Annotated in this window: 106 protein-coding genes and 1 pseudogene (2 of these 107 cut by a window edge); 42 read left to right on the top strand and 65 right to left on the bottom strand. The window is 59.6% G+C overall.

The genetic code is table 11. From position 1 onward, the window contains the following. The 3 genes from J2Y86_RS04275 to ahpF all read left to right on the top strand — a co-directional run. Window positions 1-514 carry the 3' portion of a site-specific integrase gene (locus J2Y86_RS04275; RefSeq protein ID WP_253428413.1) on the top strand. The gene continues 425 nt to the left of window position 1, outside the view, so the window shows 514 of its 939 coding nt (coding positions 426-939); its start codon lies off the left edge, out of view; its stop codon occupies window positions 512-514. 138 nt (window positions 515-652) lie between these two features. Continuing rightward, on the top strand, window positions 653-1,216 hold the full coding sequence (gene ahpC, locus J2Y86_RS04270; RefSeq protein WP_007975937.1) for an alkyl hydroperoxide reductase subunit C: 564 nt from the start codon (window positions 653-655) through the stop codon (window positions 1,214-1,216). Between the two features lie 139 nt (window positions 1,217-1,355). Then, window positions 1,356-2,921, top strand: coding sequence for an alkyl hydroperoxide reductase subunit F (gene ahpF, locus J2Y86_RS04265; protein ID WP_253428411.1), 1,566 nt, complete (start codon window positions 1,356-1,358; stop codon window positions 2,919-2,921). Window positions 2,922-3,099: 178 nt separating this feature from the next. On the opposite strand, the gene gloA is transcribed toward ahpF, so the two are convergent. Further along, window positions 3,100-3,621, bottom strand: coding sequence for a lactoylglutathione lyase (gene gloA, locus J2Y86_RS04260; protein ID WP_084323329.1), 522 nt, complete (start codon window positions 3,619-3,621; stop codon window positions 3,100-3,102). A gap of 144 nt (window positions 3,622-3,765) precedes the next feature. Here gloA and J2Y86_RS04255 point away from each other — a divergent pair, with 144 nt between their 5' ends. Next, window positions 3,766-4,290 (top strand): DUF4946 domain-containing protein, encoded by a 525-nt coding sequence (locus J2Y86_RS04255; RefSeq protein ID WP_253428409.1) that lies wholly within the window; start codon window positions 3,766-3,768, stop codon window positions 4,288-4,290. Window positions 4,291-4,459: 169 nt separating this feature from the next. Here the strand turns inward: J2Y86_RS04255 and J2Y86_RS04250 are convergent, their stop codons facing one another. From J2Y86_RS04250 to J2Y86_RS04240, 3 genes are all read right to left on the bottom strand, one after another. Next, window positions 4,460-4,825 carry a histone-like nucleoid-structuring protein, MvaT/MvaU family gene (locus J2Y86_RS04250; RefSeq protein ID WP_150770591.1) on the bottom strand — a complete coding sequence of 122 codons (366 nt, stop codon included), beginning with the start codon at window positions 4,823-4,825 and terminating at the stop codon, window positions 4,460-4,462. A gap of 234 nt (window positions 4,826-5,059) precedes the next feature. Beyond that, window positions 5,060-6,595, bottom strand: coding sequence for an EAL domain-containing protein (locus tag J2Y86_RS04245; RefSeq protein WP_253428407.1), 1,536 nt, complete (start codon window positions 6,593-6,595; stop codon window positions 5,060-5,062). A 115-nt stretch (window positions 6,596-6,710) separates the two neighbouring features. Beyond that, window positions 6,711-7,583 carry a LysR family transcriptional regulator gene (locus J2Y86_RS04240; protein WP_253428405.1) on the bottom strand — a complete coding sequence of 291 codons (873 nt, stop codon included), beginning with the start codon at window positions 7,581-7,583 and terminating at the stop codon, window positions 6,711-6,713. Between the two features lie 78 nt (window positions 7,584-7,661). Here J2Y86_RS04240 and J2Y86_RS04235 point away from each other — a divergent pair, with 78 nt between their 5' ends. Both J2Y86_RS04235 and hppD read left to right on the top strand, forming a co-directional pair. Beyond that, window positions 7,662-8,606, top strand: coding sequence for a DMT family transporter (locus tag J2Y86_RS04235; protein WP_253428403.1), 945 nt, complete (start codon window positions 7,662-7,664; stop codon window positions 8,604-8,606). Between the two features lie 249 nt (window positions 8,607-8,855). After that, window positions 8,856-9,932 carry a 4-hydroxyphenylpyruvate dioxygenase gene (gene hppD, locus J2Y86_RS04230; protein ID WP_253428401.1) on the top strand — a complete coding sequence of 359 codons (1,077 nt, stop codon included), beginning with the start codon at window positions 8,856-8,858 and terminating at the stop codon, window positions 9,930-9,932. Window positions 9,933-10,056: 124 nt separating this feature from the next. Here hppD and rarD read toward each other — a convergent pair whose 3' ends face one another. The 3 genes from rarD to J2Y86_RS04210 form a co-directional block, all read right to left on the bottom strand. Continuing rightward, window positions 10,057-10,938 carry an EamA family transporter RarD gene (rarD, locus tag J2Y86_RS04220; RefSeq protein WP_253428399.1) on the bottom strand — a complete coding sequence of 294 codons (882 nt, stop codon included), beginning with the start codon at window positions 10,936-10,938 and terminating at the stop codon, window positions 10,057-10,059. Window positions 10,939-11,134: 196 nt separating this feature from the next. Then, on the bottom strand, window positions 11,135-12,148 hold the full coding sequence (locus tag J2Y86_RS04215; protein WP_253428396.1) for an aldo/keto reductase: 1,014 nt from the start codon (window positions 12,146-12,148) through the stop codon (window positions 11,135-11,137). A 195-nt stretch (window positions 12,149-12,343) separates the two neighbouring features. After that, complete coding sequence (locus J2Y86_RS04210) at window positions 12,344-13,654, bottom strand: MFS transporter (protein ID WP_253428394.1); 1,311 nt, start codon at window positions 13,652-13,654, stop codon at window positions 12,344-12,346. 171 nt (window positions 13,655-13,825) lie between these two features. On the opposite strand from J2Y86_RS04210, the gene J2Y86_RS04205 reads away from it, so the two are divergent. The 4 genes from J2Y86_RS04205 to J2Y86_RS04190 all read left to right on the top strand — a co-directional run bounded on the left by J2Y86_RS04205 (window position 13,826) and on the right by J2Y86_RS04190 (window position 19,595). Continuing rightward, window positions 13,826-14,947 carry a sugar diacid recognition domain-containing protein gene (locus J2Y86_RS04205; protein WP_253428392.1) on the top strand — a complete coding sequence of 374 codons (1,122 nt, stop codon included), beginning with the start codon at window positions 13,826-13,828 and terminating at the stop codon, window positions 14,945-14,947. Between the two features lie 319 nt (window positions 14,948-15,266). After that, window positions 15,267-16,409, top strand: a complete 1,143-nt coding sequence (locus J2Y86_RS04200; protein ID WP_253428390.1) for a glycerate kinase — start codon at window positions 15,267-15,269, stop codon at window positions 16,407-16,409. Between the two features lie 331 nt (window positions 16,410-16,740). After that, window positions 16,741-18,366 carry a methyl-accepting chemotaxis protein gene (locus J2Y86_RS04195; protein ID WP_253428388.1) on the top strand — a complete coding sequence of 542 codons (1,626 nt, stop codon included), beginning with the start codon at window positions 16,741-16,743 and terminating at the stop codon, window positions 18,364-18,366. A 41-nt stretch (window positions 18,367-18,407) separates the two neighbouring features. Then, the gene (locus J2Y86_RS04190) at window positions 18,408-19,595 is read left to right on the top strand and encodes a pyridoxal phosphate-dependent aminotransferase (protein WP_253428386.1); all 1,188 of its coding nucleotides are present in this window, start codon (window positions 18,408-18,410) and stop codon (window positions 19,593-19,595) included. A 127-nt stretch (window positions 19,596-19,722) separates the two neighbouring features. Here the strand turns inward: J2Y86_RS04190 and J2Y86_RS04185 are convergent, their stop codons facing one another. The 10 genes from J2Y86_RS04185 to J2Y86_RS04140 form a co-directional block, all read right to left on the bottom strand. Next, complete coding sequence (locus J2Y86_RS04185; protein WP_253428384.1) at window positions 19,723-20,700, bottom strand: 2-hydroxyacid dehydrogenase; 978 nt, start codon at window positions 20,698-20,700, stop codon at window positions 19,723-19,725. Between the two features lie 21 nt (window positions 20,701-20,721). Continuing rightward, window positions 20,722-22,020 carry an MFS transporter gene (locus tag J2Y86_RS04180; protein ID WP_253428382.1) on the bottom strand — a complete coding sequence of 433 codons (1,299 nt, stop codon included), beginning with the start codon at window positions 22,018-22,020 and terminating at the stop codon, window positions 20,722-20,724. A 108-nt stretch (window positions 22,021-22,128) separates the two neighbouring features. Then, window positions 22,129-23,103 (bottom strand): sugar kinase, encoded by a 975-nt coding sequence (locus tag J2Y86_RS04175; protein WP_253428380.1) that lies wholly within the window; start codon window positions 23,101-23,103, stop codon window positions 22,129-22,131. Then, entirely contained in the window at window positions 23,096-23,878 is a 783-nt protein-coding gene (locus J2Y86_RS04170) for a sugar phosphate isomerase/epimerase family protein (RefSeq protein ID WP_253428378.1), read from the bottom strand. Before J2Y86_RS04170 ends, J2Y86_RS04175 begins: the two co-directional genes overlap by 8 nt. A gap of 181 nt (window positions 23,879-24,059) precedes the next feature. Beyond that, window positions 24,060-25,085 (bottom strand): LacI family DNA-binding transcriptional regulator, encoded by a 1,026-nt coding sequence (locus J2Y86_RS04165; RefSeq protein ID WP_367399709.1) that lies wholly within the window; start codon window positions 25,083-25,085, stop codon window positions 24,060-24,062. 138 nt (window positions 25,086-25,223) lie between these two features. Further along, window positions 25,224-25,832 (bottom strand): LysE family translocator, encoded by a 609-nt coding sequence (locus tag J2Y86_RS04160; protein WP_253428376.1) that lies wholly within the window; start codon window positions 25,830-25,832, stop codon window positions 25,224-25,226. Between the two features lie 52 nt (window positions 25,833-25,884). Further along, window positions 25,885-26,724, bottom strand: coding sequence for an AraC family transcriptional regulator (locus J2Y86_RS04155; protein ID WP_253428374.1), 840 nt, complete (start codon window positions 26,722-26,724; stop codon window positions 25,885-25,887). Between the two features lie 76 nt (window positions 26,725-26,800). Beyond that, window positions 26,801-27,442, bottom strand: coding sequence for a DUF1345 domain-containing protein (locus J2Y86_RS04150; RefSeq protein ID WP_253428372.1), 642 nt, complete (start codon window positions 27,440-27,442; stop codon window positions 26,801-26,803). A 182-nt stretch (window positions 27,443-27,624) separates the two neighbouring features. Further along, a complete protein-coding gene (locus J2Y86_RS04145) occupies window positions 27,625-30,723 on the bottom strand; it encodes an efflux RND transporter permease subunit (RefSeq protein ID WP_253428371.1) in 3,099 nt (1,032 codons plus the stop codon). A gap of 15 nt (window positions 30,724-30,738) precedes the next feature. Continuing rightward, on the bottom strand, window positions 30,739-31,896 hold the full coding sequence (locus tag J2Y86_RS04140) for an efflux RND transporter periplasmic adaptor subunit (RefSeq protein ID WP_253428369.1): 1,158 nt from the start codon (window positions 31,894-31,896) through the stop codon (window positions 30,739-30,741). Between the two features lie 292 nt (window positions 31,897-32,188). Between J2Y86_RS04140 and J2Y86_RS04135 the strand changes: the two genes are divergently transcribed. Continuing rightward, window positions 32,189-32,890 (top strand): response regulator transcription factor, encoded by a 702-nt coding sequence (locus tag J2Y86_RS04135; protein WP_253428366.1) that lies wholly within the window; start codon window positions 32,189-32,191, stop codon window positions 32,888-32,890. Between the two features lie 4 nt (window positions 32,891-32,894). Then, the gene (locus tag J2Y86_RS04130; RefSeq protein WP_253428364.1) at window positions 32,895-34,196 is read left to right on the top strand and encodes an ATP-binding protein; all 1,302 of its coding nucleotides are present in this window, start codon (window positions 32,895-32,897) and stop codon (window positions 34,194-34,196) included. Window positions 34,197-34,218: 22 nt separating this feature from the next. Here the strand turns inward: J2Y86_RS04130 and J2Y86_RS04125 are convergent, their stop codons facing one another. Genes J2Y86_RS04125 through J2Y86_RS04110 form a run of 4 tightly spaced genes read right to left on the bottom strand, consistent with a single transcriptional unit; the run spans window position 34,219 to window position 36,647 of the window. Further along, window positions 34,219-34,986 (bottom strand): anti-sigma factor family protein, encoded by a 768-nt coding sequence (locus J2Y86_RS04125; RefSeq protein ID WP_253428362.1) that lies wholly within the window; start codon window positions 34,984-34,986, stop codon window positions 34,219-34,221. Then, window positions 34,983-35,483 (bottom strand): RNA polymerase sigma factor, encoded by a 501-nt coding sequence (locus J2Y86_RS04120; protein ID WP_214384849.1) that lies wholly within the window; start codon window positions 35,481-35,483, stop codon window positions 34,983-34,985. The genes J2Y86_RS04125 and J2Y86_RS04120 overlap by 4 nt, the downstream gene beginning before the upstream one ends. A gap of 46 nt (window positions 35,484-35,529) precedes the next feature. Then, a complete protein-coding gene (locus J2Y86_RS04115) occupies window positions 35,530-36,060 on the bottom strand; it encodes a tetratricopeptide repeat protein (protein ID WP_253428360.1) in 531 nt (176 codons plus the stop codon). A gap of 26 nt (window positions 36,061-36,086) precedes the next feature. Next, window positions 36,087-36,647 carry a cytochrome b gene (locus J2Y86_RS04110; RefSeq protein WP_301308642.1) on the bottom strand — a complete coding sequence of 187 codons (561 nt, stop codon included), beginning with the start codon at window positions 36,645-36,647 and terminating at the stop codon, window positions 36,087-36,089. A gap of 137 nt (window positions 36,648-36,784) precedes the next feature. Here J2Y86_RS04110 and J2Y86_RS04105 point away from each other — a divergent pair, with 137 nt between their 5' ends. Beyond that, window positions 36,785-37,555 (top strand): class I SAM-dependent methyltransferase, encoded by a 771-nt coding sequence (locus tag J2Y86_RS04105; RefSeq protein WP_253428358.1) that lies wholly within the window; start codon window positions 36,785-36,787, stop codon window positions 37,553-37,555. A 115-nt stretch (window positions 37,556-37,670) separates the two neighbouring features. Here J2Y86_RS04105 and J2Y86_RS04095 read toward each other — a convergent pair whose 3' ends face one another. The 6 genes from J2Y86_RS04095 to J2Y86_RS04070 form a co-directional block, all read right to left on the bottom strand. After that, window positions 37,671-38,624, bottom strand: a complete 954-nt coding sequence (locus J2Y86_RS04095; protein WP_253428355.1) for a D-2-hydroxyacid dehydrogenase family protein — start codon at window positions 38,622-38,624, stop codon at window positions 37,671-37,673. A 13-nt stretch (window positions 38,625-38,637) separates the two neighbouring features. Then, on the bottom strand, window positions 38,638-39,660 hold the full coding sequence (locus J2Y86_RS04090; protein ID WP_253428353.1) for an alpha/beta fold hydrolase: 1,023 nt from the start codon (window positions 39,658-39,660) through the stop codon (window positions 38,638-38,640). A gap of 85 nt (window positions 39,661-39,745) precedes the next feature. Next, the gene (locus J2Y86_RS04085; RefSeq protein ID WP_253428351.1) at window positions 39,746-40,180 is read right to left on the bottom strand and encodes a YqaA family protein; all 435 of its coding nucleotides are present in this window, start codon (window positions 40,178-40,180) and stop codon (window positions 39,746-39,748) included. Then, window positions 40,180-40,626 carry a DUF411 domain-containing protein gene (locus J2Y86_RS04080; protein ID WP_253428349.1) on the bottom strand — a complete coding sequence of 149 codons (447 nt, stop codon included), beginning with the start codon at window positions 40,624-40,626 and terminating at the stop codon, window positions 40,180-40,182. The genes J2Y86_RS04085 and J2Y86_RS04080 overlap by 1 nt, the downstream gene beginning before the upstream one ends. A gap of 221 nt (window positions 40,627-40,847) precedes the next feature. Further along, window positions 40,848-42,839 (bottom strand): methyl-accepting chemotaxis protein, encoded by a 1,992-nt coding sequence (locus J2Y86_RS04075; protein ID WP_253428347.1) that lies wholly within the window; start codon window positions 42,837-42,839, stop codon window positions 40,848-40,850. Window positions 42,840-43,005: 166 nt separating this feature from the next. Then, window positions 43,006-44,001 carry an aldo/keto reductase gene (locus J2Y86_RS04070; protein WP_253428345.1) on the bottom strand — a complete coding sequence of 332 codons (996 nt, stop codon included), beginning with the start codon at window positions 43,999-44,001 and terminating at the stop codon, window positions 43,006-43,008. Between the two features lie 117 nt (window positions 44,002-44,118). Here J2Y86_RS04070 and J2Y86_RS04065 point away from each other — a divergent pair, with 117 nt between their 5' ends. Then, window positions 44,119-45,042, top strand: coding sequence for a LysR family transcriptional regulator (locus J2Y86_RS04065; protein WP_253428343.1), 924 nt, complete (start codon window positions 44,119-44,121; stop codon window positions 45,040-45,042). Between the two features lie 6 nt (window positions 45,043-45,048). On the opposite strand, the gene J2Y86_RS04060 is transcribed toward J2Y86_RS04065, so the two are convergent. Then, entirely contained in the window at window positions 45,049-45,189 is a 141-nt protein-coding gene (locus tag J2Y86_RS04060) for a hypothetical protein (protein WP_253428342.1), read from the bottom strand. Between the two features lie 190 nt (window positions 45,190-45,379). Here J2Y86_RS04060 and J2Y86_RS04055 point away from each other — a divergent pair, with 190 nt between their 5' ends. Then, window positions 45,380-45,568 carry a hypothetical protein gene (locus J2Y86_RS04055; RefSeq protein WP_008024801.1) on the top strand — a complete coding sequence of 63 codons (189 nt, stop codon included), beginning with the start codon at window positions 45,380-45,382 and terminating at the stop codon, window positions 45,566-45,568. A gap of 19 nt (window positions 45,569-45,587) precedes the next feature. Here J2Y86_RS04055 and J2Y86_RS04050 read toward each other — a convergent pair whose 3' ends face one another. After that, window positions 45,588-45,959: a fe2+ zn2+ uptake regulation protein gene (locus tag J2Y86_RS04050; RefSeq protein WP_253428340.1), complete on the bottom strand. Its 372-nt coding sequence runs from the start codon at window positions 45,957-45,959 to the stop codon at window positions 45,588-45,590. A gap of 344 nt (window positions 45,960-46,303) precedes the next feature. Here J2Y86_RS04050 and pvdQ point away from each other — a divergent pair, with 344 nt between their 5' ends. Further along, window positions 46,304-48,649 (top strand): bifunctional acylase PvdQ, encoded by a 2,346-nt coding sequence (gene pvdQ / locus J2Y86_RS04045; RefSeq protein WP_253428338.1) that lies wholly within the window; start codon window positions 46,304-46,306, stop codon window positions 48,647-48,649. Window positions 48,650-48,701: 52 nt separating this feature from the next. Here the strand turns inward: pvdQ and J2Y86_RS04040 are convergent, their stop codons facing one another. Together J2Y86_RS04040 and J2Y86_RS04035 are read right to left on the bottom strand one after the other, a co-directional pair. Beyond that, complete coding sequence (locus J2Y86_RS04040; RefSeq protein ID WP_253428335.1) at window positions 48,702-49,703, bottom strand: FecR family protein; 1,002 nt, start codon at window positions 49,701-49,703, stop codon at window positions 48,702-48,704. 132 nt (window positions 49,704-49,835) lie between these two features. Continuing rightward, on the bottom strand, window positions 49,836-54,635 hold the full coding sequence (locus tag J2Y86_RS04035) for a dermonecrotic toxin domain-containing protein (RefSeq protein ID WP_253428334.1): 4,800 nt from the start codon (window positions 54,633-54,635) through the stop codon (window positions 49,836-49,838). A 219-nt stretch (window positions 54,636-54,854) separates the two neighbouring features. Between J2Y86_RS04035 and J2Y86_RS04030 the strand changes: the two genes are divergently transcribed. Further along, entirely contained in the window at window positions 54,855-55,895 is a 1,041-nt protein-coding gene (locus J2Y86_RS04030) for an Ldh family oxidoreductase (protein WP_253428332.1), read from the top strand. 144 nt (window positions 55,896-56,039) lie between these two features. Here the strand turns inward: J2Y86_RS04030 and J2Y86_RS04025 are convergent, their stop codons facing one another. After that, the gene (locus J2Y86_RS04025) at window positions 56,040-56,357 is read right to left on the bottom strand and encodes a DUF883 family protein (RefSeq protein WP_064677549.1); all 318 of its coding nucleotides are present in this window, start codon (window positions 56,355-56,357) and stop codon (window positions 56,040-56,042) included. Window positions 56,358-56,522: 165 nt separating this feature from the next. Here J2Y86_RS04025 and J2Y86_RS04020 point away from each other — a divergent pair, with 165 nt between their 5' ends. After that, window positions 56,523-56,774: a hypothetical protein gene (locus J2Y86_RS04020; RefSeq protein ID WP_007937833.1), complete on the top strand. Its 252-nt coding sequence runs from the start codon at window positions 56,523-56,525 to the stop codon at window positions 56,772-56,774. A gap of 9 nt (window positions 56,775-56,783) precedes the next feature. Here the strand turns inward: J2Y86_RS04020 and J2Y86_RS04015 are convergent, their stop codons facing one another. Then, a complete protein-coding gene (locus tag J2Y86_RS04015) occupies window positions 56,784-57,692 on the bottom strand; it encodes a LysR family transcriptional regulator (protein ID WP_253428330.1) in 909 nt (302 codons plus the stop codon). Window positions 57,693-57,776: 84 nt separating this feature from the next. Here J2Y86_RS04015 and J2Y86_RS04010 point away from each other — a divergent pair, with 84 nt between their 5' ends. Continuing rightward, entirely contained in the window at window positions 57,777-58,700 is a 924-nt protein-coding gene (locus J2Y86_RS04010) for a carbon-nitrogen hydrolase family protein (RefSeq protein ID WP_253428328.1), read from the top strand. A 205-nt stretch (window positions 58,701-58,905) separates the two neighbouring features. Here the strand turns inward: J2Y86_RS04010 and J2Y86_RS04005 are convergent, their stop codons facing one another. From J2Y86_RS04005 to J2Y86_RS03995, 3 genes are all read right to left on the bottom strand, one after another. Next, on the bottom strand, window positions 58,906-59,379 hold the full coding sequence (locus tag J2Y86_RS04005; RefSeq protein ID WP_253428326.1) for an LEA type 2 family protein: 474 nt from the start codon (window positions 59,377-59,379) through the stop codon (window positions 58,906-58,908). Window positions 59,380-59,437: 58 nt separating this feature from the next. Further along, window positions 59,438-60,910 carry a nucleobase:cation symporter-2 family protein gene (locus tag J2Y86_RS04000; RefSeq protein ID WP_253428324.1) on the bottom strand — a complete coding sequence of 491 codons (1,473 nt, stop codon included), beginning with the start codon at window positions 60,908-60,910 and terminating at the stop codon, window positions 59,438-59,440. 255 nt (window positions 60,911-61,165) lie between these two features. Then, window positions 61,166-62,059, bottom strand: a complete 894-nt coding sequence (locus tag J2Y86_RS03995; RefSeq protein WP_253428322.1) for a LysR family transcriptional regulator — start codon at window positions 62,057-62,059, stop codon at window positions 61,166-61,168. A 101-nt stretch (window positions 62,060-62,160) separates the two neighbouring features. On the opposite strand from J2Y86_RS03995, the gene J2Y86_RS03990 reads away from it, so the two are divergent. Then, on the top strand, window positions 62,161-63,252 hold the full coding sequence (locus J2Y86_RS03990; protein ID WP_253428320.1) for a polyamine ABC transporter substrate-binding protein: 1,092 nt from the start codon (window positions 62,161-62,163) through the stop codon (window positions 63,250-63,252). A gap of 19 nt (window positions 63,253-63,271) precedes the next feature. Further along, complete coding sequence (speB, locus tag J2Y86_RS03985) at window positions 63,272-64,231, top strand: agmatinase (protein WP_253428318.1); 960 nt, start codon at window positions 63,272-63,274, stop codon at window positions 64,229-64,231. Between the two features lie 101 nt (window positions 64,232-64,332). Here the strand turns inward: speB and J2Y86_RS03980 are convergent, their stop codons facing one another. Further along, a complete protein-coding gene (locus J2Y86_RS03980; protein WP_253428316.1) occupies window positions 64,333-65,385 on the bottom strand; it encodes an aldo/keto reductase in 1,053 nt (350 codons plus the stop codon). Window positions 65,386-65,588: 203 nt separating this feature from the next. On the opposite strand from J2Y86_RS03980, the gene J2Y86_RS03975 reads away from it, so the two are divergent. The 5 genes from J2Y86_RS03975 (at window position 65,589) to J2Y86_RS03955 (ending at window position 69,040) form a co-directional block, all read left to right on the top strand. Beyond that, window positions 65,589-66,305 (top strand): helix-turn-helix transcriptional regulator, encoded by a 717-nt coding sequence (locus tag J2Y86_RS03975; protein WP_253428313.1) that lies wholly within the window; start codon window positions 65,589-65,591, stop codon window positions 66,303-66,305. 52 nt (window positions 66,306-66,357) lie between these two features. Continuing rightward, on the top strand, window positions 66,358-66,699 hold the full coding sequence (locus J2Y86_RS03970) for a nuclear transport factor 2 family protein (RefSeq protein ID WP_253428311.1): 342 nt from the start codon (window positions 66,358-66,360) through the stop codon (window positions 66,697-66,699). Between the two features lie 30 nt (window positions 66,700-66,729). Next, window positions 66,730-67,848, top strand: a complete 1,119-nt coding sequence (gene zapE / locus J2Y86_RS03965; RefSeq protein WP_253428309.1) for a cell division protein ZapE — start codon at window positions 66,730-66,732, stop codon at window positions 67,846-67,848. An 18-nt stretch (window positions 67,849-67,866) separates the two neighbouring features. Beyond that, window positions 67,867-68,454, top strand: coding sequence for a DinB family protein (locus J2Y86_RS03960; protein ID WP_253428307.1), 588 nt, complete (start codon window positions 67,867-67,869; stop codon window positions 68,452-68,454). A gap of 94 nt (window positions 68,455-68,548) precedes the next feature. Next, window positions 68,549-69,040: a GNAT family N-acetyltransferase gene (locus tag J2Y86_RS03955; RefSeq protein ID WP_253428305.1), complete on the top strand. Its 492-nt coding sequence runs from the start codon at window positions 68,549-68,551 to the stop codon at window positions 69,038-69,040. A gap of 67 nt (window positions 69,041-69,107) precedes the next feature. Here J2Y86_RS03955 and J2Y86_RS03950 read toward each other — a convergent pair whose 3' ends face one another. The 3 genes from J2Y86_RS03950 to J2Y86_RS03940 all read right to left on the bottom strand — a co-directional run bounded on the left by J2Y86_RS03950 (window position 69,108) and on the right by J2Y86_RS03940 (window position 71,599). Beyond that, window positions 69,108-69,308 carry a hypothetical protein gene (locus tag J2Y86_RS03950; RefSeq protein ID WP_253428303.1) on the bottom strand — a complete coding sequence of 67 codons (201 nt, stop codon included), beginning with the start codon at window positions 69,306-69,308 and terminating at the stop codon, window positions 69,108-69,110. Between the two features lie 163 nt (window positions 69,309-69,471). Beyond that, window positions 69,472-71,220 (bottom strand): phosphoethanolamine transferase CptA, encoded by a 1,749-nt coding sequence (locus J2Y86_RS03945; protein WP_253428301.1) that lies wholly within the window; start codon window positions 71,218-71,220, stop codon window positions 69,472-69,474. A 196-nt stretch (window positions 71,221-71,416) separates the two neighbouring features. Then, window positions 71,417-71,599 (bottom strand): DUF6026 family protein, encoded by a 183-nt coding sequence (locus tag J2Y86_RS03940; RefSeq protein ID WP_214383149.1) that lies wholly within the window; start codon window positions 71,597-71,599, stop codon window positions 71,417-71,419. Between the two features lie 270 nt (window positions 71,600-71,869). On the opposite strand from J2Y86_RS03940, the gene gnd reads away from it, so the two are divergent. The 3 genes from gnd to J2Y86_RS03925 are packed head-to-tail and all read left to right on the top strand — an operon-like array spanning window position 71,870 to window position 75,188. Continuing rightward, on the top strand, window positions 71,870-72,850 hold the full coding sequence (gene gnd / locus J2Y86_RS03935; protein WP_253428299.1) for a phosphogluconate dehydrogenase (NAD(+)-dependent, decarboxylating): 981 nt from the start codon (window positions 71,870-71,872) through the stop codon (window positions 72,848-72,850). Next, window positions 72,847-74,370, top strand: a complete 1,524-nt coding sequence (gene zwf, locus J2Y86_RS03930) for a glucose-6-phosphate dehydrogenase (protein ID WP_253428297.1) — start codon at window positions 72,847-72,849, stop codon at window positions 74,368-74,370. Before gnd ends, zwf begins: the two co-directional genes overlap by 4 nt. Next, complete coding sequence (locus J2Y86_RS03925) at window positions 74,367-75,188, top strand: HAD family hydrolase (RefSeq protein ID WP_253428295.1); 822 nt, start codon at window positions 74,367-74,369, stop codon at window positions 75,186-75,188. Before zwf ends, J2Y86_RS03925 begins: the two co-directional genes overlap by 4 nt. Window positions 75,189-75,302: 114 nt before the next feature. On the opposite strand, the gene nhaB is transcribed toward J2Y86_RS03925, so the two are convergent. From nhaB to J2Y86_RS03910, 3 genes are all read right to left on the bottom strand, one after another. Next, window positions 75,303-76,805 (bottom strand): sodium/proton antiporter NhaB, encoded by a 1,503-nt coding sequence (nhaB, locus tag J2Y86_RS03920; RefSeq protein WP_253428293.1) that lies wholly within the window; start codon window positions 76,803-76,805, stop codon window positions 75,303-75,305. A 78-nt stretch (window positions 76,806-76,883) separates the two neighbouring features. Further along, window positions 76,884-78,173, bottom strand: coding sequence for a hypothetical protein (locus tag J2Y86_RS03915; protein WP_253428284.1), 1,290 nt, complete (start codon window positions 78,171-78,173; stop codon window positions 76,884-76,886). A gap of 280 nt (window positions 78,174-78,453) precedes the next feature. Beyond that, on the bottom strand, window positions 78,454-78,720 hold the full coding sequence (locus J2Y86_RS03910; RefSeq protein WP_253428282.1) for a hypothetical protein: 267 nt from the start codon (window positions 78,718-78,720) through the stop codon (window positions 78,454-78,456). 343 nt (window positions 78,721-79,063) lie between these two features. Between J2Y86_RS03910 and J2Y86_RS03905 the strand changes: the two genes are divergently transcribed. Next, window positions 79,064-80,389, top strand: coding sequence for a sigma-54 dependent transcriptional regulator (locus tag J2Y86_RS03905; protein ID WP_214383163.1), 1,326 nt, complete (start codon window positions 79,064-79,066; stop codon window positions 80,387-80,389). Window positions 80,390-80,457: 68 nt separating this feature from the next. Here the strand turns inward: J2Y86_RS03905 and J2Y86_RS03900 are convergent, their stop codons facing one another. From J2Y86_RS03900 to J2Y86_RS03860, 9 genes are all read right to left on the bottom strand, one after another. Beyond that, window positions 80,458-81,738, bottom strand: coding sequence for a hypothetical protein (locus J2Y86_RS03900; RefSeq protein ID WP_253428280.1), 1,281 nt, complete (start codon window positions 81,736-81,738; stop codon window positions 80,458-80,460). 44 nt (window positions 81,739-81,782) lie between these two features. Beyond that, window positions 81,783-82,523 carry a hypothetical protein gene (locus J2Y86_RS03895; RefSeq protein WP_253428278.1) on the bottom strand — a complete coding sequence of 247 codons (741 nt, stop codon included), beginning with the start codon at window positions 82,521-82,523 and terminating at the stop codon, window positions 81,783-81,785. A 33-nt stretch (window positions 82,524-82,556) separates the two neighbouring features. Next, window positions 82,557-83,237 (bottom strand): C39 family peptidase, encoded by a 681-nt coding sequence (locus J2Y86_RS03890; protein ID WP_253428277.1) that lies wholly within the window; start codon window positions 83,235-83,237, stop codon window positions 82,557-82,559. 63 nt (window positions 83,238-83,300) lie between these two features. Further along, the gene (locus J2Y86_RS03885; RefSeq protein WP_253428276.1) at window positions 83,301-84,608 is read right to left on the bottom strand and encodes a heme utilization protein; all 1,308 of its coding nucleotides are present in this window, start codon (window positions 84,606-84,608) and stop codon (window positions 83,301-83,303) included. Between the two features lie 53 nt (window positions 84,609-84,661). Continuing rightward, window positions 84,662-85,234 carry an adhesin gene (locus tag J2Y86_RS03880; RefSeq protein WP_253428275.1) on the bottom strand — a complete coding sequence of 191 codons (573 nt, stop codon included), beginning with the start codon at window positions 85,232-85,234 and terminating at the stop codon, window positions 84,662-84,664. A gap of 1 nt (window position 85,235) precedes the next feature. After that, entirely contained in the window at window positions 85,236-85,661 is a 426-nt protein-coding gene (locus tag J2Y86_RS03875; RefSeq protein WP_253428274.1) for a hypothetical protein, read from the bottom strand. Between the two features lie 319 nt (window positions 85,662-85,980). Next, window positions 85,981-86,505 carry an AAA family ATPase gene (locus J2Y86_RS03870; protein WP_253428273.1) on the bottom strand — a complete coding sequence of 175 codons (525 nt, stop codon included), beginning with the start codon at window positions 86,503-86,505 and terminating at the stop codon, window positions 85,981-85,983. After that, window positions 86,502-87,065 (bottom strand): nicotinamide riboside transporter PnuC, encoded by a 564-nt coding sequence (gene pnuC / locus J2Y86_RS03865; protein ID WP_253428272.1) that lies wholly within the window; start codon window positions 87,063-87,065, stop codon window positions 86,502-86,504. Before pnuC ends, J2Y86_RS03870 begins: the two co-directional genes overlap by 4 nt. A gap of 206 nt (window positions 87,066-87,271) precedes the next feature. Next, a complete protein-coding gene (locus J2Y86_RS03860; RefSeq protein WP_253428271.1) occupies window positions 87,272-88,906 on the bottom strand; it encodes a methyl-accepting chemotaxis protein in 1,635 nt (544 codons plus the stop codon). A gap of 286 nt (window positions 88,907-89,192) precedes the next feature. Here J2Y86_RS03860 and J2Y86_RS03855 point away from each other — a divergent pair, with 286 nt between their 5' ends. Both J2Y86_RS03855 and J2Y86_RS03850 read left to right on the top strand, forming a co-directional pair. Beyond that, window positions 89,193-90,023 (top strand): undecaprenyl-diphosphate phosphatase, encoded by an 831-nt coding sequence (locus tag J2Y86_RS03855; RefSeq protein WP_253428269.1) that lies wholly within the window; start codon window positions 89,193-89,195, stop codon window positions 90,021-90,023. Further along, window positions 90,020-90,448 carry a DUF1294 domain-containing protein gene (locus J2Y86_RS03850; RefSeq protein WP_253428267.1) on the top strand — a complete coding sequence of 143 codons (429 nt, stop codon included), beginning with the start codon at window positions 90,020-90,022 and terminating at the stop codon, window positions 90,446-90,448. The genes J2Y86_RS03855 and J2Y86_RS03850 overlap by 4 nt, the downstream gene beginning before the upstream one ends. Here J2Y86_RS03850 and J2Y86_RS03845 read toward each other — a convergent pair. Then, on the bottom strand, window positions 90,445-90,804 hold the full coding sequence (locus J2Y86_RS03845; RefSeq protein WP_253428265.1) for an MmcQ/YjbR family DNA-binding protein: 360 nt from the start codon (window positions 90,802-90,804) through the stop codon (window positions 90,445-90,447). The genes J2Y86_RS03850 and J2Y86_RS03845 overlap by 4 nt on opposite strands. Continuing rightward, entirely contained in the window at window positions 90,801-91,709 is a 909-nt protein-coding gene (locus J2Y86_RS03840) for a LysR substrate-binding domain-containing protein (RefSeq protein WP_253428263.1), read from the bottom strand. Before J2Y86_RS03840 ends, J2Y86_RS03845 begins: the two co-directional genes overlap by 4 nt. A gap of 129 nt (window positions 91,710-91,838) precedes the next feature. Here J2Y86_RS03840 and J2Y86_RS03835 point away from each other — a divergent pair, with 129 nt between their 5' ends. After that, window positions 91,839-92,450: an FMN-dependent NADH-azoreductase gene (locus J2Y86_RS03835; protein WP_253428261.1), complete on the top strand. Its 612-nt coding sequence runs from the start codon at window positions 91,839-91,841 to the stop codon at window positions 92,448-92,450. Between the two features lie 268 nt (window positions 92,451-92,718). Further along, window positions 92,719-93,756, top strand: a complete 1,038-nt coding sequence (locus J2Y86_RS03830) for an alpha/beta hydrolase family protein (RefSeq protein ID WP_253428259.1) — start codon at window positions 92,719-92,721, stop codon at window positions 93,754-93,756. 205 nt (window positions 93,757-93,961) lie between these two features. Here the strand turns inward: J2Y86_RS03830 and J2Y86_RS03825 are convergent, their stop codons facing one another. Beyond that, window positions 93,962-95,149 (bottom strand): MFS transporter, encoded by a 1,188-nt coding sequence (locus J2Y86_RS03825; RefSeq protein ID WP_253428257.1) that lies wholly within the window; start codon window positions 95,147-95,149, stop codon window positions 93,962-93,964. 248 nt (window positions 95,150-95,397) lie between these two features. Continuing rightward, on the bottom strand, window positions 95,398-96,987 hold the full coding sequence (locus J2Y86_RS03820; protein ID WP_080943075.1) for an ABC-F family ATPase: 1,590 nt from the start codon (window positions 96,985-96,987) through the stop codon (window positions 95,398-95,400). A 413-nt stretch (window positions 96,988-97,400) separates the two neighbouring features. Between J2Y86_RS03820 and lpxO the strand changes: the two genes are divergently transcribed. Then, window positions 97,401-98,300, top strand: a complete 900-nt coding sequence (gene lpxO, locus J2Y86_RS03815) for a lipid A hydroxylase LpxO (RefSeq protein WP_253428255.1) — start codon at window positions 97,401-97,403, stop codon at window positions 98,298-98,300. A gap of 118 nt (window positions 98,301-98,418) precedes the next feature. Here the strand turns inward: lpxO and J2Y86_RS03810 are convergent, their stop codons facing one another. Next, the gene (locus J2Y86_RS03810) at window positions 98,419-99,291 is read right to left on the bottom strand and encodes a Ku protein (RefSeq protein WP_253428253.1); all 873 of its coding nucleotides are present in this window, start codon (window positions 99,289-99,291) and stop codon (window positions 98,419-98,421) included. Window positions 99,292-99,477: 186 nt separating this feature from the next. Between J2Y86_RS03810 and J2Y86_RS03805 the strand changes: the two genes are divergently transcribed. Next, a complete protein-coding gene (locus tag J2Y86_RS03805; RefSeq protein WP_253428251.1) occupies window positions 99,478-99,834 on the top strand; it encodes a hypothetical protein in 357 nt (118 codons plus the stop codon). Between the two features lie 51 nt (window positions 99,835-99,885). Continuing rightward, window positions 99,886-101,037, top strand: a complete 1,152-nt coding sequence (locus J2Y86_RS03800; RefSeq protein WP_253428249.1) for a PQQ-dependent sugar dehydrogenase — start codon at window positions 99,886-99,888, stop codon at window positions 101,035-101,037. A 196-nt stretch (window positions 101,038-101,233) separates the two neighbouring features. Here the strand turns inward: J2Y86_RS03800 and rimI are convergent, their stop codons facing one another. Next, window positions 101,234-102,331: a ribosomal protein S18-alanine N-acetyltransferase gene (rimI, locus tag J2Y86_RS03795; RefSeq protein ID WP_253428247.1), complete on the bottom strand. Its 1,098-nt coding sequence runs from the start codon at window positions 102,329-102,331 to the stop codon at window positions 101,234-101,236. A 92-nt stretch (window positions 102,332-102,423) separates the two neighbouring features. On the opposite strand from rimI, the gene J2Y86_RS03790 reads away from it, so the two are divergent. Next, a complete protein-coding gene (locus J2Y86_RS03790; protein ID WP_253428245.1) occupies window positions 102,424-103,998 on the top strand; it encodes a RimK family protein in 1,575 nt (524 codons plus the stop codon). Between the two features lie 7 nt (window positions 103,999-104,005). Continuing rightward, a complete protein-coding gene (locus J2Y86_RS03785) occupies window positions 104,006-104,929 on the top strand; it encodes a magnesium transporter CorA family protein (protein WP_253428243.1) in 924 nt (307 codons plus the stop codon). Window positions 104,930-105,053: 124 nt separating this feature from the next. Here J2Y86_RS03785 and J2Y86_RS03780 read toward each other — a convergent pair whose 3' ends face one another. Continuing rightward, window positions 105,054-105,389 carry a DUF2834 domain-containing protein gene (locus J2Y86_RS03780; RefSeq protein WP_253428241.1) on the bottom strand — a complete coding sequence of 112 codons (336 nt, stop codon included), beginning with the start codon at window positions 105,387-105,389 and terminating at the stop codon, window positions 105,054-105,056. A 247-nt stretch (window positions 105,390-105,636) separates the two neighbouring features. On the opposite strand from J2Y86_RS03780, the pseudogene ilvA reads away from it, so the two are divergent. Next, a pseudogene (ilvA, locus tag J2Y86_RS03775) lies at window positions 105,637-106,626 on the top strand (threonine ammonia-lyase, biosynthetic); the annotation flags it as partial. A 178-nt stretch (window positions 106,627-106,804) separates the two neighbouring features. Here the strand turns inward: ilvA and eco are convergent. Beyond that, entirely contained in the window at window positions 106,805-107,287 is a 483-nt protein-coding gene (gene eco / locus J2Y86_RS03770; protein ID WP_253428239.1) for a serine protease inhibitor ecotin, read from the bottom strand. Window positions 107,288-107,594: 307 nt separating this feature from the next. Here eco and J2Y86_RS03765 point away from each other — a divergent pair, with 307 nt between their 5' ends. Next, entirely contained in the window at window positions 107,595-107,864 is a 270-nt protein-coding gene (locus J2Y86_RS03765) for a DUF1652 domain-containing protein (protein ID WP_253428237.1), read from the top strand. Between the two features lie 59 nt (window positions 107,865-107,923). Here the strand turns inward: J2Y86_RS03765 and J2Y86_RS03760 are convergent, their stop codons facing one another. Beyond that, window positions 107,924-108,190 (bottom strand): DUF2790 domain-containing protein, encoded by a 267-nt coding sequence (locus J2Y86_RS03760; RefSeq protein WP_253428235.1) that lies wholly within the window; start codon window positions 108,188-108,190, stop codon window positions 107,924-107,926. A 716-nt stretch (window positions 108,191-108,906) separates the two neighbouring features. Between J2Y86_RS03760 and J2Y86_RS03755 the strand changes: the two genes are divergently transcribed. Further along, window positions 108,907-109,203: a hypothetical protein gene (locus J2Y86_RS03755; RefSeq protein WP_253428234.1), complete on the top strand. Its 297-nt coding sequence runs from the start codon at window positions 108,907-108,909 to the stop codon at window positions 109,201-109,203. Window positions 109,204-109,269: 66 nt separating this feature from the next. On the opposite strand, the gene J2Y86_RS03750 is transcribed toward J2Y86_RS03755, so the two are convergent. The 4 genes from J2Y86_RS03750 to J2Y86_RS03735 form a co-directional block, all read right to left on the bottom strand. After that, window positions 109,270-109,821 (bottom strand): hypothetical protein, encoded by a 552-nt coding sequence (locus tag J2Y86_RS03750; protein ID WP_253428233.1) that lies wholly within the window; start codon window positions 109,819-109,821, stop codon window positions 109,270-109,272. Between the two features lie 68 nt (window positions 109,822-109,889). Then, window positions 109,890-110,546: a YcxB family protein gene (locus J2Y86_RS03745; protein WP_253428232.1), complete on the bottom strand. Its 657-nt coding sequence runs from the start codon at window positions 110,544-110,546 to the stop codon at window positions 109,890-109,892. Window positions 110,547-110,665: 119 nt separating this feature from the next. Further along, window positions 110,666-111,607, bottom strand: a complete 942-nt coding sequence (locus J2Y86_RS03740; RefSeq protein ID WP_253440104.1) for a PoNe immunity protein domain-containing protein — start codon at window positions 111,605-111,607, stop codon at window positions 110,666-110,668. 5 nt (window positions 111,608-111,612) lie between these two features. After that, window positions 111,613-113,044, bottom strand: the 3' portion of a protein-coding gene (locus tag J2Y86_RS03735; protein WP_253428231.1) for a hypothetical protein. The gene runs 137 nt beyond the window's last position; only the last 1,432 of its 1,569 coding nucleotides appear in the window; its start codon lies beyond the right edge, outside the window; the stop codon is at window positions 111,613-111,615.

The following is a 113,044-nucleotide window of genomic DNA, read 5'->3' as shown; positions in this document are numbered from 1 at the left end:
CCTGCTGGGCTTCTGGCGCGGTTTCCGCAGCGATGAGTTGTGTCGCGTACAGATCGAACATGTGCAGGCCAGCGCGGGTTCCGGCATTTCCCTGTATTTGCCGCGGAGCAAGAGCGACCGCGAAAACCTCGGCAAGACTTACCAAACGCCGGCATTGCAGCGCCTGTGCCCGGTGCAGGCGTACATCGCCTGGATCACCGAAGCGGCACTTGTGCGCGGGCCGGTATTCCGAGGCATCGATCGTTGGGGGCATTTGAGCGAGGAGGGGTTGCACGCCAACAGCATCATTCCGTTACTGCGCCAGGCGCTTGAACGCGCCGGTATCCCGGCCGAGCAGTACACCAGTCACTCTCTGCGCCGCGGCTTCGCCACCTGGGCGCACCAAAGTGGCTGGGACTTGAAGTCGTTGATGAGTTACGTGGGCTGGAAGGACATGAAGTCGGCGATGCGCTACGTGGAGGCCAATCCTTTTCTCGGGATGACCCGGATCGCTGAAAAACCTTTTGCGCCCTAGATATCGTTTTCTTCTATTAATAAAGGTGGCTAATAGCGAAAGTCGATCAGCAGCATGAGGTTTGCCAATGAGCCATCCGTCCGTCGAGTGGGTAAAGTTCACTCCATCAACTTCTTAACCCATGACGGAGAGTCACCGATGCCTATCATCAACAGCCAAGTTAAACCGTTCAAAGCTGACGCCTTCAAAAATGGCGACTTCGTAAAAGTCTCGGACGCTGACCTGAAAGGCAAGTGGTCTGTGGTGTTCTTCTACCCAGCCGACTTCACCTTCGTTTGCCCGACCGAACTGGAAGACCTGGCTGACAACTACGACGCGTTCCAGAAACTGGGCGTCGAAATCTACAGCGTTTCCACTGACACCCACTTTGCCCACGCTGCCTGGCACAACACTTCGCCAGCCATCGGCAAAATCCAGTACACCATGATCGGCGACCCGACCCACGCTATCTCCCGCAACTTCGACGTGCTGATCGAAGAAGCTGGTCTGGCTGACCGTGGCACCTTCGTGATCAACCCTGAAGGCCAGATCAAAATCGTTGAGCTGAACGATGGCGGCGTTGGCCGTGACGCTTCCGAGCTGCTGCGCAAAATCAAGGCTGCCCAGTACGTCGCTGCTCACCCAGGCCAGGTTTGCCCAGCCAAGTGGAAAGAAGGCGAGGCCACTCTGGCTCCGTCCCTGGACCTGGTCGGCAAGATCTAAGTCTGTGACGCGCTTCATCAGGGCGGAATCCCGCACCTACTAAGTAAGCTGCACCGCCCTATAAAACGCCCGGGCGAGATTCGCTCGGGCGTTTTTTTTCGAATTCGTTTCTTTACCAAACAGCATGGAAATCGCCCGTATGTTGGACGCCAGTCTTAAAGCCCAGTTGAAATCGTACCTGGAACGGGTCACCCAGCCGATCGAGATCGTTGCATCCCTCGACGACGGTGCGAAATCCCAGGAAATGCTCGAACTGCTGAAAGACGTTGCCAGTCTTTCCACCCAGATTACCTTGCTCGACAACGGTGACGACGCACGCAAGCCATCGTTTTCGATCAACCGCCCCGGTGCCGATATCAGCCTGCGTTTCGCCGGTATCCCGATGGGCCATGAATTCACCTCGTTGGTGCTGGCCCTGCTGCAAGTCGGCGGTCACCCCTCGAAAGCCAGCGCGGAAGTGATCGAACAGATCCGCTCGCTCAAAGGCACGTTCAGCTTCGAGACTTACTTCTCGCTGTCCTGCCAGAACTGCCCGGACGTGGTCCAGGCGCTGAACCTGATGGCGGTACTGAACCCGAACATTCGCCACGTCGCTATCGACGGTGCGTTGTTCCAGGCCGAAGTCGATGATCGCAAGATCATGGCCGTGCCAAGCATTTACCTGAATGGTGAGATTTTCGGCCAGGGCCGCATGGGCCTGGAAGAAATCCTCGCCAAGATCGACACCAGTGGTGCCGAACGCCAGGCCGAGAAAATCAGCGCCAAGGAAGCCTTTGACGTGCTGGTGGTCGGTGGTGGTCCAGCCGGTGCTTCGGCAGCGATCTACGCCGCCCGTAAAGGCATTCGCACTGGCGTCGCGGCTGAGCGTTTTGGCGGGCAGGTGCTCGACACCATGGCCATCGAAAACTTCATCTCCGTGCAGGAAACCGAAGGGCCGAAACTGGCCAGCGCGCTCGAAGAACACGTCAAGCAGTACGACGTCGACATCATGAACCTGCAACGGGCCACTGCGCTGATCCCGGCGAAGAACCCTGGCGAGTTGCATGAAGTGCGCTTCGAAAGCGGTTCCAGCCTGAAAACCAAGGCGTTGATTCTCGCCACTGGCGCGCGCTGGCGTGAAATGGGCGTGCCGGGGGAGCAGGAATATAAAGCCAAAGGCGTGTGTTTCTGCCCGCACTGTGACGGCCCGCTGTTCAAAGGCAAGCGCGTCGCGGTGATTGGCGGCGGTAACTCCGGCGTTGAAGCGGCGATCGATCTGGCCGGTATTGTCAGCCATGTCACGTTGCTGGAGTTTGATAGCAAGCTGCGCGCCGACGCCGTGCTGCAACGCAAGTTGTTCAGCCTCCCGAACGTCAATGTGATCACCAGCGCGCTGACCAGTGAAGTGAAGGGCGACGGGCAGAAAGTGACTGGCCTGGTCTACAAGGATCGCGATTCGGGCGAGTTCAACACGGTCAATCTCGAAGGCATCTTCGTGCAGATCGGTTTGCTGCCGAACACCGACTGGCTCAAAGGTACCGTCGAGTTGTCGCCCCGTGGCGAGATCATCGTCGATGCGCGTGGCGAGACATCGTTGCCAGGTGTGTTTGCAGCTGGTGACGTGACGACCGTGCCGTACAAGCAGATCGTGATTGCAGTGGGCGAGGGCGCCAAGGCTTCCCTGAGTGCCTTCGATCACCTGATCCGGACGTCCGCCCCGGCATAAAACCGGATGCTGAAAACACAAAACCCCATGAGTGATCATGGGGTTTTTTTGTGCCTTGGGCATTCCCAACTGTGAGAGCGGGCTTGCTCGCGAATGCGGTGTGTCATTCAGCAATGATGTTGATTGACACACCGCATTCGCGAGCAAGCCCGCTCCCACATTAGATCTGTGTTGAATATTACAGTGGCGCTGGCTGAATGATCTCAACCCAGTAGGCGTCCGGATCCTTGATGAACGCCAGGCTCTTCATGCGGCCATCGTTCAGGCGTTTCTGGAAATCGCAGCCCAACGCTTCGAAGCGCTCGCACGCAGCGACAATGTCCGGCACCGAGATGCAAATGTGACCGAACCCGCGTGGGTCGGTGTTGCCATTGTGGTAGGCAAAATCCGCGTCGTTTTCGGTGCCGTGGTTGTGGGTCAGCTCGAGAATGCCGGGAATCGATTTCATCCACTCGGTACGGGCGGCAGCATCGGCCGGGATCTGGTCTTTGTCGACCAGTGCCAGGAAATACAGGCTGAACTCGGCTTCCGGGAAATCACGTTTTTCAACCAGCGAGAAACCCAGGATGCGCGTGTAGAAATCCAGGGACTTGGTGATGTCCTTGACCCGCAGCATGGTGTGGTTGAAGACGAATTTCTGGGTGGCGGTATCAGGTTGGGCGGTAACACCCGGGAAGGTGTTCAATTCGTGCAGGCTCATGGGCCCTCCGGACAATAAGTGGGGCTAACGATGGCGACCATGATACGCAAGGGCGCAGGCATCACCAAACCCAAACCGTCGGCTATTGCCTGACAGCCGGACGAGGCTCAGACTTTGCGGTTCAACCCGTGAGTGTTCATTGCAATGATCCGATTCTGTAAAACGCCATTCGTTCTGATGGTTCTGCTGTCAGGCTTTACTTGCGCTCATGCAGAGGCGCCGATCGTGACGTGGCCGGACGGCTGGGAAATTGAAGCGATCCCGCTGGATGATGCCAAGCCTCAGGTGTCCCGCCAGCGCGCGGTGAAGAATGATCAGGGCGGCACGCCGGTGGTGGTGATGGAGTTGACCGTGACGCCAGTGGAAAGCGGTCATCAGGTAAATTTGCAAGGCGTATTGCTGGAGATGCGCAAGTCAGTGCAGAAGGATTTCTTCCAGGGCGGCTATCAAAGCGTCTGCAATAAAATCCATCCGGCGACCTTGAGCCGGCTATCGGCACTGGAAACTACCTGCACGATCACCCAAAACGGCCGACATGTGCTGTCGCAAACATTGGTCGCGGCGGTGGATGCCGATAAGGCCTATGTTCTTTCGTACGCGGGGCAGGCCGAGGCTTATAAGGCAAGCCTGGATGAAATAGAGGTTGCTCGTAACAGCTTGAAACTTTAGTTAAAGGTTTGCGCGGTCGTGCATTTCGCAATCTTTAGATACCCAAAAGGGTTTAAGCAAAAAGTTAATCGGCAAGTAGCGAGTTGATCGATTCCAATCGTTGCATTTGGAAGATCTCCATGAAAAAAGCCCTGCACAAGGCAGGGCTTTTTTTTGTCGCCGCGAGCGCTTAGCCGCGCAGCCAGGAATCAACGGTGCCAGCACCGTATTGTTCCTTCCAGGCTTTCAGGCCGCGGTGGTTGCCGCCCTTGGTTTCAATCAGTTCACCGGTGTGCGGGTTCTGATAAACCTTGACCACGCGAGCGCGGCGGGTTTTAGGCGCAGCGGCCTGTTGCAGGCCGGATTTGGCCGGGTTCGGATCGAGGATGGCGATGATGTCGCGCAGGCTCTTGCCGTAGGTTTTCATCAGCCCCTGGAGCTTTTCTTCGAATTCGATTTCTTTCTTGAGCCCGGCATCGTTCTTCAGGGATTCCAGCTGCTTGAGCTGCTCTTGAAGGGCCTTTTCAGCTGCACGAAATTCAGCGAGTCTGGACAATATCTTTACTCCAATAGTGTGTTTGGCTGATACCAACCGCAAACAAAGCTATAAGCCAAGAGCCTTGAAGCGACTCGGTGATAAATGGCTCACCTGCCAATCTAGCGCAGGCATGAAAAATTGTAGTAGTTAATGGGCAAAGAGTAAATCCTGACTTTTTCTTCATGTAACAAGAGTAGTGTTTTGATTCAAATCGGTGCAGGGCCTCGTTGTCTTGTCGCATAACGGCGCTAGTTAATGGTGACTTAATGCATCAATGAAGTCGGCACCGGGCATCGGCCGTCCGAACAGATAACCTTGCAAGAAGTTCACACCATGAGCCGTGAGATAAGCACTTTGCTCCTCGGTTTCCACGCCTTCGGCAACAATGCCCAGATCGAGTTTGGCCGAGAGTTCGATGATGCTGTCCAGAATGTGCCGGGACAGCGCATCGGCGCCGATCATGGCGACAAAGCTCTGGTCGATCTTCAGGAAATCCACGTTGAACTGGCGCAAGTAACCCAGGCTCGAGTGACCGGTGCCAAAGTCGTCGATGGCGATCATCACGCCCAGCGCGCGAAGCTGCTCGAACAATTGCAAGGTGATGGCGGTCGGCTCGATCAGTTCACGCTCGGTCAGTTCCAGTACCAGATGGATGGAGCCCGGCGCAAATGCACCGAGAAACTCCCGGCAATCCTCGACCAGCGCCAGGTCCTTACAGTGGCTGGCGGTGATGTTGATGCCGATGTGAAACGGTTCGTCGAACGAGGAAGAGACAGGCGCCAGCCATTGCGCAGTTTGCTGCATCAGTGAGCGAGTCATCGGTACGATCAGGCCAGAGTGCTCGGCAAACGGGATGAACAGGTCAGGCCGCACCAGGCCTTCCTTCGGATGATTCCAGCGCATCAATACTTCGGTGCCGGACCACTTCTTGCTCGTGCCATGCACCACCGGCTGAAAATACGGAACGAACTCCGCTGCCTCCAGCGCACGCTGCAGTTCATGACTGGGTGACGTCGAGCGCTTTTGCAAAACATGCCCAATCAGACCGGACACGACGCCAAAAAAGATCAACAGGCTGAACAGCGGCGGATATTCGCTGCTCATGTAGCGCCAGGTCTCACCCTCAGGGAAACCAGCCGCAACGGCGAAAGCGTAACGCGAGGACAGCATTTTGCTTTCGGCGACGGGCAGGGTGGGAAGGGCGTCTTCGTGAACCTTGCCGTCAGCCGACAACCAGTTTGGGCCGACTTGCAGCAACAGCAATGTCTTGCGACCAATCAGGCGCAACACGTTACTCAAGTGATAACCGTCCAGAGTGGTCAGCGCTCCCTTTTTTCCCTCGCTGAGCCGGTACACCAACAACGCGGAATTGGGCGTGACCGGGTTGCCATTCATGAGCCATAACCTGCCTTGGGTGTAGTCCCCGGCGTTGACCTTTTCCTGATAGTCACCAAACAACGAACTGCAATAGAGGTTGTCGTCCCAGACCAGATTCGTCGAGCGCACGAACGGGCGGCGGGTGACCTGTTCGCGCAAGGCGAGTTTGACGTCGTTACAGGATTGGCCGGCCAGCGGCAATAACTCGCGCGCGGCCTGGGCGGTGTTGTCGAGCATCAATTCGAACTGGCGAACGGCTTCTTCGGCAGTCTGCTCGGTACTGTGCTTGAGCGCACGTTCAGCCTGCCAGCAAAGAATGGCGACCCCCAGCAACATCGGGAGCAAACCGCTCAACACCGTCACGGCAATCCGGGTACCGCGTTTCCGTCGGGTTTTGACTGTCAGTGGCATTCGCGAAACCTGTAACGATGGAATAGGGCTCTCAAATGCGGGCAGGACAACGGCGCGCCTCCCAAAAAGAGTTCGATCAGAGGCCATGATAGTTGGCGTTCAAGGCTTATGCCGCTCAACGGTAGTCCAGTCGAGTGGCCAGTTTGATGAAGGCCAGCGTTGCCGGCGAAGACTGACGCCGGTCGAGCACCGCCAGACCCACCTGGCGTGCGACCGTTGGCGACAGCGGTTTTTTCACGTAGCGGTCGTCGCGGCCATCGGGCAGTGAGCCTTCAGCGACCACCGTCAAGGCCTCCCCCCGGCCAACAGTGTCCAGCGTGCTCAGCAGTTGCGAGCAGCGATAGCGAATGTTCGGCGTCAGGTGCGCCGCGCTGAACATCCGTGAAACCAGCTCAGAAGAGCCGGCCTCTGTCAGCACGAAAGAGTCCTGGCACAAATCGCCCAGGCTTACGCTGTCGCGAACCGCCAGCGGATGATCGACGGGCAGCAACGCGACCATTTGGTCCTCGATCAGCGCGAAGGTGTCGAAACGCTCCTGGGGCAACACCACAAAGCCGATGTCGATGCGTCGTTCTTCCAGCCACTGGATGACCTGGCGGTCGGGTCCTTCATCAATATGGACCTCGATGCCAGGGTGAGAGGCTCGGTACTGTTGCAGGATCATCGGCAACAGCTTGATCGACGAGGTCGGGCCGAACGAGCCGATGCGCAGCGTGCCGCGCTTCATCCCGCGGGCATCGGCCGCTTCCTGGCGCAACGTGTTGGCCAGCCCGAGCATCGCCCGGGCCCGCAGCAACAGCTGTTGGCCGATATCGCTGAGTTCGACCCGGGATTGATGCCGCCGCAGCAGTTCGACACCCAGCTCCTGCTCCAGCGACTTGAGGGCGTGAGACACCGCCGATTGCGAAATCCCCAGGCGATGGGCCGCTGCCGTGAAGCCTTGGAGCTCGGCCACCAGCGAGAAGATCTCCAATTGGGTGAGGGTCATGAGTCTTTACTCATTTTACGATGACTGGGTATTAATCGAATGATACGTCATCCGTTCGACTTCTCAATCCGGGGACTTATGACTGCATATGAACACAGGGTGTCTGACCCCTCCGATGTGGCGGTGTATTTCAAGCTCGCTGCCGTCACGATGATCTGGGGTGGCACCTTCGTTGCCGGGCGTTTTCTGGCGGAAAGCGTCAGCCCGTTGTTCGCTGCAAGCCTGCGATTTTTGCTGGCGAGCGCGGCGTTGTTGCTGTTTTTGCTGGTGGCCCGAGTGCCGTTGGCACGGCCCAGCCCCAGGCAATGGCTGCAACTGACGCTGCTGGGGTTCTTCGGCATCTTCTTCTACAACCTGTGCTTCTTTTATGGTCTGCATTACATCAATGCCTCCAGGGCGTCCTTGATCGTGGCGTTGAACCCGGCGGTCATTGGATTGGCCTCGTGGCTGCTGTTCAAGGAGCGTTTGAGTCGGGTAAAGGTCGCCGGTATCGCGATCTGCATCGTTGGAGCGAGCCTGGTGATTGTCAGCCGCAACCCGCAATTGCTGGCCGGCAATGCCGACGCGTGGGTCGGTGATCTGCTGATTTTCGGCTGCGTTCTGAGCTGGGGGATTTATTCGCTGTGCGCCAAAGACCTGAACCAGACCCTGGGGCCGATGCAAACCGTGACATATTCGATCCTGCTCGGCACGGTGATGCTCTGGGTTGTCAGCTCCGTCAGGGGCGAGGTGAGCATTGCGGCGATGGTCGGCCTGGGGGCGCAGCAATGGTTAAGCTTGATGTACCTCGGTGTTTTGGGCTCGGCGCTGGCGTATATCGGCTATTACGATGGCATCCGCAAAATCGGCGCGACCCGGTCCGGCGTGTTCATTGCCCTCAACCCGCTGACTGCGGTCATCCTCGGCGCATTGCTGTTGGGCGAGCAACTGACGTTGGCGATGTGTCTGGGCGGCGGGTTGATCCTGGTGGGGATTTTCCTGTGCAACAAACCCCTTGCGCGAGCAGGGAAAAAGGGGATTTGATACAGAAGACGGACAAATCTGTTTACGCTGTGTAGAATCCGGTTACGCATATAAGAATAATCGTCTTCTGGCAGCAGAAGCCTCGCCCGTATCAGCCTTGGGTCGACAATGAAGAGTTTCGGGTTTCAATTGATCTACGGTGACTTCCTCGCCCGCAGCGTGCGAGGCATTTCCTGTGCGCCACCCGCCGGCTTCAGCATTTCTTGAAACTAACGTTACGTTAATTCTAAAAAATGATGAGGCGCCAAAATGGCAGATTTATACGAAAACCCAATGGGCCTGATGGGCTTTGAATTCATCGAATTCGCATCGCCAACCCCGAACACGCTGGAGCCGATCTTCGAGATCATGGGCTTCACCAAGGTTGCGAGCCACCGCTCCAAAGACGTGCACCTGTATCGCCAGGGCGCGATCAACCTGATCCTCAACAACGAACCCCACAGCGTCGCTTCGTACTTCGCGGCCGAGCACGGCCCGTCGGTGTGCGGCATGGCGTTCCGCGTCAAGGATTCGCAACTGGCCTACAAACGCGCGCTGGAAATCGGCGCCCAGCCGATCCACATCGAAACCGGCCCGATGGAACTGAACCTGCCAGCGATCAAAGGCATCGGCGGCGCGCCGCTGTACCTGATCGACCGTTTCGGCGAAGGCAGCTCGATCTACGACATCGACTTCGTATTCATCGAAGGTGTTGACCGCAACCCGGTTGGCGCTGGCCTGAAGATCATCGACCACCTGACCCACAACGTGTATCGCGGTCGCATGGCGTACTGGGCGAACTTCTACGAGAAGCTGTTCAACTTCCGTGAAATCCGTTACTTCGACATCAAGGGCGAATACACCGGCCTGACCTCCAAGGCGATGACCGCGCCGGACGGCATGATCCGCATCCCGTTGAACGAAGAGTCGTCCAAGGGCGCCGGGCAGATCGAAGAGTTCCTGATGCAGTTCAACGGCGAAGGCATCCAGCACGTAGCCTTCCTCAGCGATGACCTGATCAAGACCTGGGATCACCTGAAAAGCATCGGCATGCGCTTCATGACCGCGCCACCGGAAACCTATTACGAAATGCTCGAAGGGCGTTTGCCGAACCACGGCGAGCCGGTTGATCAACTGCAGGCGCGCGGCATTCTGCTCGACGGTTCGTCCGAGTCGGGCGACAAGCGTCTGCTGTTGCAGATCTTCTCGGAAACCCTGATGGGGCCGGTGTTCTTCGAGTTCATCCAGCGTAAAGGCGACGATGGCTTCGGCGAAGGCAACTTCAAGGCGTTGTTCGAATCGATTGAGCGTGATCAGGTTCGTCGTGGTGTGTTGTCTACCGACTAAACCGTTACCGCGATAAAACTGTGGGAGCGGGCTTGCTCGCGAAAGCGGTGTGTCATTCAGCAATGATGTTGACTGACACGCCGCTTTCGCGAGCAAGCCCGCTCCCACATTTGTTGGTGTGTATTTAAGGTTTGCGCTGCCGGACCAAGTGTTTGAAGCCCTCGAACACCAGCACCAGCACCGCCATCCAGATCGGAATATAGGTCAGCCATTCCCCCGCCTTGATGCTTTCCCCAAGCAGTAGCGCAACGCCCAGCAACAGCACCGGCTCGACGTAGCTCAACAACCCGAACAGGCTGAACGGCAGCAGTCGGCTGGCGATGATGTAGATCACCAGCGCCGAGGCACTGATCACGCCGAGAATCGGGATCAACAGCGACAGCCACGGATGCTGGTCAAACACACTGAAACCTTGCTCGCCGGTCTGCACGAACCAGAAGGCCACGGGCAGCGTGAGTGCCATGTCCAGCCATAGGCCGCCCAGGTTGTCCGCTGCCAGACGCTTGCGCAGGATGAAATAGGTCGGGTAGCCGACGCACACCAGCAGGGTCGCCCAGGAAAAACCACCGACCTGATACACCTCGTTGATCACCCCGAGGCAGGCGAAAAATACGGCAATCTTTTGCAGATAGGACAGGCGCTCACCGTAGGCCAGTCGCCCGGTCAGGACCATGGTCAGCGGCAGCAGGAAATAGCCCAGCGACACATCGAGGCTGTAGCCGTTGAGCGGTGCCCACATGAACAACCAGAGCTGCACGCCGAGCAGGGCGGAGGAGGCGATCAGGCCGGCGATCAGTTTCGGCTGGGCGGTGGCTCGCCGCACAATCTCGACCACGCGTTTCCATTCCCCGGACACCACCATGAACACGGTCATGCACGGCACCGTCAGCAGCATTCGCCAACCGAAAATTTCCACACCGCTCAACGGGGCGAGCAGTGAGGTGTAGTAATACATGACGGCAAACAGCACCGAGGCCGAGACCGATAGAGCGATACCTTTAGACAAACTGTCCTCGCGAAGTTGAAGGTGAAACGGGGGGGCGGAGGATACGTGGTTTCCGAAGTGAATATCGGCCGATCGATCAACACTAATCGAGTGTGGGAGCGGGCTTGCTCGCGAAAGCGGTGTATCAGTCAACATCAATGTTGAATTTGGAACCGCTTTCGCGAGCAAGCCCGCTCCCACATTGGATTGCGCTGCTTCAGGTGTTGCGGGGCTTACGGCCGGACACGAAATGGCTCACATCATTGAACCCCGGCGTCGACGCATGCCCCGGTGTCACCAGCGAGTCGATAAACGCTTCATCCTCAGCCGTGATCTTCACCGCCTGCGCCTTAGTGTAGGCGTCCCATTGTTCTTCGGTGCGCGGTCCGACAATGGCGGAGGTGACGGCGTTGTTGTTCAGCACCCAGGCAATCGCGAACTCGACGATGCCCACGCCACGACCTTGCGTGTATTGCTGGATCTGCTGGGCAATGCGCAGGGATTCCACGCGCCATTCCGTTTCCAGAATACGTTTGTCGGCGCGTCCGGCGCGGCTGTTGGCGTCCGGTTTCACATCCGGCGCGTATTTGCCACTGAGTACGCCGCGCGCCAGCGGGCTGTAAGGCACCACGCCAAGGCCGTAGTTCTGCGCCGCGGTGATCTGTTCGGTTTCAGCCTGACGGTTGACGATGTTGTACAACGGCTGGCTGATGACGGGGCGGTCAACCCCCAGTTTATCAGCGATGCGGATCACCTCGGCGATGCGCCAGCCACGGTAATTCGACAAGCCCCAATAGCGGATTTTGCCTTGGCGAATCAGGTCGCCGATGGCCGACACCGTGACGTCCAGCGGCGTGTTGTGGTCTTCGCGGTGCAGGTAATAAATGTCGACGTAGTCGGTGCCGAGGCGGGTCAGGCTGGCATCGATGCCATTGAAGATGTGCTTGCGGCTCAGACCGCTGCGGTTCGGCACGCCGTCCACCGGGCCGAAACCGACCTTGGTGGCGAGCACCCATTCGTGGCGGTTACCGGCAATCGCTTCGCCGACGATTTCCTCGGAGCGGCCGCCGGTGTAGACGTCGGCCGTGTCGATGAAATTGATGCCTTGGTCCCAGGCCTTGTCGATGATCCGCAGGGAATCTTCGGTGCTGGTCTGTTCGCCGAACATCATGGTGCCCAGGGTCAGGGTGGACACCTGCAAACCCGAATGACCCAGCGTGCGATAGCTCATGACGAAATCCTTTTACCGGAGGGAAAGGCTCAATCAAATACCAGAACAACCGCGCGGATCAAAGTGAATTATCGAACACCCCGAATCAAAATGTGGGAGCGGGCTTGCTCGCGAAGGCGTCGTATCAGGCGACTTTATGGTGACTGACACACCGCATTCGCGAGCAAGCCCGCTCCCACACTGGATTCGCTTCTATCAGACCCGCAAAGTGCACGTCATGCGCAGCGCCAGCAAGCTGCCACAGACAATCACGCCCGCCAGCAGGTACAACGCGGCGTCGGTCGAACCGGTGCTGTCCTTGACCCAGCCCACCAGGTATGGACTGAGGAACCCGGCCATCTGCCCCATGGAGTTGATCAATGCCAGCCCACCCGCCGCAGCGCCGGCACTCAGCAGCGCAGTCGGCACCGGCCAGAACATCGGCAGGCCGGTGAGGGCGCCCATGGTGGCGATCGTCAGGCCAAGAATTGCAATGGCTGGCGTGGTGGCGAAGTTAACGGCGATCAGCAGGCCGACAGCGCCCATCAGCATCGGCACCACCAAATGCCAGCGACGTTCTTTGCGCAAGTCCGCCGAGCGGCCGACCATCAGCATGAACACCGCCGCCAGCAGGTACGGAATGGCACTCAACCAGCCGATCACCAGGTTATCGCTGAAACCCAGGTTCTTGATGATCGACGGCAGCCAGAAGTTGATCGCGTAGACGCCGCTCTGGATGCAGAAGTAAATCAGCCCGAACGCCCAGATCGCCGGATTCTTGAACACCGCCAGCAGCGAATCGGTGGTGGTTTTCGGTTTGTTGGCCAGGTCTTCCGCGTGGTCGGCTTCCAGTACCGAGCGCTCGAACGGCGTGAGCCACTTGGCGTTGGCGTAACTGTCGCTGAGCAGGAAGTAGGCGAGGGCGCCGAGGATCACGGTCGGAATGCCTTGCAGCAGGAACATCCACTGCCAGCCGGCCAGACCGCCCTGGCCGGCGGCGAAGTGGTTGAGAATCCAGCCGGAAAACGGGCTGCCGAGCAGGCCGGACACAGGGATCGCCGACATGAACAACGCCATGATGCGGCCACGGCGGAAGGTCGGGAACCACTGCGAGAGGTACAGCACCACACCCGGGAAGAACCCGGCTTCGGCCGCGCCGGTGAACAGGCGCAAGGTGTAGAACTCGGTCGGGGTGGTGACGAACAGCAGGCAGGTCGACAGCGTGCCCCAGACGATCATCATCAACGCGATCCAGCGGCGCGGGCCGAACTTGGTCAACGCCAGGTTGCTCGGCACGCCGCACAGCACGTAGCCGATAAAGAAGATCCCGGCCCCGAGGCCGTACACGGTTTCGCTGAATTTCAGTGCGTCGAGCATCTGCAGCTTGGCAAATCCAACGTTCACCCGGTCGAGGTAGTTGAACAGGTAGCAGATGAAAATGAAGGGGATCAAACGCAGGGTAATGCGTTTGTAGACGGCATTTTTTTCGTCAACGATGGCCTGGGTAGCGGCGGCGCTCTGTGACATGGCGGGCTCTCTCTTTATTATGATTTTTTGCGATGCAAAGGGTAACGTTGATCGCCTTGAGAGTCTCGGCCACCCTCAGGGCTGCTGTCTTTGTGCCTGAGCACAGGGTTTGTCACCCAGCCCTGTGCGGGTGAACAACCCCGATCCATCACGCTTGCAAGGATTCCCCCTATGTTCGAACTCGATCACGACCTGGCCCAGGACATCGTCGACCGGGCGATGGCCATCCTGCCGTACAACGTCAACGTCATGGACAGCCAGGGCTTGATTCTCGGCAGCGGTGAATCGGAGCGGGTCAACACCCGGCACGAAGGCGCACAACTGGTGCTGGCCAACGGGCGCGTGGTGGAAATCGATGCGCAAACGGCGATCCATCTCAAAGGCGTGCAGCCGGGGATCAACCTGCCGCTGTTGCTCGATCAGCGCTTGATCGGCGTGCTGGGCATCACCGGTGAACCGGAACAACTGCGCACCTATGCCGAACTGGTACGCATGACCGCCGAGATGCTGGTAGGCCAGCGCAACCAGCAAGCCGAGCAGCAATGGCGGCGCCAGCGTTGCGATGACCTGCTGGCGCTGCTGCTGAGCGAAGCGGGGGAATCGCCGCGGCTGATCGATGAAGCGCAGCAGCTTGGGCTCAAACCGCAGATGACACGGGTGCCGTATCTGTTCGAGCTGGGGATGGAGCACGGGCCGGGGCAAACCGTCGACGCGCTCAGCGCCTGGCTGACCTCGCGTTACCCGGACAGTTGGTGCGTGAGTTCGGCCAAGTCGTCGTTGCTGTGGTGTCGACCGGCGAATCAGGCGATCGAGAACGAACGTCTGCTGGAAAAGCTCGACGGCCTTGGCTGGAATATCTTGCGTATCGCTGTGGGCGGGCAGGCGGATGGCTTGTCGGGCTTGCGCCGTTGCTATCGCCGGGTCGGCGACTTGCTGGCTTACGGGCGTGATGTCCTGCCGCATTCGCGCTTGCTGACACTGACCCGTTATCGTCTGCCGGTGATGCTCTGGCGACATCGCAACGACGATGCACTGGACGAACTGCTCAAGCCATTGCGCAAAGTCATCGCCAAGGATGGCAACGGCCAACTGCTGGCGACCTTGCGCAGTTGGTGCGACCACGACGGCCAGAGTCAGGCGTGTGCCGATGCGTTGGGGATTCATCGCAACAGTTTGCGTTATCGCATGGAGCGGATTGCCGAGCTCAGCGGCGTGGATCCGTTACGCCTCGATGGCATGCTGGCCCTTTACCTCGGCGTGCAACTGCTCCCACAAACCGACGCAAACCCATGATGCACACAATCCTCCTGTGGGAGCGGGCTTGCTCGCGAAAGCGGTGGATCAGCCAACATCACTGCTGAATGAAACACCGCATTCGCGAGCAAGCCCGCTCCCACATTTGATTCTGGTCGCTCACAAATTTGGTGGTCACTGAAGATCCCCTGTGGGAGCTAGCCTGCTAGCGATGAGGCCCTCACATCCAGTATCAATGCTGACTCGATCACAGGATTTGTAGAAATGAACAATAATCCTCCATGCCGCTTGTGCAGCGGACCGGCGTTATTGTTCTGACCTGCTGGCAGCATGAGGGCCTTGGAACTGGAGAATTCGCATGAAAATCGTCATTGCCCCCGATTCGTTCAAGGACAGCCTGAGTGCCCAGGGTGTGGCCGACGCCATTGCTCTGGGGCTGGCGCAAGTCTGGCCCGATGCGCAGTTGGTCAAATGCCCGATGGCCGACGGCGGGGAAGGGACGGTCGAGTCGGTGCTGGCGGCATGCGAAGGGCAACTGCGTCGCACGAATGTCCGAGGCCCGCTGGGTACAACGGTTGATGCCGCGTGGGGCTGGCTGCCACAGAGCCTGACGGCAATCATTGAAATGGCCGAGGCCAGTGGTTTGCAACTCGTGCCGCCGGGGCAGCGTGATGCCTGTATCAGCAGCACGTTCGGCACCGGCGAGCTGATCCGCGCTGCGCTCGATGCCGGGGCGCAACGGGTGATCCTGGGGATTGGCGGCAGCGCCACCAACGACGCTGGCGCCGGGGCGATGCAAGCCTTGGGCGTGAAGCTGCTGGATGCCCGGGGCGAAACCCTGGCGCCGGGCGGACTGGCGCTGGCGCAACTGGCTCGCATCGATTTGAGTGACATGGATCCGCGTTTGGCCCAGGTGCGCTTCGATATCGCCGCCGACGTCAACAATCCACTGTGCGGCCCCCACGGCGCCTCTGCGATTTTCGGCCCGCAAAAAGGCGCGACGCCTGCGCAGGTCGAACAACTGGATCACGCACTCGGGCACTTTGCCGAGTTGTGCGCCCAGGCCCTCAACAAAGACGTGCGCGACGAACCGGGGAGCGGCGCAGCGGGCGGTCTGGGATTTGGCGCCAAGGCGTTTCTCGGCGCGCAATTCAAGGCCGGCGTTGAAGTGGTCGCCGAACTGGTTGGTCTGGCCGAGGCGGTAAAAGACGCCGATCTGGTGATCACTGGCGAAGGTCGTTTCGATGCGCAGACCTTGCGCGGCAAGACTCCGTTTGGCGTTGCGCGGGTCGCTCGGCAACACGGCGTACCGGTGATCGTCATTGCCGGCACGTTGGGTGAGGGCTATCAGGCCTTGTACGAGCATGGCATCGATGCCGCGTTTGCCCTGGCGAGCGGGCCGATGACGCTGGAACAGGCGTGCACCGAGGCGCCGCGCTTGCTCAGTGAGCGAGCGAGCGATATCGCGCGGGTCTGGCAAGTAGCTGCGCGCAAACCCTGATACGCCGCGATCCCCTGTAGGAGCGAGGCTTGCTCGCGAAGGGCGTCAACGATGACGCGGGTTGCCTGGATCAACGCAGCGCCCTCACGTTCTTCGCGAGCAAGCTTCGCTCCTACAGGGGGATTGGGTGTTTCAGCGGTGAAACACTTGTGACCCCTTGAAAAATATTTCGCAAATTCCTGCAAAAATCCTCAACCCCAGCCGATACAGAGATCAGGCGCACACAAACCTATTACAACAGTGGCGCCAATCTGAACGGTGCGCCTCAAAGCCCGCCCGCCAGTGATCACGGCAAGGACGCTCGAAGCCTCTATCCCCCGAGTACCGTCCTATGTCCTTGCGTAATCTGAATATCGCGCCTCGAGCCTTCCTGGGTTTCGCCTTTATTGCCTTGCTGGTGATTGTGCTGGGTGTATTCGCGGTCAACCGCATGTCGATCATCCGCCAGTCCTCGATCGACATGGGCAGCACCCAACTGCCCAGCGTCGGCTTCCTGGGCAATGCCACCGAAAACATCCTGCGCATGCGCATTCTGTCGTTCCGCATTCTGGTCAACCGCGAGCCGGCCAGTCTGCAGGAAGCTGAAACCCGTATCGGCGTGCTGACCGACAAGGCGCGCAAGGCTCAGGCCGCCTATGCCGCATTGCCGGCAGGTCCGGACGAAGCGGCGCTGTATAAAGTGTTCAGCGCGACCCTGGACAATTACATGCAAGCCCAGCGCGAAATGTTGGACCTGTCGCGCCAGAATAAAATTGACGAGATGCGCACTCTGATCAACACACGGATCAAGGACGGCACCGACCAGATGGGCGAACAGCTCAATCGACTGGTGACGTACAACACCGAGGGCGCCAAGGCCGCCGGGGTTATCGCCGAAGACAACTACAACACCGCCGTGAATGGAATCATCGGGGTGTCGGTGGTGGCGGCGCTCATGACCGTGCTGCTGGCCTGGCTGCTGACCCGCAGCATCGTCACGCCGTTGAACCGCGCGGTGCAGGCAGCGGAAACCATCGCTGGCGGTAACCTGACCAAAGCCATTGAAGTCGATGGCAAGGACGAACCGGCCCGGTTGCTCGGCGCCTTGTCCACCATGCAAGGCAACCTGCGCAAAACCATCGAGCAGATCGCCGGTTCCGCCACGCAACTGGGCGCCGCCGCCGAAGAGCTCAGCGCCGTGACCGAAGAAGCGTCCCGCGGCCTGCAACAGCAAAACAACGAAATCGAACAGGCCGCCACCGCCGTCAATGAAATGACCGCGGCGGTGGAAGAAGTGGCGCGCAACGCGGTATCGACTTCCGAAGCCTCGAACGAGTCGACCCAGGCCGCCCGCGAAGGTCGCGACCGTGTGGTGGAAACCGTCGACGCGATCCAGACCATGACCCACGACGTGCAAAACACTTCGCTGATGATCGAAGGCCTGGCGGCGCAGGGGCGCGACATCGGCAAGGTGCTGGACGTGATCCGCGCCATCGCCGAACAAACCAACCTGCTGGCACTGAACGCAGCGATCGAAGCGGCCCGCGCCGGTGAAGCCGGGCGTGGTTTTGCAGTGGTCGCGGACGAGGTCCGCGCGCTGGCGCATCGCACGGCGCAATCGACTCAGGAAATCGAGAAGATGGTCGCCGGTATTCAAAACGGCACGGGCGAGGCGGTGTCGTCGATGCAGCAAAGCAATCAGCGCACCCAAAGCACCCTGGAAATGGCCCGTGCCGCCGGTATTGCGCTGGAGCAGATCACCCAGTCGATCCACCTGATCAACGAACGCAACCTGGTCATCGCCAGCGCGTCCGAAGAACAGGCGCAGGTGTCCCGTGAAGTCGATCGCAACCTGGTGAACATCCGCGACCTGGCGACTCAGTCCGCCGCCGGTGCCAATCAGACCAGCGCCGCCACGCACGAGTTGTCGCGCCTGGCCGTCGATTTGAATGCGATGGTGGCGCGTTTCGTGATTTGAGATAGGGTTGAGGCTAGGAACACGCGCGACTGGAGAAATACATGCGCTATTCAGCCTTGACCCAACGAATCGCCGGTGACGGCGCTGCGGCCTGGCAAATTCATTACCGAGCATTGGAGTTACGAGAGCAAGGCGTCGATGTGTTGCTGCTGTCGGTGGGCGATCCGGACTTCGATACGCCGCGACCCATCGTTCAGGCGTGCATCGACAGCCTGTTGGCCGGCGATACCCATTACGCAGAAGTGCGCGGCAGTCGTGGGCTGCGTGACAGCATCGTCAGCCGCCATCGGCGGCGCAGCGGGCAGACGGTGGATGTCGATGAAGTGATCGTGATGCCCGGCGCGCAATGCGGGGTGTATTCGGTCGTGCAATGCCTGCTCGATCCGGGCGATGAAGTGATCGTCGCCGAACCCATGTACGTGACCTATGAAGGCGTGTTCGGCGCCTGCGGAGCCAAGGTGGTGCCGGTGGCGGTGCGTCCGGAGAACGGCTTTCGGGTTGATCCGGCGGATGTCGCGGCGCTGATTACGCCGAAAACCCGCGCCATTTTGCTCAACAGTCCCAACAATCCTTCCGGCGCCAGTTTGCCGCTGCTGATCTGGCAGCAACTGGCGTCGCTGTGTATTCGGCACAACCTGTGGCTGATCAGCGACGAGGTCTACAGCGATCTGTTGTACGAAGGCGAGCACATCAGCCCGGCCAGCCTGCCGGGTATGGCCGAGCGCACCGCGACGATCGACAGCCTGTCCAAATCCCACGCCATGAGCGGCTGGCGAGTGGGCTGGGTGATCGGGCCGAAAGCCTTGATCGACCATCTGGAACACCTGTCGCTGTGCATGCTGTTCGGCATTCCGGAGTTTGTGCAAAACGCGGCGCAAGTCGCGCTGGACGGGGATCTGCCGGAAGTGGCGATGATGCGCGAGGAATATCGCCGGCGTCGCGACCTGGTGTGCGCGAGCCTGAACGCGTGTCCGGGTTTGCGAGCGGTGCGGCCAGATGGCGGGATGTTCGTGATGGTCGACGTGCGCCAGACCGGGCTGACTGCCCAGCACTTCGCCGAGCGGTTGCTGGAGGGTTACGGTGTGTCAGTGCTGGCCGGCGAAGCGTTCGGGCCCAGCGCGGCGGGGCACATTCGCATCGGTCTGGTGGTGGATCGTCCGAAACTGGCGGATGCCTGTCGGCGGATTGCGTTGTGTGCGGGTGATCTTCTTGAGGCGCGGCGGGCCTGAGGGATTTGCGTTGTCTGTGCCGGCCCCTTCGCGAGCAAGCCCGCTCCCACATTGGTGTTGTGAACGCCACAGATCTAATGTGGGAGCGGGCTTGCTCGCGAAGACTGACTGACAGGCGCTAAATCTCTTAACCCTTCCACGCCCGCTCATTCACCAGATTCTTCGGCCGCTCACCCGCCAGCGCCGCCAACAGATTGTCCACCGCACAGGTGGCCATCGCTTCCCGTGTTTCATGGGTCGCCGAGCCAATGTGCGGTGTCGCTACCACGTTGTTCAGTTGCAACAACGGCGAGTCCGGGTTCAACGGCTCACGCTCGAACACGTCCAGCCCCGCCGCGCGAATCTGCCCCGAGCGCAAGGCTTCGATCAGCGCTGGTTCGTCCACGACTTTGCCCCGTGAAATATTGATGAAGATCGTCTCCGGACCCATCAGCGCAAATTGCTCCGCGCCGATCAAGCCTTCGGTTTCAGCGGTCAGCGGCAAGGTCAGGCAGACGAAATCGGCTTGTTGCAACAGCTCCGGCAAGCTGCGGTATTGCGCATTGAAGCGCTGCTCCACCGCCGGTTTCGGCGAGTGGCTGTGATAGATCACCGGCATGCCGAAACCGAAATGCCCGCGCTGGGCCAACGCTTCGCCAATCCGCCCCATGCCGATGATGCCCAGGGTTTTACCGTGCACATCCGTGCCGAACTGCGCCGGGCCGATGTTGCGTTTCCACTGGCCGGCGCGAACCATGTTCGCCAGTTCCACCACGCGCCGGGCCGTCGCCAGGATCAGCGCGAAACCAGTGTCGGCGGTGGTTTCGGTGAGCACGTCCGGGGTGTTGCTGAGCAGGATGCGGCGCTCGGTCAGGTAGTCGATGTCGTAGTTGTCGACGCCCACCGAGACGCTGGCGATGGCTTGCAGATTTGGCGCAAGGTCGAGCAACCCAGCGTCCAGTTTCAGGCTGGCACCGAGCAGGCCTTGGGCGCGGGGCAGGGCCTCACGCAGTTGCGCGAGCCCGTCGGCGTCGAGATTGTCGATCAGCGTCACTTCCGTCTGCTCATGCAGGCGAGCCATCAGCAGCGGCGAAAGTTTCTTGTACAACACAACCTGCTTTTTCATCGTATTCATCTCTGCATCAATTCAAGGATGGGCGGCGGTCGGGCGGGTTACCGCAACCGAGGGACGCTCCCGGTCACTGGCACCGGGTTTGAGGAAAATCGTCAGCACCACCGAAAGCATCAACGCGCCGCTCATCAACAGGTAGGAGGCGCCGGGCGAACCGGTGGAGCTGTTCAGGTAACCGACCAGATAGGAACCGCCAAACGAACCCAGCGCGCCCATGCTGTTGATCAACGCCATCGCGCCGCCGGCGACGTTGGCCGGAAGGATTTCCGGAATGATCGCGAAGAACGGTCCGTACGGTGCGTACATGCAGGCGCCGGCAATCACCAGCAGGGTGTACGACCACCAGAAATGTTCGGCGCCCAGCGCGTAGGATCCGTAGAACGCAATCGAGGCGATCAACAGCGGCGGCCAGACAAAGCGCTTACGCTTCTGCAGTTTGTCCGAGCCCCAGGACACCAGCAGCATGCCAATCACCGCCGCCAGGTACGGCAGCGCGGAGAGCCAACCGGCTTCGACCATGTCCATTTGTGCGCCGGCCTTGAGGATCGACGGCAGCCACAGCACGAAACCGTAGACACCAATGCTCCAGCAGAAAAACTGCAGGGCCAGGATGATCACTTTCGGTGAACGGAAGGCTTCGGCGTAGTTCTTCACGGCCTTGATGCCGACCTGTTCGGCGGCGAGGGCGCTTTCCAGATCCTGCTTTTCCTGGTCGCTGAGCCACTTGGCCTGGGCCGGACGATCATCCGCCAGACGCCACCAGATAAACGCCCAAAGCACCGCCGGCAAGCCTTCGATGATGAACATCCAGCGCCAGCTGTAATGCTGCACCAGATAACCCGACACCACCGACATCCAGAGCATGGTCACCGGGTTGCCGAGGATCAGGAAGGTGTTGGCGCGCGAGCGTTCGGCGCGGGTGAACCAGTGGCACAGGTAGATCAGCATCGCCGGCATCACAGCGGCTTCAACCACGCCGAGCATGAAGCGTATGACGATCAGCCAGTAGGCATTGGAGACGATCCCGGTCAAGGTGGCCAGGCTGCCCCAGAGGATCAGGCTGACGAAGATCAGCTTCTTCACGCTGTGCTTTTGCGCGTAGATCGCGCCCGGCACCTGGAAGAAAAAGTAACCGAGGAAGAACAGTGCGCCGAGCATCGACGACAGGCCCGGGGTGATCATCAGGTCGGCGGCCATCCCCGAGGCGGCGGCGAAGCCGTAGTTGGCGCGGTCCAGATACGCCAGGCTGTAAGTGATGAACACGATGGGCATGATGTACCACCAGCGGCGGGCGGCGAGCGTTGCGGTTTTCATGATGATGCTCCTGAGCTTGTTGTTTTTGTCGCAGCAGGTAACGGTTTTAAATCTTCAGTGACTGTGCAGGCCTCTTCGCGAGCAAGCTTCGCTCCTACAGGTATTGCGCTAAACCTGTAGGAGCAAAGCTTGCTCGCGAATGGGGGCCTCAAATTCGACGGACATTTCGGAACGGGTCGGCAACCCCTCCATATCCCCCCGACTCTGCACCGCCCGACTGCCAATCCAGTTGGCACGCTTCACGGCGTCGGCAAAGCTGTGGTTTTCCAGCAACGCGCTGATCATGCCGACGGCAAAACCGTCGCCGGCACCTACGGTATCGACCACGGTTTCCACGGGCACGCCCGCCACGAAACCTTGATCCAGATGCGTGCGGTAAAACGCGCCGTGGGGGCCGAGCTTGATCGCCACGGCTTCGGCGCCCTGGTCGAGGTAAAACGCCGCGATGTCGGCGGGGTCTTCGTAGCCGGTCAGCAAACGGCCTTCGCTCAAACCCGGCAGCACCCAGTCGGCGAGGGCGGCGAGGCGGTTGATCTCGGTAATCATCTGTTGCGTGCTGGCCCACAGGCTCGGACGCAGGTTCGGATCGAAGGACACACTGCGCCCGGCCTCACGCATGCGTGTCATCAGTTCGAAGGACATTTGCCGCGCCGTTTCCGACAGCGCCGGAGGAATGCCGGTGGCGTGCAAGTGCCGCGCCTTGAGCAGCTCGGGGACGATCGATTGCGGCGACAAATGACTCGCCGCCGATCCGCGCCGGAAATACTCGACCATGGGGTCGTCGCCGTCGTCGGTGCGCGACTTGAGTTGAAACCCGGTCGGATGGACCGCATCGATGGCGACGTTGCTGCAATCGATGCCTTCCTTTTTCAGGGTGTCGATCACGAACCGCCCCAGCGAGTCGTCACCGACCCGGCTCAGCCACGCCACGTTGAATCCCAGTCGCGACAAGCCGATGGCGACGTTGCTGTCGGCCCCGGCAATGCGCTTGTGGAAATGGTCGACGTTGGCCAGGTCGCCGTTCTGATCAGCGACGAACATCGCCATGGTTTCACCGAACGACAGGATATCGATCTCAGGCATGAGCGTTCTCCAGGCGTGATTGACCGAGGCGGGCGAGGACGGCGACGTGCTCGGTGGTGAGTTGCACCAGATCGTCGCCTTGCAGCGGATATTCCGCGGCCCGCATTACGCCTTGGGCCATGTGTCGCAGCAGTTGTTCCCACAGATGCAGGTCGCTGGCGGCAGGCGGTATGGCAACCAGTTTGCCGTCGGTCCGACGCGAGACGGCCTTGCAGTGCACGTAACCGACGTGGCGGCCGAGCAGGCGTGCGGCGCTGCTGGCGGACTGGTCCTGCCAGTGCCAGTTGCCGATGTCGAAGGTCATCTTGATCGGCAGCTTGTGTTGCTCGACTTCCGCGAAAAAGCGCTGGAAGGGTTCAATGCGTCCGCCGTGCAAGGTCTGGTCGTTTTCCACCAGCAACTGCACGGCGCTTTTGCCGAGGATCTGGGCGAGGGTCCGCAGGTCGCTGGTGTCCGTGAAATAACCGAGGGACACCTTCAGCCATTTGGCGCCGAAAGCCTGGGCGCGTTGCAGGGCGGTGATCAATTCGGGATTGGGTTTCGACTGCCCGGCCAGCCACAGTTCCATCGGCGAGGAATAGACGCTTTCGAGGCCTTGGGCCCGGGTGGCGTCGGCCAGTTGTGCGGGGTCTTCGAGGGTCAGCAACTCTTCGCGCCATTCGATGCAGTGGGCACCGGCAGCGGCCAGCAGCTCGATGAAACTGCCCTGGCCGCGTTGGCGTACCAGATCGGCGCCGTAGCTGGAGAGGCTGATGGAGACGGGTGGTTTATTCATTGTTCTGGACCTCTGAAACCGGTTTCATTTTTGTTCAAAAAAAATGGCATGGAGATTGTGGTGATCTTTCGGGCCTCTTCGCGGGCAAGCCCGCTCCCACAAGGTTTTGTGTCGTACCCACGTGTTGTGAACACCATCAACTCCTGTGGGAGCGGGCTTGCCCGCGAAGAGGCCATCACATTCACCGGAAACGTCCCTGGGTGGACCCTCTAACAATCAACCGCGCCGAAAAATCCAGGGTCCGCACCGGCCCGTCATCCCCACGCAAACGCTTGAGCAAACATTCAAAAGCACTCGCACCAATCTCGGCCGTCGGTTGGGCGAGGGCGGTAATGCCACTGCCCACCAGCGGGTACCAATCCAGATCATCGAGGGCAATCAGACCGATCTCTTCAAACAGATCGCACTTCAACTCGCGCAGCGCATGGGTAGCGGCCAGCGCCGCAATCCCGTTCGCGCAAAACAACGCCTTCGGGCCGGGACCGGGTGAATCGAGAAAGTCCTTGAGGTTCGCCGTGAGGTCATTACCGGTTTCGATCAGCCTCCCGCGCAGCGCCGAACGCTGAGCGATCTGCGCCTTGAAGCTGCCGGCGCGTTCGATCCGCGAACTGGTGCCGTCATACGGTTCGCTCACCATCAGCACGTCGCGATAACCGCGCTCTTCAAGGTGGGCAATGGCGATCTCGACCGCTTGCGGGTTGTCCAGCCCGACCATGTCGCTTTCAAGGTGCTCGACCTTGCGGTCCACCAGCACCAGGGGCATTTCCGAATGGAGTTCCTGCAAGGCGTCGCGGTGGTGGCCGAGGGTGTTCACGATCAGCCCTTCGATGTTGTAGGAGCGCAGCAGGGCCAGGTGCTGGCATTCCTGCTCGTCATCGCGGTCGGTGTTGCACACCACCAGGCTGTAGCCGTGCTGACGACAGGCGGTTTCCACCCCGTGCATCACGGCAATCGAATAAGGGTTGCGAATGTCGGCGACCAGCATGCCGATCAGGCGGGTGCGCCCGCGTTTCAGGCCGCGGGCCATCTGGTTCGGGCGATAACCCAGTTCGGCAATCGCCTGCTCGATGCGCAACGCCGTCGCATCGGACAGCAAGGCACGATCATCGCCGATGAACCGCGACACGCTGGCCTTGGAGACTTTGGCGTGTTCGGCCACATCAAGCATGGTCACGCGGCTGCGCTGGGCGGCGGAGAAATCGTTCACGGGCTGAAACCTTCTTATTGGATTTATAAGGTTCGTGCGTTTGAGATGGCACTGAAACCGGTTTCAGAAGACACTAAAAGCCATTTCGCCGTCAAGTCCCGCATCGTCGATTGTCCGACAATGGCCGACGAATGGGATTCAGACCCAAACACTCAACCAGGCCGAACCCAACAGCAACAGGGCCATGCAGCGATTAAAGCGTTGCATCGCCCGGGGCGAGCGTAACCACCGCGTAGACCCCGCGCCGAGCAACGCCCAGACCCCAAGGCACGGCAGGGAAATCAGGAAAAACGCCAGCGACAGATACATCACGTGAACCAGACGCTGTTCTCCGCCGCTGGCAAAGACACTGACCACGGCCAGCGCCATCATCCAGGTTTTCGGGTTGATCAATTGCAGGCTGGCGGCGCCCACCAATCCGAGTCGGGCATCGGTGTCGCGGGTGGTGACGGCTTCGGCCGGGGCGCTGAAGATCTGCCAGGACAGGTAACTCAGCCAGGCCACGCCGATCCACTGCATCGCAGTTTGCAAGGCGGGTAAAGCGGTCAACGAGGAACCGGCGCCGCTGCCGACCAGCAACACAATCGTCGCTGCGCTGGCACAGGCGCCGAAGATGATCGGCACTGCCGCCGTCAGGCCGTATCGGGCGCTGTTGCTCAACACCAGAATGTTGGTCGGGCCGGGCGTGATCGACGCCACGAACGCAAACAGCAGGAAGGGTAGTAACGTCGGGAAAGAGGACAGCATCTCAGGCAAACTCCAGTGAAGATCATTGAAAAGGATCTTCACAACCCCGCCATCAACTGTCTGGAAGATTTGAGCAGCGCTTGCGATACAGCGCCGGTGTCAGGCCATAAGCCCGTACGAACCAGCGCCCCAGATGGCTTTGATCGGCAAACCCCAGTGCCATCGCCACTGCCGCCGGTTGTTCGCCACGGGCCAGCATTCGCCGCGCCGTGGCCAGGCGCAGTTGCACCAAATACGCGTGGGGTGCCATGCCGTAAGCAGCCTTGAACGCGCGGGTCAGGCGGAAGCGGTCGACGCCTGTTGCGGCGGCGAGCTGATCGAGGCCGATGTCCTCGTGAGCATGGGCGTGCAGATACTCCCGAGCTTTCTGCGCCACCAGGGGCAAACGCGGGTCCTCGCCATAACGGGCGCGCCAGTGCAGGTGAGTCGTGAGGCGTTCGAGCAAACCGTCGAGGGCGGTCTGGCGGACGATCTTCAGTTCACCCTGATGCAGCGCCTGAAACGCCAGGCTGGTGGCGTTGGCCAGTCGCACGTCGGTGGCCAGTGTCTTGGCGAAGCTCAACTGACTGTTATCGGGTGCGTTGTCGAAAACAGCGCTTAGTTCGCGTTGCAACCACTGCGGGTCGAGGTACAGCATTCGGTAGGTGAAGCCGTCGACCGTCGGTGCTTCGCCGTCATGAATATCACCCGGCTCAAGCAAGAACACTTTGCCCGGTGTGCTCTGATGCCTGGCTCGCCGACAGTTGAATTGCTGGACGCCTTGCTCGGTGACGCCCACCAGATAGCTGTCATGCCAGTGCGGGTCATAGGCGTGGCCCTCGAAATGCGCGCGCAGCGTCTCGATGCCGGTGTCGGCGTCCTGGGCCAGGTCGATCCAGTTGTGGCTTGTCATGCTGCACCTGTGAGACGGATTGCCGGGTTATTTAACGCCCGTGGCGAGGGCGATGCCTAGAACGTTTGTGCATGAATCAATTGAACAGGCCCGCAGCGATGTTGATCGAAAACCCGAGAATCGCGGTGTTGAACAGGAAACCGATCAGCGATTGCGCCAGCACAATCTTGCGCAAATCCCGGGTCGCCACGCCGACATCGGACGTCTGCACCGCCGCGCTGATGGTGAACGAGAAATACAGGAAGTCCCAGTAATTGGGGGTGGTCAGGCCTTCGGCGAAACGCAGCGCCGGGTCTTTACCGTCCCAGGTGTAGAACAGACGGGCGTAGTGCACGCTGAAAATCACCCCGATCAGCAGCCATGAACCGACCACGGTCAGCGCGGTGAAACCGTAGTGCAGCAGCTTGCGGGTGGTTTCCAGATCCCGGCTGCCGGCGAGTTCGAAGCCGATGGTCGCCAGGCTCGCAATGGCGGCGATGCACACCAGGAACAGTACCACCCCGGCGTTCTCGTCTTCGACTTCGGCGATACGCTTGACGTCGGGTGCTTTGGAGCGTGCGGTGAGCCAGAGCATCAGCAGCAGGTAGGTCCAGACACCGGCGTTCCAGCCGAAGAGGATTTTGCTGATGATCGAGTCGGCCGGAGCCAGAATGCCCACCGCGACGCCGAGCGTGGCAGCGGCGGACAGGCGAGGGTGGGTGCGGGCGAGGAGGGGCATGTGGACTCGATGGGACCAGGGTATGCAAACACCTTAGCCCAGCCCGGCCCCTTCTGACCAACGACGATCCCTGTAGGAGCGAGGCTTGCCCGCGAAGGCGGTGTATCAGTCAATATTTAATTCGACTGACACGCCGCCTTCGCGGGCAAGCCTCGCTCCTGCAAGGGCGGGCGTGGTGTGAGTTAGATTTTCTTATGGCGCTTGCGGACAAGCTTCATCACCACCACAAAAAACACCGGCACAAACACCACCGCCAGCGTCGCGGTGATCATCCCGCCAATCACTCCGGTGCCGATAGCCTGCTGGCTCGCCGAGCTCGCGCCCGTGGCAATCGCCAGCGGCACGACGCCGAGGATGAACGCCAGGGACGTCATCACAATCGGCCGCAGGCGCAGGCGCGCGGCTTGCAGCGTGGCGTCGATCAGGTCGTGGCCTTCGTCGTACAGGCTCTTGGCGAACTCGATGATCAGGATCGCGTTCTTCGCCGACAGGCCGATGATGGTGATCAGCCCGACCTTGAAGAACACGTCGTTGGGCATTCCGCGCAAGGTCACGGCCAGCACCGCGCCGAGCACGCCGAGCGGCACCACCAGCAGCACCGAGGTCGGAATCGACCAGCTTTCATACAACGCCGCGAGGCACAGGAACACGATCAGCAGCGACAAACCGAGCAGAGTCGGCGCCTGACTGCCGGACAACCGTTCCTGCAACGACAGCCCGGTCCACTCCTGACCCAGTCCTGCCGGGCCAAGCGCGACCAGCCGTTCGATTTCCGCCATGGCTTCGCCGGTGCTGTGACCCGCCGTCGGTTCACCGGAAATACTGATCGCCGGATAGCCGTTGTAACGGGTCAATTGCGCCGGTCCCTGGGTCCATTTGGCCTGGACGAAGGCCGAGAGCGGCACCATTTTCCCGCTGCTGTTGCGCACGTGGATCTTCAGCAGATCGGCGACCTGACTGCGCTGGTCGCCTTCAGCCTGGACCACCACCCGCTGCATCCGCCCCTGATTGGGGAAGTCGTTGATGTAGGCCGAACCGACGGCAGTGGACAGCACGCTGCCGATGTCGGCAAATGAAACGCCCAGCGCATTTGCCTGTTTGCGGTCCACGATCAGTTGCACCTGTGGCGCTTCGGCCAATGCGCTTTCGCGCACGTTCATCAGGATCGGACTCTTTTCGGCCGCGGCCAGCAACTCGGTGCGCGCCTGCATCAACGTGGCATGGCCGAGGCCGCCACGGTCCTGCAAGCGGAACTCGAAACCGCTGGACGTGCCGAGGCCGTCCACCGGTGGCGGCAGGACCGAGAACGCCATGGCGTCCTTGATCTGGCTGAGCGCGATGTTGGCGCGGTCGGCAATCGAACTCGCCGAGTCGTCGCTGCCGCGATCCGACCAGTCTTTCAGCGTGGTGAAGGCCAGCGCCGCGTTCTGCCCGCTGCCGGAGAAGCTGAAACCGAGAATCACCGTGCTGTCGCCGACGCCGGGTTCCTTGGCGTTGTGGGCTTCGATCTGCTCGACCACCTGCACCGTGCGGTTCTTGCTCGCGCCGGGCGGCAACTGAATGTCGGTGATGGTGTAACCCTGATCCTCCACCGGCAGGAACGAAGAGGGCAGGCGACTGAAACACAGGCCCAGGCCGATCAGCAGCACGCCGTAGATCAGCAGGTAACGACCGCTGCGTTTCAGTGCATAGGCAACCCAGCCCTGATAGCGCTCGGTCAGTTGCTCGAAGCGGCGGTTGAACCAGCCGAAGAAACCGCCCTTGGCATGATGCTCACCCTTGGCAATCGGCTTGAGCAGCGTCGCGCAGAGCGCCGGGGTCAAGGTCAGGGCGAGAAACGCCGAGAACAGGATCGACGTCGCCATCGACAACGAGAACTGCCGGTAAATCACCCCGACCGAACCCTGCATGAACGCCATCGGAATGAACACCGCCACCAGCACCAGGGTGATACCGATGATCGCGCCGGTGATCTGCTTCATTGCCTTGCGTGTCGCCTCTTTCGGCGACAGGCCTTCGGTGACCATGATCCGCTCGACGTTCTCCACCACGACGATGGCGTCGTCCACCAGAATGCCGATGGCCAGCACCATGCCGAACATGGTCAGCACGTTGATCGAGAACCCCAGCGCCAACATGGTCGCAAAGGTGCCCATCAGCGCCACCGGCACAACGAGGGTCGGAATCAGCGTGTAGCGGATGTTTTGCAGGAACAGGAACATCACCGCGAACACCAGCGCCATCGCTTCGACCAGGGTGTAAACCACTTTGGTGATCGAGACTTTGACGAAGGGCGAGGTGTCGTACGGGATCTTGTATTCGACGTTGGCCGGGAAGTAGCGCGCCAGTTCATCCATCTTCGCCCGCACCAGGGTCGCGGTGCTCAGGGCGTTGGCGCCGGGCGACAGCTGCACGCCGACGGCGGTGGACGGCTTGCCGTTCAGGCGGGTGCCGAACTGATATTCCTGGCTGCCGATCTCGACCCGCGCCACATCGCCGATGCGCACCGTGGACCCGTCGGGATTGGCCTTGAGCACGATGTCGGCAAATTCTTCCGGGGTCGACAGCTGGCCTTTGACCAGAATGGTCGCGGTGATTTCCTGGGTGGTGCGGGTTGGCAGATCGCCGATGCTGCCCGCCGAGACCTGGGCATTCTGCGCGACGATGGCCGCGTTGACGTCGGCGGGCGTCAGGTTGAAACCGATCAGCTTCTGCGGGTCGATCCAGATCCGCATGGCCCGCTCGGCGCCATATAACTGAGCCTTGCCGACACCGTCCAGACGCTTGATCTCGTTCATCACGTTACGCGCCAGGTAATCGCTGAGCGCCACGTCGTCGAGCTTGCCGTCGGTGGAAGTCAGGGTGATCAGCAGCAGGAAACCGGCGGAAACTTTTCCCACCTGCAAGCCTTGCTGGTTGACCGCTTGCGGCAGGCGCGACTCCACGACTTTCAGGCGGTTCTGCACATCCACCTGGGCCATTTCCGGGTTGGTGCCCGGCTGGAAAGTCGCCTTGATCGTGGCGCTGCCCAGGCTGCTTTGCGACTCGAAATACAACAGATGATCGGCGCCGTTGAGCTCTTCCTCGATCAGGCTGACCACGCTTTCGTCCACGGTTTGCGCCGAGGCGCCCGGGTACACGGCATAGATTTCGATCTGCGGCGGCGCGACATCGGGGTACTGCGCCACCGGCAACTGCGGAATGGCCAGGGCGCCAGCCAGCAGGATGAACAGGGCAACCACCCAGGCGAATACCGGGCGATCGATAAAGAACTGCGGCATAAAAAAGCGTCCTGCTTACTGACCAGTGACCTGGGCAAGTGGAAGAGGGGTGTCGTCGATCTGCACTTTCTCGCCAGGCTTGGCGTGTTGCAGGCCTTCGATGACGATGCGGTCGCCGGGCTTGAGGCCTGCAGTGACGATCCAGCGATCGTTTTGCACGGCGCCCAGCTCGACCGGTTGCTGGCCGACCCGTTGATCCGCGTCGAGCAACAGCACCTGAGCAACACCGGCGCTGTCTCGCTGGATAGCCCGTTGCGGCACGCTGATGCCTTGCTGATTCACCGCTTGCTCCAGGCGCACCCGCACGAAGCTGCCGGGCAGCAAATCGAGGTCCGGGTTGGGGAATTCGCTACGCAGGATGATCTGGCCGGTGCCCGGGTCGACGGTGATGTCGGTAAACAGCAGCTTGCCCGGCAACGGATAGAGGCTGCCGTCGTCCTGGATCAGCGTGGCTTTGGCCTGGCCCTGACCCACTTCCTGCAACTGGCCGGAACGGAAGGCGCGGCGCAGGTCGTTGAGTTCACGGGTCGATTGAGTCAGGTCGGCATGAATCGGGTTCAGTTGCTGAATCAATGCCAGTGGCGTGGTTTCGTTCTGCCCGACCAGGGCGCCCTCGGTGACCAGTGCACGGCCGATGCGCCCGGAAATCGGTGCGGTGACGGTGGCGTAGCCGAGGTTGAGTTTCGCCCGCTCCACGGCAGCCTTGTTGGCGGCGACCTCGGCAGCGGTTTGCCGCACGGCGGCCCGGGCGTTGTCGTAGTCCTGACCGCTGATGGCGTTGCCTTCGATCAACTGGGCATAACGCTGCTCTTGCAAGCGCGCCTGAAACGCATTGGCCTCGGCTTTTCGCAGTTCCGCTTCGGCGCTGTCCAGATCGGCCTTGAACGGTGCGGGGTCGATGCGAAACAGCACGTCGCCCTTTTTCACGTCGCTGCCTTCGCGGAAGACCCGTTGCAACACGACGCCGGCGACACGGGCGCGAACTTCGGCAATCCGTGGCGCGGCAATCCGCCCGCTAAGTTCGCTGGTGATCGACAGAGGCCGGGCGTCGAGGGTTTCGATGCGCACGGTGGCCAATGGCGCCTGTTCTTCGGCATTCGAGGACTTGTCACAAGCGCTCAGCGTCAACGCCAGTGCCAGCAGGCTGAGCTTGGCAAGCAGGTTCTTCGACATGTAAATACCCCAATAATGAACCCCGCATCCTACGGGCAGGCGACGAGGGTAGCGGTGAAGCTTTGTTGGTGCTGTGTGAAATTGTGTAAGGGTTTTACTCAGGGGCGGGTGAGGGCGTATATCCTTCACGGCTTGATTCTTTCAGCGCCTGGTCGGGCCTCTTCGCGGGCAAGCCCGCTCCCACAGTGTCCGATGGTGTTCACAAAATCTGTGTTCACAACAAATCCCTGTGGGAGCGGGCTTGCCCGCGAAGAGGCCCGACCAGGCGCCACTGCACTTTCTGGAAACACCCATGCCCAACATCCTCCTGGTCGAAGACGACACCGCGCTCTCCGAACTGATTGCCAGCTACCTGGAACGCAACGGCTACTCCGTCAGCGTGATCAGCCGTGGCGACCACGTGCGCGAGCGCGCGCGGGTCAATCCGCCGGACCTGGTGATCCTCGACCTGATGTTGCCGGGCCTCGACGGCCTGCAAGTCTGTCGCTTGCTGCGAGCGGATTCGGCCGCGCTGCCGATCCTGATGCTCACCGCCCGCGACGACAGCCACGATCAGGTGCTGGGCCTGGAAATGGGCGCCGATGACTACGTCACCAAACCCTGCGAACCCCGGGTGTTGCTGGCCCGCGTCCGTACGCTGCTGCGCCGCAGCAGCCTCAGCGAACCGCAGACCGCCAACGACCGCATTCTCATGGGCAACCTGTGCATCGACCTGTCCGAGCGTACCGTGACCTGGCGCCAGCAACCGGTCGAGCTGTCCAGCGGTGAATACAACTTGCTGGTGGTGCTGGCCCGGCATGCCGGCGAAGTGCTGAGCCGCGACCAGATCCTGCAACGCCTGCGCGGTATCGAATTCAACGGTACCGACCGCTCGGTGGACGTGGCGATCTCCAAATTGCGACGCAAATTCGACGACAACGCCGGTGAGGCGCGCAAGATCAAGACCGTGTGGGGCAAGGGTTACCTGTTCAGCCGCTCCGAGTGGGAATGCTGAGGCAATGTTCAGAATCCTCTTTCGTCTGTATCTGGTGACAATCGTCTCTTACAGCGCGGCGATCTATCTGGTGCCGGACGTGGTGATCAAGGTGTTCCAGGAGCGCTTCGTCACCTACAACCTCGATTATTCCCGCGGGCTGCAAACCCTCATCGTCAAGCAGTTCCACGCCGTGCCCGAGGCGCAATGGCCGGCATTGGCGAGCGAGATGGACAAGGAATTCGACCCGCTGCACATCGTTTTGACCGGCAATGACGATCCTGGCTTGACCCTGGCGGAGCAGAAGCGTTTGCAGCGTGGCGAGAGCGTGGTGCGCATCGGCGACTGGGGCTGGCGCACCTTGGCGGTGACCCCGTTGAACCCGCAAACCGTGGTGCAAATGGTCGTGCCGCCGGACCCGCTGGACGTCAATTTGTTGTATTGGAGCATCAACGTGCTGATCGGCGCGACGATGCTGGCGTGCCTGCTGGTATGGCTGCGTCCGCACTGGCGCGATCTGGAACGCCTCAAGGGCACCGCCGAGCGCTTCGGTAAAGGTCATTTGAGCGAGCGCACGAAAATTTCCGCCAATTCCAACATTGGTAGCCTGGCCAAGGTGTTCGACACCATGGCGGGCGATATTGAAAACCTGCTCAACCAGCAGCGGGATTTGCTCAACGCGGTCTCCCACGAGTTGCGCACGCCGCTGACACGCCTGGACTTCGGCCTGGCCCTGGCGCTGTCCGACGACTTGCCGGCCGCCAGTCGCGAACGCCTGCAAGGCCTGGTCGCGCACATCCGTGAACTCGACGAACTGGTGCTGGAGCTGCTGTCCTACAGCCGCCTGCAAAACCCCGCGCGTTTGCCGGAACAGGTCGATGTGTCGCTGGACGAATTCATCGACAGCATTCTGGGCAGTGTCGACGAGGAACTGGACTCGCCGGACATCGTGATTGACGTGCTGCTTCACGGCCAGCTCGAACGCTTCAGCCTCGATCCACGCCTGACCGCCCGCGCGATTCAGAACCTGGTGCGCAACGCCATGCGCTATTGCGAGAAACGCATTCAGATTGGTGTTCAGGTCTGTGCGAAGGGGTGTGAGATCTGGGTCGATGACGACGGGATCGGCATTCCCGATGATGAACGCGAGCGGATTTTTGAGCCGTTCTATCGCCTGGACCGCAGTCGGGATAGAGCGACTGGCGGGTTTGGCCTGGGGCTGGCGATCAGTCGTCGGGCGCTGGAGGCGCAGGGCGGCACGCTTACGGTCGAATCTTCGCCGCTGGGCGGTGCGCGGTTCCGCCTATGGCTGCCGACCCCTGCCTGACGATCGTTCCCACGCTCCGCGTCTAGGCACTAAGCCGGCCGCGCAACACCTTCGCCATCTCCTCAAGCTCCGACGCCGGGTTATGCCCGATCAGCATCCACGCATGCTCCATGTCCGCCCAATACACCACGTTCATCCCGTGTCGACGCTCGTGCGCGAAGTGCCGGCTGCCGCTGTTGGAACGGGTGATGCACAACGCCATGGGACCATGCGCGGGGTCCAGATAAGTAATCTGGGCGATGGGCATGCCGTCGTACTCGAGAATTTGCGCGCGTTTGAGTTCGAGGCGTGGCAGGGCCAGTTGCCCAGGCAAAAGGCTTAAGCCCAGGCGTTCGTCGAGGGTGCGCAATTGCGCCCGCTGAGTGGCTTCGTCGCTGGGCAGGTGTTCCAGGGTTTGTGGCACGTACAGCGCCATATAATCCGCCACCAGCCCGCGCCAGTTGTTTTTTGGCCGACTCGATTGCCAGCCGAGAAACAACCGGTCCGCCAACACACCGCTCACCACCAGACCGGCCGCCGCGGCAAGAAACCAGCGTCGACTCATCGCGGGCCGGGCAGGCGAGGGCAAGGTGTCGAGCATGGCGTGCAAGCGATCCACCGGTGCCTGTTGTGTCACTTCATCGTAGGCCTCGCGGAATGGCAGGCTGCTGCGGGCCAGCCATTGCAGGCGCAGGTTGAGCGCCGAATCTTCGGCGATGGCCGCGTCGATGCGGCTGCGCTGGTCAGTATCGAGTTGGTCGTCGAGGTAGGCCACCAGTTGCTCGTCCGATGGCTTTGCGTGATCGTTCATCGACGTTCTCCGGTGGTTGGGTTCGGCACGGCGTGCAACAACGGCGGATACTCGGCCAGTTTCGCCCGTGCAGCGGCCAGTCGGCTCATGACCGTGCCAATGGGTACGTCCAGCACTTCGGCGACTTCGCGGTAAGACAAACCTTCGACGTAGGCCAGAAATACCGTTTCGCGCTGGGCTTCGGGCAGTGCATCGACGCGCCGGATCACCTGTGTCGCGAGCACGTGGGTTTGCGCGGCGTGTTCACCGTCGAACGACAGGGCGCTATCGGCATCCACCTGCCCCTGGCCTTGACGCACCCGCCGCGCGCGCACTTCGTTGAGCCATATCGAATGCAGAATGCTCAGCAGCCAGCGGTCCATGCGGGTGCCGGGGACAAATTGTCCGGCACGCTCAAGCGCCCGCACGCAGGTGGCCTGTACCAGGTCTTCGGCGACATGCCGTTGCCGGGACAGCAGCAGGCCGTAGCGCCATAAACGCGCCAGGTGCTGGCCCAGCTCTGCCCGTATTGCCTGATCGCTGGCGATGGCGACCTCCGTCCTGTCAGGTTTTCGATGAGCCGTGGATGGCTTCGGCCAGGTCCTGGTATTCCTCGCAGGTGCTGCCGCAGATCGATTTGATCTGCTGCAACTGCTCTTGCGCGAGGTCCAGTCGGCCCTTGATCACATAAGCCTCGCCGAGGTACTCGCGGACTTGCGCGTACTGCGGATCGAGTTCAACCGATTTCAGGTAATAACCGATGCCCTCGTCGGTTCGTCCCAGTTTACGCGTGGCGTAGCCTCGATAGTTGAGCGCCTTGGCAGTGTTCGGGTTTTTCAGCGTGTCGAGCAAGGCCAGGGCTTCTTCATAACGGCCGTCCTTGGCCAGGCGGTAGGCGTAGTCGGTGCGATCGGCGTCCGGCACGAGACTGCTGGTCTGCATCACGCATTTTTGCGATTTGCTGTCCCAGACCTGGCCTTTTGGGCAGTTGGGTTTGGCCGGTTCTTCGTCATCGCCGTTGGCCAATGCCAGGGAGCTGGACAATGCAACGGCGAGCAGCAGCGGGGCGGTAAAAACAGCAAGACGGCTATTCATGGCGAAGCTCCATAGGATCATTCTGTTCAGTTCAAACCACGCCCCGGCAACATGCGGCGCAGGGTGTTATCACGCAAGCCGTAATGGTGAACCAGCGCCATCAGCGCATGCAGCCCGGCCAGAATCACGATGACCCACGCCACCTGTTCGTGCAGGCCGCCGAACACCGATTTCATGCTTTTATCGAAGCTGATCAAGGTTGGGACATCGAACAGGCCAAAAAAGTTGAACGGTTCTGCCTGGGCCCAGCGAAACAGGAAGCCCAGCACGATCTGACTCAGCAACAACGCGTAGAGCGCCAAGTGCGCGGTCTTTGCCAGAATATTCATGACACCCCGATTGGCGGGCGGCAAGCGACGGCCCCGGGACAAGCGCCAGAGCAGTCGGGTGATGACGATCACCGCGAGCAGGATGCCGCAGGAAATGTGCAACGCCTGCAACTCCTTGCGCAGTGGCGTGCCCTTGGCCAGTTGCTCCCACACCTGGGCGCTGGCGAACAGGCCGATCACCAGCACGGCGGTCAGCCAGTGCAGCGTCATGGTCAGGCGGTCGTAACGTATCGGCGAATCCGGGTTCAGGTTGTTCAAGGGCAATCCTCATGGGCGATGGCAGGTGAACACCGCAGGGTGAACAATTATTCATTTCTTTCTGGCGGTCTTTTCAAGGAAAGCGCAAATCGGGGCGCTATGCTCGACAGCGTTCGAAGTCCTTCTGGAGCTTTGTCATGAAACAGGTTCATCATTCAGCCGCCGCCGGCTACAAGACCGCTGCCGACACCTACGTTCGCGGTCGTCCGGATTACCCGCCACAAGTGGCCGACTGGCTGACAGGCACGCTGGGTTTGAATGCGGATAAGTCCGTGGTCGATCTGGGCGCCGGGACCGGCAAGTTCACCGCTCGGCTGGTGGCGACCGGAGCACAGGTGATTGCCGTGGAACCGGTGCCGCAGATGCTCGAAAAACTATCTGAAGCCTGGCCTGAGGTATTGGCGGTCAGCGGCACGGCGACGGAGCTGCCACTGCCGGACGCCTCGGTGGATGTGGTGATCTGCGCCCAGGCCTTTCACTGGTTTGCCAGCGGCGAAGCCCTGACTGAAATTGCCCGGGTGCTCAAGCCTGGCGGCAAGCTGGGGCTGGTGTGGAACCTGCGCGACACGCGCGTGAGCTGGGTGCCCGGACTGGATGCGATCGTCAATGCGCTGGAGGGCGATACCCCGCGTTTCTACACCGGAGCCTGGCGTCGGGCATTTCCGCATGCTGCGTTCGGACCGCTGCAAGAGCAGCAGTTCAGCCATGGGCATACGGGCTCGCCGGAAGATGTGATTTTCAACCGCGTGCGCTCCACCAGTTTCGTCTCGGCATTGCCGGCGGCGGAGCGGGCGAAGGTGGATGAGCAGATGCGGGCGTTGATTGATGGCGAGCCTGAACTGCGGGGCAGGGATGTGGTGACGGTGCCGTATGTGACGGCGGCGTTTGTGGCGGTGAAAGTCAGTTAGATCGATGGAGAACCCTGTGGGAGCGGGCTTGCTCGCGAAAGCGGTGTGTCATTCAACCATGATGTTGGCTGATCCACCGCTTTCGCGAGCAAGCCCGCTCCCACAGGGTAGGGTATCAGCCAAGCGCCCGAATCGGCGTTCCAGCAGACCAGGCCTGAATATCCTCGATCATCTGCGAAAAGAACTGATGGTAATTCTGCTGGCTGACGTACCCGACATGCGGCGTCGCCAGCACATTTTCCAGCGTCCTGAACGGGTGATGAGCCGGCAAGGGTTCCTGTTCGAACACATCCAGCGCTGCCCCGGCCAGGCGCTGTTTCTGCAATGCCTTGATCAACGCCGCTTCATCGACAATCGGCCCGCGTGCGGTGTTGACCAGCAGGGCTGTGGGTTTCATCCAGTCCAGCGCCTGCGCGTCGACCAACCCGCGGCTGCGCTCGCTGAGGACAAGATGCACGGACAGCACGTCGGCCTGTTCGAACAGCTCCTGTTTGCTCACATAGGTCACGCCCACTTCGGCGGCGCGTTCGGCGGTCAGGTTCTCGCTCCAGGCGATCACCCGCATGCCAAACACCTGACCGAACTGCGCGACCCGCTGGCCGATGCTGCCCAGGCCGAGAATCGCCAGGGTCTTGCCGTGCAGGTCGCCACCCAGGCCTTGTTGCCATTTTCCGGCGCGCAGGGCATTGGCTTCCACGACAAGGTTGCGGGTCGCGGCCATGATCAGCGACCAGGTCAGTTCCGGCGCGGCGTGTTTGTAGCTGTCCGTGCCGCTGACCTGAATGCCGAGGGCGGCAGCGGCTTTGAGGTCGAGCGCAGCGTTGCGCATGCCGCCGGTGACCAGCAGTTTGAGCTTCGGCAGCCGCCGCAACAGATCTTCATCGAACCGGGTGCGCTCGCGCATCACGCAGATCACTTCAAACTCAGCAAGGCGCGCTGCCAGCGTTTCGTTGTCGGCCGGGTAATCATGGATGAAATCAACCTGGCCGATGGCGTCCAGCGCCGACCAGTCCACGACACTGCGCGCCACATCCTGCCAGTCATCGATCACCGCAATCTGCACAGCCATCAGCCTTACCTCATCAACGAACGGGGTTGGTTTTGTTCAGCCAGGCGAGCAGGGCCTGGTGGAATTTTTCCGGCTCTTCCATCTGCGGCGCGTGGCCCATGCCGGGGAATTCGACCAGTGTCGACCGGGGAATCAGCTTTGCCACTTGTTTGCCGAGCACGTCGTAGTGCCCGATTTTCGCCTTGACCTCGGGTGAAGCGATGTCCTTGTTGATCGCCGTGGTATCGGCGGTGCCGATCAGCAGCAGCGTCGGCATCTTCAGGTCTTTGAATTCGTAGTACACCGGTTGGGTGAAGATCATGTCGTAAATCAGCGCCGAGTTCCACGCCACCTGAGTCTTGCCCGGGCCTTTGGCCAGACCTGCGTACATGTCCACCCAGCGGTCGAACTCGGGTTTCCAGCGACCGTCATAGTAGGTGCTGCGTTGATAGTCGTGCATGCCCTGCGCCGTCACTTTCAGCTCGCGCTCGTACCATTGATCAACCGTGCGATACGGCACGCCGAGGGCTTTCCAGTCTTCCAGGCCGATGGGGTTGACCATGGCCAGTTGTTCAACCTGATCGGGGTACTGCAACGCATAGCGGGTAGCGAGCATGCCGCCAGTGGAATGCCCGAGCAGGGTCGCTTTCTGGATGCCGAGGGCTTTGAGCAGTTGCTGGGTGTTGGTTGCCAACTGCTGGAAGCTGTACTGGTAGTTGTCCGGTTTGCTGGAGGTACAGAAGCCGATCTGGTCCGGGGCAATGACGCGGTAACCGGCGTCGCTCAAGGCCTTGATCGACGTCTCCCAGGTGGCTCCGCAGAAATTCTTGCCGTGCATGAGCACGATGCTGCGCCCGTTGGCCTTGCCATGGGCGGCGACGTCCATGTAGCCCATTTGCAGGGATTTGCCCTGGGACTGAAAGGCGAAATGCTTGACCGTGTAGGGATATTCGAAGCCTTGCAGCCCCGCTCCGTATTCCGGGCCTTCGGCCGCGACGACGGGCAGAGCGGCGGTCAGCAGCAGGCTGGGCAGCCAACGGGAGAGGGCGAGGGACATGGGTAAACTCCACAGGAAATCGGCCGATGCTGGATCGGCATGATTAGGGTGACATTAAGCACAGGCAATCGCGGCGACTGATCGTTCAACTCATCCAGCCCATTGTGGCCAGGGTCAGTGCGCCATAACGCGCGCCTTTGGCCAGCGTCACGATCAACAGGAAGCGGCCCAGCGGTTCGCGCATGACGCCGGCCACCAGGGTCAGCGGATCGCCGATGACGGGCACCCAGCTCAGCAGCAGTGACCAATGGCCGTAGCGCTGATAATGAACCCGGGCCTTTTCCAGATGCTGCGGGCTGACCGGAAACCAGCGTCGATCACGGAAACGCTCGATTCCGCGCCCCAGCCACCAGTTCAGCAGCGAACCGAGGACATTGCCCAGGGTCGCGACCGCGAGCAGCGACCACAGCCAATACTGCTCGCTGAGCAGCAGCCCCACCAACACGGCTTCGGACTGCAACGGCAACAGGGTCGCCGCACCGAACGCGGCGAAGAACAGCCCGATGTACGCACCGAACATCAATGGGCAGCGTAGTCCGCCACCACCACATCAGTGCCGTCCTTTTTCAGGCCGATCACTTGATAGCCATCGCTCATGCCGTCCATTTCCATGCCCGGCGAACCCATCGGCATGCCGGGGGCCGCCACACCCAACAGGTCATTGCGCTTGCTCAGGGCCAGCACCTGATCGGCCGGGACATGGCCTTCGACGAATTTGCCGTTGATCAAGCCGGTGTGGCAGGACGCCAGGCGCGGTGGTACGCCGTGCTGCTGCTTGAATTCGCTCATGTTGGCTTCGACGTGGTCTTCGACCTTGAAGCCGTTGGCCTCCAGGTGGCTGATCCATTTTTTGCAGCAGCCACAGTTGGCGTCGCGGTGGACTTCGATCGGGATCAGGTCGGCGGCCTGGGCCAGGGAAGAAATGAACAGGGCGCTCAAGGCGACCAGACGCAGGTGGGTTCGCATGGAGAATATCTCGACTCGGATGGCGTCAAAAAAAGAGCCATTTTGACTGCTTTAGCCATCAGCGAGGCAAGAGATTGTTTCGAAGTAATGCTGAAGTAAGCACAGAACCTGTGGGAGCGGGCTTGCCCGCGATGAGGTCAGCAAAGCCAACAATGATATCGACTGTTAAACCGTCATCGCGGGCAAGCCCGCTCCCACAGGGTTCTGCATTGGCAGCGAGATCAGCGGACTTTGAACCGGCCCATGATCGCACTGACGCGTGAATTGGCCTCCAGCAACTGCCGGGTATTCAGCTCACTGGCCTGACCGCTTTTCACCAATTCATCCACCATGTGGCGGATTTGCACCATGCTGCGGTTGATCTCTTCGGTCACTGCGCTTTGCTGCTCGGCGGCGGTGGCGATCTGGGTGCTGAGGCTGTTGATGTGGCTGACGGAACCGGCCATTTCATCCAGGCCGGTGTTGACCCGTGCCGTCGCATCGGCCGCCGATTGGCAACTGGCCTGGGTATTTTCCATGGCACTGACCGAAGAACTCACGCCTTGGGTCAGGCGTGTGAGCATCTCGTTGATTTCCGAGGTGCTGGCCTGGGTGCGGGCGGCGAGGGCGCGGACTTCATCGGCCACCACCGCAAAACCGCGTCCCTGCTCACCGGCGCGGGCCGCTTCAATCGCTGCGTTGAGCGCCAGCAGGTTGGTTTGCCCGGCGATGGCGCCGATCACCCCGAGAATCTCGGTGATGCGTTGGGCGTCCTGTTGCATGCTTTCGACTTTGTGAGTGGCGCTGGCCACTTCGTCGATCAGCGCGATCACACTGCTGGAGGCTTCGCCGACGACCACCCGCGAACGGTCGGCGTTTTCGTTGGCGCGCTGGGTGAACGCCGCGGTTTCAGCCGCATTCTGCGCAACGCTTTCGGCGGTCGAACTCATTTCGGTGATGGCGGTGACGGTCTGGTCGGTTTCCGAAGCGTGACGCACCAGAATCTGGCTGGTGTGCGCGGAGGTGCGTTGCAGGTTATCGAGGCTGGACGCCATGGCGCCGGTGGCCTGGGTGACTTCGCCGATCATGTTTTGCAGGTACGCGATGAAGGCGTTGACCGAGTGGCCGATGGCGCCCAGTTCGTCTTCGGCGCGGATGGTGATGCGTTTGGTCAGGTCGGCGTCACCGGCCGACAGCGCGTCGATATTGGCCTTCAGCGCTTTCATGCGCTGGATCAACTGGCGGATCGCGTAGATTTGCAGCAACACCAGCAGGATCACCATCGGGATCTGCAGCAGGCTCAGTGTGCTGAGTACGTCGTCGCGCTGGGCGGTGATCAGCTTGGTCGGCAGTGCGGTGGCCAGGAACCAGGGCGTGCCTTCGATTGGGCGCATGAAAAAGGTGCTGGCTTCGCCGTTGTTGTCGAATTCGACGCGCTGCGACCGATCACGGTTTTGCAGGCCCGCCTTCACTTGACCGGCGAACGGCGAGTTGCCGGCCAGTTCACTGATGTTCTTCAACACGATCGGCCCACTGATGCGCGAGCTGTTGCTGATGATCTTGCCGTCGGCCTCGACGATCAGCATTTCGGCGCCGAGGTCTTTTTCCTTGCGCGCCACCAGGTCATTGAAGAAGCCCAGGGTCACGTCGATGGTCGACACGCCGTACGCCGCGCCGTTTTTCTGGATGGCCATGGCGCAGTTGGTGCGCGGCTCGGCGCTGGCGTCATCTTTGTAGGCCGCCGCCCAGGCGCATTGTCCGCGCGGGGTTTGCATGCCGCCCTTGTACCAGGTCTGGTCGTAATAGTTGGGCGCGGCGTCGCTGTTCCAAAAGGTGTTGACCGCCAGTTTGCCCGAGGCGTCGCGGTGCCAGAAGGTGCTGAATTTGTTGCGCCCGGCTTCACGCTGGCCGGGCAGGGGCCAGATGCCGCCGCCGAAGACTTTCAGCTCCCCGTACTGATCGACCAGACCCGGTAGAACGGTGTCGATGGCGGCGCTGTCGAGCAGTGGAATGGTCTGGGTGATGCTGCGCTGTTGTGCCTGAACCTTGTTCAGTTCGCCCTGGATTTGCTCGGCGACTTCAGCGATGCGATTGAGCGCCACTTGTTCTTCGGTGTGGCGCAGTTTCGGCGCGACCAATTGGCTGATGCCAACCACGGTGAGAATCGACAGCAGCAGAATGAACAGGACCAGAAACAGTGTGTAGCGAGCCTGAATGGTGCGGAATGCGGGCATGGAGCCGGTCCTTTTTAGCAGCGTTCTTATTGGGAAGTTTCGGCGCTTCAAAGGGCTATCGGCCTGCCTATGTCGAGCTTTAGGTACGATCGTGCAAGATGGGGGCGAGGTGACGGGCGGTGGAGGTCGCTGGCCCGTTCAGGCAATCGAACGGGCCAGGCGCAGATCAACGATCCAGCAACTTCATGACTTCTTCCGGGTAACGCAAACCGGCGGTGGCATCCGCCGGGAAGATGGCTTCCAGCGCGTGCAACTCTTCGCGACTGAGTTGTACCTCCAGCGCCGCCACGTTCTCTTCCAGGTACTTACGCTGTTTGGTCCCGGGGATCGGGATCAGGTAATCCCCCTGAGCCAGCACCCACGCCAATGCGAGTTGACCCGCCGTCACGCCTTTTTCAGCCGCCAGGTCCTGAACCTGCTGCACCAGCAATAGATTTTTCGCGAAATTGTCGCCCTGGAATCGTGGGCTGAAACGACGGTAGTCGTCGGCCGCGAAATCATCCGCGCTTTTCAGTGCGCCAGTCAGAAAACCGCGGCCCAACGGGCTGTACGGGACAAAGGCAATGCCCAGCCGCTGACACGTGGCCAGACAGCCGTTTTCTTCCTGGTCACGGCTCCACAACGAGTACTCGCTTTGCAGCGCGCTGATTGGATGGACCTTGTGCGCCCGTTCCAGTGTCGCCGCCGAGGCCTCGCTCAATCCCAGGTAACGCACCTTGCCGGCCTTTACCAGTTCGGCCATGGCGCCGATGGTTTCCTCGATGGCCACTTGCGGGTCGATACGGTGCTGGTAATACAAGTCCAGGGTCTCGACACCGAGGCGCTTGAGGGTGCCCTCGATTGAGTCGCGAATGTAGTCCGGACGGCCGTTGACCCCGCGTGCGGTCGGATTCGCCGGGTCGCGCACGATGCCGAACTTGCTGGCCAGAAACACCTGATCGCGCTTGCCGACGATGGCTTTGCCGATCAGCTCTTCATTGGTATGCGGGCCGTACATGTCGGCGGTGTCGAGCAGATTGATGCCCAGTTCCAGCGCCCGGTGCAGGGTGGCCGTGGCTTCGCGGGTGTCGACGCCCGTCGTGTAGAAATCGGTCATGCCCATGCAGCCCAGACCGATTGCACTGACCTGTGGACCGTTCTTGCCCAGTTGACGTGTTTGCATGAAATCAGCTCCCTTTGAATGTGAAGCCCATTGTCGGTCTCGACAGAAATGAGATAAACCGGCTAAAACTGCTATCACTATTCATGATTTCTAAATAATCGACCGGTGCAAAAAACCATGGACCGTTTCAACGCCATGCGCGTGTTCACCCGAATCGTTGAACTGGGCGGCTTTGCCAAAGCGGCAGACAGCCTGCAAATTCCCCGTGCCTCGGTGACCATTCTGATCAAGCAGCTGGAAAGCCATCTGGGGGTGCAACTGCTGCAGCGCACCACGCGACAGATCAGCCTGACCCTCGACGGCGCCGCCTATTACCCTCGTTGCGTGCGGTTGCTGGCGGACCTGGAGGAAACCGAAGCGGTGTTCTCCGCCGCGCGACACAACCCCAAAGGTCTGTTGCGCGTGGACATGCCCGGTGGCATCGGGCGATTGGTGGTGATCCCGGCATTGCCGCAATTCACCGCGCGCTATCCCTTGATCGAACTGGAAATCGGTTTGAATGACCGGCCTGTCGACCTGATTCGCGAAGGTGTCGATTGCGTGTTGCGCGGTGGTGCGTCTCTCGATGATTCACTGGTGGCGCGGCCGCTGGTCATGCTTGATCAGGTCACCTGCGCCAGCCCCGACTACTTGCAGCGTCATGGCGCGCCACACGGTCTGGCCGATCTGGCGGGGCATCACATGGTCGAGTACGTCGCCAGCAACGGCAAACGCTATGGGCTGGAATTTGTCGTCGATGGCCAGCTGCAACCGGTCAATCTGCCCAGGCATGTCTCGGTCAACAGTGCCGATGGCTATCTGGCGGCGTGCGAGGCCGGGTATGGGTTGGTGCAGGCGCCGTACTATCACGTGGCCCGGCGTATCAAGGAGGGTGGTTTGATCGAGGTGCTGAGGGAGGTGCCGCCACCGGGGATGCCGTTGACGGCGCTTTATCCTCCTCACCGTCAGTTATCGCGGCGGGTGCGTGTGTTCGTTGACTGGATGATCGAGCTTTGCGCGCAGCCGGGAAACAACTTCTACCGGGATCCGGTTGCGCGCTGAAAAGCGCTAGCGATGCTGGTAATAACCGGGCCCGCTACGGCCGTCATAATGGTGGCCGCCGTGCCAACCGCCGTGGGGGAAAATAATGCAGCCGCTCAGGGAAAGCAGGGCAAGCAGGGGAATCAGCAGTGTGATTCGACGGAACATTTCAAAATCCTCATGGTTATCGCCGCTATGAAGCCAAAAGGCTTCATCGGCTGTAACATGAGACCCCGTTTGCAGCGCCGCATCCCCGAAAAACGGTAGGGGTTTGGCATGCATCCGGATACAAACCGGATACATTTTCCAGGTGCACGCTCAGGCTTACGCTCAAGCTTTTTGTTTAAGGAAAAGGGCAATGACCCAGTCGCAACGTTTGAAATACTCGATTCTGATCTCCCTGGTGGTGCTGGGGATCATGTTTGGCCTTTCGTATTTGCAGAATGCCGGGGTCATCAGCGAGAAGCTGTTTCAGTACATCGCCATTGGCGTGGCGGTGATCGTGGTGGTGATCAATGGCGTGATGCGCCGCAAGGTCAAACCCTGAACGACGCCAGCCGAGACGATTACTCGCCGTGCAGAACGGCGGCAGCCTGCGGATGCAGGCTGTAGCTCTTGTCCGCGTTCAGCGTAATCACGCCTTCGCTGCACAAGCGCTTCAACACTTCGCGCACACTGAGAAATGACAGGGGGATACCCAGGTCCAGCAGGTGGCTGTGCAGACCGCGCACCCCAAGACTGCGGTCGCTGTCAGCGGCGGTCAGCAAGGCGTCGATGACTTTCAGGCGGATCAGGCTGGTCCGCAGGCCAAAGCTCTTGAGCAGTGCCCGGATCCGTTCGTTGCCTTGGCGTTCGGGACGCGGGTTGAACAGGCCCGAGCCCATGGAAGTGCCCATTGGTGCAGTGCTACCGTCCGTTGGCAGTTGCGAGTTGTACATGCAAAAACTCCTTTTCAGAGCCTGAACCGGAAAATGTGTTGGGTGCTCTTACTCAATAAGACGTACGAGCTACTCAAATCATGAAGGCTCAGATGTAGAAATTTTGTCGCCATCGCGTTAGAACCGTGTAAACCCTCAGCAAATCCGCTGTCCAACGCTCTAAATTTTTCTCCCGAATTTCGTTCCCTTGTAGGAGCGTGCGGGCGGCGATCCGACTTGCCCGCGAAGACGGTGTGTCTGTCAGCACTTATGTTGGCCGGTACTCCGTCTTCGCGGGCAAGTCGGATCGCCGCCGCACGCTCCTACAAAGGGCGATTTGCGTGTTTATTCGATCAGGAGCGAGCGTGATTATTACCAGGCAATTAACCCGATTGAGCCTTGCCGGTGTATTGGTGGGCTTGAGTCTTGCGGCAACCGCGCGCAGCCAGCCGGACCAGGCGACGGCCGATATCCGCCGGACCAGCTTCGGCGTGCCGCACATTCGCGCTGAAAACGAGCGTGGTCTCGGTTATGGCATCGGCTACGCCTACGCTCAGGACAATCTGTGCCTGCTGGCCAATGAGATCACCACGGTGAACGGCGAACGCTCACGGTATTTCGGCCCGGAGCAGTTCACGGTCGAAGAGCGCGAAAACCAGGTCAGCGACGTCTTTTTCAACTGGCTGAATACACCGCAGGCCGTCTCCGCGTTCTGGCAGGCGCAAACGCCGGAAGTCCGCGACCTCATGGAAGGGTATGTGGCGGGCTACAACCGCTCGCTGGCGGAACGTCGCGCGCAAGGTTTGCCGCAGCAATGCCAGGGCGAGTGGGTGCGGGACATTACCGCACTGGACCTGGTCAAGCTGACCCGGCGCCTGCTGGTCGAAGGGGGCGTCGGGCAGTTTGCCGAAGCGCTGGCCGGCGCCACGCCTCCCAACACCGTCGCTCGAAACGCGAACGCGTCCGCGTCGTTCGAGGTCGCCGATGTGCGCCGGCAGCGCTTCGCCCTCGATCGCGGCAGCAACGCCGTCGCGGTGGGCAGCGAGCGCTCGTTCAATGGCCGCGGCATGTTGCTGGCCAATCCGCATTTCCCGTGGGTCGGCGGGATGCGCTTTTATCAGATGCACCTGACCATCCCGGGCAAACTGGACGTGATGGGCGCCGCGTTGCCTGGCCTGCCGATGATCAACATTGGCTTCAACCAACACCTGGCCTGGACCCACACCGTCGATTCGTCCAAGCATTTCACCCTGTATCGCCTGCAACTCGATCCGCAGGATCCGACCCGCTACCTGCTCGACGGCAAGTCGTTGCCGATGAAGCAGCAGACCGTCACCGTGAACGTGAAACAGCCCGACGGTCAGACCCGGGCGGTTTCGCATGTGGTCTACAGTTCGCAGTTCGGCCCGATTGTGCAATGGCCTGGAAAACTGGATTGGGATAACCAGTTCGCCTTCAGCCTGCGCGACGCCAACCTCGATAACGACCGGGTGCTGCAGCAGTGGTACGCGATGAACCGCGCGGCGAGCCTCAAGGAATTGCAGGCGTCGGTCCACAAGATCCAGGGCATCCCGTGGGTCAACACCCTGGCAGCGGACGATCAGGGCCAGACGCTGTACATGAACCTGTCGGTGGTGCCCAACGTCAATGCCGACAAACTGGCCAGGTGCAGTGATCCGCGAGCCGGACTGGAGCTGATCGTGCTCGACGGTTCCAACAGCGCCTGTGCTTGGGACATCGACCCGATGGCGGCGCAAAAAGGCATCTATGCGTCGGACAAGTTGCCGCAACTGTTGCGCAAGGACTTCGTGCAGCACTCCAACGATTCGGCGTGGATGGCCAACCCGGCGCAGCCACTGACCGGTTTTTCGCCACTGATCAGCCAGGACGGTCAGCCGTTGGGGCTGCGTTCGCGCTTTGCCCTGGATCGCCTCGGCACGCTGGGCAAGGCCGGCCCGATCGGGGCGGCGGATTTGCAGCGGATGGTGATGGACGATCAGGTGTATCAGGCGGGGCAAGTCATGCCGGACCTGCTGCAATTCTGCGCACAGGACCTGGGCGCCGACGCGCCGACGCTCACACCGCTGTGTGCCAGCCTGAAGGCCTGGGATCGCAGTGCGAATCTGGACAGCGGACTTGGGTTCGTCCATTTCCAGAACGTCATGGAATCACTGCAGGAAACGCCTGATGCCTGGCGCGTCGCGTTCGATCCGAAGGATCCGCAATACACGCCGCGTGGCCTGGCGGTTGATCGCCCTGAGGTTGCGAAGGCTCTGCGCGAAGCGATGCTGGCGTCGGTGGAACAGGTCAGCAAATCGGGACTCAAGACCGACAGCCGTTGGGGTGATATCCAGGTGGTGAGCAGTGGCGGCCAGCAAACGCCGATACACGGCGGCCCTGGCACGCTGGGCGTCTACAACGCCATCCAGAGTGTGCCGAGAACCGATGGCAAGCGCGAAGTGGTCAGCGGCACCAGCTATTTGCAGGTGGTGACCTTCGACGACAAGGGACCGCAGGCCAAAGGGCTGTTGGCGTTTTCGCTGTCCAGCGACCCAGCGTCGAAACATGCCAATGACCAGACCCTGGCCTTCTCGAAGAAACAGTTGAGTGTGTTGCCGTTCACCGAACAGCAGATCACGTCGGACCCGCAGTATCAGGCGCAGACGATCCGTGAACAGGATGAAAAAGCCGGGAAGGTGGCCAAACAGTAAAACGGTGCTTGAGCGATGAAGAAAGGCCGCACCCCGCAAGGGTGGCGGCCTTTCAGCTTTTCGGGGTTTGTTGCGGAATGGAGTTGAGGACCGGATTGCCGTCCTTGTTGCGGGTCAGGTAGACCGGCAACACCCTGGGCAGCGTCGCCACCAGGTTGTGGAGTTCCTTGATGTTGTAGATGCCGCCGAGACGAATTGCGCCGGTGCTGTTGTCAGCCACCATCACCGGGTTTTCCAGATAGCGATTGATCAAGGGCAGGGCTTCGGACAACGCCAGGTCATCGAGCACCAGTTTGCCGTGGCGCCAGGCCAGCGATGTGTCATTGGCGTAGGTCTGGCTGATTTGCGGCGTGAAGTCGCCGTGTTTGTAACGCGCCTGCATGGATGGCTCCAGACGCAAACCATCGCCCGGCAAGTCATCGTTGCTGCTGACCAGCACCGAGCCTTCAATCAGGTTCACGCGCACCTGATCCTCATACATCCAGACGTTGAACTTGGTCCCGGTGACCCGAATCCTGCCGTCCGCTGCCTTGACGATAAACGGGTGAGTGCTGTCGTGGCTGACGCTGAAAAACGCTTCGCCCTTATCCAGCGACACCCGGCGCTGATCCTTGTAATTGCTGAAGGTCAGTTCGGTGCCCAGGTTCAACTCGACCTGACTGCCATCGCTCAGGGTGATCTGACGGACCGCATTGCCGGCTTCGAAATGCTGGTACGAATTGGGCAGCAGCCCCAGGTTCCAGCCACTGTACGCCGCCAGTGGCAACGCCAGGGCGCAAACCGCAGCGGCAATGCCGAAAGTGCGCCAAGGCGTTGCAGGCTTGGCGCGGGTGATGGGTACGACGGTCTCAAGGCGCGGCAAATCTTCCGCGACTTCCCAGATCTCCAGCATCGCCTCGTACTCGAACGCATGCAACGGATGAGCGTCGCGCCACTGCTCGAAGGCTTGCCGCTCTTGCGCGGTGCAATCGGTGGCGTGCAGACGCATGCACCAATGCGCAGCGGCATCGGTGATGGCGTCATAGTCGGCTTGTGAGAGAGGGCTGTCGGTCATTGACTCATCCTGATTTCCTGCATTCTACCCTTGAGAGGAAGTCGGCGAGAACAGCCGTCATGGCATTTACCCATCAAACGGCCGTTTATTTTTACCGTAGGGCCCTCAAAAACCATCGCGCCAGGGCAGATACTATGCGACCGGATCCAGTTGCCGTCCCATTTCACAGATCAGGAACGCGATCGAATCGGCATTGCGCAATATGATGTCGATTCGGGACGTCGGTTCGTCGGGACTCAAAAACGCCTTCCGCGCATCATCCATCGTCCTGCCGTTGGTCAATTCCAGGATTTCCTTGCCCACACGATCCAGGCCTGGAATCGCGTCCAGACTGACCCACTCACTCAGTGTGTTGTTCCAGCGAGCGAAAAGCTCTTCCCTGGGTGTTTCCATCGACAGCGCGCAACGTTGAAAGTCCTGTTGTGACTGTTTCATGGCGGCGCCATAACCCGTGATGGGGCTGACGAGATCGAGGAACGGTCGTCTCGCTTCAAGCGTGGCGATGTCGAGGGCCTTTGAATAAAGGTGAGCGAACTCGTGAATCAGCGTGGCTGCCTGGCCATGACCGTCGACATTGAAAGGTTCGGAGAGACAGGACTTGTACCAATCGAGTCCCTGGTCGAAAAACCTATCGGTGAAATGCACGCTCTTGCGCCGGTCCAGATCCAGCACGAACGCCATCATGTCGTCGTCCACATACTTGTTGGAGCCCACGACAAAGCGCTCGGTATTCAGCAGGTCTTCGCCGGGATCCACCAAGGCGTTGCAGATGGGAACAATGGCCTGTTTGATTTTGTCGAGAAGGTCGTTGTCGACGCCACCAACATCGAAAAAACGCTTCAGAAAAGTATCCAGCCGCGTACCCGGCAGCAATTTCCTGAGTTGCACCAGGTTATGCAAACTGTTGAACGCATAGAAGCGCGCCATGTCGACGGCCTGCACGATCATCCGGGCTTTTTCCGGGTGATGGGTGCGTATCTCGTCCATGCCCCGCGCTTCGATGTTCAGCACTTTGCGGGCCCGGTAGTTGTTCGCATATCGATTGTGCAAGGTGGACATCGCTTTGCCGTGATGCACGGTCTGCGCGTCCGGGTCGATCACCAGTTGTCGATCGGTGGTTTTCACCAGGTACGGACCATTTTCCCGTTCAGTCAGGATTCGCCATACAGCACCTGGCTTGGCGACCCGATAGACTTTCCCGGCGATGGCGGCGAAGTGATTGGCACTGCCGGAGTCGAGGTAGGTGCCATCGGCGGCGTCCTTTTTCAGGTCCTGCAACGCGACGGTGGTCACCTCGAAACGCTGCAATGCAGTGCGCGTCGGTGCTGTCGGCTGCACGTCTGTCCATCGCGCGGCGACCACCGGGTTCTCGACCGGGGCGCCGACGGCCGCTACCGGTGCAGTGACTGGCGGCGCTTCCAGCGACAATCTGCCCAGCGACACCATTTGTGCGCCTCCGGCAATAAACGCCTTCAGCGCGCGTGTCCAGTGGTGATCCTGCAGGGCCTCGGCGGAGTCCTTGAAGTCTTTGTAGGCTTGCCACAAAAAACGGACGTAGGCGAGTTTGCCGGGCAAAAGCCCGGAGATCAGTTTGATCCCGGAGCTGAACAGCTGCTTGACCGCTTCCCAGTCCGGGCGGCCGCTGGCGTCGGACTGACTGCCGAGCATCTGCGACAGTAACCGGGTGTTGTCACTGAACAACCGGGTCAACAGATTGCCGTCGATCGCGGTGGCACCCAGGGTGATTTCACTCGGATTCCCGACGCTGGACGTGAACAGGTTGTTGAACGATGCCCGCTCGCTCTCCGGCAGACGACGAAGAATCAGCTCCTGGAGTGCGCCCGGTGTATTGATCGCCGCGACAACGGCGGCCTCGTTTGCGAATTCAGTGAACACCGAGCCCGTGTGATAGGGCGTGTACAGAATGTGTGGCCCTTGTTGCCCGGCACCCGGGCCGATCACGTACAGGCCCAGCGCCTGGACGGCTGTGGCACCGGCCGTCTTGATCAACTCCAGGGGCCTGGCGATAGCGTGAGCACCGGCAACCGTGGCCCGGGCGACAGCGTCAGGCATGTTCAGCACCTGCTCGATCAGGTCGAACGCGCTGGCGGTCAGCAGTTTTTGCAGCTTCAGCGCATGGGCGTGTTGCAGCAATTGCCACGGCAGTTGCTGGATAAATCGCAGTTTTCGGGTTTCGGCATCGCTACCTGACAAGGCGTCTGTCAGCAGTTTTCCAAAGCCTTGCTGAATGTTCAGCGAGAGCAGTAACTGTTTGACGGCGGCCTGGGTCAGTTCTTCGGGGATCGCTTGCAGGGTTCTCGAAGCGACCCGGAATCCTGTGCCTTGAGCGATGCTGATGTGGTTCAAGGCGAAATCGGTCAGGGTTTGCGCGGGTCCGGCCAGTGCCAGACGGGGCGTGATCTCGATCATGTCCGGATCAAGGGATTTGCCAGGGAATCGGGCGGTCAGCAGCGTCTTGAGTGTTTGACGACCGTACTCCTCCAGCGTTTGTAGGCCGTGCAGGTAATCCTTGTCGTCGATGACGGTGTTGCGATATTGCTCCAGCAACTCGATGTGCAACTGTTGTTCTTCGACCGGAGCTATGCCTAGCCATGCCGGCAGGGACTGTTGCTGGGTGATGGCCGAGGCGATCGAAGAGGCTCTGCGCAAGTTGCAGTCGATGGCCGTTTGCGTCAGCTGTTTGAGTGCCTTGTTTTGTTGTATTTCGCTCAGCTTCAGCGATCGCACGTACTCGCAGCGGCCCAGAAAGTGGTCAATGGCGGATTGCGCAACGTGCTGTAAAAGATTGCCCTCGATCAGTTGCAATCTGCTGAGCGAATAGCGACGGTGGAACAGGCGCTGGGCGGGGGACAGATTCTCCAGCAGCTCCAGGCGTTTTTGAGGGTCGAGCAGGCGCTGGTTCAGGTGGCTGCGTACGCGGGTGACCGAATCAAAGACCTCCAGCCCGACCGCGGGCGTCCATAGAATGGCGCGCCCGGAATGTTGGGCATCCAGCCCGCCACGCTCGGTCAACAGGATGCAATTGGCCAGGGGCAGCACGTCCTGCTGGCCGGAGCACTCAAGGACGAGGGAAAAGGCGTCCGGGCGGAATCCCTTCACGGCCAGGCGACTTTTACGATCCGCCCGATCCGGGTTGAAGACCCTGTCGACGACCCGCCAATCGTTGTTTCGCAGTGTGCCACCGAGCTCCCGGAGGGTGGCTTCACCCCGCACGCCAACGGAAAAGGCATGGGCCAGGTGGGGTTTCATGTTTTCCAGATACACCTGCTGTAACGCCTGCGTCTTGATCGGTTGCGCCGCAAATTCCGTGCGGATTGACGATTCGACATCGCGAAAGGTCTTCACGAAACCCGCCGCCGTATCGGCCAGCACCATCGACGATTGTTTGGCGGGCAAGGCGGGGCGGGTGCTCCAGCGACCTTGAGCGTCCAGCGTCAGCAGGTATTCGTCGATCATGGCGCGTATGTCCAGCGCCTTGTCGAAAAAGGCCTGGATGTCCACCGAGCCGTCGCTGTAACGGAACACCTGGAAGGCGTACTCCAGGTTTTGCAGTTGTTTGCCAATGATCGCTTCGAAGAGTGTCTCGAACACCGAGCCCGACACCACGGCCCCGGAGACTTGAGGCTGATGGAAACCGATGAAACGGGTGCGCTCCTCCAGGCTCAGGAGGTCATAGAGCTCGTCGTCGTGGCCGGCCACTGTGGATTTGTGCTCAAGGACGCGCTTCAGGTCCTGATAATCCTTCAACACCTGCAGCCCGTTGGTGGGGGTGTAGAGAAACGCGTTGGAACTGTCCTGGTTGATCATCAATGAACCGGCGAGTTCGACATAGTTGGCCTGGTACTCCCAGAGGCGCACGGTTTCCAGGGTCAGTGTCGTCGAGGTTCCCGACGTCGAGTCCATCAGCGGGTGCAAGGCGCGGCTTTGTTCCGGGGTGATGATTTCGGTCTCGCGTTTGATCAGCAGGTCGGCGCGTGCCTTTTCGCGGATGGCCCGCGAAAAGAATGCCCGGCGCGTGGCGCCATCGGTACTCGCCTCGTTCCAGTAGTTTTGCAATTGCCGGGAAAGCTGGCTGATCAAGTCGTCGGCAGCGGTCTTCACAGCTGTTTCCCAGTGTTGCCGGTCATTGCCCTGCGGCACTCTTTTCGGATGAGAAAACTCAGGGCGCTGCCCGGTCGGCCATCGCTGATGGCGGTAGTACGCCAACACCGCCTGGCTCAGGGACATGGAGTTGATCCAGCGTCGGGACGTGGAGCGGTTCGAGTCGTCGCCGGACGCGGTTTCAGCATAAAAATCGACCTGGGTTTGCCGCTGATCCAGCGCTGGAAAATTCGCGCTCAGCAACCCCTCAAGCACCGAGTCAAGCAGCGCAGTGAGCGTGGGCAGTTTCTTCAGTTCATCGAGCATCGCCTGATCGTTGGTGTGCTGGTTGGTTTCGATGTCCGTGCGCTGGTCTTCGAAGACGTCCCCGTCGATGGTCTTGAAGGTCACGTCGACATCGGTGGCCGCCGCCAGCGTTTTGCGCGCAGACAACGACATGAACAGCAGCAGGTCGTCATCTTCCTTTATGTTTTCGAGCTGGTTCTTGACGTGCTCCTTCAACGAGGCGCGGCTATCGAACTTTTTTATGCCGGCGTACGGCGTGTAGAGAATTTCGCCTTTGTCATCCGGCGTGGCGCTCAACACGAAGCAGCCTGCTAGGGGAAGGGACAGTTCGCCGCAAGTGACCAGGATTTTTTCGGCGAGCATCGGCGAGCTTTGTTGATTGCGTAATGCATGGCTGGCCAGTTTCAGGTGGCTGAACCACTCGAAATCCTTGCGCGTCAGCCCATGGGTTTTACCAAGCTCGGTCCAGCGGCCCGGCGATTTCAAGGCTTGGGGAAATAGCAGCGGGGGTGTGGATATAGACATTGTCGAATCTCATGCAGGGCGCAGCGGATAGCGCCGTCAGGTTGAGATTCGAGACTAAAAGCGGCGGGCGCATTGAAGGTGGTAGATAGTTAACGCACGTTCTGCCGATGGCTGTGAGTACAGCTTCATCCGAAGGTTGACAGGCAGCGGGTTGCGCGTGGTTAATCAGCGGGTCTTCCTACGCTGTTGCCCCCTCCAATAATTAGTCTGGAGCTTCAGATGTCTGCGCCACACGATCATGTGTCTACTGCTGTCTCGCAAAACCTGTCCCTCGATGAGTTGACGGCCTTGCTTGAGAAGATTTTCCTGCGTCACGGCACCTCGTCCGATGTCGCTCGGGTACTGGCCGAAAACTGCGCCGGCGCCGAACGCGATGGTGCCCACAGTCATGGTGTGTTTCGCATTCCCGGTTACGTGTCGACGCTGAAGAGCGGCTGGGTCAATGGTCAGGCCGTGCCGGTGGTCGAGGACGTGGCGTCGGGGTTTGTCCGGGTCGACGCCGGCAACGGTTTCGCCCAACCGGCGCTCGCCGCTGCCCGCGCCTTGCTGGTGGAAAAGGCTCGCAGTGCCGGGATTGCGGTGTTGGCGATTCGTAACTCCCACCATTTTGCGGCGTTGTGGCCGGACGTCGAACCGTTCGCCTATGAAGGGCTGGTGGCATTGAGCGTGGTCAACAGCATGACCTGCGTGGTGCCGCATGGCGCCGATCGCCCGCTGTTCGGCACCAACCCGATTGCTTTCGCCGCCCCACGGGCCGACGGTGAGCCGATTGTCTTCGACCTGGCCACCAGCGCCATTGCCCACGGCGATGTGCAGATTGCCGCGCGCAAGGGCGAACGCTTGCCGGCGGGCATGGGGGTCGACGGCCTGGGTCAGCCGACCCAGGACCCGAAAGCGATTCTGGAAGGGGGCGCGTTGCTGCCGTTCGGCGGGCATAAAGGCTCGGCGTTGTCGATGATGGTGGAGCTGTTGGCGGCGGCGCTGACCGGGGGCAATTTTTCCTTCGAGTTCGACTGGAAGAACCATCCTGGCGCCAAAACCCCATGGACCGGCCAGTTGTTGATCGTGATCGATCCGAGCAAGGCGGCCGGGCAGAGCTTTGCCGAGCGCAGCCAGGAGCTGGTGCGGCAGATGCACGGTGTGGGGCTCAAGCGGTTGCCGGGTGATCGACGTCACCATCAGCGGGCGAAATCCAGCGCGAATGGCATTCAGCTAGATGCGGATACAGTGGCGAACTTGCGGGAATTGGCCGGCGCCTAGGAATTGAAATGCGGATCTGTGGGAGCGGGCTTGCTCGCGAAGAGGGTGTGTCAGTCGACATTACCGTTGCTGACACAGCGCTTTCGCGAGCAAGCCCGCTCCCACAGGGATTGCATTTCGCTATTGAATTATTGGTTGGCGGGCTTACCGGCGACCCAGCAACAACCCGACAACCAAACCAAACCCGGCGGAAATCGCCACGGTTTGCCATGGATGCCCGCCAATGTAGGTTTCAGTGGCTTCGACCGCCGGCAGGGTCCGGTCTCGAACGCTGGTGACCGAGTCCCGTGCCTGCTGGAGTTTCTGGGCGATTTGTCCGCGAAGCGTGTCGGCTTCTTCACCGACCAGTGACGCACTGCTCTTGAGCAGTTTTTCCGACTCTTCGATCAGCGCCTGAAGTTCGCTGAAAGCCTGATCCTTGATTTGGTCTTCGGCGACTTGTGCGGCGGTTTTCCGGGCCATTGAGGTACTCCTTGCAAGTGAATAGGCAGTGAACAATGGAGTCCGCTGCGACGGAAAAAGTTGCAGTGATTTTGCGCGGGTCGGTCATCCTGTAGCAAAATCCAGCGCAGGACATTTCTTCCTACAGTGTAAGATGTCGCCAATTTACGCAGCAGGTAATTCCCCATGAGCTTCAATCTGGCCGACAAACCCCTTGCCGAGCGCGCAGCGCTTGAAGACGAGAAATCCCGTCTGTTCGAACTCTGGCAAAACAACCTGGGCAAAGCCAAGGGCGAAGCCGCACGGTTGTTCGGCGAGCGCGCCAAGCGCAAAGGCAAATGGGCCGAATGGGTCCGTTCCGAACTCGACGGCATGTCGCCCCCGGAGTTCGCGAACATGGTACGCAGTGAAGTCAATCGGTTGATGGCGGCCAAGTAAGGCTGGACCTCAGGCAAAAATCGCGACAATCGCCTCACGCACTTTCAACACCACCGGATCGAGCTGAGTGCTGGTACGCCAGCCCAGTTCGATCGGGTAACGCGGCAACGCCACAGGGCAGGGCAACAGCGCCAGACCGCTGAGCGCTGCAATGCTTCGGGCGGCATGCGCCGGAATGGTCGCCACGGCCTGACTGCCCTTGAGCAAATGCGGCAACGCCGCAAAATGCGTGGTCGAAGCGCAGACCCGCCGGCTCAGGCCCAGCGCGGCCAACCCTTCGTCGGTGATCCCGATAAAGCCACCCGACGACACCAGAATATGTTCACGGGTGACGAATTCCTCGAGGTCGATGGCTTGCTGTCCCGTGACCCGACTGATCGGGTCAACCAGACACAAATAATCGCCTTCACCCAGCACCTGACGACTCAGCAATCGCTCGGCAAACCCACCGGCCGTGATCGCCAGATCGATGCTGCGCTCCATCAACGCCTGCGCGACGATCTGACTGTGAGTCTGGCGAAAGATCAGCCGCAGCCTGGGTGCGCACCGCGCGATTTCCTCGATCAAGCGACGCCCGTAGGCGATCTCGAAATCATCCGACAAACCGACCGAGACCGAGCGGCCGTCGTAGTGATTGGCGGCCGGATCGACCATCGCCAGGCTCTGTCGGCATTTGTTCAGTGCGTCGCTGACCACCGGTTTCAACTGATTGGCCTTGAGCGTCGGCGCAAGGCCTCGTCCCGTGCGGACGAACAATTGATCGCCGTACACCTCGCGCAGTCGGCGCAACGCCGCGCTGACCGCCGATTGCGTCACACCCAGACGCAGCGCCGCACGGCTGGCGCTGGACTCTTCGTGCAAGGCTTCGAAGACTTTGAGCAGGTTGAGATCGACGGAGGCGATATTCATTTGGTTCATATCATTCAGCAGCGTTAGGGGCCTTATTGATGATCCCGTGACGCCTGAGAATGAGCAACACCTGATGTGAACGGAGTGACCGCCATGCCCAAGTCAATTGTTGCTGCACTGCAAATCGGCGCCTTGCCCGGCGGCAAGGCCGAGACGCTGGACCAGATCCTCTCGTACGAAAATGCCATTATTGAGTCAGGCGCGGCGCTGGTGGTCATGCCTGAAGCGTTGCTGGGCGGATACCCGAAAGGTGAAGGTTTTGGCACCCAACTGGGTTATCGCTTGCCGGAAGGTCGTGAAGCCTTTGCCCGTTATTTTTCCAACGCCATTGATGTGCCTGGGGCGGAAACCGAAGCGCTGGCCGGGTTGTCGGCGCGTACAGGCGCGAACCTGGTGATCGGCGTGATCGAGCGCGCTGGCAGCACGTTGTATTGCACTGCGCTGTATTTCGATCCGCAGGCCGGGCTGGTGGCGAAGCACCGCAAGCTGATGCCGACCGGTACTGAGCGGCTGATCTGGGGCAAGGGCGATGGCTCGACGTTGCCGGTGATCGACAGTCAGGTCGGGCGGATCGGCGCGGTGGTGTGTTGGGAAAATATGATGCCGCTGCTGCGCACCGCGATGTACGCCAAAGGCGTGGAAGTGTGGTGCGCGCCCACGGTGGACGAGCGGGAGATGTGGCAGGTCAGCATGCGCCACATCGCTCATGAAGGCCGTTGCTTCGTGGTCAGCGCCTGTCAGGTTCAGGACTCGCCGCAAGCGTTGGGCGTGGACATCGCCAACTGGCCGGCGGACCGGCCGTTGATTGCGGGGGGCAGCGTTATCGTCGGGCCGATGGGCGATATTCTGGCCGGGCCGCTGCGGGGAGGGCGCGGATTACTCTCCGCTGAAATCGACACTGACGACCTGATCCGCGCGCGTTACGACTACGACGTCGTCGGCCACTATGCGCGCCCGGATGTGTTCGAGTTGACGGTAGATGAGCGTGCCAAACCCGGCGTGCGGTTCAACACATAACCAAAACTGAGTGTGAGCTTTTGTGGTGAGGGGATTTAGCGAAACGTCGCACCGCCCCGTTGGGCTGCGAAGCGGGCCCAAGCTTGCAATCCCATTATGTCTGACACGCCGCATTCAATGGTTTTACGACTGCTTCGCAGCCGAACGGAGATAAATCCCCTCGCCACAGAGGCCCGCTGACACTTTAGAGTGTCAGCGTTGGTATTCACCAGGTACCGACTGTCGACCCCGGCAAACTGAGCTTGCCACTGTCCGTAAATCGCATCGTCCCAAACAATCCGCCCGCCAGTTTGCCGCGCAAGACATAAGGCAGGTTGTTCAGCGTCTGGGTCTGGCTCAGGCCCAAGGTCTGGCGCAGCACCGAGAACGCCGAAACACTCACCGGCACGGTCAGCACTGTCTCGGAAAAACGCGCAATCGAGCCCGATTGATCACTGACGCCGGAGGCGAGGGGCTGGCCGTTAACGGACAGGTCCAGCGCCACGCCGTTGTAGTTGATCGCGGATTCATTGGGATTCTGCACGCGGATTTTTACCGCGAATCGCACTTCCATGTCCTGACTCTGCAGCGGTTCGAAACCGACCACGTTGATGTTCAGCGGATCACGATCGGGCAACAGGGCGCAGGCGCTCAGGGACAGCAACAGAAGGGAAAGGACAACGGCGTGGACACTGCGCATGGACATGCTCTCTTGAAGAAAAGGCCGAACCACCGCTGTGGCTCGGCCTTGAGCCTGTCTAGCGGTTCAACTGTGCGACAACCGCAGGCGTGGCGGGTTCACCTTTGGCCGGGACATCCGGGTTTTCCATGACCTGGAGGATCGAGGCTTCCGGATCGAAATCGTCTTCTTCCAGTTCGAGGAATTCTTCGGGAAGGAAGATATTCAGCACGATAGCGCACAACGCGCCGACGGTGATCGGCGATTCGAAGATGTTGTGCAGCGCTTTCGGCAATTCGCGCAGCACCTCCGGCACGGCCGCCACACCCAGACCCATGCCGAGGGAAATCGCCACGATCAGCATGTTGCGCCGATGCAGGCCGGCTTCGGCGAGGATCTTGATGCCGGCCACCGCAACGGTGCCGAACATCACCAGTTCAGCGCCACCGAGCACCGGTTTGGGCATCAGTTGCAGCACCGCGCCGATCATTGGAAACAACCCCAGCACCACCAGCAGACCGGCAATGAAAAACGCCACGTAACGGCTGGCCACGCCGGTCAGTTGAATCACGCCGTTGTTCTGCGCGAAGGTCACCATCGGCATGCTGTTGAACACCGCCGCCATGGCCGAGTTGAGACCGTCGGCGAGCAGGCCGGACTTGATCCGGCGGATGTAGATCGGGCCTTTGACCGGCTGCCGGGAAATCATCGAGTTGGCGGTCAGATCACCGGCGGCCTCCAGGGGCGACACCAGGAAAATCACCGCTACCGGCACGAACGCCACCCAGTCGAAGTTGAACCCGTACTTGAACGGCACCGGCACGCTCATCAGTGGGACGTCGGGCATGCTGCCGAAATCCACGTGGCCCATGAGCCAGGCGACGACGTAGCCGAACGTCAGACCGATCACGATCGCCCCGAGGCGCAGGAACGGCACGTCTACCCGGTTCAAGACCACGATGGTGCCGAGCACCAGCGCTGCCAACCCCAGATGACTGGCGGCACCAAGGTCGGTCGCGCCGAAGCCACCGGCGATGTCGGTCATGGCGACTTTGATCAGCGACAGGCCCATCAGCGTGATGATCGTCCCGGTCACTACCGGCGTGATCAGCATCCGCAGCTTGCCGATGAACTGGCTCAGCGCCACTTCAATGAACGCGGCAAAAAAACACACGCCAAAGATCGTCGACAGAATTTCATCGGTGCCGCCACCGCGAGCCTTGACCATGAAACCGGCGCTGAGGATCACGCTGATGAACGAAAAACTGGTGCCTTGCAGACACAGCAAACCGGAACCGATCGGGCCGAACCGCCGCGCCTGGACGAAGGTGCCCAGGCCCGAGACGAACAGCGCCATGCTGATCAGATAGGGTATTTCGCTTTGCAGGCCGAGGGCGCTGCCCATGATCAGGGTCGGGGTGATGATGCCGACGAAACTGGCGAGTACGTGTTGCAGGGCGGCGAAGACGGTGGCGGTCAAATGCGGGCGGTCGTCGAGGCCGTAGATCAGGTCGCTGTGGCGCGGAACAGTGGCTTTTTCAGAGGCGGTCATGGTGGTTTGCGTGCCGAAAGGCGGGCCGGGTCAGAAAATGGAGGCGCAGGATGCCAGAAAGACTGGTTTGTCGAAACACAAACTCGGGTTTACACAAAACCTGTGGTGAGGGGGCTTGCCCCCGTTGGGCTGCGCAGCGGCCCCAAAACACTGTCGACGCGGTTCGTCAGATGTACCGCGTTGGATGGATTTACGTCTGCTGCGCAGCCGAACGGGGATAAATCCCCTCGCCACAGGGATCGCGGCTGGCAGGAGTCAGGCAAACGCCGACAGTAAATCCTCTTCAAACGCCTTTTGCGCATCGCCTGGCACCTGCGCACGGTGGCGAGCCAGGTGAAATGCCACGTCGAAACTCATGTCGTTGCGCCGCACGGCCCTGAGCAACCCTTTGTCCTCCCAGCTGCGGGCAAAGTGGCTGGGCAGATAGCCGACGTGCTTGCCGGACAGAATGAAGGCGAGGGTGCCTTCGACCTGTTCCGAACGTGCCGAGCACTGTTTGCCCTGGAACGGCTCATCGCTGCGCAGAAATCGGTAAGGGTGATCCACCCGGTCGCACGCCTGCAACGCGTGATCATCCGGCGCGTCGTCGGTGAACAGCGGATGGCCGGGGGCGCAATACAAGTGCTGGGTTTCGCTGAACAGTTCGCGGTAGTCAAATGCGCTCTGCACCTGTGAGAAATATCCGATCGCCAGGTCCAGCCGTTGTTGCAGCAGCAAGCGCTCCATTTCGCCGGGCATCGCGCTGATCAACTCGATGCGCACTGACTCATCGCGTTCGCGAAAACGGCGGATCGCGTCGGCCACCCGTTGCAGTACCGATTGATCCACGGCTTCGGACAGCCCCAGGCGCACCTCGCCGATCAAGCGGCCGTCTACGCCATTGGATTGATGACGGAACGCTTCGATGGACTCGAACAGTCCCCGTATCGCGATCAGCAGTTGTTCGCCTTTGGGGGTGATCCTGAATCCGCCCTTGCCGCGACTGCACAGCCGATAACCGAGCCGGGTTTCGAGCCTGGCCATTTGCTGGCTGATACTCGACTGACTCAGGCCCAGCTCACCCTGGGCCGCGCTGAAGCCGCCACATTCCACCACGCTGACGAACAGGCGCAGCAAGTGCAGATCCACATCGTGAAGCTGGCCGAGCATCAAACATTACTCCGCAATAAAGTCAGGATAATTGACTTGGTATTTTTCCAATGTATCCGACGACGCATGCTGCAGCCACTTCCTCTGGTCAGGTGTTCGTCATGGGTCCTTCATTCAAGCTGTGTTTACCCGCGTTGTTGCTTTCCATGGCGGTGTCGGCCCAGGCCGAGGAGAACGTCGTCAACCTTTACAGCTGGGCCGACTACGTGGCGCCGGACACCTTGCAGCGCTTTGAGCAGGAAACCGGCATTCACGTGCGTTACGACACCTTCGACTCCTCGGAAGTGCTGGAAACCAAGCTGCTCACCGGCGGCAGCGGCTACGACGTGGTGGTGCCGTCGTCCAGCGTGCTGGCGCGCGGGTTGGCGGCCGGCGCGCTGAAGGCGATTCCCCACGAAGGCCTCAAGGGCTACGCCAACCTCGATCCGGACTTGCTGGAAAAACTGGCCGCGGTCGATCCCGGCAACCGCTACGGCGTGCCGTACACCTGGGGGACTTTGGGGCTCGGGATGAATGTCGAGGCAGTGAAAAAACGTTTGCCGGATGTGCCGCTCAACAGCCTCGACCTGCTGTTCAAACCCGAATACGCCAGCAAGCTGAAAGATTGCGGGGTGGCGATCATCGATTCGCCGCAGGAAGTGATCGGCCTGGCGCTGCACTATCTCGGTAAAGATCCCTACAGCACTGACAAGTCTGATCTGTCAGCCGCCGAGGCGCTGTTGCATCAGCTTCAGCCAAATGTGTTGTACGTCGCCAGCGGTCGACAAATCAACGACCTGGCCAATGGCAGCGTTTGCCTGGCGTTGACCTACAACGGTGACGCCAGCATGGCGGCCGATCAGGCGCGAAAAGCCAACAAGCCCTACGAAGTGGCGTACCGGATTCCCAAGGAAGGCACGCTGGTCTGGCAGGACAACCTGGCGATTCCCAAGGATGCGCCGCACCCCGAAGCGGCCCGCGCGTTCATCGAGTTCATGCTGCGTCCCGAGTCTGTCGCGGCGCTGACTAACACGCTGTTCTTTGCCACCGCCAACCAGGCCGCTACACCGCTGGTGGATGAGACGGTGCGCACCGATCCGGACATTTACCCGCTTGCCGAGGTGCGCGAACGGCTGTACGCCGACCGCAGTATGAGCCTCAAGGACATGCGTCAGCGCACCCGGCTGTGGACCACTTTCCGTAGCCGCCAATAACTAAAACAAGGAGAAACCGATGGACGTCCCCGTGCAAAACGATCAGGCCATGACCCGCGACAGCCTTTACGGGACTGCCGCTGAAAGTACCTACGCCGGCATCACCAGTTTCATGCGTCGTCGCTACAGCCGTGACTTGCGCGGTGTCGACGTTGCCGTCAGCGGCGTGCCGTTCGATACCGCCACCAGCAACCGTCCCGGTGCGCGTTTCGGACCGCGGGGCATTCGTGCGGCCTCCACCGGGATTGCCTGGGAACGCCACTGGCCGTGGGCGTTCGATCCGTTCGATCACCTCGCCGTGATCGACTACGGCGATTGCGGCTTCGATTACGGCTCGCCTCAGTCAGTGCCGGAAAGCATTGAAGCCCACGCCGAGCGCATTCTGAATGCCGGATGCGCGATGCTGACGTTTGGTGGCGATCACTTCATCAGTTACCCGCTGCTCAAGGCCCACGCCCGTAAACACGGGGCGCTGTCGCTGATCCATTTCGATGCCCACAGCGACACCTGGCCGGACGAAGAGGGCAAGCGCGTCGACCACGGCACGATGTTCTGGCATGCGGCCAAGGAAGGTCTGGTAGACCCGTCGCGCTCGGTTCAGATCGGCTTGCGCACCACCAATGATGATCATCAGGGCTTTCAGGTTCTGGATGCGCGGCAAGTGCATCGCCGTGGCGTCGATGAAATTGTCGAAGCCATACGCGCTCGGGTCGGCGACAACCCGGTGTACCTCACGTTCGACATCGACTGCCTCGACCCGGCGTTCGCCCCGGGCACAGGAACGCCGGTGTGCGGCGGTTTGAGCACGGTGCAAGCGCTGGAAATACTCGGTGGGTTGCGCGGGATCAATCTGGTGGGGATGGACGTGGTGGAAGTGGCTCCGGCCTACGACAGTGCGGACATTACCTCACTGGCGGCGGCGACATTGGCGATGGAGATGTTGTGTTTGTATGCGGCCAAACATAAGGTCGATCGGTAATACAGATTGGCGTTGTCAGTGATGACGCCTTCGCGGGCAAGCCTCGCTCCTACAGGACTAGTGCATGACCTGTAGGAGCGAGGCTTGCCCGCGAAGCTTTTTCAGGCGACCGGAATTATCGGCAGATCCAGGGTTTCACCCCCGCTAAACCGCGCAACAGAACCGGCAATGGACTCATGTGGCACACCCATCGCCACTGCGCTGACCTCATCCAGCCGCGACAACTGTTCCCCACTCAACTGCACATTCAACGCGCCCAACGTCGCATCCAGCTGCTCACGCGTGCGCGAACCCAGGATCGGAATCAGCGCCGTTGTCGAGCGTTTGGCTTTTTCCCGCAGCCAGGCAATGGCCACGTGCGTCGGGCTGGCGCCGAGCTCCGCCGCGACAGCGAGCAAGGTGTCGAGCAGGGCGGTTTCGCGGGCACTTTTCTCGGCGTGCACCAGCATGCCCAGTTTCGCGGCGCGGTTGTTCTCGTCACTGGAGCGATATTTACCAGTCAGGAAGCCGCCACCCAACGGCGACCATAACGTCGCGGCCAGCCCTAACGCTTCGGCCATGGGCAGTTGCTCACGCTCGGCGGTGCGTTCGGCGAGGCTGTACTCGGCCTGAATGGCGGCAATCGGCGCAAAGCCGCGAACTTCGGCCAGCAGGTCGGCCCGGGCGATGCGCCACGCCGGGAAGTTCGACAGGCCGGCGTAATGAATCTTGCCGGCGCGCACCAGGTCATCGAAACCCCGCAGGATCTCTTCCATAGGCGTGACACCGTCGCTCATGTGCGCCCAGAAAAGGTCGATGTGATCGGTCTTGAGCCGTGACAGGCTTTCTTCCACGGCGCGAACCATGTTCTTGCGGTTGTTACCGGTGTGGGAAATGCCCGCAGCCGGCGTAGTCCCCAAGGTGTATTTGGTGGCGATGACCAGGCGATCGCGCTCCTGGGCGATGAACTCGCTGAGCATGGCTTCCGACTGTCCACCCTGATAACCGTTGGCGGTGTCGATGAAATTGCCGCCGGCCTCCAGGTAGCCATCAAATATGCGTTTGGCTTCATCGCGTTCGGCGCCATGGCCCCAACCCGTACCAAAGTTGCCGGCGCCGAGCGCCAGTTCCGAGACACGCAAGCCGGTTTTTCGGCCGAACACTTTGTAATGCATGGGATGACTCCTGAAAGAAAGAGGCGGCGACTGAATATAGATGTCACGAGACATGTATTAAAGATGATGCCTGTCATGTATTTCGTCAAGACGCTTTTTCAACCGCGAGAAAAGAGCCGACAACCGGGCGCATTACTACTGCCACTTTCTGACAGGGTCCTCTGCTAAGCTCCGAGCACTTTTCCGAACCGAGCCCGCCAATCGTGTCTCGCACCACGCGTTTACTGACCCTGTTGCAAGTGCTGCGCGGCAAGAGTCGCCCTGTCACGGCGGCGACCCTTGCCGGCGAACTGGAGATTTCCGAGCGTACGCTCTACCGCGACATTGCGGAACTCACCGCACTCGGCGCGCCGATCTACGGCGAGGCGGGGATCGGATACGTGCTGCGCAGCGGTTTGTTCCTGCCGCCCTTGATGCTCAACGCCGACGAAACCGAAGCCATCGTGCTGGGACTGCGCTATGTGGACCAGCGTGGTGATGAGGTGTTGAGCAAGGCGGCGGCTGATGCGCTGGCCAAGATTGCAGCGGTGCTGGCGCCCGAAGCGCTGGACGCCTTGCGCAACCCGACGGTATTGCCGGGCCCGTCCGGCTATGGCTTCGCACCCAACGCCGTGGCGTTGAATGTGTTCCGCCAGGCGATCCGTGATCAGGCCAAGTTGCACATCGACTATGCAGACGCCCAGCAGGTGCCCAGTCAACGGTTGATCTGGCCGTTGGCGCTGGGGTTTCTCAACGAGGTGCGAATCATCGTCGCCTGGTGTGAATTGCGCGGCGCCTATCGGACGTTTCGCACTGACCGGATTTCGGCGGCGAACGAGCAGGGCGAGCGTTATCCGGGGCGGCGTGGCGACCTGCTGCGCACCTGGCGCAAGCAGATGCAACTGGATGAAGCGGGGCGTTTCACTCCTGACAAGAACTGACACAGGCATGTTTTAGCATGGCTCCAGAATCAACCAACAAGGAGTTATAGACATGTCCAGTCCCGCCTCTTCGCTGGCGCCCGCCATCACTGCTTACCTGGCCGCCGCCAATGCCCGCGATACTTCGAGGGTTGCCAGTTTCTTCGCTGAGGATGCCAATGTGTTCGATGAAGGCCGGCATCAGATCGGCCCGCAGGCTATAGCCCAATGGATGCAAGACACCGCTCAGCGTTATCAGCCAAGGGTCGAAGTGCTCGACGTGCAACTGCGCACCGGCAAGGTGCTGGTGCATAACCGGGTGTCCGGCACGTTTCCCGGCAGTCCGCTGGAGTTGCGCTATATGTTCCGTCTGAACGAGCAGGGCAAGATCGCTCGACTGGACATTTCACTGTAGAGGCCGCGCCGCGATGGCATACTGCCGCGCATGAATGTCGATTCCCCGTTAAGCGCCTGGCAACACGCCATTGAACAGAAGGGCTTCGTCCAGGACGAGGCCCAGGAACATGCTGTCTGGGCGCTGCAAAAATGCTACGAAGCGCTGCATGAAGGTCGCACCCCGGTCACGGGCGTTTACCTCTGGGGGCCGGTCGGGCGTGGCAAGACCTGGTTGATGGACCAGTTCTACCAAAGCCTGCAGGTCCCGGCCCGACGCCAGCACTTTCATCACTTCATGGGTTGGGTGCATCAGCGCTCGTTTCAGCTGACCGGCACTGCCGACCCGTTGAAAGCGCTGGCCCGGGAATTGAGTGAAGAAGTGCGCGTGCTGTGTTTCGACGAGCTGTTCGTCAATGACATCGGCGACGCCATCATTCTCGGGCGCTTGTTTCAGGTGATGTTCGACCAGGGCGTGGTGGTGGTCTGCACCTCCAATCAGCCGCCGGACCTGCTGTATGCCGATGGCTTCAACCGTGACCGCTTCGTGCCGGCCATCGAGGCGATCAAGCGCCATATGCAGGTGATTGCGGTGGATGGCGGCGAAGATCATCGCCTGCATCCCGGGGCCGGTTTGCAGCGCTATTGGGTCGCCGCGCCCGGCCAGCCCGGCGCGTTGGGTGATGTGTTCAAGGCGTTGACCGCCGGCCAGACGGTTTCCGGTGAGCCGGTCAAGGTCGGCTACCGTTCACTGAATGTGGTGCAAGCTAGTGAAACCGTGCTCTGGAGCCGTTACGCCGACCTCTGCGAACAACCCTTCGCCGCCATGGATTTCATGGCCCTGTGCGACACCTACAAGGCTATTCTGTTGAGTGAAGTGCCCAACCTCAGCGCGCAGAAGCGCGAAGGGCGCATCGCCCGTGGCACCGAGGACGGTGTCGAACGGGTGGTGGCGGGCGATCGCGAATTGCCGCAATTGTCGGTACATGATGACGGTGTGCGGCGTTTCATCGCGTTGGTGGACGAATGCTACGACCGCAAAGTGCCGTTGTACCTTGAGGCGCAGGTGCCGATGGAATCGCTCTACACCGAAGGCTATCTGGAATTCCCGTTCCGTCGCACCCTCAGCCGATTACAGGAAATGCAGCTGCAACGTTTCGCCGACGCTTGAACCCAAGGAGCCGCGAACATGAATCAGCCCTTGTCCCATCATTTGCTGACCATGGCCTATCAGAACGCCTGGGCCAATCATCGACTGGCCAAGGCCTGGGGACAATTGAGTCCGCAGGACCTCACGGCGCCGCGAGTCAGTTTCTTCCCCAGCCTGCGGGCGACCCTCAATCACATCCTGACCTGCGACTGGTTTTACGTGGATGCACTGGAACGGGAGTTGCGCGGCGATGCACCGCATCCCGAGTGCGATGTGTTTTTCGCCAAAGACGAGCCCTTCACCAACGCCATTGACCTCAAGCGCGAGCAGGTCCAGGTAGATCGCCGGTTGATCGCTTACTGCGAGCAGATGCGCGACGCGGAGCTGGGCAAGATCGTGACTATCGCCCGGGACACGCCGCAACACGACAGTCGATTGCGCCTGCTGTCGCACCTGTTCGAGCACCAGATCCATCACCGTGGCCAGGTTCACGCCATGCTCAGCGGTACGTCTATCGCACCGCCGCAACTGGACGAGTTTTTCTGCGCCGGCGAGTCGGGTCTGCGGGCTGCGGATTTCACCGAACTGGGATGGACCGAAGCGCTGATCTGGGGCACCTCGGTTTAAAGATTGCAGGACGGGCAGGACTCGCGATAGGGTCGCTGGGCCCTGCGGCGCGGTCTGCGCGCCGGGGCTATTTCACGTGTGATCGAGGATGGAAATGGAATCCGCAGAAATTCTTGTGCTTCAGGCCAGCTACACCAATCCGGTGCATGCCGAGGCCTTGCGCCTTGTATTGAATCATTACGCCGAAGACCCGATGGGTGGCGGTCATTCCTTGCCGGCCGAGGTGCTGGAGCACCTGCCGGAAGAACTGGCCAAGCGTCCCCATGCGTTCAGCGTGCTGGCTTTTGTCGGCGGTGAACCGGCAGGGCTGGTCAATTGTTTTGAAGGCTTTTCGACGTTTGCCTGTCGCCCGCTGGTCAACGTGCACGACGTTGTGGTGATGAAGGCGTTTCGCGGGTTGGGCCTGAGTCAGAAGATGTTGCAAAAGGTCGAGGAGATCGCCCGTCAGCGTGGCTGCTGCAAAATCACCCTGGAAGTGCTGGAAGGCAATGCCGTGGCCCAGTCGTCCTACGCCAAATTCGGCTTTAGTGCGGGCATGTTCGATCCGGCGCATGGCCGGATGCTGTTCTGGACCAAGCCCCTGTAGGAGCACTGCTTGCCGGCGAAGGCGATTTCAAATACGCCTTCGCCGGCAAGCCTGGCTCCCACAATAGTTAGCGCTTGTAATGCTCCGTCACTTGCGCCGTCTGATCGTCCGGAACCCGGACTTCAGCGGTTTGCTGACTCTGATTCTCCTGTTGGCTAAGCCGCAGGCTCTCGTAGTAATAGCGCATGCGTTCCGCGCCGCCTTCGGCCAACGCACTGGCCGAAACGAACGTCATCAGGCCGGCAACGATCAAGGGTGTACGTTTCATGGTTCGCCTCCCACAACGGATATCGGGTGCCTTTCTTCCATGAAGCAATGTCACGCGGACATTATCTGCCGATTCTGTTAATTGGGAATTAACTGCGTATGGGGCTTTCCGTTCCAATTTGGGACGAGCAAGAAAAAGGGGCCGGAACCGGCCCCTGAAAGGTTTAATGAAGCACGACATCCCCAGGATTCGGCTTCACCTTCGGTTTGATCAGGCTGAAGTCGATCAACGCCTTCTGCTGGCGCTCATAGGGATTGCCGATCATCAGTGGACGTGGTTTGAAGCTGTCGCTGACCAGGCTCTTGCTGCGATCGAGTTCATCGAAACTCAACCCCGCCAGATCGGCCCAGGTATGGATCAGGTGCGAACTGCTGTACGGCCGCCCCAGGTCCTCGGCAAAGCTCCAGTCATGTGTCTCGCGCCATTTCGGCGAAGCCCAGGCCATGAACGGAATGGTGTACATCGGCGCCGTCGGCTTGGCCTCGTTGCGACCCAGTGTGCTGTGGCCAGGAGAGTCGAAAACGTCTTCGCCGTGGTCGGAGAGGTACAGCAGGAAACCGTTCGGATCGGACTTGGCGTAGTCCTTGATCAGGCTCGAGACCACGAAGTCGTTGTACAGCACCGCGTTGTCATAGCTGTTGTAGGTCGGCAGTTGATCGTCACGCACGCCGGCGGGAACGCCGTTGCGGTCCTTGAACTTGTCGAACGTCGACGGATAGCGGTACTGGTAGCTCATGTGCGTACCGAGCAGATGCACGACGATCAACTTGCGTGGCGCCGCATCGGCCAGGGCCTTGTTGAACGGCTCGATCACGTCGCCATCGTACTGGGCGGCATTCTGGTTGCGGTTGTTGTTCAGGTACACCTGTTCATCGGCCTGCTCGGAGAAGGTGGTGAGCATGGTGTTGCGCTTGGTCATGGTCTGCTGGTTGGTGATCCAGAAGGTTTTGTAGCCGGCCTGTTTCATCATGCTGACCAGCGATGGGGTCGACAGGTACAGGTCCGGGTTTTCTTCGTCGGCGAAGGTCAGTACCTGTTGCAATGCCTCGATGGTGTAGGGGCGCGGGGTGATGACGTTATCGAAGACCGCCAGTTGATCCTTGAGCTTGTCCAGTTCCGGCGTGGTTTCACGCGGGTAGCCGTAGAGGCTCATGCGCTGACGGTTGGTGGATTCACCGATCACCAGCACCAGGGTTGCCGGCTGGTTGGCCATCGCATCCTTGAGGTTGTTAAGCGGTGGAATCTTGCTCGCACTGTCGAGCATGTCCTGCATGCCGGCGAGGGTGTCGAGGTAACGGTGATAGGCCACCGCCATCTGCCATGGCACTGCCGGTTCGATGCGGGTTTCAAGTTTTTCGAAACCTTCGGCGAAGCTGCCGGTGCGGAGGGTCTGTTTGATCATCGGATAGCCGATCACGGCCACCAGAATCGCTGTCGCCGCTACCAGCGCGCGACCGCGGGGCATGTACACCGGGCGCAACCGCGTCCACAGGAAATACGCGAACAACGTGTGGGCGAGGAACGCCACCACCATCCACCAGGCGAAATATTGGGTCATGTACTCGCCGGCTTCAGAGATGTTCGATTCGAACATGATGAAGATGACGCTCTGGGAAAATTCCTGCTGATAGATGAAGAAGTATCCCAGGCTGGCCATGGAGCAGGCCCACAGCACCACGCCGATCAGCGCGGCCATTACACGGGTTTGTCGGGGGAACAACAGCATCGGCGCCAGCCAGATGGCGCTCATCACAAAGGCTTGGCGGAAGCCGGTGAAGCCGGAGGTGCCCGTCAACTGAATCAGCAGTTGGGTGATGCCGGAAAAATACCAGAAGAACAGGAACAACCAGAGGAATCCTGCCCAATCAAAACCTTTCGCAGACGAACTGCTGCTGCGTTGAAACAAAGCCATTGCGCGCTCCAGCCAGAATCACTTTCCACCGCCGGGACATGAAAGTCGCCGACGAACGGGCGCCGCGCGAATACCGGCGGCCATATCGGGCCGGAGTATCAACAAGGACGTGTGAAAGTTTTGTGAGCTGCGTGCAGGCGAATCGGGAGGACATTTCGGAAACAGCGCAGGGCTGCTTCCGATTCAGGCGAGGAGATCAGGCGTGGGGAGCACGCAGTGTGACAGGCTTCGGCTGGGCCTGGAGGCCTTGCGTCAACAGGCGCAATTGCTCGACTTCCTGCTTCAGCTGGTCGCGCTCGTCTTTCAACTGGCGCAATTCATCGCGACGGATCGTGACGTAAAGGGTTTGTGCTGGCCGTGCTGCTTGTACTGTGCCCATTGCTCACCTCGCAAATGGCTGTCTCAACTGTAAATTCGCCCCGACATCGGTGCTTATTTACTATCGGCGCTGATTTTGATTTCTTTTGCCCTGGAAGGGAACTTTTTTATTTTTCACGGTCGCTGTGTCTTTGGCACGATTACGGACGTTATCAGTCAGGATCGGGCACAATGCCCGGAAACTTCATGCCTCCTCGCTGGACTAAGTCGAATGAGTCGCGTTGGGCTATAACCTTTGACACACTTTATTTGTAGTAGGGAGCATCAGCACATGCAACTCGGGATTATTGGACTGGGCCGCATGGGCGGCAATATTGCGCGGCGCCTGATGCTCAACGGGCATACCACCGTTGTTTACGACCGCAATACCGCCTTCGTCGATACCCTGGCCGCCGAAGGCGCCAAAGGCGTCATCGACCTGCCGGCCCTGGTCGCTGGCCTGGCCAAACCACGAGCGGTCTGGGTCATGCTGCCGGCCGGCGCACCGACCGAAGACACCATTGACACCCTGAGCAACATGCTCGAACCCGGCGATACCATCATCGACGGCGGCAACACCTTCTATAAGGACGACATCCGCCGGGCGAAAACCCTGTCGGAAAAAGGCCTGCACTACGTCGACGTCGGCACTTCCGGCGGCGTCTGGGGCCTGGAGCGTGGTTACTGCATGATGATCGGCGGCGAAGCCGAGGTGGTTAAGCGCCTCGATCCGCTGTTCGAAAGCCTGGCACCGGGCATCGGTGATATCCCTCGCACCAAGGACCGCAAGTCGGACGACGATCGCGCCGAGCGCGGTTACATCCACGCCGGTCCTGCAGGCTCCGGCCATTTCGTGAAGATGATCCATAACGGCATCGAATACGGAATGATGCAGGCCTTCGCCGAAGGCTTCGACATCCTCAAGACCAAGGCCAGCACCAACCTGCCGGAAGATCAGCGCTTCGATCTGAATGTCGCTGACATCGCCGAAGTCTGGCGCCGTGGCAGCGTGGTCTCGTCGTGGCTGCTCGACCTGACCGCCGATGCGCTGGCCAGCGATCCGAAGCTCGACGGTTACTCGGGCTCGGTGGCTGACAGCGGTGAAGGTCGCTGGACCATCGAAGCGGCCATGGAACAATCGGTACCGGTGCCGGTGCTGTCGAACTCGCTGTTCTCCCGCTACCGTTCGCGCGGGCAGGGCACCTTTGGCGACAAGATTCTCTCGGCCCAGCGCTTCGGCTTCGGCGGCCATGTGGAGACTGCGAAAAAATGACCCGATTGATCCGCAACAAATCCAAGGCAGAACCCGCACCACCGACCACGCTGTTCCTGTTCGGTGCCCACGGTGACCTGGTCAAGCGCTTGCTGATGCCGGCGCTGTACAACCTGAGTCGCGACGGTCTGCTTGGCGATGGCTTGCGGATCATCGGCGTTGACCACAACGCAATCACCGATGAGGCCTTTGCGCAGAAGCTCGAAGATTTCATTCGCGCTGAAGTGGCGAGCAAGGTGGGCAAGGGCGATCAGGCCCTTGATCCGCAGTTGTGGGCCAAACTGGCCAAAGGCATCAGCTACGTCCAGGGCGACTTCCTGGACGACAGTACGTATCAGGCGCTGGCGGACAAAATCGCCGCCAGCGGCACTGGCAACGCGGTGTTCTATCTGGCCACCGCGCCACGTTTCTTCAGCGAAGTGGTGCGTCGTCTCGGCGCCGCCGGTTTGCTGCAAGAGTCACCGGAAGCTTTCAGAAGGGTAGTGATCGAAAAACCGTTCGGCTCGGATCTGCACACCGCCGAAGCCTTGAACGCTTGCTTGCTCAAGGTGATGACGGAAAACCAGATCTACCGGATCGATCACTATCTGGGCAAGGAGACCGTGCAGAACATTCTGATCAGCCGGTTCTCCAACAGCCTGTTCGAAGCCTTCTGGAACAACCATTACATCGACCACGTCCAGATCACCGCCGCGGAAACCGTCGGCGTGGAAACCCGTGGCAGTTTTTATGAGCACACTGGCGCCTTGCGGGACATGGTGCCCAATCACCTGTTCCAGCTATTGGCGATGGTTGCAATGGAACCCCCGGCTGCCTTCGGCGCCGATGCAGTTCGCGGCGAGAAAGCCAAAGTGGTGGGGGCGATTCGCCCTTGGTCCACCGAAGAGGCACGGGCCAATTCGGTGCGCGGTCAATACAGCGCCGGTGAAATCGACGGCAAGCCGTTGCCGGGTTACCGCCAGGAAACCAACGTATCGCCCGACAGCACGACCGAAACCTATGTGGCGCTCAAAGTCATGATCGACAACTGGCGCTGGGTCGGCGTGCCGTTCTACCTGCGTACCGGCAAGCGCATGAGCGTGCGCGACACCGAGATCGTCATCTGCTTCAAACCGGCGCCTTACGCGCAGTTCCGTGATACCGAGGTCGATGAGCTGCAACCGACCTATCTGCGGATCCAGATTCAGCCCAATGAAGGCATGTGGTTCGATCTTCTGGCCAAACGGCCAGGCCCGGCGTTGAAAATGGCCAATATCGAACTGGGGTTTGCCTACAAGGATTTCTTTGAAATGCAGCCGTCCACCGGCTACGAAACCCTGATCTACGATTGCCTGACCGGCGATCAAACGCTGTTCCAGCGTGCTGACAACATCGAAAACGGCTGGCGCGCGGTACAACCCTTCCTCGATGCCTGGCAGCAGGACGCGAGTGTGCAGACTTACGCGGCCGGTGAAGACGGACCGCCGGCGGCGGAAGACCTGCTGACTCGCGACGGTCGCGTGTGGCATGGCCTCGGATGAGTGAGATCACGCCACACACCATCCGTTTTCTGCTCAGTGACATGGACGGCACGTTGTTATTGCCGGACCACAGCCTCAGCCAGCGCACCATCGAAGCCGTCCGTTCGTTGCGCGAGGCGGGCGTGTTGTTCAGCCTTGCCACTGGCCGGCCACCGAAAGCCATGTTGCAGCAGATCGAAGCCTTGGGCGTCGATCTACCGACGGCGGCCTTCAACGGCGGCACGATCGTCCATCCTGATGGCAGTCTGCTGGTCGCGCATTACTTGCCGGCCACGGCCGCACTGACCACGTTGGCGCTGTTTGCCGATCTGCCGGACATCGAGGTGTGGGTGTTCAGCGGCGGCGACTGGCTGGTGAAAGACCCGACCGGGCCGATGGTGCCGCGGGAGCAGCATGGCCTGGGGTATCCGCCGGTGGTGGTGGACAGTTTTGAGCCGTATCTGGAACACATCGACAAGATCGTCGCGGCGAGCAACAACACGCAGTTATTGATTGAGCTGGAGGCGCAGTTGCTGCCCAGGGTCGAGGGCCAGGCACAGGTGTCGCGCTCACAGCCGATTTACCTCGACGTGACCGCGATGCAAGCCAACAAGGGCGATGCGCTGGCGACGCTGGCCGAGTTCCTCGGTGTGCCGCTCGAGCAGACGGCGGCCATGGGCGATGGCGGCAATGACCCCGCCATGTTTCACCGCGCGGGCTTGTCGATCGCCATGGGGCAGGCGGAAGAGGCGGTGAAGCGTCAGGCTGACGTGGTGACCGGGGCCAATACCGAAGACGGTGCGGCGCAGGCGATTGAGCGGTACATCCTCCCTCACTAGCGACACAAAACAAATGTGGGAGCGGGCTTGCTCGCGAAAGCGGTGTATCAGACAACTTAATGTTGAATGACACACCGCTTTCGCGAGCAAGCCCGCTCCCACATTTGACCGTGTTTACAACCAGTAACTCACCGCATACCACCCAAGAACACCCATCACTACCGTATACGGCAACGCCATCCACACCATCCGCCCATACGACAGGCGAATCAGCGGTGCAATCGCCGACGTCAGCAGAAACAGAAACGCCGCCTGACCATTGGGCGTCGCTACGCTCGGCAGGTTGGTGCCGGTGTTGATCGCGATCGCCAGGGTCTCGAAATGTTCACGGCTCATGTGGCCGGAGATGAAGGCCTGTTTCACTTCGGTGATGTAGATGGTCGCGACGAACACGTTGTCGCTGATGGCCGACAGCAAACCGTTGGCAATAAACAGCATGCCCGGTTGCTGATCTGCCGGCAGCGCCAGCACCCACTGGATCAGCGGCGTGAACAACTGCTGATCGTGAATCACCGCTACCACTGCGAAAAACACCACCAACAGCGCCGTAAACGGCATGGCATCCTTGAACGCAGTGCCGAGGCGGTGCTCGTCGGTGATGCCGGTGAAGGCGGTAATCAGCACGATCACCATCAGGCCGATCAGGCCCACTTCCGCCACGTGGAAGGCCAGGCAGCCAATCAGAATCAACGCCGCCAGCCCTTGAACAATCAACGCCGCGCGTTGGCGCGAGGTGCGTTCGGCGTCGTCTTCGGCGGCATAGTTGGCCAGCACGGCACGCACGTTGTCCGGCAGAAGCGTGCCGTAACCGAACCAGCGCAATTTCTCCAGCAGCACGCACGTCACCAGGCCCGCCACCAGCACCGGCAGCGAAACCGGGGCGACTTTCAGAAAGAATTCAGAAAAGTGCCAGCCCATTTCGTGGCCGATCAGCAGGTTCTGTGGCTCGCCGACCAGGGTGCACACGCCGCCCAATGCAGTGCCGACGGCTCCGTGCATCAGCAGGCTGCGCAGAAAGGCGCGGAACTGTTCGAGGTCCGCGTGATGGAGGGTTGGGAGGTGTTGGTCATCGCCATATTCACTGTCCTGACGCGGATCATTGCCCGAGGCGACACGGTGATACACCGAGTAGAACCCCACGGCTGCGCTGATGATCACGGCGGTCACGGTCAAGGCGTCGAGAAACGCCGAGAGAAACGCCGACAGAAAGCAGAACATCAACGCCAGCAACGCCTTGGAGCGCACCCCGAGCAGCAGGCGTGAAAACAGAAACAGCAGCAGGTCCTTCATGAAGTAGATACCCGCCACCATGAACATCAGCAGCAGGATCACCGGAAAGTTGTGTATCAGTTCGTCATACAGCGCCTGGGGCGTGGTCATCTTCAGCAGCAACGCTTCGATCAGCAGCAGGCCGCCGGGCATCAGCGGATAACACTTGAGCGCCATGGCCAGGGTAAAGATGAATTCCAGCACCAGCAGCCAACCGGCGGCTACCGGACCCACGGTCCAAAGCACCAGGGCGTTGAGAATCAGGAAACCGAGAATGCTGGCCTTGTACCAGCGAGGTGAATGCCCGAGAAAATTATGCGCGAACGCCTGGGCCATTGAACCGGACATCGGCTGCTCCTTGTATTAAGAAGCGCGCAAGTTGCCGTAAGCCGAAGGGAAGATCAAGCGCAGGAAATGTCGGGGTGCCTATCCCAGGTACCGCGTGACGAATGCCCGGTAGTTGCCATCCAGTGAATAGCCGCCTACGACAATGTTGCCATCGGCCTGCACGGCCAGCGAGGTCGCAGTATTCGGGCCGCGACTCAGGCGAGTGCGGACCCAGCCGACGCCATTGCCAAAGCTGCAATCGAGCTGTCCGCCGGGCAGATGCCGGGCCAGAATGAAATCGGCTTCGACGCCTCCGATCGTGGCGCCAACGGTTAGCACGCTGCCGTTCGCAAGGACCTGCGCGGCGGTCCACTGGCAGCCGCTGTGGCCAATTTCCAGCAATTGCGGATGGCCGCCGTTGCAGTGAATGTCCGGGCGTCCGTTGCTGTGGACCTTCAGGGTCATGCATTGCATGGGGTCGCGGGTGCTGCCAAAACATTGCAAGTCGCCGTTGTCGTGCTGGACGATCTGGCTGACCTGAGCGTAACGCTCCTGTGCCATGAAACTCATGAAGCCATCCACGGCGAAACTGTCGTCGAGGCTGCCGTCGCTGTGATAACGCGCCAGCAGGCCTTCTTCCGGGAAATTGATCGAGCCGCCGACCAGAATCCGGCCGTCAGGTTGCACCAGCAGGCTGCTCAGCCAGGTGTTCATCAGCAGGTGCCTGACCAGCACGAAGCCGCGACCGTTGAAGGTATCGTCCAGTGAGCCGTCGGGGTGAAGCCGTATCAGTACGCCGACATGATCGGCCAGTTCGAAATGATGATTGGCCAGCAAAAGGATTCGCCCGTTGTCCTGTACACGGACATCACACGCTTCGGCGCCCGGCACGCCAGGCGGCAACCAGGCATCGCGCACGCCTTGGGAAAGATTGCCCGGCAGGCGCACGACACAACGTCCGTTGTTGCCAAATGACTGGACCGGTTTGCCGTGCTGATTGAACAGTGCGAAGGCGGGCAGTGTGCGATGCGCACTTTCATAGTGCAGGCCGGCCACCAGAATGCGCCCATCGGCCAGTAGCAGGACTTTGCCGGCCATGGCCTCGAAGCCGGGTTCGAACTGGCTGATGACACAGCCTTGTTGGCCGAAGGCCAGATCCGCCGAGCCGTCCTCGAGCAGGCGCGCCAGGCCAAAGCGGCTGCCGCCCGGTGTGCCGACTTTGGCGGCAATCAGCAATCGGCCCGCGGAATCAATCGCGACGTCATTGGCCATGCTGGAGGTGCTGCCGGGGAAATACACTTGGGTTTTGCCGGAGCCGGCAAAGGACTCGTCGAGTTTTCCGGCGTCGTTCAACGCTGCGGGTAAGGCTAAAGCGGACTGGATTGACATGCACGCATCTCCTTGCGAGTCGTCTTGATCCAGGAATAGGGGGGGGCGACTGGAGAAGTATTCAACGCCTGAATGAGCGGAACCACAACTGACAGAACTAACAGGTGGAGGGTCGCTTTGTGCCAGAACAGTGTCTTTTCGAACCACTGAAAAGCCAGCCAATTAATTGGCCTTGGGAAGTTCGAACAAACGGACGTCGCAAGTGTGGTGGGCCAATAGGGCCAGCATACTTACGATCAAGGGGAGGGTGCGGATTACCGGTAGTAATCCGCAAGACGCTTTAGTGTGGCATCGACCACGATTGCAGCGCATAACCTTCCTGGCTCAGCTCTTTACGGGCTTCTTCCAGAAACTGTTCAAGTTGTGCCGGATCGGTATAGGCACTGCTTTGAATCTGTTTGCGGCCAATGCAGGTATTGGTGCGGTCGATGACGGTCAGGCTGAGTTCGCCGTTGCCGTCTTGTGGAGCCCAGGCCACGCATTGAAAAGGCTGGAATGCGCGGTCGGCAATCAAAAGAGCTTCGTTGATACGGAGCGGGGCGGTCATGGGATCTTCTCTCTGTATGCCCAATCAAATGATGTGCCGTCGGTTGGGCTTACCGTTCGGCTGGTTACTTGTACTGATGCCCGCAACCCGTGGGTGGGTCACATACAATTAAAAGAAATTTCAACTTTCTTTCATCGGTTCAGGGTACTGGCAGGCTTTGAAAGCTGGATGAAAGGTTCGACTCGTTAGGTAACTATCAAAGTTGCTTCTTATAACTGCTTACACGGCCTTCCTATAGTCAATCGATACAAGACAACGTCAAATTATTGCTAATGTTACAGTCGGGTCTGCCAAATGACTGTTTTTAATAATATTTCCTAAAATTTGGCGCCAAGGAACAGTCATGATCGAAGCGCCTGCGTTACGACGTCTGTTAGTGGTGGACCCGTGCGACGACTGCCATCGTCTCCTGCCAGGGTTGCGCGCTGTAGGTTGGGACGTTGATAGCTGTACGCTGGAAAATGCTGCCGACCGAACCTGCGATGTCGGTCTGTTGCGTTTGCAGCCGTTTCACCTGGAGCGCCCCGAGGCCGTCAAGGAACTGATCAGCCGCAGCGGCACCGAATGGATCGCCGTGCTCAACCAGGAAGTCCTGCGACTGCAAAATGTCGGGGACTTTGTCTGCGAATGGTTTTTCGACTTCCACACCCTGCCGTTCGATGTGTCCCGGGTTCAGGTGACGCTCGGCCGGGCGTTCGGCATGGCACGCCTGCGTGGCCAGGGCACGGTTCACATCGATCAGCCCGAACACGAGCTGCTCGGCGACAGCAAGCCGATTCGCGAGCTGCGCAAACTGCTGAGCAAACTGGCGCCCACCGAGTCGCCGGTGTTGATTCGTGGTGAGAGCGGGACTGGCAAAGAGCTGGTCGCCCGCACCCTCCATCGACAATCCCAGCGGCACAGCAAACCCTTTGTTGCGATCAATTGCGGCGCGATTCCCGAACACTTGATCCAGTCCGAACTGTTTGGCCACGAGAAGGGGGCCTTCACGGGCGCCCATCAACGCAAGGTCGGACGGATCGAAGCCGCCAACGGCGGAACCCTGTTTCTCGACGAAATCGGCGACCTGCCCCTGGAGCTGCAAGCCAACCTGTTGCGGTTCCTCCAGGAAAAACACATCGAGCGCGTGGGCGGCAGTCAGCCGATTCCTGTGGATGTGCGGGTATTGGCGGCAACCCATATTGACCTGGAAGCCGCCATCGAGAAGAAGCGCTTCCGCGAAGATTTGTACTACCGCCTCAACGTACTGCAAGTGGTCACCGCGCCGCTGCGTGAGCGCCATGGTGACCTGTCGATGCTGGCCAACCATTTTTCCCATTTCTACAGCCATGAAACCGGCCGTCGTCCACGCAGTTTCAGCGAAGATGCGCTGATCGCCATGGGCAAGCATGACTGGCCGGGCAATGTGCGTGAACTGGCCAACCGGGTACGCCGCGGGCTGGTTCTGGCCGAGGGGCGGCAGATCGAGGCCCGCGACCTGGGGCTGATCAGCCAGCAGACAATCGCCGCACCGATGGGCACCCTCGAAGACTACAAGACGCGCGCCGAACGCCAGGCGTTGTGCGATGTATTGAACCGCCACAGCGACAACCTGAGTGTCGCCGCCCGGGTGCTGGGCGTGTCGCGGCCAACCTTTTACCGACTATTGCACAAGCATCAGATCCGTTAGGGCGGGGCGAAACGAAAAGGCCCGCTGCGATGAACTCGCAGCGGGCCTTTTCCATTCAGGTGAAGCGGTCAGAAGTAGTACGGGAATTTCAGGCTGAAGGAGAAGTCTGGCGCGTCGTCGGTCAGGCCGATGGCCAGGTTGGGAACGATCGTCAGGTTATCGGTGGCGGCCAGGGTCATGCCGATGTTGAAGTTGGCCGCGTTGTAGTCGCTGTTGGAAATCGATTGCCAATCGCCTCCGTCCGGTTTGATCTTGCTCTTGCGGGCGAACTGATCGGTGAACGAGAACGACATACTCATCTTCTCGTTCAAGGCGAACGCGATGCCTGCGCCGACTTGCCAGGAATCGCCCAGCTTCACGTCCCCTTTGACCTTGGCGCCGACCTGAGGGCTGATGTCGCTGAAAGAATCCTCCATGTTGTAGGTGTAGGCCAGGGAGCCGAACAGCACGGCCGGGTCGAAGGTCTTGACCAGCGAGATACCCGGGGTGATCGACCAGACACCATTGCCGGTCGGCAAGTCCTCGGGGACCGCGAGGTTATCGTTGTTCGGGTCCTCGATCAGCTTGATGCCGTAAGGATCCTTGCCGGTCGGTGCCTTGATGCGCAATGTCGCCACCGCGTCGGGCAGGTTGGCCGACTCATCCAGAAACTTGTAGGCAACGCCCACGTTTACATCGCCGATGGTCGGGTCGCGGGTAACGGTTGCGTCCGACGTCACGGGCCCTGCGCCACCGGCGCCACCCGAGGAATACGTTGATTCGCGATACACCACGGGGACGTTTATGTCGAACTGCCAGCGTTGCGCCACGTTGTAGCGGGCGGTCAGGTCCAGTGTCCAGTTGTCGGCCTTGATGCGGTCGAGGTTGATGTTGCCGAGGAAAATCGAATCCAGTGCCAGGAAACCATTGAGCGTCAGCGCACGTGTATCGAAGTGCGTGTAGGTCAGACCGGTTTCGACACTGAATTTGCCGCCTCCGAAGAAACCGCTGGCTTCGTCATACAGGTTGGAAACGCTTTGCGCAGGTTCGGAATCATCCTTGAGCGATTGGCCGTATGAACTGCCCGTGGTTCCCGGCGCTCCGGCGGCCACCGTCTGGCCACCCCTGCTCGGTTCGGCAGGGGATTTGGTCAGGCGTTTGGGAGGAGGGGTCGCTGGTGTTTCTTCTACTTGTCGAACGCGCTGCTCGAGCACCATCAGCGCGTTCTGTTGTGCCTCATAACGCTGTTTCAACTCCATGAGTTCTTGTTTTAGTGCTTCAACCTGGGGGTCCGATGCTGCGTAAAGCATTGTGCCCGGGGCCAGGCTACTCAAACAAACGATAGCTCTGAGCGTTAACGATCGGTGCATGTTAGCCGTCCCTTCTGAGTGCATCTGATGAGACTGAGCGTAGATCAGAATCCTAGAGCGCGAAGACCTTTAAGTTGATCCAGGTTGCCATTCAACGAACTGGTCGACGGCAGGTTATCGCGCAGCACAACGTTGATCGACATCAGGTTGTTGACCTGATTGCCACCACCGAGCAAGGTCGCGTTTTGCATAAGCCCGCCTTGGGCAAGGCGCTGCATAGTGTTGCCCTGGTTGTTGTTGGCCATGATGTTGAGTTGCACGCCCGCGCCGGAAGAGGAAATGCTCAGCGCCCCGGCACCATTGGTGTGGGTCAAGGTTGTACCCGCGGCCAATACTTGCCCCTGATTGTTCATCTGTTGCGCCTGGCCGCCTTTCTGGACGTTGAGATTGACGTTGTTGTAAGCGCTGTTGTTGTCACCGGCAGCGCGCACAACCTGGGTGACGCCCTGGGTCGTGCCCAAGCCGTTACCGCCGCTGACGGTACCGGTGCCCTGAGAAACTGCCGAGCCATTGCCTGTTTCGTCGATCATCGACACATAGAACTGTGGCTGGATAGTCGTTTGTTGAATTTGCATCGTGGACGTTGCCCCAATCACTTGGCCGCTGGAGTTTTGCCAGGTGCTGGTCATCACAATTCCGAAACTTACGATCCGTCCCGGCATGACATAGCGGCCTCGCAGGCTCGCCAATTCCTGATCATTCAGTTCGATGGGTTTGAATAGTTGTGCCTGGGTTGGCAGGCTGGCGGCCAGGCAGACGATGGCCAACCAGATTGGAGTCTTCATTGGATGCTCCCGGAGCGTCGTGCTCCCTTGTTATTAGAAGAAGTCGCTTCGGATAAATCCGAAGTCCAACAACTCTGCGTCTTGCACCGGGCTGAAGGTGTTGATGCGGTTCTTGGCAGTCAGTGGTACGGGTGGGTCGAGCAGCGCATTGGTTTTGTCATAGCCCTGGCCAATGACGGCAAAGATGATGCCGTTCCAGCCTTTGACAAAGTCGTCGACTTTGAAACGTTTATGACCCAGTACCGGATCTCCGATATAGACCCAGCCGTTATGGACTTTCTGCAGAACTACAAAATGTTTGTAGCCACGGATGTCCATGAGCACCACGACCGGAATTCTGATATCGCTCAACGTTTCCGCCGCTACCCGGTAGCCACGGGCCCGCATGCCGATACTTTCCACGTAACGCTTCATGTCGAGCATGGAGAAGCCCTGGACGCGGACAACGTCTTGATCGGCGTGTGCCAGCATGCCTTCGATGATCTGATCTTCATCCACGTCCAGCCAATAGGCCTGGCGCAAGATGGTCGCCAGCGCTGCTGCGCCGCAACTGAAGTCGGTTTTCTGTTGCACCAGGTCGGCAAATTTGCGTTCGCGTACGCTCTGGATCGGCTTGTACACCACCGCGCCGCCAGGCAGGACGGAAAGCGGCAGTTGTGCAGCCTCGATCACACTGGCCACGCAAAGCAAAACTACCAAGGCGATAATGCGCATGGTGGGACGCCCTCTGGTCGTGTTGGAAAAAGGCCCCCGTGAGGGGGCCTCCAGAGTCAGCCATTAGAACGATTGGTTGGAAATGGCCAGCGAGTTGCTTTGTTGGTTGCCCACACCGGCAGCCACGTTCACGCCGAGGTTGCCACTGCCGCCATTCACCGAACCACTCAGGGTTGCAGTGTTGGTCACAGGGTTAGCCCAGCCATTCGGGGTCAGGATTTGATAGGAAACGGTGTTGCTCAAATCCCATGTATTGCTTTCGGTGTAGCCCTTCACTTCGTGTTTGGTAGAAGCGGACGATTTCTCGCCTGACTTCTCGAACGAAGAGTCATACGCTTTTGTGAACGAGGAATTGAACGCTTTTTCGAACGAAGAGTCGGTCGAGTTTGTGTGCTCTGTATCGACAGATGCATCGAGCGATGCGTTCAGCGATGCTTCGAACGACTTGCTGTTGGTGCGATCTCCATGGCCATAATTAACGGTAACGGATTTCGAACCATCCGCCGATGCTTCCAGGGAAGCGAGCACAGAAGCATGGCTGGTAGCGCTGTTATCGGTGCTTTTAGTACCGTTTGCATCGAAGTGATTGCTGCCGCTGGCGTCATAACTGCTGACACCGCTCTTAGCCCAGTTGCTGGAAGCGCTCTTATCAATGTTCAGCTCGGAGTTATGGCTGAAAGAGGCACTACCGGTGTTGGTGGTGGTCAGCGTCACCGTAGCCAGGGCAACGTTCTGATCCGCCCTGTTGTTCACTACCAGACCAGGACCGTTTTGTTCAGCAGAGGCGGTGGCTGTTGCATTGCCGAGCGGAGCATTGGAGTTGGCAATTGCCATGGTGTTTTTCTGTTGATTAAGGTCGCCACCAGCAATGTTGATCCCCATATTGCCGTTGCCGCCATTGCCCGACTGACTCATCACGGCAGAGGCTGTGGTGTTGTAATTGTCGACCTTGTTATTGTTGCTGTACTGCTTGACGCTGGCAGTGGCAGTGGCAACGCCGAACACGAAGGAGTTATCGAGAGCGGAGGTGGCACCAGCGTTCGCGATGGCAGCAGCGTTGTCCTGTTGGTTGCCGGCGCCTGCCGCCACGTTGATACCGACGTTACCGTCGGCGCCTGTGGCAGAGCCGCTCATCTCGGCGTTGTTAATAGTCCCTTGGTTAAGGATGCGGTTGCCGGTACTGCTCTGCTTGTCGTTGGCATTGGCAGTCGCGTAGACAGGGATTTTTGTAGGAGGAGGAGTGTGGTGACCGTTGTTGTTATGACCATTGTGGTGGTCATCGTTACGACGATCGTTGCCAGCTTGTACAGCAACAGCCATGAGCGCAGCAATTGCGAAAACCAGAGGCTTGAGTGCCATCGAAGGTTTCATGGTGATTCTCCGTACTTATTTTAGGTTAAGTGTTGTTTCCTACCTTTTTTGGGTCAGTCCGCGACCCGTACACTCAGGGTATTGGCCATTCGGTTTCCCACCCCGGCGCTCTGATTCAACTGAATCACCCCACGGCTACCGGTGAAAGCCTGGTCACTGGTAGTGACCTGGCGGAGGCCGGGTGCAGAGTCAGTTGGAACGGAGTTGTTGAGCAGCGCCACGTTCTGTTGCATGAGGACGCTGTCGTCGATACTTTGCGGTTGTTTGCTGATGCTTATCCGCAGGGCATTGGCTTGCTGGTTGCTGGCACCCGCGCTCTGGTTGACGCCCAGAACACCGTTGCCATGACTGAAAGAGTCGCCTTGAATGCTGGCCCGAGCATCCATCCTGGGGTCGACCTGCGTATTCAGTCGTTGACGAATCTGGGTGGCCGCGCTGGCTGAATCACCAATGGCGATGGCCCGTGCGTTGGCCTGTTGCTGCTGATCGCCGGCAGCCTGGTTGACCGCGAAGTTGCCTTGGTACTGGCTGCCTGAACTGTCGATCTCGGCATTGTTGATGATGGGCGGTTGAGCGAAGCTCGATGCACTGCAGAACATGGCGACAATCAGCAGCTTGCGATTCATTTCAACGGCCTCCCGTAATGACGTTCAGGCCGCTGAGGCCACGCTGGACGCTTGAATTGACCAGGTTGGAAATACCGTTGCCAGAACTTCCCCGTCCGGCGGAAGGGTTGGAAATCTGGTTCTGAGTGGTGATATTGCCGCCCAGATTGGTGTTGTTTAAATTGACCAGGCGTGTGATGCCCGCACCACTGGCGACGTTGGCAAAATCGCCGTCGTTCAGTTCGTTCGTCTGAGTGAGGATTAGCTTGGAGGGGTTGGCATTGACGGTCGTAGGGTTGGGGTCGGGAACCACCGGGGCTTGCATTGCGTTCCGCACCTGGACATCACGTTTGATAATGATGATGCCGTCGTCAGCCTGCACGGAGCAGAGGCTTGAGCCCAAGGCGATCAGCAGGAAGCTAAAGATGCTGTTATGAAATTTCCCCACGGCGGCAATTCCTTCTGTAGAGAACGCTGGCCCTTATTAGCGTTGCGAAGGAAGAGAGCAGAAGCTGTGCCGGTTTTCGTTTTTCTTTTAAAAACAATTAGTTGGATTTAATTGTCGAGATGGTCAAAAAAATTTTGTAACGCTGCTGAGACAGAGCTACGCAAATCGCCGTCCATTGCTGGCGCAATTGCTCGCTACGGGTGCTGAAAAGCAATTTGTATCATTGCCTTAACATTTTCTGAAAGGCGCGCACGGGCCGCTTTAGCCCGCGGGTTTTCGCAGGGGAGGGTGTTTCAGGAATGGACATTTGCGACGCCTGTCAGAGATTGAGCAAGCGTGTTACAGCTTCGAATGCCGCGTCCTTGCGTTGATTCCAGTCGCCTTGCACGACCTGGCAAGGTTGACGATGCAGGTCAAGCCATTGCTGGCTGGCCTGGAAAAACGCCTTTCGTTCTGCCAGCTCCGGTTGGCATCGCTGGCCGTCGTCATGCCAGGCCACCGTTTCGGGACTGAGCAACAAATGCAGGTCGTAGTGCCTGGCCAGCAATGCTTGTTCAATCCACGTCGGGCAAGCGCCAAACAGCGTGCGGCTCCAAAGCATATTGCTTAAGAGATGCGTATCGAGAATCAGCAGTCGCGGGTGTTTCGCTCGTGCTTCATCTTCCCAACGCAGCTGGCCAAGTGATATTGGCGTAATATCATCGTAGCAAGTTACACGGGCTTCGGTGTCGATAAAATGCCGAACATACTCACCGACCAAAATGCCGCCAAAGTTGGCGTGAATCTCACTCGAAAGCCAGCTCTTGCCGCTGGATTCGGGACCGGTCAGCACCAGGACTTTCATGTGCGCAACGCCGGGTCGGCACGCCATTCTCGCCAGCCTTGCGCGGCAATCACGGCGAACAGCCCATAGAGCCCGGCGGTCAGGTACATGCCCTTATAGATGAAGAGCCCGACGAAAATCACATCCAGGGTGATCCACAGCGGCCAGCATTGAACGCGCTTTTGCGCCATCCAGACCTGCGCCACCAGACTGAAGCCAGTCAGCGCCGCATCGAGCCAGGGTTGGGCGGCATCGGTCCAGTGCGCCATGGCCGCGCCAAGCAGCAGACTGCCCACGGCACCGATGGCCAGGCCTGACACGATCGATGTCCCCTTGAGCTGACTGACCAACCGCCCCTGCCGCGCGACTCCCGCGCGCGTCCATTGCCACCAGCCATAGAGCTGCAACGCGGCGTAGATCACCTGCAACAGCATGTCCGAATACAGCTTCACTTCAAAAAAGACCCAACTGTACAGCGACACCATGACCAGGCCGATCGGCCAGCACCAGGGGTTCTGTTTGACCGTCAACCAGACGGCAATGACACCGAGGGCAGCGGCAAACAGTTCAAGCCCGGACATGGAGGTTCCTTGGGGAAATCGTGGAGGGAGCGGATTGTACCGGGATTGTGGCGAGGAGGCTTCTGTGGCGAGCGAGCTTTATGGTGAGGGGGGGTTTGTGGCGAGGGGATTTATCCCCGTTCGGCTGCGAAGCAGTCGTAAAACTTCTAGGGCCGCTGCGCAGCCCAACGGGATAAATCCCCTCGCCACAGGGGTAGTGTTTGGCTTTACACGCGGAACTGCCTGAGCAACCCATTCAACTGCTCGCTCAGCTCCTTGAGACGCACACTCGCCACGCTCGACTGTTCCGCCGCCAGCGCCGTGCTGTGGGACAAGCCGGCTGCCTGGGTGACGTTCTGGTTGATGTCCTCGACCACGTGCGCCTGTTGCAGGGTGGCGCTGGCGATGGACGCGTTCAGGCCGTTGAGATTGCGCAGTGCCTGGCCAATGGCATTCAGGCTCGCACCGGCGAGGCCGGCCTGTTCGATGGTCAGCTGGGACGCGCGGCTGCTGTCGCCAATGACCTTGACCGCCGCTTCGGAGTGGCCTTGCAGGCGCTCGATCATCGACTGGATCTCGGCGGTGGACTTCTGGGTACGCTGGGCCAGCAGGCGCACCTCATCCGCCACAACGGCGAACCCGCGACCTTGCTCGCCGGCGCGGGCAGCCTCGATGGCGGCGTTGAGGGCGAGCAGGTTGGTCTGCTCGGCGATGGAGCGGATCACTTCCAGCACGCTGCCGATCTGGGTGCTTTCGGTGGCCAGGGTGCGGATGACTTCCACGGCCTGATCAATGGTGCCGGACAACTTGTCGATCTGTTGCAGGCTGCTGTCGATGTTGACCTGGCCCTGCTGCGCCTGGGATTCGGCATCGCGCATTTCGCTGGCCGCCTGCTCGGCGTTCTTTGCGACATCCTGCACGCCGTACGTCACTTCATTGATGGCCGTGGCTACCAGTTCCATTTGCTGTGATTGCTGCTGACTGCGTTGCTGGGCCTGGGCGGCGTCGTTGCCCAGTTCGCTGGACGACAGGCCCAGCGCGCTGGCGGACACCTGCAGTTCACCGATCACCCCGCGCAGTTTGGCGGTAAAGGCATTGAAGTGGCGGGCCAGTTGCGTCACTTCATCCTGGCCGTGGGTGTCGAGGCTGCGGGTCAGGTCGCTTTCGCCGCTGGCAATGTTGGCCATGGCGTTCACGGTATCCTGGAGTGGACGCACGATGCTGCGGGCAATCAGGATCACCAGCAGCGCCATGATGGCGGCAATCACCAGCCCGACGACGGTCGCTTTCCAGACCTGGGCCATGAACTCGGCCTGCATGTCATCGATGTACACGCCCGAACCGATCACCCAGCCCCAAGGCTCGAACAGTTTGACGTAGGACGTTTTTGCTACCGGGTCGCTGGCGCCCGGTTTCGGCCAGCGATAGTCGATTGCGCCGGCGCCCTTGGCTTTGGCGAGGGCGACCATTTCATTGAACACCGCAAACCCGTCCGGATCGCGGATCGCCGAGAGGTTCTGGCCATCGAGTTTCGGGTTGGCCGGGTGCATGATCATCACCGGCGTCAGGTCGTTGATCCAGAAGTAGTCGTTCTGGTCATAGCGCAGGCCGCGAACGGCGGTCAGTGCCTGTTTCTGCGCGGCTTCGCGCGTCAGCGTGCCGGCGGTTTCGAGGCCGTGGTAGTAGGTCAGTATGCCGCTGGCGGTCTGCACCACGTGCTGGGTTTTCTGCGCCTTGGCGTGATAGAGGTCTTCGTGAATCTGCTTGAGCATCAACACGCCCAACGTCAAAAGCATCATGACGGCCACGATCAAAATGAGCCACAAACGGCGGCTGATCGACATATTCCTCAAGCTGTTCATAACGCTGTCACTCCGGTTTCTTTTTCTTGTAATAAACGATCGCCAGCATCCAACCACACTTTGCCGATCGGGCATATCCGACCCAAGTCCTATAACGTGGCAGCGTTATTCAGCCTTGTCTGATAGGATTTCGGCCCCGCACGGAAAAACCTGAATCCAAGTCGATGTTTCACGGAATTTTTTCGGTTCCGTCCGGATTCTGCGCGCGCGGGCCTTTTAGCTACGCTGACTGATTTGAAAAAATATTAACGGGGCATGCCGTCGCGCATCGCTTCTTGGGGGATTGATGGATCTTTGGACCGCCTTGCAGGCATTGATACTTGGGGTTGTAGAAGGGCTGACGGAGTTTTTGCCGATTTCCAGTACCGGACACCAGATTATTGTGGCCGACTTGCTCAATTTCGGTGGTGAGCGGGCCATGGCGTTCAACATCATTATTCAGCTCGGCGCGATTCTCGCCGTGGTGTGGGAATTCCGGCGCAAGATTTTCGAGGTCGTGGTTGGCTTGCCGACGCAGCCCAGTGCCCGGCGCTTTACCGCCAACCTGCTGATCGCCTTCCTGCCGGCCGTGGTGTTGGGGGTGATCTTTGCTGACCTGATCCACCATTACCTGTTCAACCCGATTACCGTGGCCACGGCATTGGTCGTGGGCGGCATCGTGATGTTGTGGGCGGAACAGCGTCAGCATGAAGTGCACGCCGAAACCGTCGATGAGATGACCTGGAAAGATGCCTTGAAAGTAGGTTTGGCCCAGTGTCTGGCCATGATTCCGGGTACATCGCGTTCAGGCTCGACGATCATCGGCGGTTTGCTGTTCGGGCTCTCGCGCAAGACAGCCACCGAGTTTTCGTTTTTCCTCGCAATGCCGACCATGGTCGGAGCGGCGGTGTACTCGGGCTACAAGTATCGCGACCTGTTCGTGCCGGCTGATTTTCCGGTGTTCGCCATCGGCTTCGTCACCGCCTTCATCTTCGCGATGATTGCCGTCAGGGGCTTGCTCAAGTTCATCGCCAGCCACAGCTACGCGGCGTTCGCCTGGTATCGCATTGCGTTTGGTCTGGTGATTCTGGCCACCTGGCAGTTCGGCTGGGTCGACTGGACTGCGGTCAAGCCATGAATGATGCAGGCGGGCGCAACAGTTCCGGACGTAATTCCGGAGGGCAGATCCAGAACCCAAGGCTGAAACTGCTGGTGTTCGCGGCGGTGTGCGCGTTGCCGTTGCTGGGCTCGTTGTCGTTCTGGCTGCGCGGGATCTCGCTGATTCCCCTGGCGGCCTACGGCATCGTCAGCGTGTTGGCGTTCTTCCTTTATTGGAGCGACAAGCGCAAGGCCCGCACCGATAGCTGGCGTACGCCCGAGAACGTGCTGCATGCAGTTGAGCTCGCCGGCGGCTGGCCGGGCGCCTTCCTGGCTCAGCAGCTGTTCCGGCACAAGACGCGCAAAGTGTCGTTTCAACTGCTGTTCTGGATGATCGTGCTGTTGCATCAAGTGTTCTGGATTGATCAGCTGTTCCTGGGGGCAAACCTGTTGGCGCTGTTCTAAAGCAGCAATCCGACCTGCGTGCGCTTGGGCAGCTTGCTCACTACCAGTTGATGGGAGCGCTGCAACAGGCCTTGCAGTTCTTCGGCGCCCAGCGGGTAGGGCGTTTGCATGATGATCCACTGGGCCCGCGCCAGGTACGGCGCCGGATGAACGCCCGGGCGATCGCAATGCCCCAGAAACAGGTCCTTGTCGACCTTGAAGGCAAGGGATTCGCCCCGCAAGTTCTGCAGGGCGAACATCTTGTTCCCGGCAATCGAAAACACCCGCACGCCACCCCACTTGTAGTCTTCCCGCGCACCCGGCAGCGCCAGGCAGAACTGTGCGACATCCTCTTCGCTCATGCGTCCAGCCTTCATATCAGTCGGTCCCCGCAGTCATTGAATGATTCGATCAAATGGTCGAGCCAGGCGCGCACGGCCGGCATGACCCCGCGCCGATGAGGGTAGACCGCTTGCAGCCAGCCGCCAGGCAACGACCAGTCAGGGAGCAATTGCACCAGCGCGCCGCTTTCCAGTTCCTGCTCGCAATACATCATCGGCAGCATGGTAAAGCCCTGGCCGGCGAGTGTGCAGGCCTTGCGCACGATGAAGTCGTCGATGCCCAGTCGGGCTTCGAGCGCGAGTTCATGACTTTTACCCTGTTGATCGAGCATGCGGATATGCACCATGCGGTCGGCTTCAAGGGCACCGAGCACTGGTAGACCCTTGAGTTCCTCGGGATGATTGATCGTCCGCCCATGGAGAAAGTCCGGACTGGCCACCAACAGCATCTGCGCCTGACGCAGGCGTCGAGTGACCAGCAACGGGTCTTCATCACCCAATTCCCGCACGCGTAGCGCGACGTCGACGCCTTCGTTCACCAGATCGACCCGGCGGTTGAGCAGCATCACTTCCAGTTGAACCTGCGGGTATTTTTCGAGAAACCGGCTGATCACCGTCGGCAGCATTTCGTGGGCCAGCCCAACGGGGCAGGACACCCGCAAGCGCCCGCGGGGTTCGCTGGACATGCTGGCCACGGCTTCATCGGCCATCTCGGCTTCCAGCAGCATCGCCTGGCAATGCCGCAAATAGCGCTCGCCCACGGCGGTCAATTTCAGTTGCCGCGTGGTGCGTTGCAACAGGCGCGCGCCAAGGCGTTCTTCCAGCTCGGCGATCCGCCGCGACAAGCGCGACTTGGGAATACCCAGCAAACGCCCGGCCGCGGCGAAACCGCCGGCTTCGACCACCTTGGCGAAGTAATAAAGGTCGTTGAGGTCTTGCATGGTCATCACTCGACTGTTCTATCAGTGGGACGAACTATCGCATTGTTGCCGACTAATCAGCTATTGGTTTCGTCTGTAGGATTGTCTCCATCAGATCGCCCCGTGGCGATCCTCACCTGGAGATCCCACATGAAACTGCTGCATATCGATTCGAGCATTCTTGGTGACAACTCGGCTTCCCGTCAGCTGAGCACTGAAGTCGTCAAAGCCTGGCAAGTCGCCGAGCCGAGCGCCGTGGTGACTTACCGCGACCTGGCCAGCGATGCCATCAGCCATTTCTCCGCCACCACCCTGGTCGCCGCCGGCACCACCGCTGAACTGCGCAACGCCGCCCAACAGCACGAAGCCGAACTGAGTGCCTCGACCCTGGCCGAATTCCTCGCCGCCGATGCCGTGGTTATCGCCGCGCCGATGTACAACTTCACCATCCCGACCCAACTCAAGGCCTGGATCGACCGCATCGCCGTTGCCGGCCAGACCTTCCGCTACACCGAAGCCGGCCCTGAAGGCCTGTGCGGTGGCAAGAAAGTCGTGATCGTGTCGACTTCCGGTGGTCTGCATGCCGGCCAGGCGACTGGCGTTGCTCACGAAGAGTATTTGAAAGTGCTGTTCGGTTTCATCGGCATCACCGACATCGAATTCGTCCGTGCCCACGGTCTCGCTTACGGTGACGAAGTGCGCACCAAAGCCATGAGTGACGCTCACACGCAAATCAGCGAGCAACTGTTCGCCGCCGCGTAAGGCTTGCGTAAAGATGTAAATCAGCTCGGGCAACACCCCAAAAAACTCTGTATTCTGATCACGCAAGTGTCAGATGCGGAGTTTTTTGTTTCTGGCTATTTCTAGTTGTTTCTTAATTCGTTCATGTTGTGGCCCAGGTTATGCAGTCGAGGGTTAACATCCCCGTTCTGTCACGACCTTGGTGGCCGCCATTGCCGGTACAAGGCCGCTTCCTCGGTAGTCGATGGAGAACGGGCTTTCCGGTCAAGTAACAAAGGTGGGGCATCCCATGGTGCGTCTTTGTGCAACGTTACTGATTTGCCTGCTCAGCAGCCTGAATTCAGTGCACGCCGCGCCTGCGCCGCATCCTCACTGGAGCGTCGGTTTCCATGAGATGAGTTTTCTCGACCCGCTGGACCTGCAACCGATGCGCGCCATCGCGTTCTACCCCTCCAGCGACCGGGAACACACCAGCAAGCTCGAGGGCTACACCGTCGAAGCGGGCGAAGACACCCGCGTCGCCATTGGCCGTTTCCCGATGCTGATGCTGTCCCATGGCAACACCGGCACGCCGCTGGCCCTGCACGACCTCGCCACGTCGCTGGCGCGCAAGGGTTTCGTGGTGGTGGCGGTGATTCATCCCGGCGACAACTCCAAAGACCACAGCCGCCTCGGCACCTTGAGCAACCTGTACGGTCGGCCGATCCAGATTTCCGAAGCCATTACCGCGACCTTGGGCGACCGCATGCTCGCGCCGTTCGTCAACGCCAATCAGGTCGGGGTGATCGGTTACTCGGCGGGCGGGGAGACGGCACTGATTCTGTCCGGGGCGACGCCTGATCTGGATCGGTTGCGCCGCTACTGCCAGGAACGTCCGGACGACCGCGATGCCTGCAACACCCAGGGCGAGTTGATCGTCGACCGTGATGACCTGCAGCCGGTGGCGGATCCACGGGTTCACGCACTGTTGCTGATGGCGCCGCTGAGCCTGAAGTTCGGCCGTCACACCCTGGCCGACGTGCATGTGCCGGTGCTGCTTTACAGCGGCGACGGCGACAAATTGGTGGCCTTCGACAAAAACGCCGCGGCGCTGGCGCGCAAACTGCCGATCGCGCCTGACTTCAAGTTGTTGGCCGGGGCAGGGCACTTCGTGTTCATGGCGCCGTGCAACGAAGAACAGATCGCCGCCATGCCGGCGCTGTGCACCGATGCCGACGGTGTCGATCGTGAGGACATTCACCGCAACATGATTTCCGAGGCCGGGCGTTTCTTCTCCCATGCGCTGGGCGTGCCGACCCGGGCGGGGATGCAAACGGCTGATCAATAATCTGCAAGCCCTCTGAGAGCGAGCTTTTGTGGCGAGGGGATTTAGCGAAACGTCGCACCGCCCCGTTGGGCTGCGAAGCGGCCCCAGCATTTCAAAGACCAACCGCGTTCAAAGGGTTGACGACTGCTTCGCCCGAACGGGGCGGTGCGACGTTTCGCTAAATCCCCTCGCCACATTGGCTCTCCGGCACACCGGATTGCGGGTGTCAGGCCATTGCCCGGCGTTTCAGCAGCAGGGTCAAACCCAGTCCAGTGATCGACAACAACGCCGCACTGAAGAAAATCCATGAATACCCCAGATTCAACGCCACCGCGCCCATCACCGGCCCGGCGATCGCCAGCGCCAGATCAAAAAACACCGCATACGCACTCAACCCTGCACCGCGACTGGAATTGGGCACCTGTTTGATCGCCTCCACCCCCAGCGCCGGGTACACCAGCGACAAACCGAACCCGGCCAGGCCCGCACCGACCAGGGCAAAACCGGTCGAAGGCGCCAGCCACAGCAGCACCAGGCCCGCCGTTTCAATGCTCATGCAGGCAATCGCCGAGGTGAATCCACCGAAACGGCTGATGGCCGAAATAAACAGCAGTCGCGCCAGGATGAAACAGACCCCGAACACCGTCAGGCAATAGGCGGCACCGGTCCAGCCACGGCTGAGGTAATACAGGGTAATAAAGGTGGTCAACGTGCCGTAGCCGATAGACGCCAGACTCAGGCTCGCGCCAAACGGTGCAATGCGCCCGAACACCGCCCAGAACGGCAGCCGCTCACCGCGAACCACCGGCACCGAGGGTTTGTTGCGGATCAGCACCAGCGCCAGCGCGGCCAGCAATGACAGCGCGATGCCCAGACTGGCAAAGCCGTATTCCGCCACCATCACCACGCCCAGCGGCGCACCAATGGCGATGGCGCCGTAGGACGCGATGCCGTTCCATGAAATCGAGCGCGCGGTGTGTTCGGCGCCGACCTGACCCATGCACCAACTGATGGTGCCGACGCCGATCAAGCCCTGCGCGATCCCCAGCAGCAGGCGGCCGGCGATCAGGATCAACAGGCTCGTCAACGGAAAGCTTTGCAGCAGCGTCGACAACAACGTCAGCACGCCACTCAACACAATCCCCGACAACCCGTAAACAATCGCTCGCTTGGTGCCGACGCTGTCCGACATGCGCCCGGCCATCGGGCGGCTGAGCAGGGTGGCGAGGTATTGGGAGCCGATGGTCAGCCCGGCCACGACTGCACTGAAACCGAGCTGCTCGTGGACATAACCCGGCAACACCGCAATCGGCAGGCCGATGCAGAGGAAGGCAATAAAGGTATAGAAAACGATGGAGACGATCTGCAGTGTGATCGCCATGGAGCTTTGCGGTGGCAGTTGCTGCGCAGACATGAGGGCTCGTTCGCGGGCGGCGGTGGGAGAATTGCATCATGGCGCGGGTGTGAAATAAAAGAAAGCAGGCTAACTATATTCGTTGCACTTGAGGGCCTCTTTGCGGGTAAGCCTCGCTCCTACGTCGGATCGCGGTCACTTGCAGGAGCGAGGCTTGCCCGCGAAGGTGGCAGCACCAGAACATCCATCAATCCTGAAATGCAAAAAGCCCCGTCACATGGACGGGGCTTTTCAGTTGCGGCGGACGCTTAGAACACTACGCCTTGGCTACGCAGGTAATCATCGTACGTACCGCTGAAGTCAATCACGCCACTTGGGCTCAGCTCGATAATACGAGTGGCCAGCGACGATACGAACTCACGGTCGTGGCTGACGAAGATCAGCGTGCCCGGGTAGTTCTCCAGCGCCAGGTTCAGCGCCTCGATGGATTCCATGTCCAGGTGGTTGGTCGGTTCGTCCATGATCAGCACGTTCGGCTTTTGCAGGATCAGCTTGCCGAACAGCATGCGGCCTTGCTCACCACCGGAGATGACCTTGACCGACTTCAGAATCTCGTCGTTGGAGAACAGCATGCGGCCGAGGGTGCCGCGAACGATTTGCTCGCCGCCCTGGGTCCACTGGCCCATCCAGTCGAACAGGTTGCAGTCGTCTTCGAAGTCGTGCGCGTGGTCCTGGGCGTAGTAGCCCAGTTCCGCGGCGTCGGTCCACTTCACGGTGCCGGCGTCCGGGGTCAGTTCGTTGACCAACGTGCGCAGCAGGGTGGTTTTACCGATACCGTTCGGGCCGATGATCGCCACGCGCTCGCCCGCTTCAACCTGGAAGCTGAAGTCTTTGAACAGCGTCTTGCCGTCGAAGCCTTTGGCCATGCGCTCGACGATGACCGCTTGACGGTGCAGTTTCTTGGTTTGTTCGAAACGGATGAACGGGCTCACACGGCTCGAAGGCTTGACCTCGGCCAGCTGGATCTTGTCGATCGCCTTGGCGCGGGAAGTGGCCTGCTTGGCTTTCGAGGCGTTGGCCGAGAAGCGGCTGACGAACGATTGCAGCTCGGAAATCTGCGCTTTCTTCTTGGCGTTGTCCGACAGCAGTTGCTCGCGGGACTGGGTCGCCACGGTCATGTACTCGTCGTAGTTGCCCGGGAACAGGCGCAGCTCGCCGTAATCCAGGTCAGCCATGTGGGTGCACACGCTGTTCAGGAAGTGACGGTCGTGAGAGATGATGATCATCAGGCTGGAGCGCTGGGTCAGGATGTTTTCCAGCCAGCGGATGGTGTTGATGTCCAGGTGGTTGGTCGGTTCGTCGAGCAACAGCACTTCAGGATCGGAGAACAGCGCCTGGGCCAGCAATACGCGCAGCTTCCAGCCTGGGGACACTTCGCTCATCGGGCCGAAGTGTTGCTCGATGCCGATACCCAGGCCCAGCAACAGCTCGCCAGCGCGGGATTCGGCGGTGTAGCCGTCCATTTCGGCGAACTCGGTTTCCAGCTCGGCCACGGCCATGCCGTCTTCTTCGGTCATTTCCGGCAGCGAGTAGATACGGTCGCGCTCGGCCTTGACCTTCCACAGCTCTTCGTGACCCATGATCACAGTGTCGATCACGGTGAATTCTTCGTAGGCGAACTGGTCCTGGCGCAATTTACCCAGGCGAACGTTCGGCTCGAGCATGACCTGGCCGCCGGACGGCTCGAGGTCACCACCGAGGATTTTCATGAAGGTCGACTTGCCGCAGCCGTTGGCGCCGATCAGGCCGTAGCGGTTGCCCGCGCCGAATTTGACCGAAACGTTTTCGAATAGCGGCTTGGCGCCGAACTGCATCGTGATGTTAGCTGTAGAGATCAAAGGTTTTTCCTGCGAAGCATTCAGAGTAGCTTGGGTTGCGGCAGTACCGATTCAGTACCCGTTTCCGAATTCAAACCACGGGAAATGCATCCCGGTCAGAAGCGGAAGGTCCATCTGGCAATAAGTGGACAGCAGCATGTGGAGCGCTTGGCCCGAGTCGAAGTGCGCTGAGGCGGGGTTCATTCCCGTCATCAACCAAGGGGGGCGCGTAATGTTTGGCGGCGATTGTACTGGTCTGGCTCTTTAAACGATAGGGCGTTGACGCCGCACGGGTGTTTTGGTGGCACCGGCGGACAGATTTTCACATCTGAACGTTAACTATTAGTTACAAATCGTGGCTAAAATGCCATCTTTCGAACTGATGCCGACAGGCACGGACGCAGTTTGTTCACTTCTGACGTGTGACGATTTCCGTGAAACTCATCATTGCCGCTATATATGTTGTATCGATTGCGTACGTCCACCTGCGCGGTCGCGTGCGCCACAAGCTTGGCCGCCAATTGAGCGATCACTCGTCGTTTCTGGCGCCGGTCAATTGCTTCCTCTACCTGTTCTCGAAAATCCCCAACAAGCCTTACCTCGATCCGGCCGACTTCCCGGACCTGAGCCCGTTGCAGGCCCATTGGGAAGAAATTCGCGCTGAAGGCCAGAGCTTGCTCAAGGCGGGTGAGATCAAGCGTTCGAACCAGTACGACGACGTTGGCTTCAACTCGTTCTTCAAGACCGGCTGGAAGCGCTTCTACCTCAAATGGTATGGCGACAGTCATCCTTCGGCGATGAAGCTCTGCCCGCGCACCACCGAACTGGTGCAGAGCATCGGCTCGATCAAAGCCGCGATGTTCGCCGAGTTGCCACCGGGTTCGAAGCTGGTACGTCACCGCGATCCATATGCCGGTTCCTACCGATACCACCTGGGCCTGGAGACGCCGAACGACGCGGGCTGCTACATCAACGTCGATGGCGAGAATTATCACTGGCGCGACGGTGAAGCGGTGATGTTCGACGAGACCTTCATTCATTACGCGGAAAACACCACCGATCAGAACCGCATCATTCTGTTCTGCGACATCGAGCGGCCGATGAAGTACCGCTGGGCGGCGGCGTTCAACAGCTGGTTCAGCAGTAATGTGATGTCGGCGGCGGGCGCGCCGAACGATGCGGGCGACAAGACCGGTGGCATCAATCGCCTGTTCGCCAAGATCTACAAGATCCGCCTGCGCGGCAAGGCGTTGAAGAAGCGTAACCGCAAGCTGTATTACCTGGAGAAATGGGCGATTTTTGCCGGGTTGCTGGCGTTTTTTGTCTGGATCTGAATTCAGCGTTGCCGCTTATTACGCCTTCGCGAGCAAGCCCGCTCCCACATTAGATTGCGGTCAAATGTGGGAGCGGGCTTGCTCGCGAAGGGGCCATCACATTCACCGTAATACTTGATCATCCACTTGACCGCTTCGTGGCTTTTTTCGCGGGTGTTGGCTTATCGGCCGACTTCGGTTTCGCAGCAGCTTTACCGCCAGCCTTGCCCCCAAGACTGCGCTTAAGCAACTCGGTCAAATCGATCACATCCGCGGTCTTGCGCTCTTCCTCGCCCGTCGCCGTCTCGACATCCTCGATCTTCCCTTCATTCGCCTTCCTCTCGACCAGCGCCATGATCTTGTCTTCGAAACTGTCGCGATAATCGTCCGGGCTCCAGTCGCCGCTCATGTCCTGCACCAGCCGCTTGGCCATGTCCAGTTCACCCTTGGCCAGTTCCGGCTTGGTCACCTCGCTGCCCAGTTCCAGCGTGTCAAGACTGCGTACTTCCGCGGGCCAGCGGAGCATCACCAAGACCATCGCCGAATCCAGCGGCATTAACGCGGCCAGATGCTGACGGGTATGCAAAACGACATGGGCGAGGGCGACCTTGTTGGTTTTGCTCAGGGTTTCGCGCAGCAGCGCATAGACTTTGCCACCGCGTTTGTCCGGCGCGAGGTAGTAGGGCGTGTCGATGTTTTGCAGGGGAATCTGTTCGGCGTCGACAAAGGAAAAGATATCGATGGTTTGCGTGGATAACGGGTGCGCCGACTTGATCTCTTCCTCACTGAGCACCACGTAGCGACCCTTTTCGTACTGCACGCCCTTGACGATGTTCTCCTTGGTCACTTCCTTGCCGGTGACCTTGTTCACGCGCTTGTAGCCCACCGGATCCATGCTGCGGCTATCGAGCCAGTCGAAATCCACCCCTTGGGAAGACGTCGCCGAGACCAGCGCCACAGGGATATGCACCAGCCCGAAACTGATTGCGCCTTTCCAGATTGCCCGTGCCATGGTCGTCTACTCGCGAGTGATGATCAGGTGACCCGTGGCCCGGCGCAAAAGTTTCAGCGGCGTTTGGCACCGCCCTGGCAGGGCGTCAACTTCGTGTTACATCTTGTCGGGGAGGTTTTGGTTAACAAATCCGAACCCTGGGCGTAGCGTGCTATCGAAGGCTGTAATCACGTAGAGAGGCTGCCCATGAACCGATTAGCGCTTGGCATCATCGCGATGGCATTGAGTGGCGTGCTGAGCAACCTGGCCGTGGCTGACGTCGCACGGCCTTCATCGCCTTTGTTGCTGGCCCAGAGCCCGACGGGCGCTGCCGGCAATCCCTACAACAGCCCGATCCGCCGGGCCAACCCCAACAGCATGCAAGGCACACAGCCCAGCGCACCGGTCATTCGCGGCCCTAATACGGTGCCGGTTCCACGGCCGCCGACCCTGGACAAAGGAGGCATCGGCAACCGCTATCCGCAGGATCGGTCGGTGCCGGCCAGCCCGCCGAAATTCATCCCTAATCCGCCCCACCGAGACGCAGACACCAGCAACCGTTGAGCGGCAGGACGTTAATCCTGCCAGCCATCCAGACGACAAAAGGAATCGTGCATGTTGCGAACATCCCTCCTGGCCACAGTCTGTGCCAGCGCATTGATCACCGTTGCGGCGCCGGTTTTTGCCGCGTCCGTACAAGAGCTGAAAAGCGAACAGGGCACCCTTGAGGTGACGACGATCGCCAAGGGTCTGGACCATCCGTGGGCGTTGGCGTTTCTGCCTGATCGGCAAGGCATTCTGGTGACCGAACGGCCCGGCAACCTGCGCGTGGTCAGTGCCGATGGCAAACTCTCCGCGCCGCTCAGTGGCGTACCGAAAGTCTGGGCCAAGGGCCAGGGCGGTTTGCTGGATGTGGTGCTGTCGCCCGACTTCAAGCAGGACCGCACCGTTTACCTGTCCTATGCCGAAGGCGGGGGTGAGGGCGGCAAGGCCGGTACGGCGGTCGGTCGCGGGCAGTTGTCGGAAGACCTGACCGCCCTCAAGAATTTCAAAGTGATCTTCCGCCAGGAACCGAAGCTTTCGGTGGGCAATCACTTTGGCTCGCGCCTGGTGTTCGACCGCGACGGCTACCTGTTCATCACCCTAGGCGAGAACAACGACCGGCCCACGGCTCAGGATCTGGACAAGCTGCAGGGCAAGGTCGTGCGGATCTACCCGGACGGCAAGGTGCCCGACGACAACCCCTTTGTCGGTCAGGCCGGTGTCCGCCCGGAAATCTGGTCCTACGGCCAGCGCAACCCGCAAGGTGCGGCGCTCAATCCCTGGACCGGCGTGCTCTGGGAAAACGAGCACGGCCCGCTAGGGGGAGACGAAATGAATGTGATCGAGCGCGGCAAGAATTACGGCTGGCCGCTGGCGACCCATGGCATCAACTACTCCGGCCAGCCGATTCCGGAAGCCAAGGGCAAGACCGCCGAAGGCACCGTCCCGCCACGCCACGTCTGGGAAAAATCCCCTGGCCTGAGCGGCATGGCGTTCTACGACGCCGACCGCTTCAAACCCTGGCAGCACAACGTGTTTATCGGTGCGCTGGTGACACAGGAACTGATACGCCTGCAGTTCGACGGCGACAAAGTGGTCCACGAAGAGCGCTTGATGGGCGAGCTCAACAAACGCATTCGCGATGTGCGGCAGGGGCCGGACGGGTATTTGTATGTGCTCACCGATGAGGATGATGGTGTGTTGTACAAAGTCGGGCTGAAGTAGCGCACAAACCCTGTGGAGAGGGCAATATTGTTCACTTTAAGCGCGGGCACCTACATTTGTGGCGAGGGGATTTATCCCCGTTGGGTCGCGAAGCGGCCCCAGCGCCCGGCCAAACAGACTGAATTGTCCGGATTGGCGACTGCTTCGCAGCCGAACGGGGCGGTGCGACGTTTCGCTAAATCCCCTCACCACAGGTTTACTCCCGGCGATAGAGAATCACCGCCGCTCGCAACTTGCCGCGCCCGAAACTGCACATCTTCTCGAACTCCCCATGGCTCACCGGCAGATGCTGACAGTCCATGGGCTGGCGATGCTGGCTATGGTCGACGTCCGGGTCATGCAGGTAGACAAACTCTTCATCGCAATCGGTGACGATCACCCAGTGCGGCGATTTGGAGCGGGTCAGCCGATAACTGCTGATCAGCACCAGCGGCTGTCCCCCGTCGGCCAATAATCGTGGCAGGTCCAGCGGCCCGCCGAGCACCTGTTCGACGTCAGTGGCGTTCAACTGTGCCGCGAACTCATCGTGCACCAGGCGCATGACGTCTTTTTTATGCTCATCGCGCACGCCATCGAGAAACAACGGCCCCGCCATGCTCACTTGCAAGCGCACGCGAAACCCGCGCCGCGCTGCCGCCAGTGCCAACCCTTGAGGGCTGCAACCGCCGTGGCCGGAGGTCATGAACACGGTGGTCGCCTCGCGCCAGATCTGCAATTCTTCGCGGCGCTCCAGCCGGCGTTCGGCGTGCAAGGCGCCCATGGCCATCAGCAGGCACGCCGGGCCACAGGTGAAGTCGGTGGTCTGCGCATACCACGGCACCTTGATGCTGCGGGCATCGCGATGCTGAAGGATGCGTTTCTCCAGGCGCAGCGCATCGGCGTGGTCCTGGTAATAATCGTGGATCAGTGCGAAACGCCGATAACCGTTGCGCTCATACAGGGCAATCGCTGTGGGGTTGTCGATGCGCACTTCCAGCCGCAAGTAAGCGCAGTCATGCTCAAGGGCGCACGCCTCGATGCGTTCAAGCAATTGCTTGCCCAACCCGTTACCGCGAGCCTGTTCAGCGATGGCAATCGAATAGAGCCGGGCCAGCGAGGTGCCTCGATGAAACAGCACCACCGCGTAACCCAGCAATTGCCCGTCTCGTTCAGCCACCAACAGCTGCCCGTGAGCCCGGGTGATCATCCATTGAAAGCTGCGACTGGTGAGCCGGTCCGTGGTGAAGCATTGCTTTTCGAGTGCCAGCAATGCGGGTAGGTCTTCAACTACCGCCAAGCGAAAGACAGGATTCATATGACCGCCGTAAAAGTTGCGTAACGAAACGGGACTTTCGAAAAAGTTCGTGCTTAATAGGAAAGGTCTTGTTCTCCAACGGATCAATCACTATGTCAGCGGTACAGGGTCATTGGCGCGAAGTATCCGAGCAAACTTTGCCGGCGGCAACACTTTTAAATGACACGGTTAGAACTTCCAGCCAGTTGATTATCATCGTCGAACGCAAGGAAGACTGGGCGTCCTACTTTCCCAGCGAAGACATCGTCACGGCGCAGGAATACCTTGAACAGACTCGCGACAACGAGCAGGGCAAACGGGTCCAGGTCATCAACCTGTGCCGCAGCTACAAGTACCTGGGGCACGGCTATTACTGCTCGCTACTGGCTGAAGCGCGGGGGCACAAGGTCATTCCGTCGGTGCGGACCATCAGCGAGCTGACCAAAAAATCCTTGTATGGCCTGGCCCTCGACGATCTGGATAAACCGCTGGAAAAAGCCCTGAGCAATCATCTTTACAGCGATACCGAAGGCTTCACGCTGACACTTTACTTTGGCAGGACCAATATCGAACCGTTGCAGGATCTGGCGCGGCAGTTATTTGAAGTGTTTCCATGTCCGATATTACTAGTTGAGTTTCGTCGAACTAACGGCTGGCACATCGAAGGTGTCAAATCCGGTGCGCTGCACAAGTTGCGCGAAGATCAGGAAGATCAATTTGCCAACTCGCTGGACAGTTTCAGTCGCAAGATCTGGCGCATACCCCGTTCGCGGCGATTGGCCCGTTATGACCTGGCGATCCTGCACGATCCGCAGGAAGCACTGCCGCCGTCCAACCCCAAGGCCCTGGATAATTTCGTACGCGTCGGCAAGACATTGGGCATCGACGTGGAGCTGATCGAGCGCAAGGACTACGCGCGGATCGCCGAATACGACGGCCTGCTGATCCGCGAAACCACCAGTGTCGACAACCACACCTACCGCTTCGCCAAGAAAGCCGAGAGCGAAGGACTGGTGGTGATGGACGATCCGGCGTCGATCCTGCGTTGCACCAACAAGGTCTACCTGACTGACCTGCTCAAAAGCCATCAACTGGGCATGCCCGCCACCGAAATTCTCTACAAGGAGCGACCGGAAGACTTCGAGCGGGTCGGTGAGCGTCTGGGGTTTCCGTTGGTGTTGAAGATCCCCGACGGGTGTTTCTCCCGGGGTGTGATCAAGGTCGAAAGTCAGCAAGCCTTGCTCGAAGCGACGGCCGAACTGTTCGAACATTCGGTGTTGTTGCTGGCTCAGGAGTTTTTCTACACCGAGTACGACTGGCGCATCGGCGTGCTCAACCGCAAACCGATCTTTGCCTGCCAATACTTCATGTCCAAGGGCCACTGGCAGATCTACAACCACAAGGCCAAAGGTCAGGACATCAACGGCGAATGCCGCACGCTGGCGGTCCATGAAGCGCCGCGCGCGGTGGTGGAGCTGGCGGTGAAAACCGCCAACCTCATCGGCGACGGCCTCTACGGCGTCGACCTCAAGCAGTCCGGCGACAAAGTGGTGGTGATCGAGGTCAACGATAACCCGAACATGGACGCCGGCATCGAAGACGCCTACTTGCAAGACGATTTGTACTCGCTGGTACTGGAAGAATTCGTGCGCCGACTGGAACTGAAACGTCGCGGCCAGGCCTGGTGACCGGCCGATGATCAAGAGCTTTCAACTGACCCACGGTGCGCTGCAGGCGGTCGAGCGGCTGGACGCCGAGGTGATGCTGTTCAGCAACCCCGATGCGGCCGAGCGCGACTTGCTGCACAGCCATTTCAAGCTCGATGAACACGCGCTGGCCTCGGCGCTGGACCCGGACGAGGTGTCGCGCATCGAGTTTCACCCCGACAACTTGTTCCTGATCTGGAAACGACCGGAAAACTATTCCGGCGCGGGGAGCCTGGCGTTCGAAGTGTCGTCCTGCGGCTTGCTGTTTTGTGACCAGCGTTTGCTGGTGATCGCCACCGACGATTCGCCGCTGCACGGGCTTGGCACCCGGCAGAAGTTGAACACGCCACTGGATGTATTGCTCGACCTGCTGTTCAACAACATCCATCACTACCTGGGCCATCTGAAGGTAATCAAGCTGGTCGCGCGGGAGTTGCAGCAGAAATTCAACGCGTCGATGGAGAACCAGCATCTGATCCAGATGTTCAACCTCAGCGAAAGCCTGATCTATTACATCAACGCGATCCACAGCAACGGCGCGGTCCTGACCCGGCTGCGCAACCACGCGGAAAAGCAGCGTTTCAGCTCCGAAGCCATCGGCCTGATCGACGACCTGATCATCGAAAACAATCAGTGCTACAAACAGGCGGAAATCTACTCTACGGTGTTCTCCGGGCTGATCGATGCCCGGGGCAACCTGATGAACAACAGCATGAACAACCTGCTGCGCAAACTGACGCTGATCAACGTGGTGTTCCTGCCGCTGAATCTGATTGCGAGCATTGGCGGCATGTCCGAGTTCAGCATGATGACGGCGGGCACGCCGTGGTGGGTTTCGTATCCGTTGTTTCTGAGCGCGATGATGCTGGGGGCGGGGGTGATGGTGTTGGGGCTCAGGCGGTTGGCGAAATGATCTCGGCGTCAGTGATGCCGCCATCGCGGGCAAGCCAGCTCCCACAGATTTTGTGAACGCCACAGATCACTGTGGGAACTGGCTTGCCAGCGATGACAACCTCAACACCACCGCAAATCCTGAATCAGGCCACTTGTCCGGCGTCGACAGGCTTCTTTCTGTCCTGCAACCCACGAACCACGAGGTACAACAAAGGCCCAATCGACACAAAAACCACGGTGAGCAAAAGATAGGGAACAACGGACCATACCGACCGCCCACGCTTGCGCGCATCGCGGTACATCCACACCCCGGCCAGCGTCGCCAGCAGATACAAATCAATCACCACCTGCGCTGTATCAGGCCGCGACATCAGGCTGATGCCAAACTCTATCAACGACTGTTCGGCCTGGAGCATCACCGAAACGGTGTAGCCAGCGAAGGCGAGCAGGGCAATCAGGGGCAGGGCGATAGACTTCATGGTTTCCTTCCTTGGACAATGAGCAGAATCCCGAGCCTACCGAAGCCGAAGGAAATTGACCATTGACTTGCCCCCCATGCCCGGCTAATTTCCAGCCATGACTTCCACCCTATTGCGCTGCCAGCCAAGCATTATTACCGCCATTCCTCATTTGGCGGGCTAGCTCACGACTGCAGCACCCAACCCGCCCTGGAGGCGGGTTTTTACTTTCTGTCTCCTGGGTTCTGATCAACGTCAGGAGACGACCATGGATAGCACACCCGCCCAGCAGGCCTTGCTCGAGCACTACGTCAAAAAGATCCTCGCCGCGCCGGTGTACGAACTGGCGGTGCGCACGCCATTGCAAGCGGCACCGGCGCTGTCCGAAGCCTTGGGCAACCAGATCCTGTTGAAACGCGAGGATCTGCAGCCAACCTTTTCCTTCAAGATCCGCGGCGCCTACAACAAACTGGTGCAACTGAGCGATGCGCAGAAGGCCCGTGGGGTGATCACCGCTTCCGCCGGCAATCATGCACAAGGCGTGGCGCTGGCAGCGCGTGAACTGGGGATTACCGCGACCATCGTCATGCCCGCCACGACACCGGAATTGAAGGTGCTCGGGGTCCGCAGTCGGGGCGCCGATGCGCTGTTGCACGGGGAAAGTTTTCCGTTTGCCTTGGCTTACGCCTTGAACCTGGCGGAGCAGACGAGGCGTACCTTTGTCTCGCCCTTCGACGACCCGGACGTGATAGCGGGGCAGGGCACCGTCGCCATGGAAATCCTGCGCCAGCACCAGGGGCCGCTCGACGCGATCTTCGTACCGGTGGGCGGCGGCGGCCTGATCGCGGGGATCGCCGCGTACGTCAAATACCTGCGCCCTGAAATCCGCATCATCGGCGTCGAGTCGGAACATTCCGCGTGCCTGTCCGCCGCACTACAGGCCGGCGAGCGCGTTGTCCTGCCGAACGTAGGCACATTCGCCGATGGCGTCGCCGTGGCTCAGATCGGCGCTTATGGTTTCGAAGTCTGCCGGTTCTGCGTGGATGAGGTGCTGACCGTCAGCAACGACGAACTTTGCACCGCAATCAAGAATATCTACGACGATACCCGCTCGATCACCGAACCTTCCGGCGCGTTGGCCGTGGCGGGCATCAAGAAGTACGTGGCACAGACGGGCGTACGTGGCCAGACACTGGTGGCCATCGACTCCGGCGCCAACATCAATTTCGACAGTCTGCGCCATGTCGCCGAACGCGCTGCACATAGCGGTATCTCGGCGTGAGCGGGCGCAGAAGGCCAATCGGAGTAAAACTTGCACACCCAATCCCCTGTGGGAGCGAGCTTGCTCGCGATGACGGTTGTACATTCAACACGGGTGGTGCCTGAGCGTCCGCTATCGCGAGCAAGCTCGCTCCCACAGGTTTTGCATCTGCTGGTTATTCCTGAACAGCCTTCTCGACCTTGCTCGACGCCGACCAGATCCGATAACGAACTTCAACGTCCTTGGGCACATAAAGCACGATCGGCAACTTGCTGTTGTAGCGCAACATGAAACCGTCGCCGACCACCGGGACGAAGTCCTGTTTGCTTTTGCCATCCGGGCAGGCCATCAGCGTGCTCATCGGGCCGATCACTTTTTCCAGGCGGTAGAACGGATAGCCCCAGCCCTCGAGGTTTTTCTCCTCGAGCATGCCGCCCAAGCGCTGGCGGTTGCAGTCCACGGTCAGGGTCTTGCCGGCGAGAATCTCGACCTGGTAGCTGTCTTCCTGCTTCTGCGGCGCCAGGTGAATGACCTGGCGGCTGAACCCGCTTTCGGCTTTGGGGAAGGGTGCGACGTCTTCGAATTTTGCCGCCTGAGCGACGGTCGACATTCCGGCAACAATCAGCCCGACGGTAGTGATACGGGTCAATGAACCCATGATGCCTCCTTGCGTGTGAGTGGGGTCAGCAGATACTGAATGAACGGGTCGCAATTTTTACTGCCATAGGCGGCCAATGCAAACCTGGAATCACCAGGTTGCAATTTGCAGGGACGAGAACCGGGTTTCTTGCAGATTGCATGAGCCTGTTTACTTGAAGACACATTAAACCCTTGATTTGCCGATGAGCTGCACGGTGAAATCCTAGGCATGTTTTATGCTGTAGCTGGTCTTGAAGCTGACCGCGAATTTATTGAGTCGGCATTTATAGCTGATTGGCAATCTCACAATTAAGGAGAGGGTCGCCATGTTTCTTTCTGCCTTGGAACTCCGCAACATCGTAGAAAGCAGTTTTCTGCCGAAACGTTGCCAATGCACGCTTACGCCGGACCTGTTAATGACCGTCAAGGTGTATTCGGGCGCTAAAACCGATGAAGTGGAACTATTGAAGTCTGGCATCGATGCCAGCTCACTTAATGGATGCCAGGCCATAAACGACCTGATCACCACATTGCGCTCCGACATGCAGGTGCAGGCAAGCACCCAGACGCTGCACCCCGACCGGCAAGCGCTTTAACTCGCGGTCGTCACTTCCGGGTCTGGCAGTAACGCCAGACCCGCGCTCGTTGTTTCCGATCAATTCTGATAACTGCACGCATCGGACAGTTTGCGGTACGTGATCTCTGCGGGTTTGCCTGCCGCATCGATGTACTTCATGTCCGCCGTGATGACTTTGCATTCCAGGGTCGAAGGTTCGGTCAGCGCAACCACTTTGGTGACGTGCAGCGGCATGCCGTATTCATAGGGCACCGCTTGCGAAGAAGCGGTGGTGTTGGCGTGGGCCAGCCCGGCAAACCCGGTGCAGGCGAGGGCGGCGGTAACCAGCAAAGTGCGCATGTTCATGAGCGATCTCCAGTGCAGACGGAAAGTCAGCTCGACGTAACGGGCGTCGAGCCTGCCGCACTGGGCGTCAGAAGATCCTGAGGGCGTGCGGTCCAGTAAAGTTTTGGACCGCAGCGTTAAGCGATGGTTAACCGGGCTGAATGCCGCCTGTCGCGTGTAATGCTTTCACTCAAGAAAATCTTCAGGCAGGCAAGAAACCTGTGGCGAGGGGATTCAGCGAAACGTCGCACCGCCCCGTTGGGTCGCGAAGCGGCCCCAGCATTCCGGCCAAAAGGTTTCGCGACTGCTTCGCAGCCGAACGGGGATGAATCCCCTCGCCACAAATGTGGGTGCCCGCGCTTGAGTGAACAACTTTATCTGTCCTGTAGGAATACCCTGTCAGGCGATTCGTTGGGGTAAGAATCCTTGTTAGCTTCGGCTTCGTCCTACAAGGATGGATGCTTTGTCTACTTTCGGCAGATGGGGCGTAGCGATTACTGTTTGGGCTCGCTGCAAAATCAGCGAACAGGTTTGGTCACCTGATTCCATCACGCATTGTGTGCCATCATTCGCTCCGCGGACTGCTAAGTCCTCGTAGTGCGTTGCAATGGCGGCTGTGTGCTGGACGCCTTCGGGCGAGCCGATTTGATGGTGTCGGTTGACCAAGCCTGTACACAGCCGCCTCCCACCGTTTGGTCACGGTGATGGCGTTATTTGCTTACCATCGAGTGATAACTATGCCAACAATAAATCCTTTCCCCGAACGCTACCGTCCAATCAAAAGCAACGTCACCAGCACATCCCCCTTGGTCATCGACACAGAAGCCAACCCCCAAGACATCCTCGAAGCCGCCCTCCAGCGCGTCCGCGCCTCCAGTGATTTGTTGGAAACACTCCATATTCAATGTTTCAAAGACGGCGACGTGCAGGACATTCCACACATCACCCATGCGCTTTACCTGCTGACGCAGGACGGTTGCGATCTGCTGAAGGTTGCGCAGCAACGGATGCTGGGCTGGAAGGCACAAGCCTGACGTTTGATCTTTACTGACAAATCCAGCGCCCGTAGGCGCTGGATTTTTTATGGAAGGGGCGTCGCGTCAAGGCTTAGAGGCGTGCAGTTGTATCAACGACTCACCCTTCGAGGTCACTGGAAACTCGTCTAACTCTAGAAAAAGCGCATTCTTTCCGTAGCTCAAATATTTGTGCGAGCTTTCATTACCCGTATTCTCAAAAATCACCTGCGCTCCCTGCGAGGAAATTTTTACCCAGCGAGGACGGTTTCTTTCGGCGAAATCGATACGTTGGATTTTCCCATTCGTTGAATCGAAATAGAACAAAGCACCTTGCAGATAGTTAGAAGCGAATTCGCCCGATACTATTAGTACGTTTGTATTTTTTTGATCTGATGCACATTGCCATTGCACGTCGCTCCCTCGAGAGGCCTCTGCATCGTCGTATATGAACCGGGTGATTTGACCGTAGCGGGTTGTGTACATATAGGAATCGACGATTGGCGAACCACGCAGCAGCGAAATCGTGTGTTGTGATCCTGCCAGTTCACAATCAACCATCGTTTGTAGCGACGGTTGATCAGCAAACACCTGAACGCAAAAAGTGGCAAGTCCAATGCCAAACACAAAATTTTTCATTTGGTCTTGCCAGACGGACGATGAGGCCAAGCGATCGAGTGAAGTCCCATTCGCGGTCTTCGCCGGATTCAAAATGCGGCCGAGTTCGGTACGCGACTCAGAAACAGTTTCAGGCCTTGTTGATACAGCTCAGCGTCCATGGCATTGCTGTGTTTGGGGATGACATACGCCTTTCCCTTTCGATCCAGTTCGGCACAGGCAACCAAGTAGAAATCGGGCTTTTCCCTCACTCGCACAATTTGTCCCCACGCTAACCCGCTCTTGATGCCCTTGGGCCTGATCATGGTGAAACCCTGATCATCGAGTTGAAGGCGATAAGCTCCTTCAGCGGTCTTGAGGTTTGTGCGTAGCCTGGCTTCGATAAGGCGCTTATTCCATCCGCGGAAAGTTGTGCGCGGCTTGGCACGGTTGGCGACGATACGAGTACGCAAATAGCGAATCAAGCGATCAGAGCCGAACCAACAGAGTAAGACCAAAGTCACCGCGCACAGAGCTAGGGAAATGACCTTCTCGGCTGTTATCTCGCGATCGGGCAAATAGAGCGCCAGCGCACCGGCAACCAGACAGAGGGCAAACAACAAAAGCGTGAGCCAGCGGTCCTGCAAACCGTCGACGTGGTCCTGCATGTTGCTGAGCTGCTGATCATTCTTAAGCATTTCGCGCTCCAGCAGTTCAGCCAATCGGGTCTGGGTTAGTGCGGGGGTTATGGTGAAATTAAGTTCCATGAGCTGAGTTCGACGTCCGTTTCTGAAAAGGGCACTGGCTTAAATATTTGCGATTTATGGGTGACCGTTTCCGACGGGCCATAGTCCCAATCTGCCGCAATGCTTCTTCTATACAGGTTCTATTCTTCGCCCGACCAATACCAAAGTGTATCTCCCCACTTCGAGTCGCTGATGCTCGGCATGATCTCACCTTGCTGGAAGTGGCGTCTTGAGTTGGCCTGTGCCGGTGTAAACCAAAAACCCTGTTTACTGCACGGCTCACCGGCAACAATACGATTAACTTGAGAGTCCGTAACTCCTTGGTAGTTTCTAGCGTATTCGACCAAGTCCTTTGGATAAACCATATGGTCAATTTTGCTGTCGTCTATGCCGTACAAAAATGCAACCGCACCAGCTTCAAAGGCCCAGTAACCCACATAGATTCCTTCCTCTCCTTGAAGGTGAGTGTCGTGCCAAGGAGCTTGTTTGAAAGCTGGATACCATTGCTGGCAATATTTTTTCAGAAGTTTTGGCGGTTCTTCTTTTTCATCGCTGTAAATAGCTTGAATAAGTGGCGTATATACATCGTGATACCACTCGTCAACATCGTGCCGATTAGGCATTACCTTGTTCAGTAAGGCTTCGTAAAGCGTGTCGTCACCCGCATATCCTGCGTCATCCATGAGCTTGACGAAGCGTGGGAGCAAGTCAGTCCGGTGCAAAAGTATGCACAAACTGATTACCTGGACGGCTTCTTCATATTGGTTCGGCCAGTCGTCTATTGCCAATGGCGATATATTTGGGATGCCCTGATACTCGGCAAGTGTTTTTTGGCGGATTTCGTATTTTTCCACCAAATCTTCAAGGAGAGGAATAAGGGTTTCTATATTCTCACCTGCAGTGTAAGTGGCGAGTAACTTGTCTAAAGCGAGCGTCTGGAAGTATTTGGCGCGCTGGGAGGCTTCTTCTAGAGCGGAGTCAGATTTGAATTTGTTTATTTTGAAAAATTCGATTAGCTCATCATGTTCTCTGAGAAAATTCTCATAGTGTTTTTGACTAAAAAATTTCTGCCGCATGTTCATAGCTGTCATGCCTCAATCTTTAGGGTGTCCAATGCACCATATTTTTTGGTCAGGGATTTTTTGCGCTTGTTTACAAACGCTTTAACCTCTGCCTCATTGTAATGAAACGCTTTGTGAGCGTGGTGTTCGCTTTCATTTGCATTTTTTAATCTGGCCTCAGCATGCTCTTTAGGGCTGGAGCTGGGGTGGTAGAGTGGGGAATAAAATAAATGACGACTATAAGAAGTTTCTACTTGGGCGGCGAGTATTCGATTGCCGACGGCTTTTTGAAGATTAAACAGTATCCATTCCACGCTCATCTGTACGAGAACGTCTTTGGGTTTGGTGGTCCTGATTTTTGAGTTTTTGGAGGGCTGTTTTTTTGATCTGCCGGTGTTCTTGGCGCTCGGGCTTTTTTTCTCACTGGCATCTTGCTCGTTTTCGATGGGTTCAAGCAGCGTACTTGGATCGCCCAATCCTGAGACACCTAGCTTCGAGGCAACTCCAGGCTTACGCGTATTGTTCGGCTTACGCATAAATTTCGGCGCATCTTCATCTTTGCTCGCCTTCGCCTCAATAATGGCAAATTTTTCGCCGCCATTATTGGCCGGGTTCGCTCGCCAAACCGCATCTATCCCCGTTCCGTTAGCGCCATCAGATAGTTTGTAGAGAACGTGCTTCGCCTTAGGACTCCCACCCGCAGAAAGCTTCCCCGATTTACTCGCACTCGGCACACCCTCCAGCCACTTCCCATCCGCGCCCTTATCGTGGCCATCCCAATCCTTACCCCAACCAAACTCCACCGCGCAGATGTAGTCGGCAATATGCTCCCCACTAACCCCCAGTCCTTCATTCAAAATATTGGCAGGCGCCTGAAGGCCAACTTTGGAAGCTTCAACCTGGTTGGAATGGGTGCCGCTCGCACCCTCGGTTCCTTTCGCCGCAACGGCGGAGTCTTTATTGGCAGGCTTTTCCGCTTTTTTCGGGTGGCTTGACCCGGAGGAGGCCGCAGAACTATTGCGTTGCATCCCTTTCCACTTAACCAACCGCTTCTCAACAATCCCCACCATGGCCGGCATGTTGTCGCGGGAGGCGGCGAGGACGGTGACAACTGACGTTTTTGCCCAGTTTGGAAGGCTCTGGAAAGTGGATGAGCCTTTTACACCGGTGATGATCTCATCAAGCTCGGCGCGCAGTTTTCCTGCATCGAATATCTGTTTGAGCAGTTCTTCCGGGCTGGTTTTAACTCCGCACTCTTGCAGTACGAAGCGAAGCAGGTCGAACAGCACCGGGGCGTAGCGTTGCGGGTCTTTGTTGACGATTCGCAAGCTCTTCTTCAGGCCGTCACCCGGTCCAGGCACCCAACCGATGACGGCCATCAACAGGTCAAATTGTGCATCTTCCTTGCCATCCGTCGACTCTGCGTTGTAGAGGACGATGGAGGATTCGATGGTGTCG

The organism is Pseudomonas migulae, from assembly GCF_024169315.1.
Lineage (GTDB): Bacteria > Pseudomonadota > Gammaproteobacteria > Pseudomonadales > Pseudomonadaceae > Aquipseudomonas > Aquipseudomonas migulae_B.
The sequence above is the reverse complement of the archived record's forward strand: the minus strand, read 5'-3'. Positions and strand labels throughout refer to the sequence as shown.

Coding starts and splice junctions, on each gene's coding strand:
- pnuC (WP_253428272.1), bottom strand. CDS start 87,065: ATGTCCGGGCTTGAACTGTTTGCCGCTGCCCTCGGTGTCATTGCCGTC.
- J2Y86_RS03955 (WP_253428305.1), top strand. CDS start 68,549: ATGGAATCCGCAGAAATTCTTGTGCTTCAGGCCAGCTACACCAATCCG.
- J2Y86_RS03780 (WP_253428241.1), bottom strand. CDS start 105,389: ATGAAGTCTATCGCCCTGCCCCTGATTGCCCTGCTCGCCTTCGCTGGC.
- J2Y86_RS03860 (WP_253428271.1), bottom strand. CDS start 88,906: ATGAACAGCTTGAGGAATATGTCGATCAGCCGCCGTTTGTGGCTCATT.
- J2Y86_RS04030 (WP_253428332.1), top strand. CDS start 54,855: ATGTCTGCGCCACACGATCATGTGTCTACTGCTGTCTCGCAAAACCTG.
- J2Y86_RS04190 (WP_253428386.1), top strand. CDS start 18,408: ATGCGCTATTCAGCCTTGACCCAACGAATCGCCGGTGACGGCGCTGCG.
- J2Y86_RS03760 (WP_253428235.1), bottom strand. CDS start 108,190: ATGAACATGCGCACTTTGCTGGTTACCGCCGCCCTCGCCTGCACCGGG.
- J2Y86_RS03825 (WP_253428257.1), bottom strand. CDS start 95,149: ATGTCTGCGCAGCAACTGCCACCGCAAAGCTCCATGGCGATCACACTG.
- J2Y86_RS03750 (WP_253428233.1), bottom strand. CDS start 109,821: ATGAAAAATTTTGTGTTTGGCATTGGACTTGCCACTTTTTGCGTTCAG.
- J2Y86_RS04010 (WP_253428328.1), top strand. CDS start 57,777: ATGCCCAAGTCAATTGTTGCTGCACTGCAAATCGGCGCCTTGCCCGGC.
- J2Y86_RS04235 (WP_253428403.1), top strand. CDS start 7,662: ATGACTGCATATGAACACAGGGTGTCTGACCCCTCCGATGTGGCGGTG.
- rimI (WP_253428247.1), bottom strand. CDS start 102,331: ATGAATCCTGTCTTTCGCTTGGCGGTAGTTGAAGACCTACCCGCATTG.
- J2Y86_RS04140 (WP_253428369.1), bottom strand. CDS start 31,896: ATGTCGAAGAACCTGCTTGCCAAGCTCAGCCTGCTGGCACTGGCGTTG.
- J2Y86_RS04115 (WP_253428360.1), bottom strand. CDS start 36,060: ATGAATAGCCGTCTTGCTGTTTTTACCGCCCCGCTGCTGCTCGCCGTT.
- zapE (WP_253428309.1), top strand. CDS start 66,730: ATGAATGTCGATTCCCCGTTAAGCGCCTGGCAACACGCCATTGAACAG.
- J2Y86_RS04170 (WP_253428378.1), bottom strand. CDS start 23,878: ATGAATAAACCACCCGTCTCCATCAGCCTCTCCAGCTACGGCGCCGAT.
- J2Y86_RS04070 (WP_253428345.1), bottom strand. CDS start 44,001: ATGCAAACACGTCAACTGGGCAAGAACGGTCCACAGGTCAGTGCAATC.
- J2Y86_RS03850 (WP_253428267.1), top strand. CDS start 90,020: ATGAATGATGCAGGCGGGCGCAACAGTTCCGGACGTAATTCCGGAGGG.
- J2Y86_RS03945 (WP_253428301.1), bottom strand. CDS start 71,220: ATGGCTTTGTTTCAACGCAGCAGCAGTTCGTCTGCGAAAGGTTTTGAT.
- J2Y86_RS03870 (WP_253428273.1), bottom strand. CDS start 86,505: ATGAAAGTCCTGGTGCTGACCGGTCCCGAATCCAGCGGCAAGAGCTGG.
- ahpC (WP_007975937.1), top strand. CDS start 653: ATGCCTATCATCAACAGCCAAGTTAAACCGTTCAAAGCTGACGCCTTC.
- J2Y86_RS04020 (WP_007937833.1), top strand. CDS start 56,523: ATGAGCTTCAATCTGGCCGACAAACCCCTTGCCGAGCGCGCAGCGCTT.
- J2Y86_RS04195 (WP_253428388.1), top strand. CDS start 16,741: ATGTCCTTGCGTAATCTGAATATCGCGCCTCGAGCCTTCCTGGGTTTC.
- J2Y86_RS04095 (WP_253428355.1), bottom strand. CDS start 38,624: ATGGCTGTGCAGATTGCGGTGATCGATGACTGGCAGGATGTGGCGCGC.
- ahpF (WP_253428411.1), top strand. CDS start 1,356: ATGTTGGACGCCAGTCTTAAAGCCCAGTTGAAATCGTACCTGGAACGG.
- J2Y86_RS03925 (WP_253428295.1), top strand. CDS start 74,367: ATGAGTGAGATCACGCCACACACCATCCGTTTTCTGCTCAGTGACATG.
- J2Y86_RS04130 (WP_253428364.1), top strand. CDS start 32,895: ATGTTCAGAATCCTCTTTCGTCTGTATCTGGTGACAATCGTCTCTTAC.
- J2Y86_RS04000 (WP_253428324.1), bottom strand. CDS start 60,910: ATGACCGCCTCTGAAAAAGCCACTGTTCCGCGCCACAGCGACCTGATC.
- J2Y86_RS03980 (WP_253428316.1), bottom strand. CDS start 65,385: ATGCATTACAAAGTGTTCGGCCGAAAAACCGGCTTGCGTGTCTCGGAA.
- gloA (WP_084323329.1), bottom strand. CDS start 3,621: ATGAGCCTGCACGAATTGAACACCTTCCCGGGTGTTACCGCCCAACCT.
- J2Y86_RS04160 (WP_253428376.1), bottom strand. CDS start 25,832: ATGCTGTCCTCTTTCCCGACGTTACTACCCTTCCTGCTGTTTGCGTTC.
- J2Y86_RS04185 (WP_253428384.1), bottom strand. CDS start 20,700: ATGAAAAAGCAGGTTGTGTTGTACAAGAAACTTTCGCCGCTGCTGATG.
- J2Y86_RS04245 (WP_253428407.1), bottom strand. CDS start 6,595: ATGCCACTGACAGTCAAAACCCGACGGAAACGCGGTACCCGGATTGCC.
- J2Y86_RS04175 (WP_253428380.1), bottom strand. CDS start 23,103: ATGCCTGAGATCGATATCCTGTCGTTCGGTGAAACCATGGCGATGTTC.
- J2Y86_RS04035 (WP_253428334.1), bottom strand. CDS start 54,635: ATGTCTATATCCACACCCCCGCTGCTATTTCCCCAAGCCTTGAAATCG.
- J2Y86_RS04255 (WP_253428409.1), top strand. CDS start 3,766: ATGATCCGATTCTGTAAAACGCCATTCGTTCTGATGGTTCTGCTGTCA.
- J2Y86_RS04085 (WP_253428351.1), bottom strand. CDS start 40,180: ATGTTCGGTGCGTACATCGGGCTGTTCTTCGCCGCGTTCGGTGCGGCG.
- J2Y86_RS03995 (WP_253428322.1), bottom strand. CDS start 62,059: ATGCTCGGCCAGCTTCACGATGTGGATCTGCACTTGCTGCGCCTGTTC.
- J2Y86_RS04060 (WP_253428342.1), bottom strand. CDS start 45,189: ATGTTCCGTCGAATCACACTGCTGATTCCCCTGCTTGCCCTGCTTTCC.
- J2Y86_RS03940 (WP_214383149.1), bottom strand. CDS start 71,599: ATGGGCACAGTACAAGCAGCACGGCCAGCACAAACCCTTTACGTCACG.
- J2Y86_RS04025 (WP_064677549.1), bottom strand. CDS start 56,357: ATGGCCCGGAAAACCGCCGCACAAGTCGCCGAAGACCAAATCAAGGAT.
- J2Y86_RS03785 (WP_253428243.1), top strand. CDS start 104,006: ATGATCAAGAGCTTTCAACTGACCCACGGTGCGCTGCAGGCGGTCGAG.
- J2Y86_RS04040 (WP_253428335.1), bottom strand. CDS start 49,703: ATGACCGACAGCCCTCTCTCACAAGCCGACTATGACGCCATCACCGAT.
- J2Y86_RS03905 (WP_214383163.1), top strand. CDS start 79,064: ATGATCGAAGCGCCTGCGTTACGACGTCTGTTAGTGGTGGACCCGTGC.
- hppD (WP_253428401.1), top strand. CDS start 8,856: ATGGCAGATTTATACGAAAACCCAATGGGCCTGATGGGCTTTGAATTC.
- J2Y86_RS03915 (WP_253428284.1), bottom strand. CDS start 78,173: ATGTCAATCCAGTCCGCTTTAGCCTTACCCGCAGCGTTGAACGACGCC.
- J2Y86_RS04145 (WP_253428371.1), bottom strand. CDS start 30,723: ATGCCGCAGTTCTTTATCGATCGCCCGGTATTCGCCTGGGTGGTTGCC.
- J2Y86_RS04135 (WP_253428366.1), top strand. CDS start 32,189: ATGCCCAACATCCTCCTGGTCGAAGACGACACCGCGCTCTCCGAACTG.
- speB (WP_253428318.1), top strand. CDS start 63,272: ATGGACGTCCCCGTGCAAAACGATCAGGCCATGACCCGCGACAGCCTT.
- J2Y86_RS03835 (WP_253428261.1), top strand. CDS start 91,839: ATGAAACTGCTGCATATCGATTCGAGCATTCTTGGTGACAACTCGGCT.
- J2Y86_RS03745 (WP_253428232.1), bottom strand. CDS start 110,546: ATGGAACTTAATTTCACCATAACCCCCGCACTAACCCAGACCCGATTG.
- J2Y86_RS03845 (WP_253428265.1), bottom strand. CDS start 90,804: ATGAAGGCTGGACGCATGAGCGAAGAGGATGTCGCACAGTTCTGCCTG.
- J2Y86_RS03855 (WP_253428269.1), top strand. CDS start 89,193: ATGGATCTTTGGACCGCCTTGCAGGCATTGATACTTGGGGTTGTAGAA.
- J2Y86_RS04090 (WP_253428353.1), bottom strand. CDS start 39,660: ATGTCCCTCGCCCTCTCCCGTTGGCTGCCCAGCCTGCTGCTGACCGCC.
- gnd (WP_253428299.1), top strand. CDS start 71,870: ATGCAACTCGGGATTATTGGACTGGGCCGCATGGGCGGCAATATTGCG.
- J2Y86_RS03810 (WP_253428253.1), bottom strand. CDS start 99,291: ATGGCACGGGCAATCTGGAAAGGCGCAATCAGTTTCGGGCTGGTGCAT.
- J2Y86_RS03755 (WP_253428234.1), top strand. CDS start 108,907: ATGCCAACAATAAATCCTTTCCCCGAACGCTACCGTCCAATCAAAAGC.
- J2Y86_RS04205 (WP_253428392.1), top strand. CDS start 13,826: ATGTTCGAACTCGATCACGACCTGGCCCAGGACATCGTCGACCGGGCG.
- eco (WP_253428239.1), bottom strand. CDS start 107,287: ATGGGTTCATTGACCCGTATCACTACCGTCGGGCTGATTGTTGCCGGA.
- J2Y86_RS03740 (WP_253440104.1), bottom strand. CDS start 111,607: ATGAACATGCGGCAGAAATTTTTTAGTCAAAAACACTATGAGAATTTT.
- J2Y86_RS04075 (WP_253428347.1), bottom strand. CDS start 42,839: ATGCCCGCATTCCGCACCATTCAGGCTCGCTACACACTGTTTCTGGTC.
- zwf (WP_253428297.1), top strand. CDS start 72,847: ATGACCCGATTGATCCGCAACAAATCCAAGGCAGAACCCGCACCACCG.
- J2Y86_RS04200 (WP_253428390.1), top strand. CDS start 15,267: ATGAAAATCGTCATTGCCCCCGATTCGTTCAAGGACAGCCTGAGTGCC.
- J2Y86_RS03805 (WP_253428251.1), top strand. CDS start 99,478: ATGAACCGATTAGCGCTTGGCATCATCGCGATGGCATTGAGTGGCGTG.
- J2Y86_RS03950 (WP_253428303.1), bottom strand. CDS start 69,308: ATGAAACGTACACCCTTGATCGTTGCCGGCCTGATGACGTTCGTTTCG.
- J2Y86_RS03990 (WP_253428320.1), top strand. CDS start 62,161: ATGGGTCCTTCATTCAAGCTGTGTTTACCCGCGTTGTTGCTTTCCATG.
- J2Y86_RS03800 (WP_253428249.1), top strand. CDS start 99,886: ATGTTGCGAACATCCCTCCTGGCCACAGTCTGTGCCAGCGCATTGATC.
- J2Y86_RS04055 (WP_008024801.1), top strand. CDS start 45,380: ATGACCCAGTCGCAACGTTTGAAATACTCGATTCTGATCTCCCTGGTG.
- J2Y86_RS03900 (WP_253428280.1), bottom strand. CDS start 81,738: ATGCACCGATCGTTAACGCTCAGAGCTATCGTTTGTTTGAGTAGCCTG.
- J2Y86_RS03840 (WP_253428263.1), bottom strand. CDS start 91,709: ATGCAAGACCTCAACGACCTTTATTACTTCGCCAAGGTGGTCGAAGCC.
- J2Y86_RS04180 (WP_253428382.1), bottom strand. CDS start 22,020: ATGAAAACCGCAACGCTCGCCGCCCGCCGCTGGTGGTACATCATGCCC.
- J2Y86_RS03910 (WP_253428282.1), bottom strand. CDS start 78,720: ATGACCGCCCCGCTCCGTATCAACGAAGCTCTTTTGATTGCCGACCGC.
- J2Y86_RS03880 (WP_253428275.1), bottom strand. CDS start 85,234: ATGAATCGCAAGCTGCTGATTGTCGCCATGTTCTGCAGTGCATCGAGC.
- J2Y86_RS04080 (WP_253428349.1), bottom strand. CDS start 40,626: ATGCGAACCCACCTGCGTCTGGTCGCCTTGAGCGCCCTGTTCATTTCT.
- J2Y86_RS04155 (WP_253428374.1), bottom strand. CDS start 26,724: ATGACAAGCCACAACTGGATCGACCTGGCCCAGGACGCCGACACCGGC.
- J2Y86_RS04105 (WP_253428358.1), top strand. CDS start 36,785: ATGAAACAGGTTCATCATTCAGCCGCCGCCGGCTACAAGACCGCTGCC.
- J2Y86_RS03765 (WP_253428237.1), top strand. CDS start 107,595: ATGTTTCTTTCTGCCTTGGAACTCCGCAACATCGTAGAAAGCAGTTTT.
- J2Y86_RS04005 (WP_253428326.1), bottom strand. CDS start 59,379: ATGCGCAGTGTCCACGCCGTTGTCCTTTCCCTTCTGTTGCTGTCCCTG.
- J2Y86_RS03970 (WP_253428311.1), top strand. CDS start 66,358: ATGTCCAGTCCCGCCTCTTCGCTGGCGCCCGCCATCACTGCTTACCTG.
- J2Y86_RS04150 (WP_253428372.1), bottom strand. CDS start 27,442: ATGCCCCTCCTCGCCCGCACCCACCCTCGCCTGTCCGCCGCTGCCACG.
- J2Y86_RS04125 (WP_253428362.1), bottom strand. CDS start 34,986: ATGAACGATCACGCAAAGCCATCGGACGAGCAACTGGTGGCCTACCTC.
- J2Y86_RS03890 (WP_253428277.1), bottom strand. CDS start 83,237: ATGCGCATTATCGCCTTGGTAGTTTTGCTTTGCGTGGCCAGTGTGATC.
- J2Y86_RS03895 (WP_253428278.1), bottom strand. CDS start 82,523: ATGAAGACTCCAATCTGGTTGGCCATCGTCTGCCTGGCCGCCAGCCTG.
- J2Y86_RS04050 (WP_253428340.1), bottom strand. CDS start 45,959: ATGTACAACTCGCAACTGCCAACGGACGGTAGCACTGCACCAATGGGC.
- J2Y86_RS04065 (WP_253428343.1), top strand. CDS start 44,119: ATGGACCGTTTCAACGCCATGCGCGTGTTCACCCGAATCGTTGAACTG.
- J2Y86_RS04015 (WP_253428330.1), bottom strand. CDS start 57,692: ATGAACCAAATGAATATCGCCTCCGTCGATCTCAACCTGCTCAAAGTC.
- J2Y86_RS03790 (WP_253428245.1), top strand. CDS start 102,424: ATGTCAGCGGTACAGGGTCATTGGCGCGAAGTATCCGAGCAAACTTTG.
- J2Y86_RS03960 (WP_253428307.1), top strand. CDS start 67,867: ATGAATCAGCCCTTGTCCCATCATTTGCTGACCATGGCCTATCAGAAC.
- J2Y86_RS04210 (WP_253428394.1), bottom strand. CDS start 13,654: ATGTCACAGAGCGCCGCCGCTACCCAGGCCATCGTTGACGAAAAAAAT.
- J2Y86_RS04240 (WP_253428405.1), bottom strand. CDS start 7,583: ATGACCCTCACCCAATTGGAGATCTTCTCGCTGGTGGCCGAGCTCCAA.
- J2Y86_RS03885 (WP_253428276.1), bottom strand. CDS start 84,608: ATGAAACCTTCGATGGCACTCAAGCCTCTGGTTTTCGCAATTGCTGCG.
- nhaB (WP_253428293.1), bottom strand. CDS start 76,805: ATGTCCGGTTCAATGGCCCAGGCGTTCGCGCATAATTTTCTCGGGCAT.
- J2Y86_RS03830 (WP_253428259.1), top strand. CDS start 92,719: ATGGTGCGTCTTTGTGCAACGTTACTGATTTGCCTGCTCAGCAGCCTG.
- J2Y86_RS04215 (WP_253428396.1), bottom strand. CDS start 12,148: ATGAGCTATCGCACGCTGGGTCATTCGGGTTTGCAGGTGTCCACCCTG.